81 protein-coding genes, 1 tRNA gene and 1 pseudogene are annotated in these 87,904 nt (G+C 65.1%); 34 read left to right on the top strand and 49 right to left on the bottom strand.

Annotated elements, in window-relative coordinates; translation table 11 throughout:
* The 4 genes from JDO7802_RS18290 to JDO7802_RS12600 all read right to left on the bottom strand — a co-directional run.
* On the bottom strand, positions 1 to 940 hold a 940-nt coding region (locus JDO7802_RS18290; protein ID WP_055086090.1), incomplete at its 3' end, for a patatin-like phospholipase family protein.
* The gene (locus tag JDO7802_RS12590; protein WP_055087236.1) at positions 937 to 2,307 is read right to left on the bottom strand and encodes a GntP family permease; all 1,371 of its coding nucleotides are present in this window, start codon (positions 2,305 to 2,307) and stop codon (positions 937 to 939) included. The genes JDO7802_RS18290 and JDO7802_RS12590, both read right to left, overlap by 4 nt.
* A gap of 150 nt (positions 2,308 to 2,457) precedes the next feature.
* Positions 2,458 to 3,177 (bottom strand): class I SAM-dependent methyltransferase, encoded by a 720-nt coding sequence (locus tag JDO7802_RS12595; RefSeq protein ID WP_055086092.1) that lies wholly within the window; start codon positions 3,175 to 3,177, stop codon positions 2,458 to 2,460.
* Positions 3,178 to 3,256: 79 nt separating this feature from the next.
* Complete coding sequence (locus JDO7802_RS12600) at positions 3,257 to 4,159, bottom strand: AraC family transcriptional regulator (protein ID WP_055086094.1); 903 nt, start codon at positions 4,157 to 4,159, stop codon at positions 3,257 to 3,259.
* A 197-nt stretch (positions 4,160 to 4,356) separates the two neighbouring features.
* Here JDO7802_RS12600 and JDO7802_RS12605 point away from each other — a divergent pair, with 197 nt between their 5' ends.
* Together JDO7802_RS12605 and JDO7802_RS12610 are read left to right on the top strand one after the other, a co-directional pair.
* Positions 4,357 to 5,214 (top strand): oxidoreductase, encoded by an 858-nt coding sequence (locus JDO7802_RS12605; RefSeq protein ID WP_055086096.1) that lies wholly within the window; start codon positions 4,357 to 4,359, stop codon positions 5,212 to 5,214.
* Between the two features lie 113 nt (positions 5,215 to 5,327).
* The gene (locus JDO7802_RS12610) at positions 5,328 to 5,648 is read left to right on the top strand and encodes an Atu4866 domain-containing protein (protein ID WP_083481244.1); all 321 of its coding nucleotides are present in this window, start codon (positions 5,328 to 5,330) and stop codon (positions 5,646 to 5,648) included.
* Between the two features lie 23 nt (positions 5,649 to 5,671).
* Here JDO7802_RS12610 and JDO7802_RS12615 read toward each other — a convergent pair whose 3' ends face one another.
* From JDO7802_RS12615 to JDO7802_RS12630, 4 genes are all read right to left on the bottom strand, one after another.
* A complete protein-coding gene (locus JDO7802_RS12615; protein WP_055086098.1) occupies positions 5,672 to 6,511 on the bottom strand; it encodes a DJ-1/PfpI family protein in 840 nt (279 codons plus the stop codon).
* 296 nt (positions 6,512 to 6,807) lie between these two features.
* Positions 6,808 to 7,152 carry a hypothetical protein gene (locus JDO7802_RS18005; protein ID WP_144430610.1) on the bottom strand — a complete coding sequence of 115 codons (345 nt, stop codon included), beginning with the start codon at positions 7,150 to 7,152 and terminating at the stop codon, positions 6,808 to 6,810.
* 112 nt (positions 7,153 to 7,264) lie between these two features.
* A complete protein-coding gene (locus JDO7802_RS12625) occupies positions 7,265 to 7,561 on the bottom strand; it encodes a helix-turn-helix domain-containing protein (RefSeq protein ID WP_055086102.1) in 297 nt (98 codons plus the stop codon).
* Positions 7,561 to 7,899 (bottom strand): type II toxin-antitoxin system RelE/ParE family toxin, encoded by a 339-nt coding sequence (locus JDO7802_RS12630; RefSeq protein ID WP_055086103.1) that lies wholly within the window; start codon positions 7,897 to 7,899, stop codon positions 7,561 to 7,563. The genes JDO7802_RS12625 and JDO7802_RS12630 overlap by 1 nt, the downstream gene beginning before the upstream one ends.
* A gap of 96 nt (positions 7,900 to 7,995) precedes the next feature.
* Between JDO7802_RS12630 and JDO7802_RS12635 the strand changes: the two genes are divergently transcribed.
* Positions 7,996 to 8,598, top strand: coding sequence for a recombinase family protein (locus JDO7802_RS12635; RefSeq protein ID WP_187298137.1), 603 nt, complete (start codon positions 7,996 to 7,998; stop codon positions 8,596 to 8,598).
* A 145-nt stretch (positions 8,599 to 8,743) separates the two neighbouring features.
* On the opposite strand, the gene JDO7802_RS17685 is transcribed toward JDO7802_RS12635, so the two are convergent.
* The 3 genes from JDO7802_RS17685 to JDO7802_RS12650 form a co-directional block, all read right to left on the bottom strand.
* Entirely contained in the window at positions 8,744 to 9,529 is a 786-nt protein-coding gene (locus JDO7802_RS17685; RefSeq protein ID WP_187298138.1) for a protein-L-isoaspartate O-methyltransferase family protein, read from the bottom strand.
* Positions 9,530 to 9,895: 366 nt separating this feature from the next.
* On the bottom strand, positions 9,896 to 11,893 hold the full coding sequence (locus JDO7802_RS12645; protein ID WP_055086107.1) for a calcineurin-like phosphoesterase C-terminal domain-containing protein: 1,998 nt from the start codon (positions 11,891 to 11,893) through the stop codon (positions 9,896 to 9,898).
* A gap of 289 nt (positions 11,894 to 12,182) precedes the next feature.
* Positions 12,183 to 14,195: a PhoX family protein gene (locus JDO7802_RS12650; RefSeq protein ID WP_055086109.1), complete on the bottom strand. Its 2,013-nt coding sequence runs from the start codon at positions 14,193 to 14,195 to the stop codon at positions 12,183 to 12,185.
* A gap of 429 nt (positions 14,196 to 14,624) precedes the next feature.
* On the opposite strand from JDO7802_RS12650, the gene JDO7802_RS18410 reads away from it, so the two are divergent.
* The 3 genes from JDO7802_RS18410 to JDO7802_RS12665 all read left to right on the top strand — a co-directional run bounded on the left by JDO7802_RS18410 (position 14,625) and on the right by JDO7802_RS12665 (position 15,826).
* On the top strand, positions 14,625 to 14,957 hold the full coding sequence (locus JDO7802_RS18410) for a hypothetical protein (protein ID WP_055086111.1): 333 nt from the start codon (positions 14,625 to 14,627) through the stop codon (positions 14,955 to 14,957).
* Between the two features lie 22 nt (positions 14,958 to 14,979).
* Complete coding sequence (locus JDO7802_RS18415; RefSeq protein WP_055086113.1) at positions 14,980 to 15,177, top strand: hypothetical protein; 198 nt, start codon at positions 14,980 to 14,982, stop codon at positions 15,175 to 15,177.
* 451 nt (positions 15,178 to 15,628) lie between these two features.
* The gene (locus JDO7802_RS12665) at positions 15,629 to 15,826 is read left to right on the top strand and encodes a hypothetical protein (protein WP_055086115.1); all 198 of its coding nucleotides are present in this window, start codon (positions 15,629 to 15,631) and stop codon (positions 15,824 to 15,826) included.
* Between the two features lie 614 nt (positions 15,827 to 16,440).
* On the opposite strand, the gene JDO7802_RS12670 is transcribed toward JDO7802_RS12665, so the two are convergent.
* Positions 16,441 to 17,826 carry an aminotransferase family protein gene (locus JDO7802_RS12670; protein ID WP_055086117.1) on the bottom strand — a complete coding sequence of 462 codons (1,386 nt, stop codon included), beginning with the start codon at positions 17,824 to 17,826 and terminating at the stop codon, positions 16,441 to 16,443.
* A gap of 571 nt (positions 17,827 to 18,397) precedes the next feature.
* Between JDO7802_RS12670 and JDO7802_RS12675 the strand changes: the two genes are divergently transcribed.
* The 4 genes from JDO7802_RS12675 to JDO7802_RS18015 all read left to right on the top strand — a co-directional run bounded on the left by JDO7802_RS12675 (position 18,398) and on the right by JDO7802_RS18015 (position 22,211).
* Positions 18,398 to 19,399: a taurine ABC transporter substrate-binding protein gene (locus JDO7802_RS12675; protein WP_055086119.1), complete on the top strand. Its 1,002-nt coding sequence runs from the start codon at positions 18,398 to 18,400 to the stop codon at positions 19,397 to 19,399.
* An 80-nt stretch (positions 19,400 to 19,479) separates the two neighbouring features.
* The gene (locus JDO7802_RS12680; protein WP_055086121.1) at positions 19,480 to 20,283 is read left to right on the top strand and encodes a taurine ABC transporter ATP-binding protein; all 804 of its coding nucleotides are present in this window, start codon (positions 19,480 to 19,482) and stop codon (positions 20,281 to 20,283) included.
* Position 20,284: 1 nt separating this feature from the next.
* Positions 20,285 to 21,547 carry an ABC transporter permease gene (locus JDO7802_RS12685; protein WP_055086123.1) on the top strand — a complete coding sequence of 421 codons (1,263 nt, stop codon included), beginning with the start codon at positions 20,285 to 20,287 and terminating at the stop codon, positions 21,545 to 21,547.
* Between the two features lie 196 nt (positions 21,548 to 21,743).
* Positions 21,744 to 22,211, top strand: a complete 468-nt coding sequence (locus JDO7802_RS18015; RefSeq protein WP_144430612.1) for an SRPBCC family protein — start codon at positions 21,744 to 21,746, stop codon at positions 22,209 to 22,211.
* Between the two features lie 54 nt (positions 22,212 to 22,265).
* Here JDO7802_RS18015 and JDO7802_RS12690 read toward each other — a convergent pair whose 3' ends face one another.
* The 3 genes from JDO7802_RS12690 to cobA form a co-directional block, all read right to left on the bottom strand.
* A complete protein-coding gene (locus JDO7802_RS12690) occupies positions 22,266 to 23,486 on the bottom strand; it encodes an MFS transporter (protein ID WP_055086124.1) in 1,221 nt (406 codons plus the stop codon).
* A gap of 75 nt (positions 23,487 to 23,561) precedes the next feature.
* Positions 23,562 to 24,803, bottom strand: a complete 1,242-nt coding sequence (locus tag JDO7802_RS12695; RefSeq protein ID WP_055086127.1) for a cobyrinic acid a,c-diamide synthase CobB — start codon at positions 24,801 to 24,803, stop codon at positions 23,562 to 23,564.
* Positions 24,804 to 25,649, bottom strand: a complete 846-nt coding sequence (gene cobA, locus JDO7802_RS12700) for a uroporphyrinogen-III C-methyltransferase (RefSeq protein ID WP_055086129.1) — start codon at positions 25,647 to 25,649, stop codon at positions 24,804 to 24,806. It abuts the gene before it with no gap.
* An 85-nt stretch (positions 25,650 to 25,734) separates the two neighbouring features.
* On the opposite strand from cobA, the gene JDO7802_RS12705 reads away from it, so the two are divergent.
* The 5 genes from JDO7802_RS12705 (at position 25,735) to JDO7802_RS12725 (ending at position 29,484) form a co-directional block, all read left to right on the top strand.
* Positions 25,735 to 26,748 carry a cobalt-precorrin-5B (C(1))-methyltransferase gene (locus JDO7802_RS12705; protein ID WP_055086131.1) on the top strand — a complete coding sequence of 338 codons (1,014 nt, stop codon included), beginning with the start codon at positions 25,735 to 25,737 and terminating at the stop codon, positions 26,746 to 26,748.
* The gene (locus JDO7802_RS12710) at positions 26,738 to 27,463 is read left to right on the top strand and encodes a precorrin-6A/cobalt-precorrin-6A reductase (RefSeq protein WP_055086133.1); all 726 of its coding nucleotides are present in this window, start codon (positions 26,738 to 26,740) and stop codon (positions 27,461 to 27,463) included. Before JDO7802_RS12705 ends, JDO7802_RS12710 begins: the two co-directional genes overlap by 11 nt.
* Positions 27,396 to 28,067, top strand: coding sequence for a DNA-3-methyladenine glycosylase family protein (locus JDO7802_RS12715; RefSeq protein WP_055086135.1), 672 nt, complete (start codon positions 27,396 to 27,398; stop codon positions 28,065 to 28,067). Before JDO7802_RS12710 ends, JDO7802_RS12715 begins: the two co-directional genes overlap by 68 nt.
* Complete coding sequence (locus tag JDO7802_RS12720; RefSeq protein ID WP_055086137.1) at positions 28,064 to 28,720, top strand: alpha/beta hydrolase; 657 nt, start codon at positions 28,064 to 28,066, stop codon at positions 28,718 to 28,720. The genes JDO7802_RS12715 and JDO7802_RS12720 overlap by 4 nt, the downstream gene beginning before the upstream one ends.
* 146 nt (positions 28,721 to 28,866) lie before the next feature.
* A complete protein-coding gene (locus JDO7802_RS12725; RefSeq protein ID WP_055086139.1) occupies positions 28,867 to 29,484 on the top strand; it encodes an HNH endonuclease in 618 nt (205 codons plus the stop codon).
* A gap of 4 nt (positions 29,485 to 29,488) precedes the next feature.
* On the opposite strand, the gene JDO7802_RS12730 is transcribed toward JDO7802_RS12725, so the two are convergent.
* From JDO7802_RS12730 to mazG, 12 genes are all read right to left on the bottom strand, one after another.
* Positions 29,489 to 29,785 carry a hypothetical protein gene (locus tag JDO7802_RS12730; protein WP_055086141.1) on the bottom strand — a complete coding sequence of 99 codons (297 nt, stop codon included), beginning with the start codon at positions 29,783 to 29,785 and terminating at the stop codon, positions 29,489 to 29,491.
* Positions 29,782 to 31,032 (bottom strand): cation:proton antiporter, encoded by a 1,251-nt coding sequence (locus tag JDO7802_RS12735; RefSeq protein WP_055086143.1) that lies wholly within the window; start codon positions 31,030 to 31,032, stop codon positions 29,782 to 29,784. The genes JDO7802_RS12730 and JDO7802_RS12735 overlap by 4 nt, the downstream gene beginning before the upstream one ends.
* A gap of 18 nt (positions 31,033 to 31,050) precedes the next feature.
* The gene (locus JDO7802_RS12740; protein WP_055086145.1) at positions 31,051 to 31,476 is read right to left on the bottom strand and encodes a cupin domain-containing protein; all 426 of its coding nucleotides are present in this window, start codon (positions 31,474 to 31,476) and stop codon (positions 31,051 to 31,053) included.
* Complete coding sequence (locus JDO7802_RS12745) at positions 31,473 to 32,327, bottom strand: DMT family transporter (protein WP_055086147.1); 855 nt, start codon at positions 32,325 to 32,327, stop codon at positions 31,473 to 31,475. The genes JDO7802_RS12740 and JDO7802_RS12745 overlap by 4 nt, the downstream gene beginning before the upstream one ends.
* A 128-nt stretch (positions 32,328 to 32,455) precedes the next feature.
* Positions 32,456 to 33,733 carry a phosphopyruvate hydratase gene (eno, locus tag JDO7802_RS12750; protein ID WP_055086149.1) on the bottom strand — a complete coding sequence of 426 codons (1,278 nt, stop codon included), beginning with the start codon at positions 33,731 to 33,733 and terminating at the stop codon, positions 32,456 to 32,458.
* Positions 33,734 to 33,788: 55 nt separating this feature from the next.
* Positions 33,789 to 34,667 carry a DMT family transporter gene (locus JDO7802_RS12755; protein ID WP_055086151.1) on the bottom strand — a complete coding sequence of 293 codons (879 nt, stop codon included), beginning with the start codon at positions 34,665 to 34,667 and terminating at the stop codon, positions 33,789 to 33,791.
* 28 nt (positions 34,668 to 34,695) lie between these two features.
* Complete coding sequence (locus tag JDO7802_RS12760) at positions 34,696 to 34,977, bottom strand: PilZ domain-containing protein (RefSeq protein ID WP_055086153.1); 282 nt, start codon at positions 34,975 to 34,977, stop codon at positions 34,696 to 34,698.
* A gap of 72 nt (positions 34,978 to 35,049) precedes the next feature.
* Entirely contained in the window at positions 35,050 to 35,457 is a 408-nt protein-coding gene (locus tag JDO7802_RS12765) for a Fur family transcriptional regulator (protein ID WP_055086155.1), read from the bottom strand.
* Positions 35,458 to 35,491: 34 nt separating this feature from the next.
* The gene (locus tag JDO7802_RS12770; RefSeq protein WP_055086157.1) at positions 35,492 to 36,880 is read right to left on the bottom strand and encodes a protein adenylyltransferase SelO; all 1,389 of its coding nucleotides are present in this window, start codon (positions 36,878 to 36,880) and stop codon (positions 35,492 to 35,494) included.
* Positions 36,881 to 36,928: 48 nt separating this feature from the next.
* The gene (locus JDO7802_RS12775; protein WP_055086159.1) at positions 36,929 to 37,867 is read right to left on the bottom strand and encodes a nucleoside hydrolase; all 939 of its coding nucleotides are present in this window, start codon (positions 37,865 to 37,867) and stop codon (positions 36,929 to 36,931) included.
* Between the two features lie 66 nt (positions 37,868 to 37,933).
* A complete protein-coding gene (locus JDO7802_RS12780) occupies positions 37,934 to 38,941 on the bottom strand; it encodes an extracellular solute-binding protein (protein ID WP_055086161.1) in 1,008 nt (335 codons plus the stop codon).
* A 68-nt stretch (positions 38,942 to 39,009) separates the two neighbouring features.
* Positions 39,010 to 39,825, bottom strand: a complete 816-nt coding sequence (gene mazG, locus JDO7802_RS12785; protein WP_055086163.1) for a nucleoside triphosphate pyrophosphohydrolase — start codon at positions 39,823 to 39,825, stop codon at positions 39,010 to 39,012.
* 57 nt (positions 39,826 to 39,882) lie between these two features.
* On the opposite strand from mazG, the gene JDO7802_RS12790 reads away from it, so the two are divergent.
* A complete protein-coding gene (locus JDO7802_RS12790; protein ID WP_055086164.1) occupies positions 39,883 to 41,043 on the top strand; it encodes a M20 aminoacylase family protein in 1,161 nt (386 codons plus the stop codon).
* Here the strand turns inward: JDO7802_RS12790 and gluQRS are convergent.
* The 6 genes from gluQRS to JDO7802_RS12820 form a co-directional block, all read right to left on the bottom strand.
* On the bottom strand, positions 41,040 to 41,864 hold the full coding sequence (gluQRS, locus tag JDO7802_RS12795) for a tRNA glutamyl-Q(34) synthetase GluQRS (protein ID WP_055086166.1): 825 nt from the start codon (positions 41,862 to 41,864) through the stop codon (positions 41,040 to 41,042). The two genes, JDO7802_RS12790 and gluQRS, sit on opposite strands and share 4 nt — an antisense overlap.
* Positions 41,861 to 43,210, bottom strand: a complete 1,350-nt coding sequence (gene trmFO, locus JDO7802_RS12800; RefSeq protein WP_055086168.1) for a methylenetetrahydrofolate--tRNA-(uracil(54)-C(5))-methyltransferase (FADH(2)-oxidizing) TrmFO — start codon at positions 43,208 to 43,210, stop codon at positions 41,861 to 41,863. Before trmFO ends, gluQRS begins: the two co-directional genes overlap by 4 nt.
* Positions 43,211 to 43,433: 223 nt before the next feature.
* Positions 43,434 to 44,288, bottom strand: a complete 855-nt coding sequence (locus JDO7802_RS12805) for a LysR family transcriptional regulator (RefSeq protein WP_055086170.1) — start codon at positions 44,286 to 44,288, stop codon at positions 43,434 to 43,436.
* 153 nt (positions 44,289 to 44,441) lie between these two features.
* A complete protein-coding gene (gyrA, locus tag JDO7802_RS12810; RefSeq protein ID WP_055086172.1) occupies positions 44,442 to 47,213 on the bottom strand; it encodes a DNA gyrase subunit A in 2,772 nt (923 codons plus the stop codon).
* A gap of 160 nt (positions 47,214 to 47,373) precedes the next feature.
* The gene (locus tag JDO7802_RS18020; RefSeq protein WP_055086174.1) at positions 47,374 to 47,829 is read right to left on the bottom strand and encodes a disulfide bond formation protein B; all 456 of its coding nucleotides are present in this window, start codon (positions 47,827 to 47,829) and stop codon (positions 47,374 to 47,376) included.
* Positions 47,826 to 48,404, bottom strand: a complete 579-nt coding sequence (locus tag JDO7802_RS12820) for a YqaA family protein (protein WP_055086176.1) — start codon at positions 48,402 to 48,404, stop codon at positions 47,826 to 47,828. Before JDO7802_RS12820 ends, JDO7802_RS18020 begins: the two co-directional genes overlap by 4 nt.
* A 66-nt stretch (positions 48,405 to 48,470) precedes the next feature.
* On the opposite strand from JDO7802_RS12820, the gene ypfJ reads away from it, so the two are divergent.
* The 5 genes from ypfJ (at position 48,471) to JDO7802_RS12845 (ending at position 56,537) form a co-directional block, all read left to right on the top strand.
* Positions 48,471 to 49,331: a KPN_02809 family neutral zinc metallopeptidase gene (gene ypfJ, locus JDO7802_RS12825; RefSeq protein ID WP_055087238.1), complete on the top strand. Its 861-nt coding sequence runs from the start codon at positions 48,471 to 48,473 to the stop codon at positions 49,329 to 49,331.
* A gap of 59 nt (positions 49,332 to 49,390) precedes the next feature.
* Positions 49,391 to 49,475, top strand: a tRNA-Leu gene (locus JDO7802_RS12830).
* Positions 49,476 to 50,287: 812 nt separating this feature from the next.
* On the top strand, positions 50,288 to 54,835 hold the full coding sequence (locus JDO7802_RS18025; RefSeq protein WP_055086178.1) for a Hint domain-containing protein: 4,548 nt from the start codon (positions 50,288 to 50,290) through the stop codon (positions 54,833 to 54,835).
* Positions 54,836 to 54,968: 133 nt separating this feature from the next.
* Positions 54,969 to 55,400, top strand: a complete 432-nt coding sequence (locus tag JDO7802_RS12840; protein ID WP_055086180.1) for an LPXTG cell wall anchor domain-containing protein — start codon at positions 54,969 to 54,971, stop codon at positions 55,398 to 55,400.
* A gap of 60 nt (positions 55,401 to 55,460) precedes the next feature.
* On the top strand, positions 55,461 to 56,537 hold the full coding sequence (locus JDO7802_RS12845; RefSeq protein ID WP_055086182.1) for an ABC transporter ATP-binding protein: 1,077 nt from the start codon (positions 55,461 to 55,463) through the stop codon (positions 56,535 to 56,537).
* Between the two features lie 73 nt (positions 56,538 to 56,610).
* Here the strand turns inward: JDO7802_RS12845 and mepK are convergent, their stop codons facing one another.
* Positions 56,611 to 57,180: a peptidoglycan L,D-endopeptidase MepK gene (mepK, locus tag JDO7802_RS12850; RefSeq protein WP_055086184.1), complete on the bottom strand. Its 570-nt coding sequence runs from the start codon at positions 57,178 to 57,180 to the stop codon at positions 56,611 to 56,613.
* A gap of 283 nt (positions 57,181 to 57,463) precedes the next feature.
* Here mepK and JDO7802_RS12855 point away from each other — a divergent pair, with 283 nt between their 5' ends.
* Genes JDO7802_RS12855 through JDO7802_RS12870 form a run of 4 tightly spaced genes read left to right on the top strand, consistent with a single transcriptional unit; the run spans position 57,464 to position 61,640 of the window.
* A complete protein-coding gene (locus JDO7802_RS12855; RefSeq protein ID WP_055086185.1) occupies positions 57,464 to 59,038 on the top strand; it encodes a L,D-transpeptidase family protein in 1,575 nt (524 codons plus the stop codon).
* 37 nt (positions 59,039 to 59,075) lie between these two features.
* Positions 59,076 to 60,176, top strand: a complete 1,101-nt coding sequence (gene lpxD / locus JDO7802_RS12860) for a UDP-3-O-(3-hydroxymyristoyl)glucosamine N-acyltransferase (protein WP_055086187.1) — start codon at positions 59,076 to 59,078, stop codon at positions 60,174 to 60,176.
* Positions 60,166 to 60,432, top strand: coding sequence for an acyl carrier protein (locus JDO7802_RS12865; RefSeq protein ID WP_055086190.1), 267 nt, complete (start codon positions 60,166 to 60,168; stop codon positions 60,430 to 60,432). The genes lpxD and JDO7802_RS12865 overlap by 11 nt, the downstream gene beginning before the upstream one ends.
* Complete coding sequence (locus tag JDO7802_RS12870) at positions 60,429 to 61,640, top strand: beta-ketoacyl-[acyl-carrier-protein] synthase family protein (RefSeq protein ID WP_055086192.1); 1,212 nt, start codon at positions 60,429 to 60,431, stop codon at positions 61,638 to 61,640. The genes JDO7802_RS12865 and JDO7802_RS12870 overlap by 4 nt, the downstream gene beginning before the upstream one ends.
* Before the next feature lie 54 nt (positions 61,641 to 61,694).
* On the opposite strand, the gene JDO7802_RS12875 is transcribed toward JDO7802_RS12870, so the two are convergent.
* Positions 61,695 to 62,390, bottom strand: coding sequence for an invasion associated locus B family protein (locus JDO7802_RS12875; protein ID WP_083481160.1), 696 nt, complete (start codon positions 62,388 to 62,390; stop codon positions 61,695 to 61,697).
* A 420-nt stretch (positions 62,391 to 62,810) separates the two neighbouring features.
* Here JDO7802_RS12875 and JDO7802_RS12880 point away from each other — a divergent pair, with 420 nt between their 5' ends.
* Positions 62,811 to 64,361, top strand: coding sequence for a helicase HerA-like domain-containing protein (locus JDO7802_RS12880; RefSeq protein WP_055087240.1), 1,551 nt, complete (start codon positions 62,811 to 62,813; stop codon positions 64,359 to 64,361).
* A gap of 1 nt (position 64,362) precedes the next feature.
* The gene (locus JDO7802_RS12885) at positions 64,363 to 64,860 is read left to right on the top strand and encodes a GNAT family N-acetyltransferase (protein ID WP_245624186.1); all 498 of its coding nucleotides are present in this window, start codon (positions 64,363 to 64,365) and stop codon (positions 64,858 to 64,860) included.
* A 126-nt stretch (positions 64,861 to 64,986) separates the two neighbouring features.
* Here the strand turns inward: JDO7802_RS12885 and guaA are convergent, their stop codons facing one another.
* Positions 64,987 to 66,552 (bottom strand): glutamine-hydrolyzing GMP synthase, encoded by a 1,566-nt coding sequence (gene guaA / locus JDO7802_RS12890; RefSeq protein ID WP_144430695.1) that lies wholly within the window; start codon positions 66,550 to 66,552, stop codon positions 64,987 to 64,989.
* Positions 66,553 to 66,709: 157 nt separating this feature from the next.
* On the opposite strand from guaA, the gene JDO7802_RS12895 reads away from it, so the two are divergent.
* Entirely contained in the window at positions 66,710 to 68,260 is a 1,551-nt protein-coding gene (locus JDO7802_RS12895) for a trimethylamine methyltransferase family protein (RefSeq protein ID WP_055087242.1), read from the top strand.
* Between the two features lie 18 nt (positions 68,261 to 68,278).
* On the opposite strand, the gene JDO7802_RS12900 is transcribed toward JDO7802_RS12895, so the two are convergent.
* Complete coding sequence (locus JDO7802_RS12900; RefSeq protein ID WP_055086196.1) at positions 68,279 to 68,566, bottom strand: DUF6477 family protein; 288 nt, start codon at positions 68,564 to 68,566, stop codon at positions 68,279 to 68,281.
* Between the two features lie 475 nt (positions 68,567 to 69,041).
* On the opposite strand from JDO7802_RS12900, the gene JDO7802_RS12905 reads away from it, so the two are divergent.
* A complete protein-coding gene (locus JDO7802_RS12905) occupies positions 69,042 to 69,869 on the top strand; it encodes a DUF6456 domain-containing protein (RefSeq protein WP_306455362.1) in 828 nt (275 codons plus the stop codon).
* A gap of 66 nt (positions 69,870 to 69,935) precedes the next feature.
* Here JDO7802_RS12905 and JDO7802_RS12910 read toward each other — a convergent pair whose 3' ends face one another.
* On the bottom strand, positions 69,936 to 71,231 hold the full coding sequence (locus tag JDO7802_RS12910; protein ID WP_055086201.1) for a citrate synthase: 1,296 nt from the start codon (positions 71,229 to 71,231) through the stop codon (positions 69,936 to 69,938).
* A 109-nt stretch (positions 71,232 to 71,340) separates the two neighbouring features.
* The gene (gene gltX, locus JDO7802_RS12915; RefSeq protein ID WP_055086202.1) at positions 71,341 to 72,756 is read right to left on the bottom strand and encodes a glutamate--tRNA ligase; all 1,416 of its coding nucleotides are present in this window, start codon (positions 72,754 to 72,756) and stop codon (positions 71,341 to 71,343) included.
* A 110-nt stretch (positions 72,757 to 72,866) separates the two neighbouring features.
* Here gltX and JDO7802_RS12920 point away from each other — a divergent pair, with 110 nt between their 5' ends.
* Positions 72,867 to 74,939, top strand: a complete 2,073-nt coding sequence (locus JDO7802_RS12920; protein ID WP_055086204.1) for a ComEC/Rec2 family competence protein — start codon at positions 72,867 to 72,869, stop codon at positions 74,937 to 74,939.
* Here JDO7802_RS12920 and lexA read toward each other — a convergent pair.
* From lexA to JDO7802_RS12950, 6 genes are all read right to left on the bottom strand, one after another.
* Positions 74,933 to 75,628 carry a transcriptional repressor LexA gene (gene lexA, locus JDO7802_RS12925; RefSeq protein WP_055086206.1) on the bottom strand — a complete coding sequence of 232 codons (696 nt, stop codon included), beginning with the start codon at positions 75,626 to 75,628 and terminating at the stop codon, positions 74,933 to 74,935. The genes JDO7802_RS12920 and lexA overlap by 7 nt on opposite strands.
* Before the next feature lie 92 nt (positions 75,629 to 75,720).
* Entirely contained in the window at positions 75,721 to 76,893 is a 1,173-nt protein-coding gene (locus JDO7802_RS12930; RefSeq protein WP_055087243.1) for a molybdopterin molybdotransferase MoeA, read from the bottom strand.
* Complete coding sequence (moaC, locus tag JDO7802_RS12935; protein WP_055086208.1) at positions 76,890 to 77,372, bottom strand: cyclic pyranopterin monophosphate synthase MoaC; 483 nt, start codon at positions 77,370 to 77,372, stop codon at positions 76,890 to 76,892. The genes JDO7802_RS12930 and moaC overlap by 4 nt, the downstream gene beginning before the upstream one ends.
* Complete coding sequence (trpC, locus tag JDO7802_RS12940) at positions 77,369 to 78,181, bottom strand: indole-3-glycerol phosphate synthase TrpC (protein WP_055086210.1); 813 nt, start codon at positions 78,179 to 78,181, stop codon at positions 77,369 to 77,371. Before trpC ends, moaC begins: the two co-directional genes overlap by 4 nt.
* Entirely contained in the window at positions 78,178 to 79,197 is a 1,020-nt protein-coding gene (gene trpD, locus JDO7802_RS12945; protein ID WP_055086212.1) for an anthranilate phosphoribosyltransferase, read from the bottom strand. Before trpD ends, trpC begins: the two co-directional genes overlap by 4 nt.
* Positions 79,194 to 79,781 (bottom strand): anthranilate synthase component II, encoded by a 588-nt coding sequence (locus JDO7802_RS12950; protein ID WP_055086214.1) that lies wholly within the window; start codon positions 79,779 to 79,781, stop codon positions 79,194 to 79,196. The genes trpD and JDO7802_RS12950 overlap by 4 nt, the downstream gene beginning before the upstream one ends.
* A 126-nt stretch (positions 79,782 to 79,907) precedes the next feature.
* On the opposite strand from JDO7802_RS12950, the gene JDO7802_RS12955 reads away from it, so the two are divergent.
* Positions 79,908 to 81,539: a divergent polysaccharide deacetylase family protein gene (locus JDO7802_RS12955; protein ID WP_055086216.1), complete on the top strand. Its 1,632-nt coding sequence runs from the start codon at positions 79,908 to 79,910 to the stop codon at positions 81,537 to 81,539.
* Here JDO7802_RS12955 and JDO7802_RS12960 read toward each other — a convergent pair.
* From JDO7802_RS12960 to mnmA, 4 genes are all read right to left on the bottom strand, one after another.
* The gene (locus JDO7802_RS12960) at positions 81,536 to 82,369 is read right to left on the bottom strand and encodes an arginyltransferase (protein WP_055086218.1); all 834 of its coding nucleotides are present in this window, start codon (positions 82,367 to 82,369) and stop codon (positions 81,536 to 81,538) included. The two genes, JDO7802_RS12955 and JDO7802_RS12960, sit on opposite strands and share 4 nt — an antisense overlap.
* A 124-nt stretch (positions 82,370 to 82,493) precedes the next feature.
* Positions 82,494 to 82,958 carry an RDD family protein gene (locus tag JDO7802_RS12965; protein ID WP_055086220.1) on the bottom strand — a complete coding sequence of 155 codons (465 nt, stop codon included), beginning with the start codon at positions 82,956 to 82,958 and terminating at the stop codon, positions 82,494 to 82,496.
* A 67-nt stretch (positions 82,959 to 83,025) separates the two neighbouring features.
* The gene (locus JDO7802_RS12970; RefSeq protein ID WP_055086222.1) at positions 83,026 to 83,451 is read right to left on the bottom strand and encodes a DUF2852 domain-containing protein; all 426 of its coding nucleotides are present in this window, start codon (positions 83,449 to 83,451) and stop codon (positions 83,026 to 83,028) included.
* 310 nt (positions 83,452 to 83,761) lie between these two features.
* The gene (gene mnmA / locus JDO7802_RS12975) at positions 83,762 to 84,904 is read right to left on the bottom strand and encodes a tRNA 2-thiouridine(34) synthase MnmA (RefSeq protein WP_055086224.1); all 1,143 of its coding nucleotides are present in this window, start codon (positions 84,902 to 84,904) and stop codon (positions 83,762 to 83,764) included.
* Between the two features lie 123 nt (positions 84,905 to 85,027).
* Here mnmA and sciP point away from each other — a divergent pair, with 123 nt between their 5' ends.
* The 3 genes and pseudogenes from sciP to ligA form a co-directional block, all read left to right on the top strand.
* Positions 85,028 to 85,306, top strand: a complete 279-nt coding sequence (sciP, locus tag JDO7802_RS12980; protein ID WP_055086226.1) for a CtrA inhibitor SciP — start codon at positions 85,028 to 85,030, stop codon at positions 85,304 to 85,306.
* A 92-nt stretch (positions 85,307 to 85,398) separates the two neighbouring features.
* Complete coding sequence (ctrA, locus tag JDO7802_RS12985) at positions 85,399 to 86,106, top strand: response regulator transcription factor CtrA (RefSeq protein WP_055086227.1); 708 nt, start codon at positions 85,399 to 85,401, stop codon at positions 86,104 to 86,106.
* 200 nt (positions 86,107 to 86,306) lie between these two features.
* Positions 86,307 to 87,904 (top strand): annotated as a pseudogene (gene ligA / locus JDO7802_RS12990) (NAD-dependent DNA ligase LigA); the annotation flags it as partial.

Genomic DNA, 87,904 nt, shown 5'->3' on the forward strand with positions numbered 1-87,904 from the left:
GCCAGTGTTCCGCCGCAGCGCTCCCAATTTTGCGCAACTGCAGGAGCGCTTGCGGCGAGGCGTCCATCTTGCTGCCCGGCGGGAGGTGCCGCATCGCCTCCTCGTCAGCGATGCGGTGCAGGCGGATCTTGCGCTTGGGCCTTGCGTCCTGGCGCGCCATCATCTCGCGGATCAGCGCGATGCCCCGCAGCTCGCTCAGGAGGCTTGCGTTGAAGACGATCTCGTTGAGCCGCTGCTCGACATCGACACCGCGAAGGGGCAGGTCGTCGCGCCGGAACGGATTGACCTGCACGAAGACGATATCGTCCGCCCCCGCCTCGCGCACGAGCGGCATCAGCGGCGGGTTTCCCGTATAGCCGCCGTCCCAATAGGCCTCGCCCGCGATCTCGACGGCGCGGTAGAGCGTCGGCAGGCAGGCGGAGGCCAGGGTGGTCCTGGCGTCGATGGCGGGTTGGCGGAAGATCTCGAGCTCGCCGGAGCGCAGGTTCGTTGCGGCTTGGAAGAGGCGCGGCGCGGGGTTCGAATTGATGCGGTCCCAATCGAAAAGATCTTCGACGATCCGGCGGAGCGGATTCACGTCAAACGGGTTGAACTGATAGGGCGAGAGCACCCCCTCCCAGCCCTGCAGCCAGGCGCGCATCGGTGTTTGCCCGAAGGGCGTGGCCGCGATGAACCGTTCGTAGGGGCGAACCCGCGCGGGGCTGAATGCATGGACCCCAGCGACGTGCCGCCAGAACCGGCGCAGCAGGTCGCGCGCCTGTTCCGGTCCGTCCCCGGCAAGGCCATCGGCGACCGCGACCGCGTTCATCGCCCCGGCGCTCGCGCCGCTCAGCGCGACGATCTCGACCTCTTCCTGCAACAGGCGGTCGAGAACACCCCAGGTGAAGGCACCATGGGCACCGCCGCCTTGCAACGCCAACGCGATCCGCGGACGGGTCATTGCACGAACGACAGCGCGAGGACTGCCGCCAGACCCAGAAGCGGCCCGATCACCGCCACCATGAAGATGTCGAAATAGCTCTTCGTGTGTGTGAGCCCCGTGATCGCCAGGAGTGTGATGACCGCGCCGTTATGCGGCAGCACGTCGAAGCCACCAGAGGCGAGGGCCGCGACCCGGTGCAGCATCTCGGGCGAGATGCCCACCTCCATCGCCATGGCGAGGTAGGTCTCGCCCAGGGCCTCCAGCGCGATGCTCATGCCCCCCGACGCCGAGCCGGTCACGCCGGCCAGGATGTTGACGGCGACCGCCTCGGAGATGAGCGGATTGCCCGGCGCGATCTGCACCAGCGCGTCGCGCAGCAACGCGAAGGCCGCGAGCGATGCGATGACGGTGCCGTAGCCCACCTCGCTCGCCGTGTTGAAGATCGGCAGGAAGGAGGCCGCGACGCCAGCTTTGACTGTCTCATTCAGATCCTCAAGGCGGCGCAGGTTCACCCCAATGCACGCGAGGATCGCCAGCGTCAGCGCCACGATCAACGCCCAGGTGCCGCGCACGGCGTCCAGCGTGGTCGCGCCGTAACCGACCTCGGCCAGGTAGGCAGTGTCGAGCGCCGGCAGGATAACGCGCGACGCCACGAGGTTGACCGCGATGACCAGCACGATGGGCGCGGCCGCGATCCAGACGGCCGGCAAGTCCTCGGTCCCCCGGCTGCCTCCGGCGAAATCGTCCGCCTCGCCGTAGTCTTCACCGGCGGCCGCCGCTTGGCGCAGGCGGTGGGTCAGCCACCACATCCCGAAGCCTGCCATGATAACGGCGGCCACGAGGCCCGAGACCGGCGCTGCGAAACTGTCGGTCCCGAAATAGGGGGCGGGAATCGCGTTCTGGATTTGCGGACTGCCCGGCACCGCCGTCATCGTGAAGGTGAACGCCCCGAGCGCGATCGTCGCGGGGATCAGGCGCTTGGGCTGGCCCGCGGCCGCGAAGAGGCTCGCCGCGATGGGATAGACCGCGAAGGCCACCACGAAGAGCGACACGCCCCCGTAGGTTAGCACTGCGCAGGCCACGACCACCGAGAGGGCGGATCGCCCCGCGCCAAGGCGCGCCACGATCCAGCGCGCGATCGCCTCGGCCGAGCCGGTCGCCTGCATGAGCGTCCCGAAGATTGCGCCGAGCAGGAAAAGTGGGAAGAAGCGCACCACATAGCCGCCCATCGCGGGCAGGAAGACCTGCGTGTAGGTACCCAGAACTGGCCCGCCTTCGTTCAGCACGACTGCCAGGACCGCCAGGACCGGGGCCAGGACGATGACACTCACGCCGCGATAGGCGAGCAGGATAAGAAGTCCGAGCGAAAGGAGAATTCCGAGCATGGATCGCCGCGTGCTGTGTATGAGACCGAACGGGCGTTCCCGCGCGTTCAGGTCATAGCTCCATGTTTCTGCGGCGGCGGCCTTGACCTGCGTCAAGCGCGGTAAGGCCGCCCAAATCGAACGAAGCCGCCCGTATCTTCAGCGTGCAGCCTATCGCTCCAACCGCAGCACGGCCGCCCAAAACGGCCCCGCCGCGGGGCCGATGCGCTCGACCACCCATCCCGTCGCCATTGGCAGCCTTTGGAGTTCCACCGGTTCGGGATGAAACCACGGCACCCATTCGCCGACCGCGCCCTGGTACTCGAAGCGCATCTCGATCTCGCCGATAGGGCGCCCGCGGTCGCGGTTGCGCCGGTGGTAGGCGAGGTGATGGGGCACCTCGGTCCGCGCGATGTCGAGGCCGGTGACGAGGAGGCATCCGCCCGGTGCCGTCACGCCCGCCAGCCGCCGCAACAGCGTCGCCGCGCCCTCGAAGGTCCCGCCGATGCCGAGGTTGTTGCCCAGGAGGGTGATCGTCCGGAACCGTCCGTCTTTCAACGCGTCGGACGCCGGGTCCATCGCATCGCCGAGCCGCACGTCCGCGCAGCCCCTCGCGCGGGCCACCGCCACCGCGCCGGGCGAAAGGTCGATGCCTGTCGCGGCGATGCCTCGCCCTTGCAGCCACAGAAGCGTCCGTCCCGCCCCGCAGCCCACGTCGAGGACGGGTCCTTCGGCCTGCCTGAGAAGCTCTGCCTCGTGCGGGAACGGTTCCGAAGAGAAGTAGAGACCGGGATCGTGCGCGTCGACGTGATCGTCGTCGCGCCGGATGGTCAGCAGCCGGCCGTGATGCCCGGCCTGTCGGTCGCGAAGGGCGTTGCCGAAGAGGTCCATCCAGAAAGGGTACCCGCCACACCTCTGGAATGCACGGGGGTCAGGCCACTCGGCCACCGGTCGCGTAGAGCCAGAGTCCTCAAAGCGAAGCGACCGTTCGCCTTTCCGTTTCGAAGGTTTTTATATCTCGAACAGGCGGCTTGCCGAACTGGCGGTGATATTCGCGGGAGAACTGCGACGGGCTTTCGTAGCCGACGGCGAAGGCGGCCTCGGCGGCACTGCGCGCCTCGAAGAGCATCAGGCGACGGGCTTCCAGAAGGCGCAGGCGCTTCTGATATTGGAGAGGCGAGGTCTGGGTGATTGCCTTGAAGTGCTGGTGGAGCGCCGAGGGCTGCATCCGGGCGGCCTCGGAGAGGCGGGCCATCTCGAAGGGTTCGCGGTATCGCTCCCGGATCCAGGCAATGGCGCGCGCGACGTGGCGTTCGGGGCCAGGCGCAAGGACGGCGCGGGCGACGGCGCGGCCCCCCGGGGCGCTCAGGACGCGGTAGAGCAACTCGCGCTCATAGAGCGGTGCGAGGGGGGCCACGTCCGCGGGCGTCTCCACGAGGCCCACGAGGCGATCCGCCGCGTCGAGGATATTCGGCGTCGTCCGGCCGAGCGACAGGCCAGGAGCGCCGGACCCGCCTCCGCCGTCCCATGGCAGTCCCGCCGCCAACTCGGCCAGCAGGCTCGCTTCGATGTCGAGCTTCAGGCAAAGATAGGGCCGATCCGGCGTTGCCTGGGTGACCTGCCCGACGATGGGCAGATCAAAGGAGACCGCAAGGTAGCGCGCGGCATCGTATTCGTAGACCTGCTCGCCGAGAAGGACGCGCTTGGCCCCTTGCACGACGATGCAGATCGCCGGCTCGTGGACGGCGTGGATGTCCTGTGTGGGTGTGCCGCTTCGAATGAGGTGCAGGCGCGGGACGGGTGTTGCATGGATGCCATCGGTCCGAGCGGATCGGGCAACCTTCGTGGTGAGGGTGCGAAGCGGATCATTCATCTTGGCCCTCCCTAGGCTGGCCTGCGGTCAGGTGTATTGTCGCCCTCGGGATGTCGAGGCTCAACGTGTTTCTGGGCCGAGGCGGAGGATCGGGCAATCATTCCGGGCGATCGGTCTACCGCCCCTACGGCTGTGCTCGCCATCTTGGCGTTCGAAGGGCGGCCGATTCTGGCGGCCCCAGATCGACGGAGAGAGACATGGCGGACGATACAAAGGTCTGGTTCATCACGGGCGCATCGCGGGGCATGGGCCTCGAGATCGCCAAGGCAGCGCTCGCTGCGGGCGACAGGGTCGTGGCCACGGGCCGCGACGTAGGGACGGTGGAGGCCGCTCTGCCGAAAGGGGACGACGTGCTCGCCCTCGCCCTCGACGTCACCGACGCAGGCCGCGCCGAGGTCGCGGTGGGCGAAGCGGTTGAGCGGTTCGGCCGCATCGACGTGCTGGTCAATAACGCGGGTTACGGACAGCTCGGCGTCTTCGAAGAGATCGAAGCGAAGACGATTGCGCGTCAGTTCGATACCAATGTGCACGGGCTGATGCACGTCACCCGCGCGGTGCTGCCGGTGATGCGCGCACAGAAGGGCGGGCACGTCTTCAACATCTCCTCCGTGGGCGGGGCACTCGGCTTCGATATCGCGGGGATCTACTGCGCCACCAAATTCGCGGTCGAGGGCTTCTCGGAATGCCTCGCCCTGGAGGTGAAGCCCTTCGGCATCGGCGTGACGATCGTCGAACCGGGCTTCTTCCGGACCGACTTCCTCCACGACAGCTCGATCCGCTTCTCGGACAAGCAGATCCCGGACTATGCCGAATACGGCGCTGCGACCAAGAGCTTCTACGGCTCGCAAAACCAAGTCCAGGCCGGCGACCCGGCCAGGCTCGGAACCGCGCTCGTGCGGATCAGCCGCGAGGCCGAGCCGCCCCTGCGCCTCGCCATGGGTTCCGACGCGGTCCAGTTCCTGGGTCAGGCCTACGAGGCACGGCAGGCCGAACTCGCCAGGTGGACCGATCTGTCGAGGTCCACCGATTTCGAGGCCGAGACCGCCGCAGAATGAGGATCGATCAGCTCGACAAAAGCGACGGCGCGGCACCGCACCAGCGCAGATACCGGATGAGGAGATCGATCCATGCCATACGAAAGACGCTTCTCGGCACGGGCGTCGCGCTTATGAGCGCCATCGGGGCCCAGGGTCAGCTCGTCACCACGGACGTCCCGCCTGCGCCACGACCCGAGGCAGAGACCGAGCCGCAGGATCACCCCTATGTCGGGATGTGGGTCACCGAGGATGGGCACATTCGACATGAGCTTCTGAACAATGGCCGCTACGATGAGGCGCGTGGCACTCGCCAAAGTGCCTGGCAAGGGCGCTACCGCGTTACCGGCGACATAATCCAATACTGGGACGACACAGGCTTCTATGCCGACGGGCAGTTCCGGAACGACGTCCTCTACCACGCAGGATACATCCTCTTTCGAGAGAACCGATAGAGAAACGGCACAACATATATATCCTACCGCCGCTCGCCTGCGACGGCGCGGGCATGGTCCTCGAAGCCGGGGAACATGCCCGCCATCATCTCGCGGATATCGGGCGGGGCGGTCTCGAGAGTTCCGGCCGAAAGTGGCGGCTCGGGCGCGTATTCTGCCAGCAGCTGCACCGCTTGGGCATAGCGGGTGCCGCGCAACTCCTCGAGCATGGCGAGGCCGAAGTCGATCCCGGCGGTCACGCCGCCCCCGGTGATACGGTTGCGGTCGCGCACGATGCGGGCGTTGACGGCCTCGGTTCCAAAGGCGTCCAGCGTATGGCGTGCCAGCCAATGCGTCGCTGCCTTGTAGCCGTCCAGCAACCCCGCTTGGCCCAATAGCAGCGCGCCGGTGCACACGGCGGTGACGTAGTCGGCCCGCGCGCCCCGAGAAGCGAGGAAGTCCACCGTCTCCGCGTCCTCCATGGCGTTAAGGGTACTTGAAATGCCGCCGGGGGCGAAGAGGACCGTGGGCGCTTCCGGGGCGGTGTCGAAGGTGGTGTCCGGCACGATAACCAGCCGGGTGTCGGACACGACCGGATCGAGGGTCTTGGCGACGACCTGCACGGTGGCGCCCCAAAGCGAGCCGAACATGTATTGCGGCCCCACGAGGTCGAGCGCAGTCATGCCGGGATAGGCCAGCATGAGCACGGTTTCGTCGCCCGTCCAGTCGGGCGGCCAAACGGACATGTCGTGGAGCGGCACATCGAGGACCGCGCGGGCCGAGCCCTCGGGCAGAGCCGTCTGCGCGCGCGCGGGACGCGGTGCGGCGGCCGTACCGAGAAGACCTGCGGCGGCGAGGAGGGCGAAATGGCGTCGGTCGATCATGGCGATTTCCTATAGGTTAATGAGGTAAGGTGGTCGCTCCGGCGGTCGTCGCGCCCTGCAAAGGAACGGCGCGCCCGAGATGGGTCCGGAGAGCGGGCGCGCGGCCCGCCGGCAAGGTTGATATGCGCAATCCACGCCCGGTAAGCCGACCACCCGCCTTGGCGAAGAGCCCCCAGAGAAAACAACAGACAAGACATCTGGGATATGTGGCGCTTGGGCGAGCGGCACGGTGCGATTGCGCTGGATCTTACTCCCCGAAGCGGCCCGTCGGTCGGCCCGTTCCACGCGGGAATCGATCAGACTGGAACGGGCGGTGCCCTTTCGGGCGGGGGGCCGTCCCAATGGGCCGGATTGCAGGGGGCGGTGCAGCACGCGGGTGCAGGGATCGGGGTGTGGACGAGCCGGGTCCAGGCCGGTGTCGGCGGCGCGGAGGAATTGGGCGTCGCGGAGGCGAGGCAGGGCCCGTGCTCCTCGATCTCCGTCTTCACCGGGGTGCCATCCGCCGCGAAGGTGATCGTCACGAGTTCGGCACCCCGGCAGATGACCACGCTCTCCAACCCCGCGACCTGCGCCAGTACGGCGCTTGCCCGCGGTAGGAGCATGCCGATGGAGAGGAGTAGGATCAGGAGGAGCCGCATCATAGCCTGCCTAGCAGAGAGGAATGGAACGTGCCTAGGGTAACGCCTCCGCCGGATGGACAGGCGGGGTCGATGACGAGGATGAGGCGCTCCACAGGCAATGCGGCAGCGGCATCTACACGGCCTTATCGACACCCAACTTGATGGCGAGTCCGGCGCGCGCGGACAGCTCGACGAGCGCGTCGAGGCTGAACTTGGCGATCTTCCCGCGCAGAAGGTCGTTCAGCCGTGGCTGGGTAACCCTGAGCCGCTCTGCGGCCTTCGCCTGCGTCAGACCCCAGGACCGGACCTCCTGTTCGACGGCCGTCAGGAGCTTTGACCGCAGCCGCATGTTCGCGGCTTCCTCGGGCGTGTCCTCGATCGCGTTCCAGACGGAGTCGAAGGACTGCACGTCGAAATCGTCGTCGGGCATCACTTCTTCCCCTTCATCTGCATGGTGGTGAACGTTCGTAGCCGACCGTTCGCCAAGTCGAGATCTCGCGTCGGGGTCTTCTGCGCTTTCTTCTCGCAGGCGTGCAGAACGACGACAGCGTCGGCTAGATGTCCCCCGTAGAGGATGCGAAAGGCGCCGCCGTCGCCGTGGATACGGACCTGCCGCGCACCCGGGTCGACCGTGGCCATCGGCTTCCAGTCGCTCGGCTCCAGACCCTGCTGGACCTTGTGCAATTGCACGCCTGTGTCCTGCCGCGCGCCTTCGGGAGAGGGCCGCACCTGGTCGAAGGCATCTCCGAGGAACATGATCCGCTTCACGCCTCACCTATATCGAATTAGATATAAGTGAGCAGGCTGATCGGGGTTCAACCCAAGAGAAGAACCCCACGATGAGTATTTCATGGAATGCTGAGAATGCAGCCGTCCCGCCCGCCCGGGCGGAGCGACGGCTACGCCCGAGTATCGACGACCGACCAGGATCTCGATGTGCGGTACGAGGCGCTGGAGAAAGCAGGCTGCCGCGTGATCCGCGCCGAGAACGTTTCCGGCACGTCGGTCCGGGGCAGGGACGGGCTGCGAACACGGCTCGACGTCATTCGGCCCGGTGACGAACTCGTTGTCACCCGTGTCGATTGCCTGGCGCGGTCGATGGGCGATTTGCAGGATATCATCCGCGAGCTGAAGGCGAAGGGCGCGACGCTCCCGCGCAACCGAACAGCCCATCGATACTTCTACACTGGCAGGCGAGCCATTCCCAACATGCTTGGCGTCTTCGCGGAGTTCGAGACCAATCTCCGGCGGGAGCGGCAGATGGAAGGGATTGCGAAAGCCAAAGTACGGGGCGTTTACAAAGGCCGAAAGGCGTCGATCGACGTGGGGCAGGTCCGCCGCCTCTTGGTCGAGGGCGTTCGGCCGAGCGCCGTGGCAAGACAACTCGGCATCAGCCGGACGAGCGTCTGGCGGGTGAGCCGATGTGTTGCGCTTGACAGCACCGGCACCCATACCCTCTCGAAATGAGCAAGCGCCGGGACCGTCCCGTATAGGTTGGTCCCGGCCGCGTCACGCGATGAGACCCATGCAGAACACACCTATTCGTTCCAAGAGCCTGCGCCCGGTCGGATTGCTTCCACAGGGCCAGGCGAGCAACGCGTTCACACCGGCATCAAGTGACCGCATTCTCTAGGCAGGCTCCGTCATCCGTGTCGATCATTCGCAGGTGCCAATCAACCAGTCTGGATGGGTCCGAGAATAGATCGGTCACGCGTCGTGCAAACGCGTCGTCTCTCGCGCCGATGCAGGGGTAGAATCCGCATTGTCCCAAGGTAACGGCATCAAATCCATCGTTGCATCGACAAGCGAGGATCATCGCACCCCAGCCAGTAGTCCCGGTCAGCGGCAAAAGAAGGCGGGCATCCGGTGCCAGACGCGACGACCACGCCTTAGGGATATGAGTGACGCCCGCAAACGCGACGATGAGGTCGAAGGCATCGTCCCCGCGAAGATCGGTGGCGGCGTTGCCATGGCGGATCTCGACATTGGACCAGGCAGCGAGATTGACAGCGGCGCGCTCAGCCAAGTCTTGCTGTGCCTCATAGGCGAGCACACGGCCGTCCGGTCCGGCAAGATGGCCAAGGATCGCGCTATAATATCCGACCCCTGCGCCAACTTGGAGAATGCGGGCACCCGGCTGGATATCCGCGCGGGTCAAAAGACGTGCCCAGAGGCTGGGTTCCCCGATATTGATGCCCTTCTCCTCGTCCAGCACTATGAGGACGCTGTGGTAGAGCCATCGCGGGTCGTTATCGGGCGTGTGTCGGATGGCAAAACCGTTCTGCGCGAGGGCGGAGCGTACTTTCCACGGACCGGGTCCGGCGAATGTCTCACGCGGGATCATCTTGAAGGCCTGAAGAGTCCGATCCGGTGCCGGACCATTTCCGAGGGCGGCCATGACGCGAAGCTGGTCGGCAAAGTAGTCAGCATGCATGGGTCGGTCTCCACCAAGCGTGTTGCCCCGGAGACTAGCACGAACGCCCGCTCCGAAGAATGGCCCAAGGGGAGCGCGATGTGGGCCCCACATTCGTTCCTGGTGTTTGCGGAAGGAGGCTTTGCTGGGGCCGATGCGTTTTCAAGGAACGCGTCGGAGACCGGGCGAGGCAAGCAAAAGATGCCACTCTTCCAGCCTGGAAGCGGATCGCAGACCATGCTCCGACAGGACGTTTAGCTTCGCGCGTGCGAACGCCGCCGGTCGGGATGGGCCCAAGACCGAGCGGCAAGGCCGCGCTCGCCCGCGCTGCCTTGCCGTCCAGCAGTCCGGTCAGTTCGCGGCGTCCTGCCAGAGCGTGTCATCCCAGTACGGGAAGGGCCGCTCCGGGCGCATCTCGAAGACGATGTAGTCCGTCCATTCGCGCCCGTCGGGCTGCACCGCCGTCACGCGCGCCACGTGCGTTCCCGATGGCAGATCCGCAGGCATCTCCAACCGCCACAGATGCGGCGACTGGTCCGCGACCATCCAGGCTTCGGCAGATTGCGGCTTCGCGGGTCCGAAATCAGAGCCCTGCCAAAGCTCGAAGCCCTGCGCGCGCGGGTCGCCCTGCGTACTCTCCCAGCCGTAGCGACCGACGGTCATCTGCCGCGGCACGGAGAACGGATCGGCATACTCGGCGCCCGTCAGCACGTCCTCGCCTTCGCCAGACTGGCTTCGCCTCATGGGCATCCGTGGCCCGTCGCCGATCTGCGCGAAGACCTCCGTCGTGCGGCCGCCGTTCCAGACATTGGCCGTCAACCAGGTGGTGCCGTCGATGTCCGCGGGCGTAAGAAGGCGGGTGTCGGGCAGATCGTTGACGGTGACCGGCGGCGTCCCGGATATGCCGGCCGCCTCCTCGTCCTCGTCGTCGCGCGTTTCGGTCCAGTCCATCAGTGTCGTGAACCAGTCGCGGAAGCCGGGGGTGTTGAAGGCAAGACCCATCTGGCGGTCCGAAGGCATCCCCGCTGCGCGGAAGTCGACAGTGAACTCCGCGCCGTCGAAGCGAACCATCATGTAGCCCGGCGGCGTGCCGCCCCGCGCGAAGGACAGGGGCGTGCCGTCGAAACCCATGTCGCCGAAGAACCAGTTGCCCGAGGGCGCCCCGCCGACCACGTGGGGGAAGGGCAGGCGGGTGACGCCGACCTGTTCCTCCCACCCCTGATACCACTCGCCAGCGTCGAGATACTCCAACGTGTGGGTGTGGCCCGAGAAACTGACGGCGGGGCGGCCGGCCAGCATCTCGTGGATGTCTGCGAGGTTGTCGGTCTGGTGGCGCCCGGTATTGCTGTCGATGAACGACACGAAAGGGATGTGGTGGAGCATGACGATCAGGCGATCCTCGGGCGTATTCTCGAGGATGCCGGCCAGCCACTCCATCTGCCGGTCGGTGACGCGGCCGTTGTAGACCGTCTGCTCCGGATCGGTACAGGCGTCGCGCCCGCCGGGGCCGTCATCTTGCGGGCCGCAGGGATAGACCACGTTGTCGAGCGCGATGAAGGTCGCCTCGCCGATCTCGAACGCATAGTAGTTTGGACCGTAGATCTGCCGCCAGCTGTCGGCGGAATGCTCGTCGGTGGACGCGTCGAAGTCGAAGTCGTGGTTCCCGTGTACGTAGTACTGCGGCAGGCCGACCGACGAGAACAGGGACATGAACCGTGGCAGCAGGCTCAGGTCGTCGCCCATCACATCGCCCAGCATGACCATGCATTCCGCGTCCGACAGGTCCTCGGCCAGGATCGAGTCGAGCGTGGCATCGCGGACGTAGCCGATCTCGGTGTTGGAATACGGCTGCGTGTCGCCCATCATCACGCAGCTGAACGCGTCCGTGGGGCCCGTCCGGACCAGCGGAAAGTCGATCGTTTCCGGCAGCGGTCCGGTCGGCTCCAGCCCGCCATAGCGCAGGTCCTCGGGCGTGCCCTCGGGGAGGTGATGGCGGAAGAATTGCGGCACACCGTTCCGGTCTGTCGGCACGTCGTAGGCGGCCGGCTCCACGATCATCACCGTCATGTTCTCGTAGGTCGGAAGCTCGTAGGTCCCGTCCGCGTCCGTCACCACGACGTCGCGACCGTTCGAAACCATGACGCCCGCCACCCCGGGCTCGTCTGCCTGGAACCCGCCGTCGCGGCTGAGGTCGTGGAACACTGTTCCCGACACGGTCTCGGCCCCTTCCGCCGTGCCCGTCGCGCTGATGCCCGCGACGTAATCGAAGTCGGCCAAGGCGTTTCCGGGTAAGATCATGGCGGTCGCGGCAAGCAAGGCGGCGCGACCCAAAGCTATCGTCACGGTCATCGGTTCATCTCCCATTCCATCGAGCGCCACGCGGGCGCGGGCAGCCCGAGAGTCGGCGATTTTTGTGAAGACCGGATGTCGGCCGGGTCATGGAACGGTGACGCCTTCGCGCCCAGCAGGTTCTTGCCGATCTATCGTCCACGCCAGCCATCAGGGCGAGGGGCCCGGAACGCGACCGCACGCCCGAGGCGAGATCGGAGCCTCGGACGTACCTGCCTTAAAGGACCACCACGCGCCAAACTTCAAGCGAAGGTGTCGGACCTTTGGCGCAAGAGAAGCGATCGAGCGTTCAGGCGATCCTGCCGCCATCCCGCTTCGTGACCGTCATCACCGCCGGGCGCGGCGGCATGCCGGGCTGGAAGTCAGGCCAGCGGGTCGACGGATCGTCGAACGTCGAGACGCGGCCGAACTCGGGCCAATCCTCGCCACCGTCGCCCGGATGCTGGATCGCCAGGAACAGCGTCTCGCCGTCGGGGGTGAAATACGGCCCGCAAAGTTCCGCGCCGGCCGGACAGCGGAAGAAGTGCTTCGAGGTCGCACGCATGTCGCCCTCGGTCTCCAGCGACCACAGCCCGTCCGAACGGCCGGTGTCCACACCGGAGTTTCCGTCGGTCGAGATCCACAGCCGCCCGTCCGGATCGACCGCGCAGTTGTCGGGCATGCCGAACCACCCATCCTCGGTCGTGGCGGTGGAGAAGGTGGCACCGACCTCGGCGATCTTGGGGTCGCCGCACTTGACGAGGATCTCCCAGGTCATCGTGTCGGCGGCGAAGTCCATATCCGGGGCTGTGATCTCGATGATATGTCCGAAAACGTTCTCCGGCCGGGGATTGGCCGCATTTTCTTCGCCCGGTTTGCGCCGCGTGTTGTTGGTCAGCATCACGTAGACCGTGCCGCGTTCGGGATTGGGTTCAACGTCCTCGGGGCGATCCATCGGCGTCGCCTCCAGGAAGTCGGCGGCGCGGCGCGTCTGCACCATCACGTCGCCCTGGTCGGCGAAATCGTTCTCAGGCGTGAGCGGGCCGGTCCCAAAGGTCAGCGGCATCCAGTGGACCGTCCCGTTCGCCTCGAAGCGCGCGACCGACAACGTGCCTTTGTCGAGGATGTCGCGATCGGGGCTCGACGGATCCCAGGCCGCGTCGGAAACGAAGCGGTAGACGTAGTCGAACCGCTGATCGTCGCCCATGAAAACGACGACCCGACCGTCCGGGTTCAGTACCGAATGGGCTCCTTCGTGCTTGAAGCGTCCGAGCGCGGTCCGCTTGACCGGCGCGGCGTTCGGGTTGGCCGGATCGACCTCGACCATCCAGCCGAAGCGGTTCGGCTCGTTGGGTTCCTTCGCGACGTCGAAGCGATCATAGTGCTGGCCCCAAGCGTACCAGCGGCCGGGAATGCCGTAGCGCTCGAACGCGACCTTGGCCGGATCGTCTTCCAGGCCCTCGCCCTGGGACTGGTCGTCCGCGCTCCAGAAGTAGCCGTTGAAGTTCTCCTCGGCCATTAGCCAGGTGTTCCACGGTGTGATCCCGCCCGCGCAGTTGTTGATGGTGCCGAGAACCTCGCGTCCGGTCGGATCGTCCGATGTCTTGAGCTTGTCGTGACCGGCGGCGGGCCCTGAGATCGCGATGGGCGTCTTGGCCGTAATGCGGCGGTTAAGCGGGCTGTCGATCACCGCCGACCACTTGCCATCCGGGCTGCGCGCGATCTCCACCACGGTGCCGCCATGCGCCGCCATTTCAACGTCGATGAGGTCTTTCGTCATGCCGGCGAAACCCACAGCATCTTCGTCTTGCCGCCCGAGACCGGGAAACATGAGCTCTTCGTTCGTGTACTCGTGGTTGACGACAAGGACGCCGCGGTCCGCGTCCTCCGGCGCATCGGGGTGGGGCACGAAGCCGACGAAATCGTTGTTGTAGCCGAACTGCCGCGCCTGGGCCGCCGCCGATTGGTTCATGGGATCGAACGGGGGCGAGTCGGGGAAGAGCGGGTCGCCCCACCGCAGAAGGATGTCGGCGTCATAGCCCGGCGCGACCTCGTGGCCCTCGGTCACCTTTGCTGTGATCTCTTCGAAGGCGAAGGACCCCGCGCTGCCCTGCGCCCGTGCGCCGCGCGCCGCCAGCGCCATCGGGCCGACCGTGGCCGAGATGGCCGTGAACCCGAGGACGCCCTTGAGCATGTCGCGGCGGCCCATCCGGGCTGCGATCACGTCGCCGATCGTGGGGACGCCCGAGCGGTTGTCGCTTCGGTCCTCGCGGGCCTCGGCATGCTGTGAGCGTGTCGTGGGATTATGGACTGTGAACTTCATCTGCGCCTCCGTACGCCATGGACAGCTCGGCCTGCGACAGAGTCTGACGACGAGCCTGTCGTAAGCGGTAGCCGAGATTGATGACGCCTGTGCGACAGAGGTTTGCCAGGTCGTCTCATATCGCTGAGGCCCGTTCGACGGCCCATCGACACGCGGGCGCTCCGGTCCGGTGCCGGTTTCCGTCGAAAGGCTTGCCCGCATGTGTGATGAGCCGGAAAAGCGTGGCGCAGGTCACAAAGGCTTCAAATACGGAACGGCACCCTCGGCATGAATGTCGCGGACGCAACCGGATCGGGCTCGGTCGAATGAACCTCGCCACCGCGTTTCTGCTCCTCGCCACCGGCATTCTCGGCGGCCGGGTGAGCGCCATCGCGGGAGGCGGACGATCTTCGCGTTCACCGCCCTGATCACCTCCGGACGCGGCCCCTTATGGCGAACGCATCGAACGCCGTCGCGATCTGCGCCGTGCAGGCCAACCGTGCTGAGCCGCGCGCGGCTGGGCGGCCGTTGGTCGCGCAGACGTTGGTCGCTGCCGCCGGCGGCCTCGTCGGCGCGCTTCTGCTGCACTCCACAGGTGCCGATGCCTTCAGCGCGCTCGTGCCGTGGCTCCTACTGGCCGCGACCCCGCTCATCGCCCTCGGGCCGAAGCTGGCCGCCGCCACGGAGGACTTGCGCTTCGACCGGCCTTTCGTGACTGGCGGGGTGGAGTTCCTCGTCGCCGTTAGGGCGGATAATTCGGGGCGGGGCCAGGCGTCCTTTTGATGGCCGCGCTCACATCGTCGGCGTGCGCGACGTGCAGATGGCGAGCGCGCAAAAGAACCGGCTCGCCACCGTCATCACCGAGATCCCGGTCACCGTCTTCGCGCTCGGGGGCGTCGTGGCATGGCCGCAGGTCAAGACGTCCTCGCAGGCGCGCTGGGCGGCGGCTATTGTGGCGCACGTCTCGGGCGGAGGGTGCCGGGCGGCGCTCTGCGCGTCGTGATGATTGTGGTCGGGTTGGTACTCAGCGGGTGCTACTTCGCAGAGTGACGGAGCTGCTCGTTTCGCCGGGTATCGAAGCAGTGGAAAAATATGTCCCTTTGCCGGGAGGCAACCATCCTTCTAAGGTTGGGCAATCTGATGATAATGAAATCAATAACTTGGAGGGGTCGAGCCGAAACGCCGACACGTCCGAATTCGGGGGTCGGGCACCAGACCCCCTTTTTCGATACGCTCTACCATCGTTCGGCGATGCAATCCGGCGGACCCACGACGGATCGGCCCTACGTCGGTGATCACATTCATCGGGAATAAAGCCAAACGCGTCTGTGGTCCGCCTCCAAACAGCACGATGGCTCGGAGCCCTACTTGGCCGACTGGACCATTCTAGGCAGGGTCAGTCTCTCTCTCCAGTCCCGCAGATCCTGAGCACGGTGCTGCGCCAGAAGGTGAAGATGCAGGGGTTCATCATCTTCGACACGTTCGGGGCCAAGGAACATGAGGTTTTTGTCAAGGACATGACCGGGTGGCTGGAAGACGGCAAAGTGCAGTACCGCGAGCAGGTGGTCGAGGGACTGGAGGCTGCGCCGGAGGCGTTTCTCGACCTGCTGGAGGGTCGCAACTTCGGGAAGATGGTGGTGCGGGTAGGGTGAGGGGGCGAATATCCCGATTAAACCCATTTCACCCGATTTTGCGTCGCTGACAATTGGCCGCAACGCCAGAGCCTGCTGCGCTCGAAATTACCTTACGTACTTAGTGTAAAGAGTACTTGGTTACTTCCAAAATGACTTTTTTTTTCTGAAAAAAATCCAGATCAAGTAATCCGGCACTAACCAAATGATGGCAAAAAATAGATAGAAGGCATATTCTAAAATACCAATTTTATATTCTTGCGATGAAGTAACAAATAGTTGGGTTGATCCAAATGAAATTGCCAATGATGTCAACGCGAAATACAACCGATTTCGGGCGAAAAATGGGGGTCTCAAGAAATATCTCCTACTCACCGTTCCACGAAGCGGTGGTTCGCCATCCCCCAAGATACGTCGCGAGCTCCAACCGTTATCAAATTCGGAAGGCACCTTTGCAGTCTATCTCCGTGTTCAGCTAACGGTTGTATTTTACCACTCGTTAATAAGAATACCATTTCAACTTTTTTTACAATGCGATGCTCGGTTCGGACCAAGCGGCTATACAGCAGGGCTCAATGAACATCCGCCCCGTGCCGCAGAACAGACCTCGCCGCGCCCCCGCGCGCGCTACCCCATTAGCCGAACACCCTTCCCAGCGCCTCGTCCACCGAAGCAACGATCTGGTCGAGGTCGTCCTTTGTCGCAATCAGCGCGGGGGAGAAGCACAGCGTGTTGTTGTAGCCGGGGACGGAGCGGTTGGTCGCGCCGATGATCGTGCCCTGCGCCATGCAATCGGCGACGACGGCCTGGACCATCTTTTCGTCCGCCGGCTCCTTGGTCTTGCGGTCCTTGACCAGTTCCGCGCCCAGGAACAGGCCCTTGCCGCGCGCCTCGCCGATGACTTCGTGCTTTTCCGACAGGGCCCAGAGCTGATCGAGCATGTACTCGCCCATCTGGATGGTGTTCTCCAACAGGCCCTCGTCCTCGATGATCTTCATGTTTGCCAGTGCCGCCGCCGGGCCAGCGGTGCAGCCGCCGAAGGTCGAGATGTCGCGGAAATAACCCAGAGGGTCGGCGTGGTCGTCCTTGAACATGTCGAAGACCTTCTCGGACGTCACGCAGCACGAAATGGCCGCGTAGCCCGAGGCGACGCCCTTCGCCATGGTCACGAAATCGGGCTTCACGCCATAGTGCTGATAGCCGAACCAGGTTCCGGTGCGGCCGACGCCGCAGACCACCTCGTCGATGTGCAGCAGGATGTCGTATTTCTCGACGATTTCCTGCACCCGCTCCCAATAGCCCTTTGGCGGGACGATGACGCCGCCACCTGCGGTGATCGGCTCCAGGCACAGGGCGCCGATGGTGTCGGGGCCTTCGCGCAGAATGACCTTTTCGATTTCGTTGGCGATGGCCACGCCGTAATCGTCGCCCGCCAGCCCCTGCTCGTGGGCGCGGTATTCGAGGCAGTGGGGGACGGAGACGAAGCCCGGCGTAAAGGGGCCGTATTGCATGTTGCGATGTTCCTGACCGCCCGCGGACAGGCAGGCGATGGTCGTGCCGTGGTAGTCGCGGTGGCGGAACAGGATCTTGTGTTTCTTGCCGCCGTGCTGGCGCGCGCTGATCTGGCGGACCATCTTGAACGCCTTCTCGTTCGCCTCGGATCCCGAGTTGGCGTAGTAGACGCGGCTGAGGCCGGGCATCTTGGAGATGAGCTTCTCGGCGAAGCGCGAACCGGGGATGGAGCCTGCGGATTGCGCGAAGTAGTTCATCTTGACCAGTTGGTCGCGGACCGCATCGGCGATTTCCACCCGGCCATAGCCGACGTTGACGGTCCAGACGCCGCCCGACACGCCGTCGATGTGTTCCTTGCCCTTCTGGTCCCAGACCCGCATTCCCTTGCCTTCGACAATGATGCGGGGGTCGTTGGTTTCCAGCGGCTTGTGGGGCAACAAGTGATGCCAGACGTGGGCGCGGTCGGCTTCGACGATGGCGGTCATGTCGTTGGGCGTGATGTTGTCCATTTGGGTGTTCCTCCCGGAAAAAGGGGCGCTGGCAGACGGCTTGCGAAACGGGGCGCGGCTGACACGCCTTATTGCAGAATCCATGGATTTCAAGGACACGATAGGGCCAGTGTCCCTGTCGTCCTATAGCCAGATCGACGACTGGCTTGCGACGAAGGCCACGGCATCCCTAGGGTCACACAGTCACATTGCGAGACCTGCGGTCTCGATCATGCTGTGTCTGGGGGAAGAATGGCAACGAAAACCGCCTTCTGGATGATCTCGGCGGTGGAAAACGCGCCGGGTGCGCCCCTGTGGACGCGGCGCACCTGCGACCTTCTGACTGGATCGCGTGTCTCAAGATCGCCCGTTCCGGCAGTCCTTCCGATGAAACCTTGCGCGGTGCCTGACCGCGGGACCGACGGGCCCCCCGGTGGTCTTGCGTTATCGGGGAATTCGCGACCAACTGGAATCAGGGGGCCGACGCGGGACGACGATCTGCGTCCGGCCCATGGCTGAACGACATCCCGCCGTCGCGGCGGGTCAACGACGGGGCGGACGAACCGCCCCTTATCAACACGGAGTATCACGAATGAAGACGTTCACTTTCGCTACCATGACGGCCGCCGCCGCGCTGATGTCCGGGCAAGCCGCGCTGGCCGATGCCCATCTGGAGGAGATCACCGTCGGGTACTTCCTGGAATGGCCCATGCCGATGCTGGCCGCCAAGGCCGACGGCACCTACGACGAGGAACTGGGTCTGACGGTCAATTGGGTCAGCTTCGACACCGGCACCGCGATGTCCGCCGCCATGGCGTCGGGTGACGTTCAGTTGTCGGTCAGCCAGGGCGTGCCGCCCTTCGTCGTCGCCGCGTCCGCCGGTCAGGACATTCAGGTCCTCGACGTGGCCGTCAGCTATTCCGAGAACGACAATTGCGTCGTCCGCTCGGACCTGAGCATCACCGCTGACAATGCCGCCGACCTGGAAGGCAAGAAGGTCGCCGTGCCGCTGGGCACCGCCGCGCATTACGGGTTTCTGCGCCAGATGGACCATTTCGGCGTGGACCTCGCATCGCTCGACGTCGTGGACATGGCACCGCCCGAAGGCGGCGCAGCGCTCAACCAGGGTGCGGTCGATTTCGCCTGCGGCTGGGGTGGCGGTCTGAACACGATGAAGGAAGCGGGCAACACCCTGCTGACCGGCGCCGAGAAGGAAGAGCTGGGCATCCTGGTCTTCGACGTAACCTCGGCCCCGGCTGAATTCGTCGCCGAAAACCCCGGCCTGGTCGCCAAGTTCGTCAAGGTGACGGCGGACGCCAACGCCGAATGGGCCGCCGAGGGGTCCGACGAGATGCTGGAGAAGATCGCGACCGAATCCGGTCAGGATGTGGAGGCCGCGCGCGCCGCCATCTCCACCTTCACCTTCCCGACGATCGAGGAGCAGCTGTCCGAAGCCTGGCTGGGCGGCAACGCGGCCACCTTCATGAAGGGCGTCGCCGACGTCTTCGTGGAAAGCGGTTCGATCCCGTCGGCGCTCGGCTCCTACGGCGACACGGTCAACACCGGCCCGCTGACCGACGCCAGCAGCATGTAATACGACAGTCGGGGGGCGGCGCAGGTCGCCCCCCGAACCGCCAAAGGCCCCCGCCAGAGGGGACCGAAAGGGACAAGACCATGACCGGACTGACGATCGAGAACCTCTCGATGCGCTTCGATCTGCCCAACGGCAGCTTCGTCCAGGCGCTCAAGGATGTATCACTGGACCTGCAAAACGGGGAGTTGATGTCGGTTCTGGGACCGTCGGGCTGCGGCAAGACCACGCTGCTCAACATCGTCGCCGGATTTCTTGCGCCGACCGGCGGCAAGATCGTCCTGAACGGGCATTCCGTCGAAGGACCGGACGCCGAACGCGGCATGGTGTTCCAGCAAGGGGCCCTGTTCGAATGGATGACCGTGCGCGAAAACGTGGAATTCGGCCCCCGCATGAAGGGCACCCCCGCGTCCGAGCGGCGGCAGGGCGCGGATCATCTACTGGAGATCACGGGTCTGGGCGATTTCAAGGACAAGGCCATCTACGAGCTTTCGGGCGGGATGCAGCAGCGCGTCGCCTTGGCCCGCTGCCTGGCGAATGACCCCGACGTCATCTTGATGGATGAGCCGCTGGGCGCGCTGGATGCGCTGACGCGCGAGAAGATGCAGGGCCTGGTGCTCAAGCTGTGGAAAGAGACGGGCAAGACCATCATCCTGATCACCCACTCGGTCGAGGAGGCGCTGCTTCTGGGCGAGCGTCTGCTGGTCATGGCCCCGCGACCGGGCCGCATTCACAAGGAATATCGCCTGCCATTCGCCGAGCTGGGCGTCGCGCAGGACCTGCGCGAGGTCAAGAAGCACCCCAAATTCGCCGAAGTGCGCGAGGAGATCCTGTCCATGATCTGGGAGATGGAAGAGGAAATCATGGGCCGGACGGAGGACGCCTGACATGACCGGACTTCTTATCATCGTGGTCTATGCCGCGCTTTTCGTGGGCTCCATGTTCGTGGTGAACCTGATCACCGCGAAATCGAAGACCAAGGATTACACGGCGCTCAAGACGGTGACGTTCGGCGACGAAAGCGCCGTGCGTCCGAACCGGTGGGCCAGCGTGATCTCGGTCCTGGTGCTATTCCTGATCTGGGGCGCGTTCACCGGCTCGGTCATTTCGCCGATCCATGTGCCCGGCCCGTTCGAGGGCGATACGTCGTTCACCTATACCGCGCAGAACGCCGGCGGCGACACCGACGACGCGACCGTCACGGTGCGCGTCCACGAGGTCGGGGCCGAGGTCGAGGACCCGGTGGTCGAGCCGGGGGACGGGTTTGCCAAGAACGATGTGGACCGGATCGGCATCTACCGCTCCAAGATCATCCGCATGACGCAAAACGACGAGGGCGAAGACCTCGCCGTCGTGGCTATCAACGGCGAGCCGATTGCCGCGAACGAGACGGTCCAGACCGAAGATGGCCGGATCACGATGAACGAACGCGGGCAGCTGAACTTCGTGCCCGACCGGGGCATCCAGATGCAGCCGCTCTATCTGCCGTCGCCCGAACGGGTGGTCGAGGCGTTGATCGACGTCCAGCAGAACGGGTTCCGCAATTATTCCCTGTTCGAGCATCTGTACTACTCGCTGGCGCGCGTTCTGGGCGGCTTTGCCCTGGGTGCGTTGGTGGGGATTCCGCTGGGCTATGCGATGGGGTTGTCCAACTGGTTTCGCGGCTGGTTCGACCCGATCGTCGAATTCATGCGTCCCGTGCCGCCGCTGGCCCTGATCCCGCTGATCATCATCTGGTTCGGTATCGACGAGACGGGGAAGGTGGTGCTGCTGTTCCTGGCCGCGCTGTGGATCATGGCGATCGGGGCCAGGGCCGGCGTGTCGGGCGTCAACATCACCAAGGTTCACGCGGCCTATTCGCTGGGTGCCAGCAAGGCGCAGATCCTGCGCCACGTCATCATCCCGAACAGCTTGCCCGAAATCTTCACCGCCGCCCGCGTCGCGATGGGCGTCTGCTGGGGCACGGTCGTGGCCGCCGAACTGGTGGCGGCGAACGTTGGCGCGGGCATGATGATCACCACGGCATCGAAGTTTCAGCAGACCTATGTCGTGGTCATGGGCATCATCCTGATCGGCATCATCGGCTTCGGCATCGACATCCTGATGCGCAAGGCCGAGGACGTCCTGGTGCCGTGGAAGGGGCGGAGTTGATCCGACCAAGCGTTGGTGCGGGGCTGCCCTCGGGCGTTCTTTTCGTATCGAAAAAAGGGAAGGCCCAAAGTCATGGATCGTAAAGGCGGTTTTTGTCCCTCTTTAAGAAATGCTGTGATGCAGCCAATGTTGGCTTCAACGCTCTGACGTAAGTCGAAATATTTGCTGGAATCTTGTCCAGAGACATACAGAAAGAATGATCGAAGTGTCGAACAAAAGGATGTCACGCCACTTTACAGTGGTGGTCCGCCGCGAGTTTCCAATGTCAGTCGAAAAGATATTCTCGGCGTGGACAAACCCGGAAATCCGAAGAAGTGTTTTGGCTCACGGTCGATATAAAAACGGCGTTAAGGAAGTTGATGTTTCAGAGGGCGGTAAGGAACGATACGAGGATCGCTGGAAAAATCGCCTATACGGGACGACCACCCGACGATACATACTGCTTCGACCTGCTCGAATGATTGTCGCTCATTCAGAGACAAGTGTCGAAGGAGATATGTTTGATCAGCATTTCGTCAGACAAGAACTTCTTCTTTTCAAGCCAAAAGGTGAAATCTGTGAGATCGTTGCTTCCACTCAGTGCGTATCAATCGAGCCCACGTTTGTGCACGCCGCAGAAGACAGCCTGAAGCTAGTTTTCGATATCTTTGCGGATAAACTGTAAGCGGATATCAAGTGCGCAACCGCTTAGTTCCGCTCAGTCCTGCAAAGCCATACCTCAGGCCGAAGACCGCTTCGACACCCGCATCCAAACCAGCGCGCCGCCGGCCAGCAGCAGGAACGGCACCATTGCGATGTTCACCGCGGTCCATCCGGACGTCGCGTCCGATGCAAAGCCCATCAGGCCACCCGACGACAACGACCCCAGCGTCACGAGGCCAAACACCAGCGTGTCGTTAAGGCCCTGAACGGTGCCCCGTTCATGCGCCGCGTGGTGCGCGGTCAGCATCGAGGTCGCCCCGATGAACCCGAAGTTCCAACCCACGCCCAGCAGGATCAGTGCGCCGTAGAAATTGAAAAGCGTGACCCCGGACAGCGCCATGACCCCGGCGGCGGCCAGCAGGATCAGGCCCGCCGCGATGATCCGCGTCGTGCCGAACCGCGTGATAAGGTGACCTGTGAAAAAGCTGGGCCCGTACATGGCGATGACGTGGAACATCACGATGTTGGACGCGTCCGATACCGCGAACCCGCAGCCGACGACCGCCAGCGGGGTCGACGTCATCACCAGGTTCATCAGTGAATAGGCGACCATCGCGCAGATGATCGACACGAGGATCGCGGGATCGCGCAGAAGTTGCGACTTGGTGCGGCCCGTGGGGGCGTCCGCCGCGGGCGGAACGGGTTTCGGAATGTCGAGCAGCAAGAAAAGCCACATCCCCACGGCGTTGAGCGCGAAGATCGCGGCATAGGTGCCAAGGAACGGAATGATCGTCGCCGTTTCGGTCGACGTGACCACCATGCGCGCAACGAAGGCCGATATCAGGCCACCCGCCATGACATAGCTGATCGCCTTGGGACGAAGGGCGTCGGAGGCGGTGTCGGTTGCGGCAAAGCGGTAGAACCCCAGCGTCGACATGAAGATACCGGTCAGATACGCGCCCGCAAGGAACAGCCAGAATTGTCCCGTCGTCAGCGCCAGCATCGACAGCAGCGCGCCGGCGGCCCCCGCCATGCTGCCCAACATGAAGCCGAACCGGCGGCCCCTCCGCTGCATCATCGGCGAAATCCAGGGTGCGGTGGTCATCGACCCGAAGACGATCAGGCTGATGGGTAGGGTGGCAAGCAGGGGCGTGGGAGCCAGCGTCAGGCCGATCAGGCCCGCGACAGTGAAACTGATCGGCAATTGCGACCCCAGAAGCGCCTGCGCCGTCACGAGGACGAGGACGTTGCGCCGGGCTTGCGAGTCGTCGGGAAGGATCGTGGTTGCGGTGCTCATGCCCGCATCCTAGGCGGGGGATCGGCGGGGGGCCAGCGAAGCATTGTATCCACACGGTGCGCGGGGCGGCCCCTGTTAGCGCGGCGCGATCAGATGCGCGAAGGACCCGCTGGCAGGCCCGTCCCGCAGGCCCATCGCGGGCAAGTCCGTGCCTTCGGCGTCGTGCGCGGTGAACAGCGCCGTGCCGTCCGCCCGCAAGGTCGTGGCATAGTGAAACTCATGCGCCGCCCAGCGCCCCGGAAACGGACCGGCGTCGGCGGAGATTTCGCGGTAGCCGAGGTGCAGTTTGCGGGTCGCGAAACTCGTCTCCAACCGCAGCAACGCGGCCATGGCGTGCCGCGTGCCGTCCGCATCCACCAGCCCGTCGCCCATCACCATGTAGCCACCGCATTCGCCGTGGACCGTGCGGTTTTGCAGGGACGCGAGGAAACGGGCGTTTTGCGCAAGGCGACCGGCATGCAACTCGGGGTAGCCGCCCGGCAGGATCACCAGATCGGCGTTCGGTGCCGCCTCATCTGCGAGGGGGGAGAAGATCGCGATCTCCGCACCGGCGCGGTGCCAGCCGTCGATCAGATGCGGATAGGAAAACGCGAAGGCCGCGTCGCGTGCCAGCGCGATGCGTTGGGCGGGCGGTGCGATCGGACCCGGTGACGCATCGGGCAGGGGCGCGGCCAGCGTGGTGATGGCGTTAAGGTCGAGTGTATCGGTCACGATCGTTGCCGCGTGGGCCAGGAAGGCGTCGAGGGCGGGATGCTCCGCCGCCTGCACCAGCCCCAAATGGCGCGACGGCATGGCGAGGGCCGGGTCGCGCGGCACCGCGCCCAGCACCGGCAACGGACAGGCGGCGCGCAACATGGCTTCGTGACGGGCGCTGCCGACCCGGTTGAGGATGACGCCCGCGATGCGCACCGCCGGATCATGTGCGGCGAAACCCGCCACCAAAGGCGCGATCGACTGCGCCATGCGCGCGGCATCGACGATCAGGACGACGGGAAGATTGAGCTGGCGCGCCAGGTCCGCCACCGCGCCGCGCCCGTCTGGTGGTGCGCCGTCGAACAACCCCATCGCGCCTTCGATCAGCAGCAGGTCGTCGGTCGCGGCCAGTCCGGCGATCATTGCGGGCGACATCGCCCAGGCATCCAGATTGACGCAGTCCGCCCCGCTGGCCGCCGCATGGAAGCGCGGATCGATGTAGTCCGGCCCCGACTTCGCACCGCGCACGGCGACGCCTTGGTTCCGCAGGGCGCGCAGCAGGCCAAGCGTGATCGTCGTCTTGCCGGCCCCGGACGACGGCGCGGCGAGGATCAGGCCCGGCATCTAGCCCGCTTCGGCGGGGCGGCGCAGATCGAGGGGGTCGAGGTTGCGCGGCGCCTCTCCGGCGGCCTGTCCGCGCCAGTCCAGCGCCTGTCGCAAGGCGACCGCCATGCCGACGCAGATAATCGCGGGCGGCTCCAACCCGGCGGCGGCGATGTCGGTTTCGACGTGGGCCAGCGTCGTCTCGATCGTGCGCTGGTCGGTCAGGGTGGCTGTCGTCGTGACGGCAACGGGTTCCGATGGGGACCGGCCGGCGGCGATCAATCGGGCGGCAATCTCTCCGATGTGCTTCATGCCCATGTAGATCACGATAACCTGACTGCCCCGCGCGATCCCGGCCCAGTCGACGGCCGTCGGCGTGTTGCCCGCCTTGTCATGGCCCGTCACGAAGGTCACCGATTGGTTCACGTCGCGGTGTGTGACCGGGATGCCAGCATAGGCCAACCCCGCGATCCCGGCGGTGATGCCGGGCACGATGCGGATGGGGATGCCGTGCTGCACAAGGGTCTGCGCCTCTTCCCCCCCGCGCCCGAACACGAATGGATCGCCGCCCTTGAGCCGCAGGACGCGGCGGCCCGCGCGGGCCAGATCGACCAGATGCAGAGAGATGTCGCGCTGCTTGGCCGAAGGTTTGCCGCCACGTTTGCCGGCATAGATCTTCTCGGCTTGCGGGGCCCAATCCAGGATGGATTCGGACACCAGCGCGTCATAGACGATCACATCCGCCTGTCGCATCGCGTTGAGCGCATGCAGCGTCAGCAGACCCGGATCGCCGGGCCCGGCACCGCACAACCAGACCCAGCCCGGTTCCAGGGCGGGCCAGTCGTGATTTGGGAGTCGGTCGTTCATACCTTGGTTATGCCGTGCGTCGCGCCCGTGGGAAAGCCGTTTGGCGACCATTGGCGCGGGCTTGGCGGCATGTCATCACGGACATATGGATCAGACACCCAAACTGCGACGCGGCTGGACCACCGGGGCCTGTGCCACGGCGGCCTGCAAGGCGGCGCTGACGGGGATGTGGGGTGGCACGGTGCCGGGTGCGGTGACGATCACCCTGCCCAAGGGCGAAACGCCGACCTTCGCCATCGTGAATCCCGGTGCCGCCGCCGCCAGCGTCATCAAGGACGCGGGCGACGACCCGGACGTGACCCACGGCGCGGAGGTGCGCGTGGCGGTCGCGCCGTCGCAGGGCGGCGTGGTTTTCCGCGCGGGCGACGGCGTCGGCACCGTGACGAAGCCCGGCCTGCCGATCGCGGTGGGGGAGCCTGCGATCAACCCGGTGCCGCGCGCCATGATGGACGAGGTGGTGGCCGAATTGGCGTCGGAGTTCGGGCGCGCCCCGGATGTGGAAATCACCGTATCGGTCGTGGGCGGCGCGGCCCTTGCGGCCAAGACCTGGAACCCCCGGTTGGGCATCGCAGGGGGGCTGTCCATTCTGGGGACGACGGGCATCGTCCGCCCCTTTTCCTGCGCGGCCTGGATCGCATCGATCCACCGGGGCATCGACGTCGCGCGGGCCGATGGCCTGACCCATGTGGCCGGTTGCACGGGCGCCACGAGCGAGCGTGTGGTGCAGGCGCTGCATCATCTGCCCGATCACGCGATGCTGGACATGGGCGATTTTGCGGGGGGCATGTTGAAATACCTGCGCCGCCATCCCGTCGCGCGCGTCACCGTCGGCGGCGGCATCGGCAAGCTGACCAAGCTGGCGCAGGGGGCGATGGATCTGCATTCGGGGCGAAGCCAGGTTGATTTCGCCACACTGTCCGATTGGACGGGGCAGGATCTAACCGGCTGCAACACCGCGCTGGAAGCGGTGACACGCGTGCCGGAACTGGCGGACATTGTGGCCGTGCGGGCACGCTCCAAGGTGGCCGACATGATTGACGCCGACATCGACGTCGTGGTCATCGACCGCGCGGGCACGGTGCTGGCGCGTGACGGGTAAGGTTCTGATCCTGGCCGGCACGCGGGAGGCGCGCCGGGTCTGTGCCGCGTGCACCGGGTTGGACGTTCTGGCATCCCTGGCCGGCGTGACGGAGCGGCCATTCGATCTGGCGGTGCCGACGCGCCATGGCGGTTTCGGCGGCGACGATGGGTTTCGCGCCGCGCTGGATGGCGTGACCGGCGTGCTGGATGCGACCCATCCATTCGCGGCGCATATGACGGCGCGCACCGTCCGAATCTGTGCCGAGGCAGGGGTGCCGTACCTGCGCCTGACCCGCGCGCCCTGGCCCGTGACCGCCGGTTGGCACCGTCATGTCGATGCGGCGGCCTGCGCGCGGGCGTTGCCACCCAAGGCGCGCGTCCTTCTGACCACCGGCCCCGGCAGTTTGCCGGCGTTCGAGGGACATGGGTTTCGCCTGTTCTGCCGCCGGATCGACCCGGCACCCGCCCGCAAGGATGTCGACTGGATCATCGGCACCCCGCCTTTTACCGAAGATGCCGAGCGCGCCACGCTGACGGCTAATCGCATCACGCATCTGGTGACCAAGAATTCGGGCGGCGACCGGGCCAAGTTGGATGCGGCGACCGCGCTTGGCCTGTCCGTTCACATCATCGACCGGCCCGCACCCGCGGGCGGAGAGGAAACCCATGACATCGACCACGCCATCGCCTTCGTCAGCGCGCACGCCCGGCAATTGGCGGATCATCGAGACTGACGCGGATGTCGCCGAAGGCGCGGCTTGGCTGGCGGGCCGGGACCCGCGTTTTGCCGCGGCGTTGGACGTGTGCGCGCCGCTGCCGCTGCGCCGTCGGGACGACGGGTTTCGTGCCGTCATGAATGCGATCGTCGGGCAACAGGTGTCGGTGGCATCGGCCAATGCCATTGTCGCGCGGTGCGAGGCGGCGATGCTGCACGACCCGGCGGTGACGCGCCAAGCCACCGACGAGGAGATGCGCGCCTGCGGCCTTTCGCGTCAGAAGATCAAGTATTTCCGGTCGCTGGCCGAGGCGGACATCGACTTCGACGCCCTGCGCGACGCCCCGACCGAGGAGGTGATCGCCACCCTGACCGCCGTATCCGGCGTGGGCCGCTGGACGGCGGAAATCTACGCCATGTTCAGCCTTGGCCATGCGGATGTCTTCGCGCCGAACGATTTGGCCTTGCAGGAGGGGGCGCGGATGCTGCTCGGTCTGCCGGACCGCCCGAAAGAGAAGGAGATGCGCGCCATCGCCGAGGCCTGGTCGCCCTGGCGCGCGGTTGCGGCGCGCCTGCTCTGGGCCTACTACGCGGCCATGAAACAGCGCGAGGGCATCCGATGACATTGCGGCATGAACGCCGGGGGCCGGACGCGCCCAAGCGGCTGGTGATCTTCCTGCACGGGTACGGTGCGAATGCCGCCGACCTGATCGGCCTGGCCGACCCGCTGACGCCGCATATGCCCGACACGGCATTCCTCGCCCCCGATGCGCCCGAATCCTGCAACGGCGCGCCCGGTGGATTCCAGTGGTTCCCGATCCCCTGGATCGACGGATCGTCGGAGGAAGATTCGATGGCCGGGATGGACCGCGCCGTCGACGAGTTGAACGTCTGGCTGGCATCGGTCATGGCCGACGAAGGCGTCGGGGCGGCCGATACGATCCTGTTCGGGTTCAGCCAGGGCACAATGATGGCGCTGCACGTCGGGCCGCGCCGACCGGAGGCGCTGGCCGGAATCGTCGGATTCTCGGGTCGGCTGCTCTCGCCCGATACCCTGGAGGAGGAAGCGACGTCCAAGCCGCCCGTCCTGCTGGTACATGGCGACGCGGATGAGGTCGTGCCGATCCAGTCGCTGCCGCATGCCGTCGAAGCCTTGGAGGCGGCGGGGTTCGAGCGCGTGTTCGCCCATGTGATGAAGGGCACCGGCCACGGCATCGCGCCGGATGGGTTGCAGGTCGCGCTGGCCTTCATGCGCGACGTCTTCGACATCGAATAGGGGTCGCGAAAGACCGGAGCGCGAGGCGAACGGCCAGCCCTCATCTAGGCCCTTGCCAGCCTTCGATCCCCAGATATAGTCGGCCTTGACAGGGGCCGCGCGCCCGGATGTTCGGTCGCGCCGCCCCCATATCTGGAGGGCGAGACATGTCCGCCTTGTTGCAGGGGGCCTCGGTGGGGACCGGGCCCGATTTTCGAACCGAATTCACCCGCGACCCGGCGGGGTTGCGGCATTTTCCGGCGCTGGTCTTGAACGCCGATTACCGCCCCTTGTCCTACTATCCCTTGTCGCTTTGGCCCTGGCAGGATGCGGTCAAGGCCGCGTTCCTGGAGCGTGTGACGATCGTGTCGGAGTACGAGGAGGTTGTCCGTTCGCCCACGACGACGATCCGCATTCCGTCGGTCGTGGTGCTCAAGGATTACGTGGCCCCCCAGCGGCGCGTCGCCTTCACCCGGTTCAACCTGTTCCTGCGCGACGAATTCGCCTGCCAGTACTGCGGATCGCGGGGCGATCTGACGTTCGACCATGTCGTGCCGCGCGCACGGGGTGGGGTGACGAGCTGGGAAAACGTCGTCGCCGCCTGCGGGCGGTGCAATCTGCGCAAGGGGTCGAAGTCGCTGCGCCAGGTCGGGTTCCACCTGCGCCGCACGCCCAAACAGCCAGCGGCGGCGCAGTTGATGAACCTTGGCCGGAAATTCCCGCCAAATCATCTGCACGAATCCTGGATGGACTACCTTTATTGGGACGCGGAATTGGAAGCGTGACGCCTCACTGCCAAGTGCGAAGAAGGTGCAGTCCGTAGATCGCGGTCCAGATGGCGATCGACAGGCCGAAGAACCGCAGCGACATGCGCCAGAAGACCTGCCTGTAGGCGACGGCCTGGGGGCCGTCCTCTGCCGGACCCGGCGGGAGGAGTTGCACGATATGGCGCTGACGCGGATCTCGTGGGCCGTAGATCTGCCCGTGGGCCCGGACCAGCCCCGTGGTCCAGCGGTAGTAGAGCCAGAGGAACACCCCCAGCAGGGCCAGCGTCACGATTGTGTCGAGGGTCTCAAACAGTGTCACGAGACCTCGGCCGTCCCACCCAGACGTTTGGCGAGCTTGGCCACCGTCAGACCCTGCACGATGATCGAGAAGAGCACGACGAAATAGGTGCAGGTCAGCATCAGCGGCTTCCATTCGTTGTCGGGCAGCGCCAGCACCAGCGCGACCGAAATGCCGCCCTTCAATCCACCCCACGTCATGATCCGCGTGATACCGGCCTCGAAGTTCGGATCGAAGGGTTTCAGGATCGCGACGGGCACGACCACGGCGGCAAAGCGCGCGGTCAGGTGCAGACCGATGGCGGCAATGCCGGCGAAAACGTAGCTCGCTTCGAACGCGACGGCGAAGACTTCCACCCCGATCAGCAGGAACAGGACGGCGTTCAAGATCTCGTCCACCAGTGTCCAGAACGTATCGACATGCGCGCGGGTGTCGTCGGACATGCCGTATTTGCTGCCAACATCGCCGATCAGAAGGCCCGCGACGACCGCCATGATGGGGGCCGACACATGCAACCAGACGGCCAATTGGTAACCGCCGAAGGCCAGCGCCAGCGTGATCAGAGCCTCCAACGGCGGATCGTCGATCCGGCGCATGACGCGAAACGTGACCCAGCCAAGCGCTGCCCCCAGGGCCGCGCCGCCGAACGCCTCCTGCACGAACAGGCTGGCGGCACCGGAGAAACCCGACCCATGTGCGTCGCCCGTCGGGAATGCGATGCCGACGAGGACGAGGAACACGACATAGCCGACACCGTCGTTGAACAGCGATTCGCCGGCGATCTTCGTCTCCAGCGTCTTTGGCAGGTCGGCGGCGCGCAGAACGCCCAGCACCGCGACCGGATCGGTGGGCGAGATCAGCGCCCCGAACACCAGCGCGATCAGGATCGGCGCGCCGGTGATCCAACTGAACCCGACGCCCGCAATCACCGTGGACAAACCCACGCCGACCGTCGCCATCAGCAACACCAGCGCCCATTCACGTTTCAGGTCGGCCACCTTCACGTGCAACGCCCCGGCGAACAGCAGCAGCCCCAGCATCCCTTCGAGAAGGGCGTCCGAGAATTCGATGTTGAGCACCACGCCCCGGATCGTGTCCGCGACCCCAAGCGACGGCGCGGCCAGATCGAGCGCCATGATCCCGACGCTTGCGGCCAAGGCCACGATCAGGATGCCGATCGCCGAAGGCAGCTTCAGGAACAGGAAGTTGACCGCCCCGAACGCCGCGGCAAGGACGAGGAGGAGGGAAGCGATCTGCAGGAAATCCATTGTGTTACGGGCCGTTCTTCAAGTGCGGGGAATGTCGAAATTGGGGGGTGCCAGTGTGAAGCCGTCGAAGTGGAAACCGGGGCTGACGGTGCAACTGACCAACGTCCAATCGCCGATCGTACGCGCGGCCTGCCAATGGTTCTTCGGGACGAAGCCCTGAAAGACATGCGCGTCCATATCGGGGCCCAATGTGTGGTCGCGCGCCGGACCGGCGTCGGTGGCCGACACGCTTAGGATCAAGGGCGCGCCCGCGTGCCAGAACCACAGCTCGTCCGCGTCCACACGGTGCCAATGACTGCCACCCCCGTCGCGCAACAGAAACAGGATCGCGGTTCCGGCGGGGCGGGTGCCGTCGGGCGCGTCGGATTGGAACGTCTGGCGAAAAAACCCACCCTCGGGGTGCGGGGCCAGGTTCAGGCGGGCGATGATATCATCGGCGGTCATGTCGATATCCGTTCTCGCCACAGGATGTAGAGGCCCGTTGCGATTGTCACGGCAATGCCCCCCATCGCAAGGGCGTTCGGAAGGTCGCCGAACAGCATCAGGCCGATGACGGCGGCGACCGGAATTTCCAGATATTGCATCGGGGCCAATGTCGCGGCAGGCGCATGGCGCAGCGACCAGGTCATCAGCAGATGCCCGAACGTGCCGAGCAGACCCATGGCCAGCAGCAGGGGCAAGGTGTCAAACGTCGGTGCAACGACAGCCATCCCCCCGATATTCGGCAGCAGGACATAGACCGCCCCCAGCCCGACCACCGCCATCGCCCCCGACGCGGCCTGCATGGCGATCGGGTCGGCCTCTGCCGCGATGCGTCGGGTGACCAGCATGAAGGCCGCAAAGATGAAAGCGACGGCCAGCGGATAGAGCACGGCCCAGCCGGCGGCGGCAAAACTGGGCTGCATTACCATCAGCGTGCCGAGGAAACCCACACCGCAGGCGACCAAGCGGCGCGTGCCCACCATCTCCCCAAGGATGAAATGGCCCATCAGCAGCAGGATGAAGGGCATGACGAAGGCAATCGCGATCGCATCGGCCAGCGGCAAAAACGTCAGCGCCTTGGTCATCGACCAGATGCCCGCAATCTGAAGTAACGTGCGCAGACCCGTCAACTTCCAGCCCAGCGGCGACATGCGCCAGCTGCGACGCAGCACGGTGACCAGCGGGATCAGGATCGCCGCCTGAACGATGAAGCGAACGGCGACGAGTTGCAGGACGGGAAAGTCGACCGCCAGGATCTTGGCGGTCGCATCGCTGAGCGGGGCGAAGACGCAAAAGCCCAACATCAGGGCCATCGCCAGAAGCGGACGATCCGCCCGCACGGTCGGCGCGGGTGGGATCGGGGCAGGGACCGGACGGCTCAACCGATCTGCGGCACGGCCCCTTTGGGACATTCGGCCGGGCCGCGCCGTCGGGGCCGATTTCACCCGCGCAGGATGGACCGACCGGCGTAAACGGCCGTCTCGCCCAGCATTTCCTCGATACGGATCAGCTGGTTATACTTGGCCAGCCGGTCGGACCGCGCCAGCGATCCGGTCTTGATTTGGCCGCAGTTCGTGGCGACGGCCAGATCCGCAATGGTCGCGTCTTCGGTCTCGCCCGAACGGTGCGACATGACGCAGGTCATGCGGTTGCGGTGCGCCAAGCTCACCGCTTCCAGCGTTTCGGACAGCGTCCCGATTTGATTGACCTTCACCAGCAGCGAATTCGCGGCCTTCTTCTCGATCCCGTCGGCAAGACGCGCGGGGTTGGTGACGAACAGGTCGTCGCCCACCAGCTGCACCTTGTCGCCAAGGGCCGCGTTCAAGGCGATCCATCCGTCCCAGTCGTCCTCCGACATGCCGTCCTCGATCGACAGAATGGGATAGTCGCGCACCAGGTCGGCCAGATAGGCGACGTTTTCGTCCGATGTCAGGGTCTTGCCCTCACCGGACAGCACGTATTTGCCGTCCTTGTAGTATTCCGTCGCCGCACAATCGAGTGCCAGCATCATGTCCTCGCCCGGTGTATATCCGGCCTTTTCGATGGACTTGAGCACGAAATCCAGCGCCTCGCGGGTTGACGGCAACTCGGGGGCGAACCCGCCTTCGTCGCCCAGACCCGTCGACAGGCCGGCGGCCGACAGCTCGCCCTTCAGGGTGTGAAACACTTCCGATCCCATGCGCACGGCTTCTGCGATGCTGCTGGCGGACACCGGCATGATCATGAATTCCTGGATGTCGATCGGGTTGTCGGCATGTTCGCCGCCGTTGATGATGTTCATCATCGGCACCGGCAGGACACGCGCCGACGTGCCGCCGACATAGCGGAACAGGGGCAGGGCGCTGGCGTCGGCGGCCGCGTGGGCCACCGCCATGCTAACGCCCAGAATGGCGTTCGCGCCCAGCCGGCCCTTGTTGTCGGTGCCGTCCAGTTCGATCATCGCGGCGTCGATGGCTTCCTGTTCGGTCGCGTCGAAGCCCGCGATGGCGTCCGCGATCTCGCCGTTGACGTTCTCGATCGCCTTCAAGACGCCCTTGCCCTTGTATCGTGCCTTGTCGCCGTCGCGCATTTCCACCGCTTCATAGGCACCGGTGCTGGCCCCCGACGGCACGGCGGCGCGGCCCATCGTTCCATCTTCCAGGAAGACATCCACCTCCACGGTCGGATTGCCCCGGCTGTCGAGGATTTCGCGCGCGTGAATGTCGGTAATGGTGAACATGGGGGCCTCCGGCAGGGTTGGCGACTTGACGTCGCAGACCGTCTAACCCGTCCGGTTACGCTTGGGAAGCATTCCGCAGGCGGGCTTCGCGGATCAATGTGTAAAGGCCGGTAGCGATAACAATCGACACGCCAACCAGGGTCCAGATGTCGGGCCGTTCGCCAAAGGCGATGCCGCCGACGATCAGGGCGAACAGCATCCGGGAGTATCGGAACGAGGAGACGACGCTGATGTCGCCCAACCGCGTCGCGCCCACGATGGTAAGGTATCCGACCATCCCGATCGCCACGCACAGCGCAAGGATGCCCAGCTGTGCGGCATCGGGCATTACGAAATCCAGGCCGAGGATCAGTTGCAGGGCCAGCCCCGTCGGCAAAAGCGCGGCAAAGGCGTGAAGCGACAGGCGCGCGCCCGAAATCTCGGCTGGCATCGTCCTTGTCGCAAGGTCCCGCGCCGCAAGGCCCAGCATTCCACCAAGCGCCAACAGCGTCGCGGGGTCGAAGGCCGCGCCGCCGGGCCGGATGATGATCAGCACGCCGAAGAACCCGACGGAAATCGCCAGCCAGCGCCGCCAGCCCACCGTCGCACCCAGAAACACCGCCGCGCCCATTGCAACCACAAGCGGCGTGGCCTGGATCACCGCAGACGCCAGCGCCAGCGGGATGAGGGCGAGGGCGGACACGAAGCAGAGCGTGCCGAAGACCTCGCACCCCGACCGCAGCAGAACCCGGCGGTGCAGATAGAGCGGCGACCAGGCCCCCTTGCCGCTGACCTGAAGCCAGACGGCAAAGGCCGCAGCACCGCCCAGGCCCAGCATCCAGATGATCTGCGCCGGCGAAAAGACATCGGACAGGCCTTTGATCAGCGCATCCTCGACCGCGAAACAGGCCATCGCCCCGACCATCAGCGCGGCACCGCGCATGGTATCGGTCATACGGTTGCCGGGCCGCTGAAACGGTCGGTCAGGCGGCCCAGGCGATCTGCGCCAATTCCCCCAAGTCCGCTTTCCCCAAAGGTTGCAGCAGCCGCACCCCGGTCTCGAACTGCGTGCTCCAGCTGACGACGCCGTGCAGATGCAGCCGCGCCGATTGGATAGTGATCGCAGTGTCGGGCGGAAATTCGTAGGCCAGCGCCAGTTTCATCCCCGTTTCCGACACGTCGATCAGGGGGATGGTCAGTTGCAGGCCGCAGATCACGACGGTGACATCGGCGTTCGACGGAATTCTGCGAGAGCGATATTGCATGACGGGCCTCGGATTTTTGGTCCGGTCGGTCTAGCCCCCCTGGCGTAAAGATTCCGTTGACGCGGCCAGACGTCACTTCCGGCGTGTCCCGAACAACTCCAGCCGGTGGCCCTTGAGATCATAGCCAAGGCGCGCCGCGATCCTTTCTTGCAGGGCTTCGATCTCGGGGTCGACGAATTCGATGACCTCTCCGGTCTGCACGTCGATCAGGTGGTCGTGATGGTCGCGTTCGGCATCTTCGTAGCGCGCGCGCCCGTCGCCGAATTCCCGCCGCTCCAAAAGGCCCGATTCTTCAAACAACTTGACGGTTCGGTACACGGTCGCGACCGAGATGTTCGCGTCCAATGCGCTGGCCCGCAGGTGGATCGTCTCGACATCGGGGTGATCGCCAGATTCCTCGAGCACCTGCGCTATGGTCCGGCGCTGGCCGGTCACGCGAAGCCCGCGGGCTTCGCAACGGTCAAGGATCGTCGTCGTCATGCCTGTCCCTAGCGTTGGCGGGGCGTCGGGGCAATCAGGTCCCACAGAAGGTCTGCGTCACCCGTTGATCGGCCGTCGCCTGGCGGCGGAAGGCCGCGTTGTCGTCGGTCGCCGTCCAAGGATCGGACAGAACGACATTCAGGGTCTCGAACGGGGTGAAATCGCCGGCGTATGCCGCGGCGATCGCCTCCTCCACTTGGTGATTGCGCGGGATGACGACGGGGTTTGCCCGCGTCATCGCACCGTGGTCCGGCCCCGCCGCGCGCCACCGCGCCAGCCAGCCGTCGATGCGGTCGGGGGCCGCGAATGCGTCGCGCACCGTGTCCGGATCGTCCGTTAGCGCACGGAACGTATTGGTGAAATCCGCCCGCCCGTCGGACATGATATCAAGCAGTTCCATGGCGAGGTTCATGTCATCCATCCCGATCTTGGCCGACATCACACGCGTCCATTCGGTCGCGTAGACCTGCCGAAACCCCTCCAGAACTTCGGTCGCTTCGGACACCGCCGCGTCGCGGTCTCCTATAAGCGGCAGCAACGCCGTCGCCAGCTGCGCCAGGTTCCACAGCGCGATGTCGGGCTGGTTCTTCCAGGCGTAACGCCCGCCCGTGTCGATGGAGCTGAAGACGGTATCGGGATGATAGTCCTCCATGAACGCACAGGGGCCATAGTCGATGGTCTGGCCCGAAATCGTCATGTTGTCGGTGTTCATCACGCCGTGCACGAACCCCAGGCCCATCCATTCGGCAATCAGCCGCGCCTGCGCCGCCATGACGTGCCGCAAAAGATCCATCGGGCCCCGCGATTCCGGCGCATGGCGTGCAATCGCGTGGTCCAGCAGCGCGCGCAGGCCGTCGATGTCGTCCCGGCTGGCGAACACCTGGAAGGTGCCGACGCGGATATGACTGTCCGCCACGCGGGTCAGGATGCCGCCGGGCATTGGCCCTTCCTGGCGCAACACAGTCTCGCCCGTCGTGACCGCCGCCAGCGCACGAGTGGTGGGCACGCCCAGCGCGTGCATGGCTTCGGACACGATATATTCGCGGATCACCGGGCCCAGCGCGGACCGGCCGTCGCCCATGCGCGAATAGGGCGTGGGTCCCGATCCCTTCAGCTGGATATCGACCCGCCGGTCGCCCGTCGCATGCTCCCCCAACAACAGCGCGCGACCATCGCCCAATTGGGGCGACCAGCCGCCGAACTGATGCCCGGCGTAAAGCTGCGCCAAGGGGTCGGCCCCCTCCGGCACGGCGTTTCCGGAGAACACGTCCAGACGCGTCCGCAGCACCGACGGGTCCAGGCCCAGATCGCGCGCCAGCCCTTCATTCAGGGCCACCCAGCCGGGCGCGGCCACCGGTGTCGGGGCCATCTTGGTATAGAACCGGTCGGGCAGACGCCCGTAGGAATTGTCGAACTGAAACATGCCGCTTCCTCTGACCTCAGATCCTTCGCAGCGCGAGGGTTAGCCCCACTATGATAACCGCGCCAGCCGCTCGGTCAGCAGGGCGAAGAACCCGTCGGCATCGATCCCGCCGATGAACAGAGCGTTGGCCGGCCGGTCCGTCACCCGCCACCAGTCGGCGACGGTCATGCCGCGGGTCAGCGGGCTGTCGACCTCGATCTCCACGTTGATCTCGCGCCCGGTGAACAGGTCGGGGGCCAGCAGCCAGGCTATGACGCAGGGGTCGTGCAGCGGCGCACCCGCAGAGCCGTATTTCTCCTTGTCGAACCGCTCGAAGAAATCGGTCCAGGCGGCGACCATGCGGCCCACCTCCGTCCCCAGATCGCGGAACGCCTGCACACGGTCGGCGGTGGTCAGCGCCTTGTGCGTCGCATCCAATGGCAGGACAGTCAGCGGAACGCCCGCGTCGAAGACGATTTTCGCCGCTTCGGGGTCGACGTAGATGTTGAACTCCGCGGCGGGCGTGATGTTGCCCACCTCGAAATACGCGCCGCCCATCAGGACGATCCGGGCGACGCGCGCCACGATATCGGGCGCGCGGCGGAAGGCCGTGGCGATATTGGTTAGCGGGCCAAGGGGGCAGAGCGTGACGCTGCCTGCGGGCTGCGACCGCAATGTCTCGATGATGAAATCGACGGCGTGCATGTCCTGCAACGGCATCGTCGGGTCGGCCATCTGCGGCCCGTCCAGACCGGTCTTGCCGTGCACATGTTCGGCCGTCACCAGATCGCGGGCAAGGGGCCGGTCACAGCCCGCGAAAACCGGCATATCCGGTCGCCCGGCCAATTCGCAGACGATCCGCGCGTTCCGGGCCGTCAAATCCAGCGGGACGTTTCCGGCCACGACCGTGAGGCCCAGCACCTCCAATTCGGGGGAGGCGAGGGCCAGCAGGATCGCGACCGCGTCGTCTTGGCCGGGGTCGGTGTCTATGATGATCTTTTGCGTCATGGCCTACAAAGATGCGCCCCGCCCCGGAATGTCCAGAGCGGGGCGCACGGCTGAAAGCTCGGTCCGTCAGCCGTCGAAATCGACGGTTTCCACCAGCTTGAGCGCCTCGGCCCGGTTGCCGGCAATCGCCGTCAGGTCGGTCTCGTCGGGGGTGAACTCACCCCAGCCCGCCACCAGGTCCGACGGCGGCGTGCCCGGCTTGACGGGGTATTCGTTCACCACGTTCGCATAGATCTGCTGCGCCTCGGCCGAAGACAGGTATTCCATGAACGCCAGCGCTTCGGCTTCGTTCGCGGCCCCTTTCACCATGCCGACGCCGGACACGTTGACGTGGGTGCCGGCACCATCGGCGAAGGTGGGGAATTCGATGCGCACGGAATTGGCCCATGCCTCCTGTTCGGGGTCGTCCAGCATGGCCCCCATGTAATAGGTGTTGCCCAACGAGATGTCGCATTCGCCCGCCCAGATCGACTTGACCTGCGCGCGGTCATTTCCGTCGGGGGCCTTGGCCAGGTTGGCTTTCACGCCTTCCAGCCAGGTTTGCGTCGCCTCGGGGCCATTATGCTCCAACACGGCGGACACCAGGCCGATGGTATAGACATGCGTGCCCGACCGGGTGCAGATGCGGCCCGCCCATTTCGGATCGGCCAGATCTTCGTAGGTCGTGACCTCGCCTTCGCCGACACGATCCTTGCTGGCATAGATGATGCGCGCGCGCGTCGTCAGGCCGAACCACATGTTGTCGTCGTCGCGCATCGCGTCGGGGATATTCGCGGTCAGCACGTCCGACTCGACCGGTTGCAGAACGCCAGCCTCCTTGGCCTCGGACAGGCGGGATACGTCGACGGTGAAGATCAGGTCGGCGGGGCTACGCTCGCCTTCGGCCACCAGACGCTCGGTGATGCCCTTGTCGATATAGACGACGTTGGCCGTGTGGCCCGTCGCCTCCTCGAAGCCATCGATCAGCGGCTGCATCAGCTCGGGCTGACGGTACGAATAGACATTGACCTCACCGGCGAACGCGGGGCCCGCGGCGGCAAGGGCAGTGGTGGCGAGAATGGCGGTGCGAAGCATCGGGGCCTCCGTTATTTGCGATGCCCGGTTTAAACCTGACTAAAACACTCGGGTCAATCCCGAGTGTTTTACTTTGTTTCTTTTTCGCGGGACTTCGCCGCGTCCCAAAGTCCATCCATTTCCGCCAGATCGGACTGCGCCGGGGTCCGGCCATCCGCGGCCAGCGCATCCTCGATCTGTTCGAACCGCCGGACGAACTTGGCGTTGGCCGCCCGCAACGCTGCTTCGGGATCCACCTTCAGGTGCCGTGCCAGATTGGCGATGACGAACAGCAGATCGCCCATCTCTTCCTCGACCTCCCGCCGGGTCAGGCGCTCCTTCGCCTCCACCAGCTCCGTGGCTTCCTCCTGCACCTTGTCCAGAACCTGCATGGTTTCCGGCCAGTCGAAGCCGACCCGCGCCGCGCGGTTCTGCAACTTCACCGCCCGCATCAGCGCGGGCAGGCCCAGTGCCACACCGTCCAACGTGCGTCGCGCGCCATCACCGGCGCGTTCCTTCGCCTTGACCGCTTCCCAGTCGACGACCTGCTGCGCGGCCGACTTGTCCCGGTTGCCGTCGCCCCAGATGTGCGGATGCCGGTCGACCATCTTCTGCGCCACGCGGTCGGCGATGGTGTGGAAATCGAAGCGCCCGTCTTCCGCCCCCATCCGCGCATGATAGACGACCTGCAGCAGCAGATCGCCCAACTCTCCCTCCAACTCGTCCCAAGCCCCGCGCGCGATCGCGTCGGCGACCTCATAGGCCTCCTCGATGGTATAGGGCGCGATGGACGCGAAATCCTGTTCGATGTCCCACGGACAGCCCCGGTCCGGGTCGCGCAGCCGGTCCATGATCGCCAGCAACCGGGGCAGCCCGCCGCCGGGGGTGGTGCAGATGTCGTGCATTGCGTCTCTCCTGTCTTAGGTGTTTCCTGCCCGGCAATGCGCACAGGAGACAAGCCCATGCCCGTCATCAATTCGATCGCCGCGATGGAGCCCGAGATGCGCGAATGGCGTCGCTGGCTCCACCGCAATCCCGAATTGCAGTTCGACCTTCCCAAGACCGCCGGCTTCGTCGCGGACAAGTTGCGCGACTTCGGCATCACCGAAATCCACGAGGGCATCGCCACGTCGGGCATCGTCGCCATCATCGAAGGGCAGGGGGATGGCCCGACCATCGGCCTGCGCGCCGACATGGATGCGCTGCCGATCCTGGAGGCGTCGGGCGTCGAACACGCTTCCGAGACGCGGGGCAAGATGCACGCCTGCGGGCACGACGGGCATACGACGATGCTGCTGGGCGCGGCGAAATACCTTGCCGAGACGCGCAACTTCCGCGGCCGCGTCGCGCTTATCTTCCAACCGGCGGAGGAGGGCGGCGGCGGCGGGGCCGTCATGGTCGACGAAGGCGTGATGGACCGCTTCGACATCGAACAGGTCTATGGCATCCACAACGCACCCAACTTCGCGGAAGGCGAATTCTTCACGACGCCCGGCCCGATCATGGCCGCCGTGGACACGTTCCACATCGACATCACCGGCAAAGGCGGGCACGGCGCGATGCCCCACGACACCAAGGACCCCATCGTCGCGGCCCTCGGCATCGGCCAAGCCATTCAGACGATCGTGTCGCGCAACCATTACGCGCTGGACGAACTGGTCGTGTCCATCACGCAGATCCACACCGGGACCGCGGACAACATCATCCCCGGCACGGCCTATCTGGAAGGCACGGTGCGCACCTTCGATCCGCAAGTGCAGGACATGGTGGAACGCCGCCTGAGACAGATCGTCGAAGGGCAGGCGGCCAGCTATGACGTGGCGGCGACCTGCCGGTACGAACGGGGTTATCCCGCCACGGTCAACGACGCAGACAAAGCCGCCTTCGCTGCCAAGGTCGCCGCCGACGTGGTGGGTGCGGACAAGGTCACGCCCGACAGCCCCAAGGAAATGGGGGCAGAGGATTTCTCTTACATGCTGAACGTCCGCCCCGGCGCGTACCTCTTTCTCGGGGCCGGCCCCGGCCCGGTCCTCCACCACCCCGAGTTCGACTTCAACGATACGATCGCCCCGCTGGGGGCCAGCTTCTTCGCGCGGATGGTCGAAACGGCACAGCCGGTCTAGGCCTCGGGTGCCACCCGACTCTCCCGCAGTCGCGCCACCAACGCCTGTGCCGTCCAGCCCGCGTCGCGGTAGCTGGCAATCGACCGCGCGTCGTCGCGCTTGGCCAGCCGCTTGCCATCGGCGTCGCGCACCAGATCGTGGTGGCGATATGCAGGCGTCGGTAGGCCGAGCAGCCCTTGCAATGCGACATGGATCGGCGTCGCCTCGGCCAGGTCCTCTCCGCGCGTGACCAACCCGATGTCTTGCGCGGCGTCGTCCACGACGACCGCCAGGTGATACGATGTGCCCATGTCGCGGCGGGCGACCACGACGTCCCCGATGGTCCGGCGGAAGGTCTCGGCATCCAACGCCCACGCCGCCCCGGCCTCCGTCCATGTGAGGTTCCCCACCGCCGATGCGTCCAGGCGAAGCGCCACGCCCTGGGGCCGCGCGCCCGTCCGCGACACGCCGCGACATGTCCCCGGATAGATCACGCCGTCCGGCCCCGTCAGCGGCGCGCCCTCCTGCGGGGCGCTTGCCGCCTCTAGGATATCGCGTCGGTTGCAGCTGCACGGATAGAGGACGCCCATGGCCCACATCCGGTCGAGTGCGGCGGCGTAGGTTTCCATCCGCTCCGACTGCCGCATCACCGGCTCGGGCCACGTCAGCCCCAGCCAAGACAGATGTTCGTAAATTGCCGCCTCGTGGTCCGCGCGCGCGCGACTTTGGTCGATGTCTTCGATCCGCAACACCATGTCGCCCGCGTCGTCCGCGCAGATCGCCGCCCAGGCATGCCCCAGATGGAGCGGCCCGGTGGGCGACGGGGCGAACCGCGTGATCATTCGGCGGCGGCGCGCATCCCGAGCCAGTCGTGCCAGTCGGCCTTGGCCCGGTCGGTATACATCTTGTAGCGCAGCGCGCGCCGCTTGCGCCCGCCCTTGGCATCCACCGGCGGGAACAGCCCGAAGTTCACGTTCATCGGCTGGAACGTCTTCGCATCCGCTCCGCCGGTGATATGCGTGACCAGTGCGCCCATCGCTGTGGTCTGCGGCACCGAGGCCAGGCCGTGACCCTGCAGTTCTGCGGCGGCCAGACGCCCGGCAAGCATGCCCATGGCCGCTGATTCCACATAACCCTCGACGCCGGTGATCTGCCCGGCAAAGCGGATGTGCGGCTTCGACTTCAGCCGCATCTGATCGTCCAGCAACGTGGGGGAGTTGATGAAGGTGTTGCGATGAATGCCGCCCAGACGCGCGAACGACGCGTCCTGCAAACCGGGAATCATAGCGAAAACAGACTTCTGCGCGCCGTACTTCATCTTGGTCTGGAAGCCGACGATATTATAGAGCGTGCCCAGCGCATTGTCGCGGCGCAGCTGCACCACGGCATAGGCCTTCTCGGTCGGATTGTGCGGATTGGTCAGGCCCACGGGCTTCATCGGCCCGAAGCGCAGGGTCTCGCGGCCCCGCTCGGCCATCACCTCGATCGGCAGGCAGCCGTCGAAATAGCCGGCCGTCTCGCCCGGTTTGAACTCGGTCTTTTCGGCGGCCAGCATCGCGTCGATGAAGGCCTCGTATTGGTCCTTCGTCATCGGACAGTTGATGTACGCCGTCCGCTCCTCCTCGGTCTCGCCCTTGTCATAGCGCGACTGCATCCAGGCGGTGTCCATGTCGATGCTGTCGTAATGCACGATGGGTGCGATGGCGTCGAAGAATGCCAGGCTATCCTGCCCCGCCTCGGCCGCGATGGACTGGGCCAGGCCCGATCCGGTCAGCGGGCCGGTAGCGACGATCCAATGCCCACTCTCGGGCAGGGCGGTCACCTCCTCGTCCACCACGCTGATCAGCGGATGCGCCCGCAGGCGCGCGGTGACGGCTTCGGCGAAAGGATCGCGGTCGACGGCCAAGGCACCACCGGCGGGCAGGCGATGCGCGTCCGCCATTTCCATGATCAGACCGCCGGCCGCCCGCATCTCCCAATGGAGGAGCCCGACGGCGTTCTGTTCGGAATCGTCGGACCGGAAGGAATTGGAGCAGACCATTTCCGCCAGTGACCCGGTGCGATGCGCAAAGGTCGCCACTTTGGGCCGCATTTCGTGAATGACGACGGGGACGCCCAGCTGCGCCGCCTGCCACGCCGCCTCCGATCCGGCCATGCCGCCGCCGATGATGTGAAGTTTTTCTGCCATGACCCATCCATACCGACCGGGCCGCGAACACGAAAGCGGATATGACGGTGCGACCGTTTCGGACGGCGGCGACGTTTCGGCGCAGGGTCGTCGTGCCCCCGTCCGTTCGCATTGCGGAAATGTCCCGTATGAACCTTCGCCAGACCGCGTCACCGTCCGAAAAATATCCGCTGTGGAAGAGTGGATCGCTGACGGGACCCAGATACCAAGCGGCGGCTTTGCCCTATTCGCTCGCCAACCGCATACCGCTCAGGACAGTGCCGTTGCAGAACCAATCCACCACCGAACGCAGTGTTTTGTCGCTGTGCCGCGTCTCGTGGTACGTAATCCAGAGCTCGCCCTTGAGTGCGTTGTCGGGCAGGTCGGCAAGCACCAGATTGTGGTGCGGCTGAACCATGAAATCCGGCAAAAGACCCGGCAGACCGGTTTCGCATACCATGTCGAGCGCCATCGGCATTTCCTCAACGCGGTACCGGGGCTTGGGCTTCGCATCGGTATAAATCTCGCGCAGTTTGTCGGCGTCGGGGTACCGATGGGTCAGGCCGATCCAGTCCCCCTCGGGCTTGTGGTGCCTGCCGTGATAGACGCGCAGCGAATAGTCGCAGAATTTCCGGGCCTTAAGCCGCCCCCCCTCGGGCCGCCCGATGCGAACCTGGATGTCCGCCTCGCCCAAGCCTTGCGAAAACACCTTATCGGTCAGCGTGAGCAGGACGTGGGGCAGATAATCCGACAACTCCCCCGTGCGCGGCAGGACGAACTGCTTGTGTACGGCGGGCGGGGCCGCGATCTCGATCGGGATCAGGGCGCCGGCGTCCCCGATCTTCATCGCCGCCATTTCGGAGCGGAGCCGGTGATCCAGGTCTTCCGCGATCAACGCCAGATCTTCGGCCGCCTTCGTGGCGACGAACCCGGTCCCCCGCTTTTCAAACAGCGATACGCCCAGATCGTGGCTCAACCGGTCCAACCGCCGCGATACCGTCGCCACGTTCGTATCGAGATATCGTGCCGCCGCCGACATCGTGCCGTGCCGCGTCATGGCAAGCACGAATTTCAGGTCATCCCAATTGTCGAGGGTCATCCGCAACTCCCAAGGGCACCCCGTATCCGGATGCCCCCCCTTCCTGAACACGACCATAACGCGAACGTAACGCATTTCGCCAGTATCGAGTCGCACCGGGGCAAGGACGCCCATGCGAAGATCGCACAGACGGTGCCTCGCCCCGTGCTCAGGTCACTCGGGCGCGGGGCTTTCCCCGACTTCGTCGATCAGATCCTCGTCATCCTGACGGTCGGCCACGCGCGCGACGGTCACCACACGCTCATCGGCCCTTGTGTCGAACACTTTGACACCCCCGGCACTGCGCGACCGGAAGGAAATGCCGTCCACCGGACAGCGGATCGACTGACCCGTCGATGTGGCCAGCATGATCTGGTCGTCCATCTCCACCGGGAAAGATGCGGCAATCGGACCGCCGCGTGCGGCCTTGTCCTGCGCGCCGACCCCCATGCCGCCACGCCCGCGCACCGGGTAATCGTGGCTCGACGACAACTTGCCGGCCCCGCTTTCGGTGATCGTCAGGATCAGATCCTCGGCCGCCGACATCTCGGCGTAGCGTTCGGGGGAAATCGTGGCGTTGGCCGACCCTTCCTCGTCGTCCGGCAATTCCGCATCGTCCGCCAGGCCCGCAACCGCGCGTCGCTTCTTCAGATAGGCGGTCCGTTCGTCCGACGTGGCGTCGAAGTGGCGGATGACGGCCATGGACACGACGGCATCGTCCTCGCCCAACCGGATGCCGCGCACGCCCGTCGATGCGCGCGAATTGAACACCCGCACCGCCGTCGCAGGGAAGCGGATCGCGCGACCCGACCGGCTGATCAGCATCACATCGTCGTCGTTCGACGCGATCCGCGCATTGATCAGCTTCCAGCCCTCGGTCTCGCCCTCGAACTTCATGGCGATCTTGCCGTTGCGCATGACATTGGCGAAATCCGACAGCTTGTTGCGCCGCACCGTGCCGTGATCGGTGCAGAACACGACCTGCAACTCGTCCCAATCGGCCTCGTCCCGGTCCACGGGCATGATCGCCGCGATGCCCGTGCCCGTGGGGATCGGCAGCAGGTTGACCAGCGCCTTGCCCTTGGCCGTGCGCCCGCCCTGCGGCAGACGCCAGGTCTTGAGCTTGTAGACCATCCCGTCTGTCGTAAAGAACAGCAACGGCGTATGCGTGTTGGCCACGAACAGGGTCGTGACGACATCTTCTTCCTTCGTCGCCATGCCGGCGGTGCCCTTGCCGCCCCGCTTCTGCGCGCGGAAGTCGACCAGCGGCGTGCGCTTTGCATAGCCCGAGGAGGTGATGGTCACGACCATGTCTTCGCGCTCGATCAGATCCTCGTCATCCATGTCGCCGGACCAATCGGTGATCTCGGTACGACGGGGGACGGAGAATTGCTCGCGCACTTCGATCAACTCGTTGGAGATGATCTCAAGGATACGGGCGCGGCTTCCCAGGATCTCCAGGTATTCCTTGATCTTGCCCGCCAGCTCTTCCAACTCATCGGTGACTTCTTTCACCCCGATCTGGGTCAGGCGTTGCAGCCGCAACTCCAGAATGGCGCGCGCCTGCGTCTCCGACAGGTTGTAGGTGCCGTCGTCGTTCATCGTATGCGTCGGATCGTCGATCAGGCGAATGAACGGCGCGATCTCCTCGGCGGGCCAGCGGCGGGTCATCAGTTTGGCGCGCGCTTCGGCGGCATCGGCCGACGCACGGATGGTCTTGACGACTTCGTCCACGTTGCTGACGGCCACGGCCAGACCGCACAGGATATGGCTGCGTTCGCGCGCTCGGCGCAGCTCGTATGCCGTGCGCCGCGCGATGACGTCCTCGCGGAAAGCCAGGAACGACGTCAGGAACCGGCGCAGCGTCAGTTGTTCCGGGCGCCCGCCGTTCAGGGCAAGCATGTTGCAGGCAAACGACGTCTGCATCGGCGTAAATCGGAACAGCTGGTTCAGAACCACCTCGGCGGTCGCATCGCGCTTGAGTTCCACCACGACCCGCACGCCGATCCGGTCGGATTCGTCCTGCACGTGGGCGATGCCCTCGATCCGCTTTTCCTTGGCCGCTTCGGCGATCTTCTCGATCATCGTGGCCTTGTTTACCTGATACGGAATCTCGTCCAGCACGATGGCAAAGCGATCCTTGCGGATCTCCTCGACCCGCGTCTTGGCGCGCATCACGACGCTGCCGCGCCCCTCCAGATACGCTTTGCGGATGCCCGTGCGGCCCAGAATGATGCCGCCCGTCGGAAAATCGGGGCCGGGCACGTATTCGATCAGTTCTTCGGACGTCAGGTCCGGGTTCTCGATCAGGGCCAGGCAGGCGTCGATGATCTCGCCCAGGTTATGGGGCGGAATGTTCGTCGCCATGCCGACCGCGATGCCGCCCGCGCCGTTGACCAGCATGTTGGGGAACCGCGCCGGCAGGACCGATGGCTCGGTGTCCTTGCCGTCATAGTTCGGCACCATGTCGACGGTGTCCTTCTCGATATCCGCCAGCAGGAAGGCCGCCGGCTTGTCCATCCGCACTTCGGTGTAGCGCATGGCGGCGGCATTATCGCCGTCCATCGATCCGAAATTGCCCTGACCATCCAGCAATGGAAGCGACATCGAAAAATGCTGCGCCATCCGCACCAGCGCTTCGTAGATCGCGGAATCGCCGTGCGGGTGATATTTGCCCATCACATCGCCGACGGCGCGAGCCGATTTGCGGTACGATTTGTCGTGCGTGTTGTTCGCTTCATGCATCGCATAGAGGATGCGCCGGTGGACGGGCTTCAACCCGTCGCGCAGGTCCGGAATGGCGCGCGAAATGATGACCGACATCGCATAGTCGAGGAACGAGGTGCGCATCTCGTCGATGATGCTGACCTGAGGGCCCGCGTGGGCCATCACCTCGCGCTTGGGCTTTTCGTCTTCGTTCTCAGGGTTTTGCGGGTCGTCGTTCATGCGATTCTGCGCCTCTTGCGGGGACTACATCTGGTTGTCGGGAACGCTATCATCCCCTGCATATGGGCTCAACGCCGGATATCCCTTCGGACGGGACGCAGGGTCGATCCGTTCATATTATTTTAACACTAAGCCATTGGTTTCGCTGCGAAACCGGTCGTCAATCGCGCGCCGCGGCCCAGAACCAGAGTGCGGCCAGCCCCAGCGACAGCACCCCGTTCCAACCGGCCATGGTCAGCCCAAGCTGCCAGACGATGTCGTCGCACATGACGATCGTGTCCGTCACCTCGGTCGACAAAAGGTCCGTTCCCGAAAGCGACGACAGCCCGTCGCCCCCACCGGTGCAACTGCCGGGACCGGGCCACCAACCCTGTTCGACGCCCGCGTGGAAAAAGCCGATGCCGCTTGTCACCACGGCGGCCACGCCGGCCAGTGCGGCCATCGCGCGGGGCATCACGCCAGACAGGGCCAGAATCCCGAACAGGATCGCGGCCGCATGGGGCCAGCGTTGCCAAAGGCACATCGCACAGGGTGCGTAGCCGGCGAGTTGGAACAGGAACGCGCCACCCAGAAGGCCGACGTGTCCAGCGGTGGCAAGGGCGATCAGGCGTGTCACAGATACCTCAGAAGAACGAAGGCCCCGATCAGGACCACGAAGAACAACGTGAACATCAGGCCCAGACGCTTTTCGATGAAATCGCGGATCGGCAGGCCGAATTTCCACAAAAGACCGGCCACGATGAAGAACCGCAATCCCCGGGCCACGATGCTGGACAAGATGAAGACCGGCAGCGACAGCTGCGTCGCGCCCGACAGGATGGTGATGACCTTGTACGGGAAAGGCGTGACCCCCGCGATCAGTACGGCCCATGCCCCCCAGTCGTTATAGCGGGTGCGGAAATCTTCGAAGCTGTCGGCCTTGCCCAGCGCGGTCAGGATCGGTTCGCCGATCGTCTCGAACGCGAAGAACCCGATGGCGTAGCCGGCCATGCCGCCCGCGACGCTGGCGATCGTGCAAACCCCGGCGATCAGCCAGGCGCGCGACGGGGCCGCCAGGATCATCGGGATAAGCAGGATGTCGGGGGGGATCGGAAAGACCGAACTCTCGACGAAACTGACGAAGGCCAGGACCCAGAGGGCGCGGGGGTGGGCGGCCCAGGACAGGGTCCAGTCGTAGAGGCTTCGGATCATCCTTGCCGGTCCCACGGAACCGTCGCAGGGTCAAGCGCGATTGGTTGCAACGGCAGGGAGATGCACATGCGCTGGCAGGGACGACGCGGAAGTCGCAACATCGAGGATCGTCGCGGCAGGCGCGGCAGCGGTGTGGGTGGCGGGGTCGGCGGCCTGGGCATCGGCGGTCTGCTTGTGGTGCTGGTCGTGGGCTGGGTCTTCGGGATCGACGTCTCGCCCCTGTTGTCGGGCGGCGGCGGTGGCGCGCCGGTCCAGCAGTCCCGCACGATCACGGCGCAGGAACAGCGGGAGGCGGAATTCGTCTCGGTCGTTCTGGCCGACACGGAGGAGGTCTGGTCAGGCGTGTTCCGCGATCAGGTCGGCAAAGCATATCGCGCGCCCACGCTGGTCCTGTTTTCCGGCGTCACCAGCAGTCCCTGCGGCGGCGCATCGGGTGCGACCGGACCGTTCTACTGCCCCTCTGATCGCAAGGCGTATCTGGACACCGCATTTTTCACCACGTTGGAGGAGCGGCTGGGCGCGGGCGGTGATTTCGCCGCCGCCTATGTGGTCGCGCATGAAGTCGCCCACCACGTCCAGAACGAATTGGGCATCCTGGGACAGGCCAATCAGATCCGCGCGCAGGCGTCGCAGGCGCAGTCGAACGCGATTTCAGTGCGCATCGAGCTTCAGGCCGATTGCTTTTCGGGCATCTGGGCGCGCGAGGCGCAGGAAAGGTTCGGCATTCTGGAGCGTGGCGATCTGGAGGAGGCGGTGAACGCCGCGCGGTCCATCGGGGATGACCGCCTGCAACGCAGCCAGGGTCGCGTGCCGATGCCACACACTTTTACCCACGGCACGTCGGAGCAGCGGGCGCGGTGGTTCGCGCGTGGATACGACACCGGTGCGGTCCAGAGCTGCGACACGTTTTCGGCGGAGCGCCTGTGACCGGCGATTGACGGCGGCGGGGCAGGGCGCTAGGCCCCCCGCACTACCACCCGAAGCGTGCCCGCGTGGCGGAATCGGTAGACGCAGCGGATTCAAAATCCGCCGCCGCAAGGCTTGCCGGTTCGAGTCCGGCCGCGGGTACCATCGTCGGACAGCACATCGTGCTTAACAGCACCCTCCCGACCCGGCACGATTCGGCGATATGGGGCGCGACAGGTTCCGTTTGATCAACGATCGACCGAAAATGCGGCGTCGACTTTGGAAACAGAGCATTTTCGGTGTGCCGTAACGTCGCCTCATTTCGGCTCCGGATCGGCAACGAAACTTTGTTTCGTGGTCAAACGATGAGCGCGAAACGACGTCGAATGTCGAATGATCCTTGATGTTTACGCAGGGTCATCGGAGGGCCACGCATCGCGGCCTATCACACACCCCGGATTGATTGGCGCGAGTTGGGAAACGATCTTACGCTTAAATTGTGTCAAAATTGGTAAACGTTCGCTTCAATCTGGCCTTAAACAAGGCGGCGCTGCCGTTTTCTGCCCCATTTCCCTTTCCCGCTTGGCTCAACTCGGCTAAATGTTGCTCAAGCCCGACTGGGGGGCGATGTCTGCAGGCCGTGGGGCGGCCGCACTTGTGAGCATCCGGATGGATGTCGCCTGCGATGTGCGGGCACCGCCGAATACCGGGCGGTGCACCGGTTTCTGCCGAAACCGCGCCATTGATCGGGTCTTCTATCCGAACCGCTTTGGTGCGTCCGTCATGGTCGACCCGCTATCGTCGTTGCCCCTCGTGCCTTTGTAAGTGGACCGAGTGGAGATGCCGTCATGTTGACGTTGCCGATAGACCAGCGCCCGAACGGTGCCGTCACCGAGATTGCCTCGGTCCAAACGTATTTGAATCTCTACCGGATCGCCGCGCCGTGCGCGCGCCGCGCGGCTTAAGGAGTCACTGCCATGACGACGACCAATCAGACGCATATCGATTTCCAGGATCAATCTGCGGGAACGATCATCGACGGCCAGTATTCGGCGCAGGGTGTGACCATTTCCAGCGTGAACGCGGATTGGAGCGTGGATGCCCACAATCCACCGATGATCTTCGATACCGCGCATCCGACCGGTGGAGACGACGATCTGGCGACCGACAACCTGGGCAATGTCCTGATCCTATCGGAAGACCGCGACAGCAGCGACCCGGATGATAATGCCCGCGGCGGCAAGTTCGTGTTCGAATTCGATGAAGAGGTCACAGTCGACTCGATCACGCTGCTCGACGTCGAGGAGGGGGCCACGATCAAGCTTTATGACGACGAGGGCTGCTTCATAAAGCAGATCCACGTCAAAACGGCGAACAACGGTCAGAAGGACGTCCACATCGGCGTCGAGGGCGCGAAGTACATGACCATCGATCTGAAGGGGTCGGGCGCGGTCGACAACCTGAAGTTCACGCCGCCGACCGCCCCCGATGGTGTGGTCAACGGCACCGACGACGGTGACCTGATCGACCTGAGCTATGTCGATGCGCAGGGCGACCGGATCGACGCCAACGATGCCCTGGGCGTCGAAGGCACGACCGGTGACGAAGATCTGGTGCTGGCCGGCGACGGCGACGACACCGTTTATGCGGGCGTGGGCGACGACATCGTTCGCGGCGAAGGCGGAGACGACCGTTTGAGCGGCGGAACCGGCGACGACACCATCGAAGGCGGGACCGGCGACGATTCCATCTATGGCGGTGACGGCGACGATTCCATCAGCGGCGGCGACGGCAATGACAACATCGAAGGCGCCGACGGGGCCGATAATATCGACGGCGGCGCGGGCGATGACCTGATCGTCGGCTATGATGCAACGTCGATCAACACCGGCGACACGTCGGTCCACGAAGACGACGGGTCGGACGATACGCTGACGGGCGGGTTCGGCAACGACACCATCCTGGGCGGTGACGGCAACGATCTTATCCGCGGCGACGACGCTTTCGGCGGCTGCCCCCCGGCGGCCAGCGAATATTTCCAGACGTGGTCGCAGGACATCTCGAACGTGGTGTTTTATTTCGACACCGATGGCGATGGCGCGTTCGACCTGCAGGTCAAGATCGACGATTTCCCCGACGACGGATCCGGGACGTTCATTTCCAACGATCTGGATGATTACTACGGGCAATTGTCGGCCTTTGCCGCCAGCGGCGGATCGGTGCCCGAAGGGGCCACGGTTCTGGGCGTTTCGATCAAGGGCGGCACGCAGCCGACGCAGTATTTTTCGGTCGACGGCAATTCCAACGGCGAGCTGCCCGACGCCGGCCCGACCAACAACACCGGCCCCGGCAACGATGCGGAACTGAGCTACGGCGATTTCTTCGCCAGCTATGATCCGACCGCCGGACATGGGTCCGGAACGATGACCTTCGATGACCTGCTTTTGGGCGGAGATGGCGACGACACCATTTTCGGCGACAAGGGTAATGACACGATCGACGGCGGCGACGGTGCCGACCTGCTGTCGGGTGGGGACGGCGACGACATCATCACCGGTGGCAATGGTCAGGACACGATCGACGGGGGCGACGGCGACGATGTTCTGAGCGGCGGTCGCGACGACGATTCCATCCTGGGTGGCGACGGCGACGACACCCTGCGCGGGAACGGCGGCAACGATACGTTGGATGGTGGCGCGGGCGACGACTCGGTCTCCGGCTCCGCGAACGACGATTTGCTGTTGGGCGGTGACGGCGACGACGATGTCACCGGATCGGGCGGCAACGATACGTTGGATGGCGGCGCGGGCGACGACACCCTGCGCGGCGGCAAGGGTGATGATGTGGTCGAAGGCGGGTCGGGCAACGACGCGATTTCTGGCGGCGACGGGGCCGATACGCTGTCGGGGGGCGACGACCGCGACACGTTCACCAACGTCACCGCAGGCGATGTGATCGACGGCGGCGAAGGCGGCGACGACTTCGACACGCTGGACCTGACGGGCGCCAATGCGGCCGTCGAGTTCGACTCCGACAACGCCGAGAACGGCACGATCTTCTTCCTCGACGATGCAGGGGACCGGACGGGCGAGACCGCCACGTTCATCAACATTGAGAACGTCGTGGGTGCGGTGGATGAGATTCTGCCCGATGGCGTCGTCGATGGCGAGCAGACGGGCGAGGAGATGAGCCTCGGCTATGACGATGCCAATGCGCCGACCGACGGCGGTGGCGATCTGATCACCGACGATGGCGATGTCATTCGCGGCAATGGCGGCGACGACACGATCGACGGGGCCGGCGGTGACGACACGATCTTCGGTGGCACCGGCAACGACAGCGTCGATGGCAGCGACGGCGACGACATGGTGTTCGGTGACGACGGCGACGATACGCTTAGCGGTGGAGACGGCGACGACACCGTTGACGGCGGTGCTGACGACGACAGCATCGATGGCGGTCTTGGTCGGGACTCCATCCTGGGTGGCGACGGCGATGACACCATCACGTCGGGACCGCGCGGTGCGTCCGATCTGGGCTATCCCGGCATCTTTGCGCCCGACGCCGACCCGGAAGATGATCGCGACTTCGTCGACGGCGGGGCAGGTGACGACGTCATTTCCACCGGCGACGACCGCGATACGGTCATCGGCGGCACGGGCAACGACAGGATCGACGCCGGCAAGGATGCCGATCTGGTGACGGGCGATGACGGCAACGATTTCATCGTCGGCGGCGAAGGTTCCGACACGATCGATGGCGGGACCGGAAACGACACCATCTATGGCGGCCTGGACCCGTCTTTCCCGGACGCGATCAACATCCCCGATGACACCGACCTGGTGCCCGACAACGGCCGCGACGTGATCGACGGTGGCGACGGCGACGACCTGATCTTCGGTCAGGACGATGACGACATCATCGACGGCGGAGCGGGCAACGACACGATCGACGGCGGCATCGACGAGGATACGATCTTCGGCGGGGCCGGCAACGACTCGATCGATGGCGGGGCCGGCGACGATGTGATCGACGGCGGCCCGGGCCAGGACACGCTGAATGGCGGGGCCGGGAACGATAGCATCTCGGGCAATGCTGACGACGACCTGATCACCGGCGGGACCGGCAACGACACCATTTCGGGCGGTGGCGGCAACGACACCGTCGATGGCGGGGACGGCGACGACAGCATCACCGGGTCCGGCAACGACGACCTGATCGAGGGGGGTGCCGGCAATGACATCATCCGCGGTGATGGCGGGTCCGATACCATCGACGGTGGCGACGGCGACGACCGCATCCTGGGCGGCAAGGGCGACGATTCCCTGTCCGGCGGCGCGGACAACGACACCATTCGCGGTGGCGACGGGACCGACACGATCGACGGCGGCGATGGCGACGACCTGTTGGAAGGCGGGCGCGACAATGACCTGATTTCGGGCGGTGAGGGCGACGACACCCTGCGCGGGAACGGGGGCGACGATACGCTGGATGGCGGGGCGGGCGACGATTCAGTTTCCGGATCGGCAAATGACGACCTTCTGTTCGGCGGTGACGACAACGACACCGTGACCGGATCGGGCGGCAACGACACGCTGGACGGCGGGGCCGGCGATGACGAAGTGCGCGGCGGCAAGGGCGAGGATGTCGTGTCCGGCGGCGACGGGGCCGACACGGTCACCGGCGGTGACGGTAACGACACGCTGACCGGCGGTGACGGCCCCGACATGATCGACGGGGGCGACGACCGCGACCTGATCATCGGTGCCACCACCGGCGATATGATCGACGGCGGATCGGGCGGAGACGATTTCGACACGCTGGACCTAACCGGGTCGGACGTGGCGTTCATCACCTATACGTCCGACGACGGCGAAGACGGGATCATCACGTTCCGCGACGATACCACCGCCAAGTTCGAGGATATCGAGGCTGTCGTGCCCTGTTTCACGCCGGGCACGCTGATCGCGACGCCGAAGGGCGAGGTCGCGGTGGAAACGCTGCAGGCCGGCGACCGGGTCATCACCCGCGACAACGGTATCCAGGTCGTGCGCTGGACCGGCAAGCGCGACATGACCGCAGCGGACCTTTCGGAGAACGGGGCCTTGCGGGCTGTGATGATCCGCCAGGGGGCCCTGGGCCACGGCCTGCCGGAGCGCGACATGGTCGTGTCGCCGCAGCACCGCGTCCTGATCGCGAACGACGAAACCATGCTCTATTTCGACGAGCGGGAGGTTCTGGTTGCGGCCAAGCACCTGGTCGGTCGACCCGGCGTGGAGCGGATGGAGGCGGTCGACGTCACCTATGTCCACATCATGTTCGACAACCATGAGGTCATCCTGTCGGACGGCGCGTGGACCGAAAGCTTCCAGCCGGGCGATCACTCGCTCAAGGGTCTGGGCCGCGCGCAGCGCGAGGAGATCTTTGCGATCTTCCCCGAGTTGCGGGTTCAGGAAGGGCGCGAGGATTACACCGCCGCCCGCCGGATGCTGAAACGTCAGGAAGCCGAACTGCTTCTGAGGTGACGGATTGACGGAGGCATCGCCCCGCGGGGCGACAGTCGATGCGACGGGGTGGGGAATTCTCTGCCCCGTTAGCGTTTGTGGCGGTTGGATTTTATGCTAACTGCCCAACAGGAAAATACGTACGGGGAACACAATGCGGCGTCTGCACTTCTACATCATGGGTCTGATCTCTCTGGCGTTCGGCGTCATCGGGATGGCCGAATACGTGATGGTCTCCTACGGGTTGCAGCTTGGCTGGCTCGACGGATACCCGGCCGATCAGTTGGAGTGGCTGGGCAGCCTTCCCAACTGGGTTCACGGGGTGTGGGGGGCACAGGCGACGCTGGCCCTGGTGGGAGCGCTTTGCCTGCTGGCGCATCTGCGGCCTGCGGTCTGGATGCTGTTCTTCTCGTTCCTGACGCTGGTCGTGCTGATCGTCTGGGCGGCCGCTGTTGCCACGCCGTCGATCCTGGCGCTGACCGGGGATGAGACGACGACCTGGATCATCATGGGTCTGACGGCCTTGCTCAGCCTGCTGATCTATCTTTATGCGCGGCAGGAAAAGCGGACCGGCGAAGTCCTCTGATCCGCTTTACCGTGCCGCGTCGCGCTGTTACCGAAGCCTGACCAAAAGACTAGGGGTTCGATGGCACCGCTTCTGCACGCCGAGGGACTCGTCCGCCATTTGGGCGGGCGCGACGTCGTCGACGACATTTCGCTTTCGGTTCCTGCGGGGCAGGTGACCTGCCTTCTGGGCCCTTCGGGTTGTGGCAAGTCGACGACGTTGCGCATCATCGCCGGCGTGGATCGGCAGGATGCGGGAATCGTGTCGCTGAATGGTGCGGTGGTGTCCGACGATCGGCGTCACGTGCCGGCCGAACGGCGCGGCATCGGCCTCATGTTCCAGGATTTCGCGCTGTTTCCGCATCTGACGGTCGCGCAGAACATCGGCTTTGGCCTTCCCAAAGGGGACGCTGCTGCGGCCCGGGTGCTGGATCTGCTGTCGCGGGTGGATCTTGCGGGGTACGGCGCGAAACATCCGCATGAGCTTTCGGGTGGGGAGCAGCAACGTGTGGCGCTGGCCCGCGCGCTGGCCCCCCGGCCCAAGATCATGCTGATGGATGAGCCGTTTTCCGGCCTCGACAACAGATTGCGCGACGAGATCCGCGACGCGACGCTGAGCGTTCTCAAGCAAGAGGGGACGGCCGTTCTGCTGGTCACGCATGAGCCGGACGAGGCGATGCGGATGGCCGATGAGATCGCGCTGATGCGTGACGGGCGGATCGTGCAACAGGCCGCGCCCTATAACATCTATAACGCGCCCGTTGACCGCGAAGCGGCGGCGTTCTTCAGTGATATCAATACGCTGCGTGGCGACGTTCATGGTGCGTTGACCGAAACGCCGTTCGGTCAGTTCCTTGCCCCCGGCCAGACGGAGGGCGCGCAAGTGGATATCGTGTTCCGTCCGCAGCATGTCCGCATCGATTTCGACCGCGCGGGGCATGGGCCGCGACCAACCGCCGCCGAAGGCACGCCGGCGCGGGGTACGGTTCTGCGCGCACGGTTCATGGGCAAGGAAAGTCTGGTCGAGTTCCTGATGGATGATGGGACGAGTCGCGTGACGGCGACGGTGCCCGCGGTTTTCCTGCCCAAGCCGGGAACGGTGCTGTGGTTGTCGATCCGGCGGGACAGGTGTTTCGTGTTTCCCTGCACGCCAACCTGACCGGCGAACAACGGACGTGCGAAAACCGCCCCGGGGCGCAGGGCGGTCTTCGCATTAGCCGAAAATCAGCGGATCAGCGACCCCAGACGCGGGTATTGCCGCAGTCGACATGGACGAAGTTCGACCCCGAATAGCGACCGACACCACCCGCGCCGCAGCTGGCCGCCGCGCGCGACACCTGGCTGACCGACCGGGACGACAAGCGCACATCGGCAGCCTGACCTTCGAGATGCAGCGAATATTTCGCCACGCCGGACGACCGGCGGCGCAGCATCGCGTTCGTTGCGGGCGAGCGGTAGCCCGACAGCAACAGGAACGGTTCGCGCGCATCGACCAGACGGTGCGTCGCGGCAATGATGTCGATGGTGCGATTGTCGATGGCCTTCGTTTCGTTGCGACGCCAGTCGCGGAAGAAGAAGTTCACCTCCGCCAGGGCTTCGCGGACGTAGTTGCCCTCGATCCAATAGACGGTTTCCATGCTCTCGCCGGTGCGAGCGTTGTGCATCTTGATGCGGCGAATATCACCACCGCCACGCAAGAAACCCGCTGCATTGGAATATGTAGGTGCTGCTGCGACTGCGGTGGCCGCGAAGGCCCCCAGAAGGCCGCGTCGCGTCATCGACGCCGAAGCGCCCTTGGTCATGTCTGTATTCACGTTATGCCCCAATTTGTTTGGACCGTCTTCGCGGCCTCAGTTGCCTCATCCCCATGTGACTTCAAATCTTTGTCACAAATGGGGCGATTCCCTAAGGATTGAATTCCTGATTTGCACCAATCAGCAAAATCTCGCGCATCGAACGAAAGTGATGGAACCGTGTCGGTTGTGTTGCACTCCGGTCTAAAGCCAGGACCTTTGCAAAACGTGAATGGACAGCGTGTTTTAACGCGGTAGCCTTGATGTGACTACCAATTTTCCGGATCTTCCCATGTTCTTGCGTCAGACGTCCTTCGCGCTTGCCGCGCTTTTTGTCTTGTCGGGGCCTGCGTTTACCGCGCCGTTGGTTACGCCCTTGCAACAGGCGGTCGCTCAGGCGGCGTCCGAGGATGAGGCGATCGCGGCTTTCTACCGGGCGCGCGATTTCGCGCCGGTCTGGATGGGCGAGGGAGCGGAGCATCGCCGTGCCGCGTTCCTTTGGGCGCTGGATCAGGCCGACGATCATGGGCTGCCGACCGCCCGCTACGATGCTGCGACGATCCGTGCCGATTTCGGGGCGGCGCGAACGGCGGCCACGCGCGGCGCTCTGGAAGTGGCGATGACCAAACGGTTCCTGCGATACGCGCAGGACGTCAGCTCGGGCATCCTCGATCCGCGCAAGGTCGACCGGACAATTGTCTTGGATGTCCCCAAGCGCGACTGGCTGGAGCAGATGACCGCCTTCACGGACGGCGACCCCTATGCCTTTGTGCAAGGTCTGTGGCCGACGTCGCCGAATTACACGCGCCTGCTGCGCGAAAAGCTGCGGCTGGAGGAGATGCAGCGGGCGGGCGGCTGGGGCGCGACCGTATCCGGTGGAACGCTGGTGCGCGGATCCGACGGAGAAGGCGTCGTCGATCTGCGCAATCGCTTGATTCGCATGGGCTATCTGCGCCGGTCTGCCGTATCCGCCTTTGACGCGGAGATGGAGGCGGCCGTGCGCGCCTTCCAGATCGACCATGGCCTGACCCCCGACGGCCAAGCGGGCGGCGCGACGATGACCGCGATCAACGTGTCGCTGGACGACCGGATGGGTCAGATCCTGGTGGGGCTGGAACGCCAGCGCTGGATGAACAAGCCGTTGGAGCCGCGCCACGTTCTGGTGAACCTGGCCGAGCAGCACGCCTATGTCTACGACGATGGCAAGGTAACGTTCGATACCGTGGTCGTGGTCGGGGCCGACACGCCCGACCGTCGCACACCGGAGTTCAGCGACACGATGACCCACATGGTCATCAACCCGTATTGGCACGTCCCCCGGTCGATCACGGTCAACGAATACCTGCCCGCCCTGCGCCGGGGCGGCGCGCGGCATCTGGAAGTCTATTCGCGCAACGGCCGGGTGAACCGCAACCGCATCAACTTCGCCAATTACACTGCGCGTAACTTCCCGTTCTCGCTCAAGCAGCCGCCGGGCCCGCGCAACGCGCTTGGGCGGGTGAAGTTCATGTTCCCGAACCAATACAACATCTATCTGCACGACACGCCCAGCCGGAACCTGTTTGCCCGCGACCTGCGCACGTTCAGCCACGGCTGCGTCCGCGTGGGCAAACCTTTGGAACTGGCCTATCATCTGCTGGCACCGCAATCCGACGACCCCAAAGGTCTGTTTACCGGGTATCTGCGCACGGGTCGCGAAAGTCGCGTGAACCTGGAGCAGCCGATCGGCGTGCATATCGTCTATTGGTCCGCCTGGGTCACGCCGACCGGGCGTGTCAATTATCGCGGTGATCCATACGGGCGGGACGTGAAAGTCTTGCGCGCGTTGCAGGATGCCGGGGTGGAATTGGACGCGTCGCGCAGTTAGATCGCCTGCGGAGGCGTCACGCCTTCGGAGGACCGGTATGTTCACGCTCGATCAGATCGCCGCAACGCTGGGCCGTCCCGTGCAAGGGGACGGGTCACTGACGTTCGATCGCGCGTCGGAGCCGGGGAGCGCGGGGCCAAATGACCTGGCCCTTGCTATGTCGCCGGCCTACGGCGATGCGCTGAGAACCGGGAAGGCGCGTGCCGCGATCCTTTGGGATGGGGCCGATTGGGAGTCCTTCGGTTTGTCGGGGGCCATCACCGTGCCGCGTGCGCGCCTGGCGATGGCCGCGATCACGGCGGCGTTGGACGACGGCCCGGACATGAATGTCGGCATCCATCCCACCGTCATCATCGGCGACGGTGCGGACATCGCCGAAGGGGTCAGCATCGGGCCCTATGCCGTGATCGGTGCCAATGTCGTCGTCGGGCGCGGGGCGCGCATTGCGGCGCATGTGACCATCGGGCGGCAGACCCGGCTGGGTGAAGACGCGCTGGTCCTGCAGGGCGTGCGCATCGGAAGCCACGTGCACATCGGCGACCGGTTCGTCGCCCAACCCGGTGCGATCATCGGGGCCGACGGCTTCAGCTTTACCACCGAATTCGAGAACGGCGTGGAGCGGTCGCGCAAGACGCTGGGCGATCAGGGCGACCCCGTGCGCCAGCCCTGGGGTCGTATCCACTCGCTCGGCTCCGTCCGCATCGGCGATGATGTGGAGGTTGGGGCGAACACCACCATCGACAAGGGCACCATCGCGGACACGGTGATCGGGCGCGGCACGAAGATCGATAACCTCGTGCATATCGGCCATAACAACCGCATTGGCGAAGACTGTCTGATCTGCGGGCAGGTCGGGCTGGCCGGCGGGTCGACCGTCGGTCACCAGGTCGTGCTGGGCGGCCAAGTCGGCGTCAGCGACAACATCACCATCGGCGATCACGTCGTCGCGGGCGGGGCCACCAAGATCTTCACGCGGGTCCGCGCGGGCGAGGTCATTCTGGGCAACCCGGCGGTGAAGATGGAGACCGCACTGGCGATGCAGCGCGCGACCCGTCGTCTACCCCGCGCGCTGGAGGCATTGTCGGAGCTTCGCAAGACCGTCACGGGAAAGGGCCAGGGCACGCGCGATGACGGCTGACATCAGAACACGGATCCACGAAATCGTGGCGGAACAGGCGATGATCGACGTCGCGGACGTGACCGACGCGTCGGTGCCCGCCGATCTGGGTGTGGATTCCATGGGTCTGGTCGAAGCGATTTTCGCAATCGAGGAAGCCTTTGATATCCACGTCCCATTCAACGCCAATGCCCCCGACGCGCGCAACTTCGACTATTCGACCGTCGGCAGCATCGTCGCGGCGGTGGAACGCCTGGTGGCCGAGCAACGCGGGTGAGCCGCCGCGTCGTCATCACCGGGGCGGGCACGATCAACGCCCTCGGCTCTGATGTGCCCGCCACCTTGGCCGCGATGCGCGAAGGCCGATCGGCGATCGGCGATCTGGATATCCGCGACGTCGACCGGCTGACCATCAGGATCGGCGCGCAGGTCAAGGACTACGACGAAGGCGCGCATTTCAACCGCCAGCAGATCGCGCTTTATGACCGTTACACCCAGTTCGCCCTGCTGGCCGCGGGGCAGGCGCTGGCGCAGGCGGGTCTGACGTTTCAGGGGGAACTGGCGGCCCGGTCCGGTGTGATCCTGGGCACGTCCGGTGGCGGGCTGAACACGCAGGACGAGAATTACCGCGCCGTCTATGAAGGTGGAAAGAACCGGGTCCACCCCTTTGTCGTTCCCAAGCTGATGAACAACGCGGCCGCCGCGCATTTGAGCATGGAGTACAACCTCAAGGGTCCGTCTTTCACTGTCGCCACCGCCTGTGCGTCTTCCAATCACGCCATCGGGCAGGCGTTCCATTTCGTCAAATCCGGGATGGCCGACGTCATGGTGACAGGCGGGGCCGAGGCGATGCTGTGTTTTGGCGGGGTGAAGGCGTGGGAGGGGCTGCGCGTGATGTCGCGCGACACCTGCCGCCCGTTCTGCGCCACCCGGTCGGGCATGGTGCAGGGCGAGGGGGCCGGCATTTTCGTGTTGGAGGAATACGAGCATGCCCGCGCGCGCGGGGCCGACATCCTGGCCGAAGTGGCCGGGGCGGCGATGACGTCCGACGCGTCGGACATCGTGATGCCGTCACGGCAGGGTGCCGAACGCGCCATGGCGGGGGCCCTGGAGCAGGCGGGTCTGAACACCGGCGACATCGGATACATCAATGCGCACGGAACCGGCACGGCGGCCAACGACAAGATCGAAAGCGCGGCCGTCGCCCATGTGTTCGGTGCGGATGCGGACCGATTGGCGATCAGTTCCACCAAGTCGATGCACGGACATTGCATCGGCGCGACAGGGGCCATTGAGCTTCTGGCCTGCATCATGGCGCTGCGGGACGGGGTGATCGCGCCGACCGCCAACTGGCAAGAGCCGGACCCGGAATGTGCGTTGGACATCGTGCCGAACGTGGCGCGGGACGCGACGGTCACGGCCTGCCTGTCGAACGCCTTTGCCTTCGGTGGCATGAATGCCGTTCTGGCGTTGAAGGCTGTCTGAAACGACGAAGGGCGGCCCGGTGGACCGCCCCCCATTTTGTCCGCTTGGCGCGGATCACTCGGCGTTGTCGACCTCGACGGCGGCAAGACCGGCGGTAAAGCCCGACAGCGACATCGTCAGTTCCGCCCGCTGATCGGGGGCAAGTGCGGGCACGACGACCAGCGTGGCCGTGTTGCCCGCCCGGAACGCGGCGACGTCCGCGGCGCTGAAGCCCATGCGGGAATAGCAGCCCGTCGCGTCGCAGAAGCTGTAGGGATAGCGGCGGGGCTGACCGCCGTCGATCGTCATCGTGACCTGTGCGGTCAAGAGGGTTTGCAGCGGAGTGAGGATGGTCGCGCCCGCGACGATGTCGCCACCATCGGGCAGATCGAAGAAGTTGACGTCAGCCGTCGGATTGCCCTGCTGATCGGCCAGCCGCTGATACAGCTGACATGGGTCTTCCTGACCCTCCGGGGCCTCCAGGCAGCGGACTTCCCAGTCGCCATGTTCCTCGCGCACATAGATCTGCGGCCCGCCGCCCAGGGCTTCGCCGATGTTGGTGCCGGTCGCCAGATCGCCACCTGGCGCGGCGGGAACCGGTGTGGGGGCAGGTGTCGTCGTGGCGTCAGGGGTTTGGGCGGGTGCCGTTTCGGTCGTGTCGGCGGGCGCGGCCTCGGGGGTGGCGGCGTCCTGCGCGGCGGCGGACAAAGCCGCGCCGAGCGACAGGACGATGGCCAGGGCCGTGCCGGAACGAAGGGGGGAAAGTGTCACGATAAACGCTCCTCAGAAAGTCATCTTTCCGGGGGTCTAGCACGGGCGAATGGCAAGGTGCAGGGGGGCTGGAGCGAGATTTCGCCGGGCGCGTTCGGCGGCGTTCAGACGGCGATAGATCGGCACCCCGGAACAAGAAAAAGGGCCCGTGAGAAGGCCCCTTTTCAGGTCTTTTTTTCTCTCCCCGTCGGACTGGCCGACTTGATGTCGAAACACTAGGCAGCGATGCCCAATCCGTCAATACGTTATGTCAGGGAAGAGGCGGGGCGCTGGTCGTGTCGACCCGGCCTGTCGAGCGACGAAAAAAGCCGCGCGGAGGGAGAGACCGCGCGGCCAGTCGACAGGGAGAGAGGGATCGCAGACTGTGCGACGGCCCTCCCTGCTGTTATGGCCATGCAAGGTTAATAACGGGTGAAGATGATGACGGATCAGGTGGTGACGATTTTCGCGGGCGGCGGCGGCGATGCGTATGCGGACGCGCAGGGGCTGCGCCTCGATTATGCCAACCGCCACGGTCTGATCGCGGGGGCGACGGGCACCGGTAAGACCGTGACCCTGCAGATCCTGGCGCAGGGCTTTTCAGACGCGGGCGTGCCGGTCTTCCTGTCTGACGTCAAAGGCGACCTGTCCGGTCTGGCCAAGCCGGGGTCGACCGATCACAAACTGCACGGGCCGTTCACCGAACGGGCGGCGACGATCGGATTGGACCTGACCTATGCCGCCGCCCCCGTCACCTTCTGGGACCTGTGGGGGCAAGCGGGGCATCCGGTGCGGACCACCGTGTCCGAGATGGGACCGCTGCTGCTGTCGCGGTTGCTGGAGCTGACCGACGCGCAGGAAGGCGTCCTCAATATCGCATTCCGCGTCGCGGACGAAGACGGGCTGGCGCTTCTGGATCTCAAGGATCTGCAAGCACTGCTGGTCTGGGTGGCCGAGAACCGCAAGTCGCTGTCCAGCCGCTATGGCAATGTGTCCAGTGCGTCGGTGGGCGCGATCCAGCGCAGCCTGCTGACGCTGGAGACGCAGGGCGGCGCGAACCTGTTCGGAGAGCCGGCGCTGGACCTGGCCGACCTGATGCGGCTGGCCGGGGATGGGCGTGGCATGGTCAACGTGCTGGCCGCCGACAAACTGATGGCGTCGCCCCGCCTTTATGCGACGTTCCTGATGTGGCTGCTGTCGGAATTGTTCGAGCAATTGCCCGAGGTGGGCGACCCGGACAAGCCGCAGCTCGTCTTCTTTTTCGACGAGGCGCATCTGCTGTTCGACGATGCGCCCAAGGCCCTGATCGACAAGGTGGAGCAGGTGGCCCGCCTGATCCGGTCCAAGGGCGTCGGCGTGTATTTCGTGACGCAGAACCCCGAGGACATCCCCGAGGATATTCTGGGCCAATTGGGCAACCGGGTGCAGCACGCCCTGCGCGCGTTCACCGCCAAGGACCGCAAGGCCCTGCAACAGGCGGCGCAGAACTACCGCGAAAATCCGGCCTTCGACATCGAGGACGCCATCCGGGAGGTCGGCGTGGGCGAGGCGGTGACGTCCTTTCTGGAGCGCAAGGGCATCCCCGGCATGGCGCAGCGCACGTTGATCCGACCGCCCAGTTCGCAACTGGGGCCGATCACCGGCGCGGAGCGTGCCGACGTGATCCGCGCATCGGATCTGGCCGGGAAATACGAGGCGCAGGTGGACCGGCAAAGCGCCTTCGAAATCCTGACCAAGCGGGCGGCAGACGCGGCGCAGGCGGCAGAGAAGGCGGAGGCCGAAGAGCAAGAGGCCGAGGCCGCGACGCGGGAGTACAAGGCGGGACGCCGGTATTCAGGCAAGACGGTCAGCCGCTCGACCTCCAAACCCAGAAGCCGGCGCGGCGACAGCGTGGGCGAGGCCTTTGCCAAATCCTTCGCGCGGTCGCTGGGAACGCGGGCGGGTCGCAGCATCGTGCGCGGCGTGCTTGGCGGTTTGTTCCGGGGACGGTGACGTGATTCTGCGCCCTCCGCGCCCTATGGATGCGATGGAGATCACGGCGATCCATGCCGAAGGACTGGCGACGGGCCACGCGTCGTTTCGGGCCGAGCCAATCGGGTGGAAGGATTTCCATGACGGGCATCCATTGGCGTTGGTGGCGGAAGATCGGGGGATCGTGGTTGGATGGGCCGCATTGGCCCCGACGTCTCCGCGCGACACCTATGCAGGGGTCGGCGAGGTCAGCACCTATGTCGGCGCACAGGCCGTGGGGCGGGGTCTGGGCCGGAGCCTTCTGTCCCGGTTGATCACGGACAGCGAAGCGCAGGGGTGGTGGACCTTGGTGGCACAGATATTTCCGGAAAACCGGGCCAGTATCGCACTGCACCGGGCATGCGGGTTCGACATCGTGGGCACGCGGGCGCGTCTGGGCCGGATGACGCACGGGCCGATGACCGGCCAGTGGCGAGATGTGACGATGATGGAGCGGCGCAGCGCGGTGGCGGGACGGTGAGCGGGGCGATCTGGTCGACGTCGCGTGTTCGTCTGATCTGTCCGGCCGGGATGATTCCTGCGGTCGCATCTTCTAGGGTCGCATCGCCGCTGCATCCGGCCAGTCAATTATCCGCAGAACAGACCGTCATTCCCACTCGATCGTGCCCGGCGGCTTCGACGTGATGTCGTAGGTCACGCGGTTGATGCCCGGGACCTCGTTTATGATGCGGGTCGCGGTTTCGCCCAGGAAGTCATGGGTGAAGGGGAAATAGTCGGCCGTCATACCATCGACGGAGGTCACGGCGCGCAGGGCACAGGCGAAATCATAGGTGCGCCCGTCGCCCATGACGCCGACCGTTCGGACGGGAAGGATCGCGACGAAGGCCTGCCAGATGTCGTCGTAAAGGCCATGGCGCCGGATCTGATCGATATAGACGGCATCAGCCTTGCGCAGAATTGCCAGCTTTTCGCGCGTGATCTCGCCCGGGCAGCGGATGGCGAGGCCGGGGCCGGGGAAGGGGTGGCGGCCGATGAAGCTGGGCGGCAGACCGAGTTCGCGCCCCAATGCCCGAACCTCGTCCTTGAACAGCTCGCGCAGCGGTTCGACCAGTTTCAGACCCATCTTCTCGGGCAGGCCGCCGACATTGTGGTGCGACTTGATCGTGACCGACGGCCCGCCGGAGAAGGAAACGGATTCGATGACGTCGGGATAGAGCGTCCCCTGCGCCAAGAATTTGGCGTCGCCGACGGCCGTGGCGTGTTTCTGGAACACGTCGATGAAGAGCCGTCCGATGATCTTGCGCTTGGTTTCGGGGTCGGAGACGCCGTCGAGTTCGCCCAAGAACAGCTCCTGCTCATCGGCGTGGATCAGGGGCATGTTGTAGTTGTCGCGGAACATGGTGACGACCTCTTCGGCCTCCCCCTGTCGCAAGAGGCCGTGGTCGACGAAGACGCAGGTGAGCTGATCGCCGATCGCCTCGTGGATCAGGACGGCGGCAACGGAGCTGTCGACGCCGCCGGAGAGGCCACAGATGACTTTGGCGTCGCCGACCTGATCGCGGATCGCGGCGATCGCCTGTTCGCGGTAGCCGGCCATGGTCCAGTCGCCGGTGAAGCCGGCCAGACGGACGAAGTTTTCGTAGAGTTTGGCGCCCTTGGGCGTGTGGTGCACCTCGGGGTGGAACTGCATGCCATAGAAGTGGCGTTCGGCGTCTGCGACGACGGCAAAGGGTGCGCCGGGCGACGTGGCATAGACCTCGAACCCGTCGGCCAGGCGCGAGACGTGATCGCCGTGGGACATCCAGACCTGTTCGCGGCCCGTCGCCTCCAACCCGTCGAACCAGCCCTGAAGAAGGTCCAGCGGCTGGGACGGGGTGACGTAGGCGCGACCGAATTCGGCGGTACCCTCGCCGCGCGTCACCTGTCCGCCCAGCATCTGCATCATCACCTGCTGGCCATAGCAGATGCCAAGGACCGGCACGCCCAGATCGAAGATCTCGGCCGGTGGACGGGGTGAATTCGCGTCGGGAACGGAGGCGGGACCGCCCGACAGGATCACGGCCTTCGGCGCGTAATCTGACAGGAATTGGGGCGTCACGTTCTGGAACGGGTGGATTTCGCAGTAGACGTTCAATTCCCGCAGGCGGCGCGCGATAAGCTGCGTCACCTGGGATCCGAAGTCGACGATGAGAAGGCGCTGATGATCGGGCATATCCATGCCCCGCCGCTTACGCCGCAGCGGTGCGCGGGGCAAGTCGTGCGCCGCACCGCCGATGTCGCTTTCGTCCATGGGGGGTGCGCAAACGGTCGGCGGGCGGGGCTGGGTGCAGGGTATTGCCAAAGACAGCGCGACATTCGGGGGAACGCACATGGCGGACGGGACAGCGACACGGGGACGACGCGGCGGCGGCGGCGCGGCCCGGCGGGCCGAACGGACCAGCACCAAAGTCGATCAGGCCGGGACCATCACGCGCAACATCCCGAATTACGAAGTGCTCGACGAAGCGGCGCTGACGATCATCGAGACCAACGCGGACATCGTGCTGGAAGAGATTGGCGTCGCCTTTCCCGAAAACGAGGCCGCGCTGGAGTTGTGGCGCGCCGCGGGTGCAGAGATTCGCGGAGACCGGGTCCATATCCCCAAGGGTCTGGCGCGCGAGTTGTGCAAGACCGCCCCCGAATCCTTTACCCAGGTGGCCCGCAACCCCGCGCGCAACGTGACGATCGGCGGTCGCGATCTGGTGCTGGCCCCGGTCTATGGCCCGCCCTTCGTGCGCGACGCCGAAGGGCGCCGCTATGCCACGATGGCCGACTTCGAGAAATTCGTGAAGCTGGGCCATATGTCGAAATGGTTGCACCATTCGGGCGGCACCGTGTGCGAGCCGACGGATGTGGCGGTCAACAAGCGGCACTATGACATGCTGTTGGCGCATATGACGTTGACCGACAAACCGTTCATGGGATCGGTGACGGAGCCGAGCCGCGCGCAGGATTCGGTCGAGATGTGCGACATCCTGTTCGACGACGGCGACGGCACGGGCCTGAACGGGCGCACCGCGATGATCAGCCTGATCAACATCAACTCTCCGCTGACGTTCGATTCGATCATGATGGGCGCGCTGGAGGTCTATGCGCGGGCGAATCAGGCCTGCATCATCTCGCCATTCATCGTGGGCGGGGCGATGGCGCCGGTTTCGGTGATGGGCACTTTGACGCAGGTGATGGCCGAGGTGATGGCGGGCGTCGCGTATTCGCAGCTGGTCAAGCCCGGCGCGCCGGCCGTGTTCGGGGCCTTCGTGACGTCGATCGACATGAATTCCGGGGCCCCCACCTTCGGCACGCCCGAGGCGGCGCAGATCACCTATGGTGCAGGGCAATTGGCCCGGCGGCTGAACCTGCCGTTCCGCAGCGCGGGGTCGTTCAACGGCTCGAAATTGCCCGATGCGCAGGCCGCCTACGAGACGGCAAATTCGCTGAACGCGGGGCTGCTGGCGGGTGTAAATTTCATGCTGCATTCCTGCGGCTGGCTGGAAGGGGGCTTGGTTGCGGATTTCGAGAAATTCGTGATGGACGCCGATCAGCTGGGCATTCTGCACAAGATGGCCAAGGGCATCGCCGTCGATCCGGAGTCGCAGGCGATGGACGCGCTGCGCGAAGTGGGTCCGGGCGGGCATTTCCTTGGATGTGCGCATACGCAGGCGAACTTCAAGACGGCGTTCTGGAAGTCCGATCTGCTGGATTATAAACCCTTCGAGACCTGGGCGGACGAAGGGTCGCGTGATACGCGGGCGCTTGCGGCGGCGCGGGTCGACAAGCTGCTGGGCGATTATGTCGAGCCGGTGTTGGACCCCGCAAAACGCGCGGCCCTGCTGGAATATGTGGCGCAAAAGAAGGCGTCGATGCCCGACGCCTTCATGTAAGGAAACGCGTCCGGGCGATTACGTCGCGGCCCGTCGAAATGCATGCGCCTCGGCCATCAGCGCGACAAGGATGTCGACGTGCCGGGGATAGCTGTAGTTCTTGTCAACGCTGAGGCGTCGGTCTTCGAGCGCCGCCTCGATCGGCAGCAGCTTCTCCAGAGCCGCCTTGGGCGAGGCGGGAATCGCGACGCGCAGCATGCGGCGCAGATCCCGACGCCTGCGGTAAAGCGAGGTCCCGTTCGCCGCCGCTTCCACAAGCAAGCGGGGGCGGCGCATCTGGTCGAGTTCGGCGGAAATCTTGCACATCTTCGGACGTTCCTTGGCTGATGGATCTGTGCCGATCATGGCCTCGTCGCGACCTGTGTTGCGCAATTGGGGGGTGGGCCGTTCGCTGTCTTGCGGTCGTTTACACTTTGGAAACATTTGGCGCGGAAACCGGCCCAATTAACGACTTGGTAACCAATCCAAGCGAGGTCTGACTGCGTTTTCCACAGGACCCGCTTCGGAGTTTTCGATGCACTCGACGACCAATCAGAACGCCACCGCACCGTTGCCCGAATGGGTCCCGGCCTCGACGCGGGCATACCTTGCCCACGCCGTTCAAGGGCGCGCCCTGCGCGATGTCGCCCAGGCGAGCGGGTGTGCCGCGTCGACGGTTCTTCGGCAGATCCGAAAGGTCGAACAACGGCGCGACGATCCGCTTGTGGATGACATGATCGAGCGGCTTTCCGAAGTCGCGACAACAGGCATTGATCAAACTGACCCGAAGGATGGCCCCTCCATGTCCGCTCTCCCAGCACGTGACTCACTGATTAACGACGAGCAGCTCAACCACGAGGCTAAGCGCGTTCTGCGCCGGCTCTGCGAAACGGATGCCTTTCTGGCCGTTGGGCAGGGCATGCCGCAGGCCGTGGTGTTGCGCGACACTGGCGACACGCCGACGCGAACGGCGACGGTGCCCAAAGCGGTCGCGCAGGCCTTCGTCCTGAAGGATTGGGTGTCGTGCTTCAAGTCCGGCAAGATCACCCGGTACCGCATCACCGACGCCGGGCGCGCGGCGCTCAAGCGGTTGCTGAACGAAACGCTGGCCGCGCGGCAGGAGGCGCGGGGCATGGCCGAGGCGGCAAGCCCGTTCCTGACCCAGCACATGGAAATGGGCGAGCGGGTCGGGTCTTCGGGCGAGACGTTGCGCGTGAATTTGACCGAGTCGCCGTTGGGCGGTCTGGCCCGCAAGAAGGACCGCGACGGCAAACCGTTCCTTGCGATGGATCTGGTCATTGCCGGCGAACGTCTGCGCGCCGATTTCGAGGCGGCACAGATGGGTCCGCGCGTCGGTCAGAATTGGGAGCGGTTCCTGACGCCCGGCGATCGCGGCCAGATGCGGCCCGGTGACCCCATGGGCGGGCCGGAGGATGCCCGCGCGCGGGTCAGCGGGGCGTTGCGTGCGCTTGGGCCCGGCCTTGCGGACGTGGTTTTGCGCGTTTGCTGTTTTCTGGAGGGGTTGGAGACGACCGAAAAACGGCTTGGCTGGGCCGCGCGGTCCGGCAAGATCGTCCTGCGGATCGCGTTGCAGCGGCTATCGGCCCATTACGACGGGCTGCACCGCTAGGACGCTGTATCTGTCGAACCGAAAAACGCCGCCCCATGGGGCGGCGTTCTACGTCTGGTATTGCCGTCAGCGTTTTTCGACGGGAACGTAGTCGCGCTGCGTCTCGCCGGTATAAAGCTGCCGGGGTCGCCCGATCTTGAGCGCCGGATCGGACAGCTGTTCCTTCCATTGCGAAATCCACCCCACGGTGCGCGAAAGCGCAAAGATGGGCGTAAACATCGACGTCGGGAACCCCATCGCCTCCAGAATGATGCCGGAATAGAAATCGACGTTCGGAAACAGCTTCTTCTCGGCGAAATACGGATCTTCCAGCGCCTGACGCTCAAGTTCCTTGGCGACCTGAAGGATCGGATTGTTTTCCACGCCCATCAGTTCCAGCACCTCGTCGGCGCTTTCCTTCATCACCGTCGCGCGCGGATCGAAGTTCTTGTAGACGCGATGGCCGAAGCCCATCAGGCGATAGCTGTCGTTCTTGTCCTTGGCGCGGGCGATGAACTCGGGAATGCGATCGACGGTGCCGATCTCTTTGAGCATTTCCAGGCAGGCCTGATTGGCGCCGCCGTGTGCGGGGCCCCAAAGACACGCGATGCCGGCCGCGATACAGGCGAACGGGTTCGCGCCCGACGAAGACGCCAGCCGCACGGTAGAGGTCGAGGCGTTCTGCTCGTGGTCCGCGTGCAGCGTGAAGATGCGGTCCATCGCCCGCGCAAGGATCGGATCGACGACATATTCCTGCGCCGGCACCGAGAAGCACATGTGCAGAAAGTTGGACGCATAATCGAGATCGTTGCGCGGATACACGAAGGGCTGTCCGATGGAATACTTGTAGGCCATCGCCGCGATCGTGGGCACCTTGGCGATCAGGCGGAAGGTCGCGACCTCCCGCTGCCATTCGTCGTGGATGTCCGTGCTGTCGTGGTAGAAGGCTGACATTGCGCCGACGACGCCGACCATCGTCGCCATCGGATGCGCGTCGCGGCGGAACCCACGGAAGAAATTGTGCATTTGTTCGTGGATCATGGTGTGGTTGGTCACCGTGGTCTCGAACTCTTCCAGCTGCGCGGCGGAGGGCAGGTTGCCGTAGAGCAGCAGGTAGCAAACCTCCAGATAATGCGATTCCTCAGCCAGCTGACCGATGGGATAGCCGCGGTGCAGCAAGACACCTTCGTCGCCGTCGATGAAGGTGATCGCGCTTTCGCAGGCGGCGGTGGAGGTGAAGCCTGGATCGTAGGTGAAAACCCCCGACTTGCCATAGAGCTTGCCGATGTCGACAACGTCGGGACCGACGGTCGGCGTATAGATAGGAAGGTCGAAATCCTGGCCGCCGATCGTCAGTTTCGCGGTTTTCGAAGTGTCAGCCATGTGCGTCCTTTCAAAGTGTCGCGACATGAAGAACATGCCGCAACCGGTTGTTTCGCCCGACTATTCATCGTGCAAGGCGCATTGTTAACCGCGCCCGGATCAGGTCTGTTCAGCTTTCGGAGTTTGCGGCGTCTTGCAGCCGCGCAAGGGTTTCATCCCGCCCGAGAACCAACATCATGTCGAAAACGCTGGGTGTGGCGGTGCGACCTGCCAGCGCCGCGCGCAGCGGCGCGGCCAGCTTGCCCAGACCCAGCCCCTTGGACTGCGCCAGATCACCCACGACACCTTCCAGCGCATCGCGGCTCCAGCTAGCATTCTGCAGGTGCGGCGTCAATTCGCGCAGTATGCCACGGGATACCGTATCGAGAGCTTTTGCGGACTTGTCGTCCTGCGTAATCGGGCGAGAGGTCAGTGCGAAATGCGCCCGATCCAGCAGTTGCGGCAGCGTCCGGCTGGCATCCTTGACGATCGCGATTGCGGGCCGCAGCCGGGTGGCGTCGATCGGGGCGCGGCCGGCCCGGTCGCTCCAATCGTGTAGGGCGGACAGGATGTCGTCGTCGGACATCGTGCTTAGATGCTGCCCGGAAAGGTTCTCCAATTTCTTGAGGTCCAGACGTGCGGGGGCCCGGCCGATCCCCCCAAGGTCGAACCACTCAATCGCTTGCGCATCGGTGAAGAATTCGTCGTCGCCGTGGGACCAGCCAAGGCGAGCCAGGTAGTTGCGCAAAGCCCGTGCCGGGAACCCCATTTCGGCGTATTCCTCCACGCCGGTGGCGCCGTGGCGCTTGGAAAGTTTCTTGCCATCCGCCCCGTGGATCAGCGGGATATGCGCCCAGACCGGCTGCGCCCAGTCCATCGCATCAAAGATCTGCGCCTGACGCGCGGCATTGTTCAGATGGTCGTCCCCGCGGATGACATGGGTGATGCCCATATCGTGATCGTCCACCACCACGGCCAGCATGTAAGTCGGCGTTCCATCGGACCGCAGCAGCACCATGTCGTCCAGCTGATCGTTGCGAAACGTAACGTCGCCCTGCACTGCATCGCGGATCACGGTCGTGCCGTCGCGCGGCGCGCGCAGGCGGATGACGGCTGGCGCGTCGGGATGGTCGATGGCGGGGACATCGCGCCAGGGCGACTGGAACAGGGTCGACCGGCCGGCGGCGCGCGCCTCTTCGCGGAACGCTTCGATCTCCTCTTGGGTCGAGAAGCATTTGTACGCACTGCCCTCCGCCAACATCTGATGGGCGACCTGCGCATGTCGGTCGGCGCGGTCGGCCTGGCTGACGATGTCGCCATCATGGTCCAACCCCAGCCAGGTCAGGCCGTTCAGAATGGTCTGCGTCGCTTGCTCGGTCGATCGCGCCCTGTCCGTGTCTTCGATCCGCAACAGGAATTGCCCACCGTGGCGACGGGCGAACAGCCAGTTGAACAGCGCCGTACGGGCCGTGCCGATGTGCATCGTTCCGGTGGGGGACGGCGCGATCCGGGTCACGACGGGGGGCGCGGGGGCGGCGGCTGACATTGGTATTCCTTGGCTTGACGGCAATCGGACGGCGCTTGGTTAACGAATTGTAAACCACACGGCGCGCATCATCGCAGGGTTGATATTCAGCCCAGAGGGGGAGGGCAAGGATGCACCGGACCGACGCTGCTTTGCACGCGCCGCCCGCCCTCTGGGTGCGGGCGGTCGAGGCGTGTCAGGCGTTGCGCGGTCATCGCCTGCCTTGGCTGGCCGTCGCTTTGGGAACCGGAGTCGGCGGATACTTCGCCCTGCCGGTGGAGCCGGGGCCGATGGTGCAGCTTGCCTGGGCTTGGTTCGGGTTGATGTTCGGGTGGCTGGCGTGGCGACTGCGCGCTTCGGTGGGGTTCGTGTTCCTGATGATCTGTGTCGCGATCTTGGGCGGCGCGGTCGCGCAGATAAGGACGCAGATCGTGGCCGGACCGGTTCTCGACTTTCGCTACTACGGCGCGGTCGAAGGGCGGATCGTCGCGCTGGACCGGTCGTCGTCCGGGGCGATGCGGGTGACGCTGGACAGGGTGCGGTTGGACCGCATGGCACCCGACCGAACGCCGCGGCGCGTCCGCCTGTCGTTGCAGGGCGAGGTCGCGACGGACGCGGCGGTGCCGGGCGCGCGGATCATGACGACCGCGCATCTGCTGGCCCCGTCCGGCCCGACGGAGCCTGGCGGCTTCGATTTCCAGCGTCATGCGTGGTACCTGAGCTTGGGCGCGGTCGGGTACACCCGCGTGCCGGTCTTGCGCGCAGGGCCGGACCCGGGCGGTCTTGGCCCGGCCATCGCACAGGCACGGGGCGCGGTCGCGTCCGCCTTCCGCACGCGGATGCCGGGGCAAGTTGGCGAAGTCGCCGCCGCAATCACGACCGGGGATCGGTCCGGATTGTCGACGGATGTGACGACGGCCCTGCGCGCATCGAACCTGGCGCATCTGCTGGCAATTTCTGGCCTTCACATGGGGCTGTTGGTCGGCTTCGTCTTCTGGTTGGTGCGCGGCGGGCTTGCTTTGATCCCTTCAATCGCGCTGCACCATCCGACCCGCATCTGGGCGGCGCTTGCCGCCTTTCCGTTCGCGACGGCTTATCTGTTGCTGTCGGGCGGCAGCATCGCGACGCAACGGGCTTTCATCATGGCGGCCGTGATGTTGGGCGCGATTGTGTTGGGCCGGCGCGCCCTGTCGATGCGGTCGATCGCCATTGCCGCGATCATCGTGCTGCTCTGGCATCCCGAAAGCCTTATGGGGCCGGGGTTTCAGATGTCGTTCGCCGCGACCGGCGCGCTGATCCTCGTGTTCGTCGGCTTGTCACGGTTGGAGCGGCCGAACATCCTGCGTGGTTGGCGCGGGGGTGTCGTGTCGTTGCTGCTGTCGTCCGTTGTGGCCGGGGCAGCCACGGGCCCGATTGCGGCGCTACACTTTAACCGGATCGGCCACTACGGCGTGCTGGCCAACATGCTGGCTGTACCGATGATGGGGATGGCGGTCATGCCGCTTCTGTTCGTGGGCCTGATGCTCATTCCGCTGGGTCTGGATGCGATGCCGTTGTGGGTCGCCGGATGGGGCATACGCTGGATCCTGGAGGTGGCGGACCGGGTGGCGGACCTGCCCGGCGCGGTCAGTATGGTTCCGGCCCCGATCTGGCAGGTGCTTCCGATTTTGGGGGCCGGCATGGCGGTCGTGGCGGCAGCGCGAAGTCATATGGCGCGCGGTGTCGGTGTCGTCCTGATGGCCGTCGCGGCAAGCCTTTGGGCACAAAGCCCGCGTCCCGATGTTCTTATCTCCGACGATGCCCGGCTGATCGGGCTTCGCACGGACGACGGCCGCTGGCTCAGCCGCGAAAGCGGGGTGAGCTTCGTCGCCGGTATCTGGCTGGAAAACGACGGCGACGCCGCGACGCAGGAACAGGCGGCGGCGCGCCCCTATCCCCCCGACCTGCCGATCCGCATCCACCACGCGCCGACGAAGACTGCATTGCCGGCGGCGGTGCAGGACTGCGCGGGCGCGCCCGGATGGCTTGTGGTGGCGGTGCAGCCGGAGGTCGTGCCAAAGGGATGCCGCGTCATCGGGCCCGCCACGTTAGAGCGCACCGGCTCCATCGCGCTCTACTTCGAGGGCGAGGATATCACGATGCAGACGGCGACGCGGGTCCAGGGCGTGCGGCCCTGGTCCCGCGCCAGCCGTCAGGATCAGTAGCTGCGGATCAGACCGACCAGACGGCCCTGAACCTGAACCTGATCGTCGCGCAGCAGACGCGTCTCATAGGCTTGGTTCGCCGCTTCCAGCGCGATCATTCCGTTCGTCTTGCGATACCGCTTCAGCGTCGCTTCGTGCCCTTCGACCAACGCGACGACGATCTCGCCGTTGTCGGCAGTGGTTTGTTCGCGGATCACGACGATGTCACCGTCGTTGATGCCCGCATCGATCATCGAGTCGCCGTGAACCTCCAGCGCGTAATGCTCTCCGCCCCGGTCCAGCATCTGGCCGGGGACGGCGACATGATGGGACACTTCGCTGATCGCCTCGATCGGTACACCGGCGGCGATGCGGCCCATCACGGGCAGGTCCTGGGAATACGTCTCGACCCGCATCGCGCGGGCGGGGGCCGGCGCGGGTGCTGCAGCCGATCCTTCGATCACTTGCGGCACGAAGGTCGATCCCGCCGCCAGATCTTCGGGCAGGCGCGTGATCTCGATTGCACGGGCGCGGTGCGCAAGGCGGCGGATGAAACCGCGCTCCTCCAACGCCGTGATCAGGCGGTGGATGCCGGATTTCGACCGCAGGTCCAGCGCATCCTTCATCTCGTCGAAGGACGGCGGCACGCCATCACGTTGCACGCGTTTGTGGATGAAGGCGAGAAGATCGCGCTGCTTTCGGGTGAGCATTTCAGGTCCCTCATGTTGCGGCGGCCGACGGGCCGGTCACATAATGTTCTATTAAGGTTCCTGTTTTGTGTCAACGCCTGACCGCAGCGGGATCAGGCGGGCAATCGAAGCGCTGAGACCCCCTCGCCGGCGACGCGTGCCGGATCGCCGGGCGGGCGGACGACCAGGTGTGTCGCGTCGCGCAAAACGCTCAGAAGGCTGCTGTCCTGACGATCCAACACGGTGATCCGACCGTCACGCACCTGCGCACGCATGTAATGCTGTCGGGGGCCATTCGCCGCGATGGCGTCCGCAAGCGGGTATGACAGTATTTCGGAAAAATTCGGCAGGCCCTGCATCCTGCGCAGCATCGGCAGGATGAAGATCACCCCGCAAACCATTGCCGATACGGGATTTCCAGGCAGGCCGACCAGCGCCATATCTCCCATGCGACCGGCCAGAAGCGGTTTGCCCGGTCGCATGGCGACCTTGTGAAACGACAGATCCAGACCGGCGTCACCCGCCACGTCGGCAATCAGATCGTGATCGCCGACGGATGCTCCGCCGATGGTAATCAAAAGATCGGCCCCGGCGGCCAGGCGAAAGGCTTGCGACAGACTTGCGGCGGTGTCGCTGGCGATGGGCAGGATGCGAACCTCAGCGCCTGCGGCTTCGCACATCGCGGCCAGGCCATATCCGTTTGACGCGGTGATCTGACCTTCGGCCAACACCTGTCCGGGGGGACGCAATTCATCACCGGTCATCAGCAGGGCCACGACCGGCTTTCGCGCGACGGGCACCAAGCCATGCCCCATGGCGGCCAGCAGGGCGCTGTCACGACTGCCCAACGGGGTGCGGGGCTGATGAACCTTTCCTTTGGCGAAATCGCCGCCGCCCGGTCGGATGTTGGGTCCATCGCCCGGTGCACCGGTCACTGTGATGCGGTCGCCGTCGCGCCGAACATCCTCCTGAATGATGACGCGCGTCGCGCCCGGTGGGATGGGCGCACCGGTGAAGATGCGAACGGCGTCTGAATAGTCGAGAACGCCGACGAAGGGATGACCCGCCGCCGCCTCGCCGATGATCGTGAAAGTGTCATCCGGTTCGGCGTCCTTGACTACGGCGTAGCCATCCATGGCCGAGGCATCGAAAGGCGGCTGATCGTGCAGGGCGGCAAGCGGTTCTGACATCACACGACCGGCCGCAGCGCGAAGTGTGACCGTTTCGGTCGGCAAGGGCGCGACCAGGCCCAGCAGGTGATCGAGCGCCGCCGCGACCGAAATCACCGGGCCGGAGCCTTCCACGTGCCCGATTTTCCGCCTGTCTTGGACAGCAGGCGAATGCCGCCGATCTCCATGTCCTTCTGCACCGCCTTGGCCATGTCGTAGACGGTCAGGCAGGCGGTCGTGACGGCCGTCAGCGCCTCCATCTCCACCCCGGTGCGTCCGGCGGTGCCGACGGTTGCCGTGACGCGCAGGCCCGGCAGAGCGTCGTCGAGTGCGATGTCCACCGTGACCTTGGTGATGGGCAGCGGGTGGCACAGCGGAATCAGGTCGGCGGTCCGCTTGGCCCCCATGATGCCGGCCAAGCGCGCGATGCCGACAACATCGCCCTTCTTTGCTGTGCCGGATCGAATGATTTCAAGAGTTTCAGGGTCGACCTTGATAAATCCTTCCGCCACGGCGATCCGGGTCGTTTCCGCCTTGGCCGAGACGTCGACCATATGTGCGGCCCCGCTGGCGTCAAAGTGGGTCAGGCCGCTCATCGGCCTGATACCAGCGGATCGGCCAGCAGGCGACGGGTCGCGGCGGCCACATCGTCCTGCCGCATGAGGCTTTCGCCGATCAGGAAGCAGCGCGCCCCGTACTGCGCCATATCCGCCAGGTCTTCGGGCGTGGTCAGACCAGACTCGGACACGAGAATGCGGTCGACGGGCGCACGGCGCGACAGGTCGCGCGTGGTGGCCAGATCGGTGACGAAAGTGTTCAGATCGCGATTGTTGATGCCCAGCAACCGGGATTTGAGGTCGGCAGCCCGCTCCAACTCGGTGCGGTCGTGGACTTCGATCAGGGCATCCATGCCCCAGTCGGTCGCCGCTTCCTCCAGCTCCTGCGCCTGTGCGTCGGACACGCTGGCCATGATGATCAGGATGCAATCGGCCCCCAGCGCGCGGGCCTCGGCCACCTGCCAGGGATCATACATGAAATCCTTGCGCAGCACCGGCAGGTCGCAGGCGGCGCGGGCGGCGACCAGATAATCCTCGTGCCCCTGAAAGCTGGGCGCATCGGTCAGCACCGACAGGCAGGTCGCGCCCCCGGCGGCATAGGCCTCGGCGATGGCGGCGGGATCGAAATCGGCCCGGATCAGACCCTTGGACGGGCTGGCCTTCTTCACTTCGGCGATCAGGCCATAGCCTTCGATCGTGGCCTGTTGCAGTGCGTCTGCAAAGGGGCGAACGGCATCGGCCTCCCGTGCGGCGGCTTCGATCGCCGTCTGGTCGCGCTCCGCCTTGCGGGCGGCGATCTCATCCAGCTTGTAGGCCTTGATCTTTTCCAGGATGGTGGGTGTGGTCATGCGGCGGACTCCGTCGTCAGTTTGGCGAGGGCCTGGACTTTTCCGAGCGCGGCCCCGCCGTCGATGGATTTTCTCGCGATTTCAACGCCGTCCGGCAAGGAGTTCACGCGTCCCGCCACGACCAACGCGGCGGCGGCATTGAGCAGCACCGCATCGCGGTAGGCGCTCGCCTCGCCATTCAGCAGGGCGCGGAAGGCGTGGCCATTCTCTTCGGGGGTGCCGCCGATGATCGCCTCGAATGGATGTGTCGGCAGATCGGCGTCGTCGGGTGTGATGGTGCGTTCCGTCACCTCTCCTCCGTCCAACACGGCCACGGCGGTCGGCCCGGCGATGGAAATCTCATCGGTCCCGTCGGCACCGTGCACCAGCCAGGCGGCTTCGGACCCCAGCGCGCCCAGCACTTCGGCCATGGGGCGGATCAGGGCGGGGGAATAGGCCCCGGTCAGTTGTCGCTTCACACCCGCCGGGTTGGTCAGCGGGCCCAGAACGTTGAACACCGTCCGCGTCGCCAACTCGCCGCGCACCGGCATAACGTGGCGTGTGGCCGGGTGGTGCATGGGGGCCATCATGAAGCAAATGCCGACCTCGGCCAACGCGCGTTCGGCCACGTCCGGGCCGACCATCACCTCGATCCCCATCTGGGTCAGGACATCTGCGGCCCCGGACTTCGACGAGAGGTTGCGGTTGCCGTGCTTGGCGACCGGAACGCCGCATCCCGCGACGACGAAGGCCGTGGCCGTCGAGATGTTCAGCGTGCCTTTGCCATCGCCGCCCGTGCCCACGATGTCCATCGCACCGGGGGGGGCGGCCACGCGGTTCATGCGGGCACGCATCGCGGCGGCGGCGGCTGCAATCTCTCCCACCGTTTCGCCGCGCGTGCGCAGCGCCATCAAAAGGCCGGCGATTTCCACCGGGGTCGCCTGGCCATCGAAGAAAGCGGCGAAGGCCATCTCGGCCTCCGCATCCGTCAGGGGGCGGTCGGGGGCTGCGTTCAGGAGGGGCTTCAGGTCGATCATGTCGCGACCGCCGCGGGCATCATATCAAGGAAGTTGCGGATCAGCGCGTGACCGTGTTCGGAGGCAATGCTTTCGGGATGGAACTGCACCCCGTGGATCGGCAGATCGCGGTGGCGCAGACCCATAATCAGGCCCGATTCCAGTTCGGCATTCACGATCAGATCGTCGGGCAGGGTGTCGCGATCGACGATCAGCGAATGATAGCGGGTCGCGTCATATTCCATCGGCAGACCTGCGAAGACGCCGGTGCCGTCGTTGCGCATCCGACCTAGCTTGCCGTGGACGATTTCACCGGCGCGCACGACCTTGCCACCGAAGGCCTGCCCGATGGCCTGATGGCCGAGACAGACGCCGAGCAGGGGGGTCCGCGTCTGGGCGCAGGCCTGTACGAGGCCCAGGCAGATGCCCGCCTGATCGGGGTCGCAGGGGCCGGGCGACAGCAGGACGCCCGCGGGGTTCAGCGCCATCGCGGCCTGGACGTCCATCGCATCGTTGCGCACCACGCGCACCTCCGCCCCCTGTTCGCCGACGTAGTGGACCAGGTTCCAGGTGAAGCTGTCGTAATTGTCGATCAGCAGAAGCAAGCCAAACCCTCCGGAACATGCGTGCGGGGCTGTTCACGCCCGTCGGTCGGGTTATACAGGACCAAAGGCCCGGCGAAAGGGTCATCGGCGCGCGGGAACGGTGCGCCAGGGCAAGGAGTTCGGGGCATGATCAAGGGTATTCTGTTGGGATCGGCCAGTGCGCTGGCGCTGTCTGCCCTGTTCTTCGTCTCGGTCATCCTGATCGCTCCGCCGCCGCAATCGCCCACGCGGCCTGCGGCCTCGCTCCCCGATGCGCCGACGCTGCGTGACCAGGCCGAGAGCACGCCGCGCGTGCCCGAGCGGCCCGTGCGCGACGATGCCGTCGTCGCCGAGGCCCCGGCGGTTCCCACGGGTGATGCAACCCCCGGCGTGGAGGTTCCCGCAGGCAGCCAATTCAACCGCCCCCCCGAAGATCGCGCCGCCCGAACGCCCGGCGTCGAGGCGGCACCGCGCCCCCTGGCGGTGACCGAAGGGCTGCGCGCGGGGACGACCCCGACGGATGCGCCCGCGCCGCAGACCACAAGTGCCACGCAACCGACGCCCGGCATCATCGCGGGCTTCGGGGCCGCCCCGCAGGTCGGGGATGCCCCGGCCGTGCCACGCCCGACCGATGAGCTTGCGCCCCGAACCTTTGGGGAGGTCAATATGGCGGCGGAATCGGCCGCTGCGCCGGCGGATGTCGAAGCGCCCGAAGCGCAACCGGTGCCGGTGCCGGTGATTGAGACGGCCGAGGCGGAAGGAGAGCCAGAGCCGGCTGCCGTGGTCGGGCCCTATGTCTCCGAGACAGAGGCCGCGCCATCAGCCCCGTCGACACCCGACGGAGAGATCGAACTGGCTCAGGCTGAAACCTCGCAGGACGTCGCGCCGGCCGAACCTGCGCAAGATGACCGGGACGCGGAGCCGCAGATCACCGTGGTGGAAACCCCGCTGGTGGTGCCGCGCGCCGAGACCCCCCAAGACGACGCCGAACCGGACAATACGGTGATGCCCCGTCGTCTGATCCTGGACAGCGAGCGGCAGGAGGATGATGCGGATGCCGACGTCGTCACAGTCGCACCGCCGCCCCCGAAGGGCGCGCTGGATCTGCAAGCGGCGAATTTCGAGAACCCGAACGATCTGCCGCTGATGTCGATCGTCCTGATCGACGATCCCGCCTTCGACGTCGACCGAGAAAGCCTGACGGCCTTCGATTTTCCGGTGACCTTCGCTATCGACCCGACCCGGCCCGACGCGGCTGAGGTCGCCGCCGTTTACCGCGCTGCGGGGCACGAAGTCGTGGCCCTGGCGGATATCTTCCCCCAAGGGGCGACACCGCAGGATATCGAGGTTGCCGCCTCTGCCATGCGCCGCGCGTTGCCGCAGGCCGTCGGCCTGCTGGACCGGGCGTCGGGTGGTGTGGCCGGCGACCGCGCCGCGCTGGACGCGCTGCTGCCGGCGTTGGAAGAAGCGGGCATGGGGTTGCTGGCCCATCCCGCGGGCCTGAACACCGGTGTGACCACGGCGCGGCGCGAAGGGGTTCCGGCGACGACGCTCTACCGTGTGCTCGACGACGATGCGGAACGGGCCCCGGTCATCGTGCGCTATCTGGACCGGGCCACGTTCGAGGCGGCGCAGGACGGCACGACAGTCGTGCTGGGTCGGGCCACGTCGCAGACGGTGACGGCGATCTATTCCTGGCGATTGGGAAACCGGGCGGAGCAGGTGGCGGCGGCCCCGCTGTCGGCGGTGCTCAAAGCGGCGGGCGAAGCCGAGCCCTAAGTCGTTGCCACATCCGGCAGTTCGATCTGCGCGACCTGTTCGGCGATCGGCTCCACCGACAGGGGATGGGTGGCATGGGCATGATCGGTGGGATGGCCGATCGGTTGCCAAGCGCGATCCTTGAAGATTTCGAGCGCGGAAAAATGCGCCTTGTATCCCATTTTGGGCGATCCGGGCACCCAATACCCCAGATAGACATAGGGCAGGGGCGCTTCGCGCGCGATGTCGATGTGGTCGAGAATGATATGAGTGCCGAGCGATTCCGCCGGCAAGTCCGGATCATAGAACGAATAGACCATCGATAGCCCGTCATCGAGAACGTCCGTCAGACAGACGGCCCGCAATTCGGGCAGGCCACCGGTTTCCACGGCGCGGTCGTCCCAGTATTCGATGACGCGGGTGCGAACCGGCGTCTCCTCGATCATGGCTGCGAACTCGAAGATGTCCATGTCGGCCATTCCGCCATCGGCATGGCGCGCGGTCAGGTATTTGCGGAACAGGGCATATTGGTCTTCGGTGGCCCACGGCGATGTGATCTCGCGCCGCAGGTGGGCGTTGCGGCGTGTCGTCTTGCGCTGCGACCGGTTGGGCGTGAAGTCTTCCAGCCGGATGCGCGCGGACAGGCAGGCGGTGCAATCGGCGCAGCTGGGCCGGTAGAGGACGTTCTGCGACCGACGGAACCCCTGCTTGGACAGCTTGTCGTTGAGCGCGCCAGCACCGGAACCCTGCAGCGCGGTGAAGAGCTTCCGCTCCCGCCGACCGTCGATATAGGGGCAAGCCTGAGGCGCAGTTACATAGAACTGCGGCGTCAGAGGAAGGCTGTGGCGCATGAAGTCAGGATCCTGTCTCTCTGATGACCTGACCGTAGTGACCCGGCCCGGCAGGTCAATGGGAAAGACCTGTCGGGCCGCTGTGGTGCGCATTTCGCTACAATGCGTCGCCAATTCAGTCGGATCAGGCGGGGCGATTGATGGCTGCGCTGCCCAGCACCATGTCCGTAAGCGTTTGCCGCCGATCGGTCACCAGCATCGCGGCGATCGACGCCAGGATCGGCAGGATAAACATCATCGACCCGTAGTAGCCGAGGACATGGAGCGTGGCCTGGCCGGTGTCGAACCGATGGCCATCATGCCCGCGCAATTCGATTCCCATCAGTCGCATGCCCCACGTCGCGGAGCGATTGGAGAGCGTGGAGATACGGTAGAGCGCGCCAATCACGATGAAGAAGACCGGCCAGAGAAAGAAGCCGATGGTCAGCGTGGTGATCCCCGCCGCGACGGTCAGCGCGGTGATGACCGCGATGTCGACGACCCAGGCAAAGGTGCGCTTGACGAGGATGCCATCGTAGAATTGCGGCTCGGTCATCGCATCGGGCAGCGCGCTCGTGTCGGTTTGGGGCGTGTCGGTCCAATAGGTCATCGGCGAAGGGCTCCGGCAGAATGGAACGGAAGGGGAAGCCCCGCGCGGGATGCGCGGGGCAGGGGGGTCAGGCGGCGTCCTTGTCGTCGCCGTTGGTCTCGGACCGCTTTTCACGATCTTCCATGAACTGGTCGAACTCGGCCTTGTCCTTGGCTTCGCGCAGGCGCTGCAGGAATGTCTCGAAGGCTTCCTGCTCGTCCTCAAGTCGACGCAGCATGTCGGTCTTGTAGGTGTCGAACGCCTGGTTTCCGGAACTGCGGAACCGGGTCGGCGTCATGTGGCGGGCTGAGATGCGATGGGATTTTCCGCTGAACATGCGTTTGCTCCAAATCATATAGGCAAGGATGGCGAGGCCGACCGGCCACACGAAGACGAAGCCGAGGACCATGATCGCAATCCAGGCCCCCTTGCCGCGGGCGTCGAGCCAGTCGGTCGTGCGGGTGAACCAGGACGCGTTGGTCATCTGTCCGGCATAGGCTTGGGCGGGTGTCATCAGGGTCTCTCCTTTGCTGCCCGACGGTCCGGGCGGTGGATGGCCCTGTCTCCGGGCCGGGGCTATGTGAATGCGTTTCACATTACAGCAGATGGGAAGGGCATGGCGGTACGACAAGAGGGGCGCGGCAAAAAAGTTAAGCGGCTTTACATTGCGGCGGATAAGTCAAGATCGGGATGGTCGAAGGCGTCCCTGACCCATTCCGATACCTGCGAGAGATCATCGATTCGACATATACTGCACCGGTCTTCACTCGATGTTTCCCATGCCGATACAACCATGGGGCGATTTCGCCAGGACTGACCCGACGTCAATATCCGCGCCAGATCCATCCGCCGCCAAGGACCCGCGTGTCGTCCGACCCGTAGAAGACGCAGGCCTGACCTGGGCTGACCCCCTCTTCGGGCGTCAGCAGTTCGACTTCGGCCAGACCGCCGGGTTTGGGCCGCAGGATCGCGTCCCGCGGCGGGCGGGTGGAGCGGACTTTGACCCCGATGTGCCATTCCGCGCGGCTGTCGATCGGCGCGTCGCCCAGCCAGTTGATTTCCCGAATGGGGACAAGCCGCGTGGCCAGTTCGGACTTGGGGCCGACGATCACCTGCCGCGCGTCGGGGTCCAACCGCACCACATAAAGCGGGTCCGTCAGCCCGCCGATGCCCAGGCCGCGACGCTGGCCAATGGTATAGTGGATCACGCCCTCGTGCCGGGCAAGTTCGCGCCCGTCCATATCGACGATCGCACCGGGTTCGCCCGCGCCGGGGCGCAATTTTTCGATGACGGCCGCATAATCGCCATTGGGCACGAAACAGATGTCTTGGCTGTCCGGCTTGTCGGCGACGGGCAGGCCGTATTTCGCGGCCAAGGCGCGGGTCGCGTCCTTGTCGGGCAGGTGGCCAAGGGGGAACCGCAGGTAATCCAGCTGCTCGGCGGTGGTCGAGAACAGGAAATAGGACTGGTCGCGGACCGGGTCGGCTGCCTTGTGCAGCTCCGCTCCGCGCGTCCCCGTCTTGCGCTGGATGTAATGACCCGTCGCCATGCAGTCGGCGTCGAGATCCTTGGCCGTTTCCAGCAGGTCGCGGAACTTCACACGCTCGTTGCACCGGATGCACGGAACGGGGGTTGCGCCGGCAAGATAGGCGTCGGCGAATTCATCGATGACGGCGTCGCGGAACTTGTTTTCGTAATCCAGAACATAATGCGGAAAGCCCATGGTCTCGGCCACGCGGCGGGCGTCGTGGATGTCGCGCCCGGCACAGCACGCGCCCTTTTTGGCCAATGCGGCCCCATGGTCGTACAGTTGCAGCGTGACGCCGACCACGTCGTAGCCTTCGTCCGCCAATTGCGCGGCCACGACCGAGCTGTCGACGCCCCCCGACATCGCCACCACGACGCGCGTGTCGGCGGGGGCCTTGGGCAGGCCAAGCGAGTTGAGACGGGGCTGATCGAGAGGCATGGCGATATCCTGACGGGGAAGCGCCGCCACATATAGGAAAATGCGAGATATTCACAAGGCGCGGCTTCACATTGGATTAACGAGGTTCGGGCAGGAAGGCGGGGCAGTAAAAAGGAGCCTGCCATGTATCTCAGGAAGGGGCCCGGCCCGCGTGTCGTGACCTTGCCGGATGGCACCCAGATGTCGCGCGCAGATCTGCCGCCAGCCGGGACGACCCGTTGGGTCGCACGGCGCAAGCAGGCGGTGGTGCGCGGCGTGCAGGCTGGCCTCATCACACGCGAGGATGCGATCGCGCGCTATGACCTGTCGGACGAGGAACTGGCCGGATGGGAGGAGGCGATGGTGGCCCATGGAACCAATGGCTTGAAAACGACGCTGCTCCAGAAAATTCGACAATCTTAGGTTGATTGTAATTTTGCTCACGCCGATGGTAACGATAAGTTAACCATTTGGGCGACAGGGTGGCCCGACACCATAGCCTCCCGGAGAGAGAGATGCGTATCCTGCTCGTCGAAGACGACCCGACAACTTCCAAAAGCATCGAGATGATGCTCGGAAGCGCCAATCTGAACGTCTATTCCACCGATATGGGGGAAGAGGGAATCGATCTGGCGAAACTTTACGACTACGATTTGATCCTATTGGACCTCAATCTTCCCGATATCAACGGCCATGATGTCCTCAAGCAGCTCAGGATGAGCCGGATCGAGACGCCGATCCTGATCCTGTCGGGGTCCGATGACACCGAAAGCAAGATCAAGGGTTTCGGCGTCGGTGCCGACGACTACATGACCAAGCCGTTCCATCGGGACGAGCTGATCGCCCGTATCCACGCCATCGTGCGCCGGTCCAAGGGGCACGCGCAATCCATCATCAAGACGGGGCAGGTAGCGGTGAACCTCGACGCCAAGTCGGTGGAAGTCGATGGTCAGACCGTTCATCTGACCGGTAAGGAATACCAGATGCTGGAGCTTCTGTCCCTGCGCAAAGGGACGACGCTGACCAAGGAAATGTTTCTGAACCATCTCTACGGCGGCATGGACGAGCCCGAGCTGAAGATCATCGACGTCTTCATCTGCAAGCTGCGCAAAAAACTGTCCGAGGCGACGGGCGGAGAGACTCATATCGAGACAGTCTGGGGCCGCGGCTATGTCCTGCGCGATCCCGAAGGCAGCTCCACCGAACGGCTGATGCACGCCTGATCGGCTGACAGTCATGAGGGGTTGGCGATCTGCGGATTGCCTGCCCCTTTTTTCGTTTCCGCTCCAGTTCCGTCCCGGATATCGCGTCCAGCGTCCACCGTTCGAGAATCGGTTGGAAGCGGGCGGCGACGGCCCTATCACTTCGGAAGGAACGCGGGGGCCTTGCGGTGGTGGACAGGACTGAAATCGAAGTCGACGAAATGTCCGAAGCCGACGCGCGTGCGGAGCTTGCCCGCCTGGCCGAAGCCCTTTCGGCCGCCGATACCGCCTACCATGGTGAGGACGCCCCGCGGATCGACGACGCCACCTACGATGCGCTCAAGCGCCGGAATGCCGCGATTGAAAATCGTTTCCCCGATCTCAAAAGATCCGACAGCCCAAGTGACCGGGTGGGGGCGGCGCCATCGGAGGGGTTCGGCAAGATCCGCCATTCCAACCGGATGTTATCGCTTGGAAACGCCTTCGACACTGGCGACGTGGCGGACTTCGACGCACGCATCCGCCGCTACCTCGACCTTACCGCGGACGCCCCGCTCATCTACACCGCCGAACCGAAGATCGACGGCCTGAGCCTGTCGCTTCGCTACGAGAACGGCGCGCTGGTCCATGCCGCCACGCGCGGCAACGGGGAGGTCGGGGAGGACGTGACCGCGAATGCCCGCACCATCTCCGATCTGCCAATCGACCTGGTCGGTGCGCCAGAGATGCTGGAGGTGCGCGGCGAAGTCTATATGTCCCACGCCGATTTCGCGGCCCTGAACGCCCGGCAGGAGGAGGGTGGCGGCAAGACATTCGCCAACCCCCGCAACGCCGCCGCCGGAAGCCTGCGGCAGCTGGACGCGGAGATCACCCGCGCTCGTCCGCTGAGATTTTTTGCCTACGCCTGGGGCGAACTGTCTGAACCGTTGGCCGACACGCAATTCGAGGCACTGGCGCGGCTTGGCGCGCTGGGCTTTACGACGAACCCCGAGACCCGTCGTTGCACCTGCGTCGACGATCTGATCGCGCGGTACGATGCGATCGGCCATGCCCGGGCTGATCTGGGCTACGATATCGACGGCGTCGTCTATAAGGTCGACGATCTGACATTGCAGGCCCGGCTCGGTTTGCGTTCGACGACACCACGGTGGGCCATCGCCCACAAGTTTCCGGCCGAAACCGCTTGGACCCGCCTGTCGGATATCGACATTCAGGTGGGCCGTACCGGCGCATTGTCCCCCGTCGCGCGGCTGGAGCCCGTGACTGTCGGCGGCGTCGTCGTATCGAATGCGACCTTGCACAACGAAGACTACATCGCCGGTGTGGGGTCAAATGGCGAAACCATCCGCCGAGCCGATCTGCGCGTGGGCGACCGTGTTGAAATCTACCGCGCCGGCGACGTCATTCCCAAGGTGCGCGACATTGACCTGCCGGCCCGCCCCGCGGGCACGGTCCCCTTCGAATTTCCGCAGGTTTGTCCGGAATGCAGCAGCCCGGCCCTGCGCGAGCCGGGCGAAAGCATCCGTCGCTGCACCGGCGGCCTGATCTGTCCAGCGCAGCGGGTGGCCCGGCTCAAGCATTTCGTGGCGCGCGGTGCGATGGATATCGACGGTCTTGGCGACAAGGAGGTGGAGCGGTTTCACGATCTGGGTTGGGTCTGCGAACCGGCCGACATCTACACCCTGCGGGATCGGCACGGGTCCGGTCTGCAAACGGTCGCTAACCTGGAAGGATGGGGGGACACGTCCGCCACCAACCTTTTCGCCGGCATCGAAGCATCGCGAACCCAGGCGCTGGCCCGTGTTCTCTTCGGTCTGGG

The sequence above is a fragment of the Jannaschia donghaensis genome (assembly GCF_001403795.1).
GTDB lineage: Bacteria > Pseudomonadota > Alphaproteobacteria > Rhodobacterales > Rhodobacteraceae > Jannaschia > Jannaschia donghaensis.

Coding starts and splice junctions, on each gene's coding strand:
- JDO7802_RS12695 (WP_055086127.1), bottom strand. CDS start 24,803: ATGCCGGGCCTGATCCTCGCCGCGCCGTCGTCCGGGGCCGGCAAGACG.
- JDO7802_RS18015 (WP_144430612.1), top strand. CDS start 21,744: ATGATCGAAGTGTCGAACAAAAGGATGTCACGCCACTTTACAGTGGTG.
- sciP (WP_055086226.1), top strand. CDS start 85,028: ATGTATCTCAGGAAGGGGCCCGGCCCGCGTGTCGTGACCTTGCCGGAT.
- JDO7802_RS12615 (WP_055086098.1), bottom strand. CDS start 6,511: ATGATCGACCGACGCCATTTCGCCCTCCTCGCCGCCGCAGGTCTTCTC.
- JDO7802_RS12725 (WP_055086139.1), top strand. CDS start 28,867: ATGTCCGCCTTGTTGCAGGGGGCCTCGGTGGGGACCGGGCCCGATTTT.
- JDO7802_RS12675 (WP_055086119.1), top strand. CDS start 18,398: ATGAAGACGTTCACTTTCGCTACCATGACGGCCGCCGCCGCGCTGATG.
- lpxD (WP_055086187.1), top strand. CDS start 59,076: ATGTTCACGCTCGATCAGATCGCCGCAACGCTGGGCCGTCCCGTGCAA.
- gyrA (WP_055086172.1), bottom strand. CDS start 47,213: ATGAACGACGACCCGCAAAACCCTGAGAACGAAGACGAAAAGCCCAAG.
- JDO7802_RS12960 (WP_055086218.1), bottom strand. CDS start 82,369: ATGCGCCACAGCCTTCCTCTGACGCCGCAGTTCTATGTAACTGCGCCT.
- JDO7802_RS12790 (WP_055086164.1), top strand. CDS start 39,883: ATGCCCGTCATCAATTCGATCGCCGCGATGGAGCCCGAGATGCGCGAA.
- JDO7802_RS12600 (WP_055086094.1), bottom strand. CDS start 4,159: ATGAATGATCCGCTTCGCACCCTCACCACGAAGGTTGCCCGATCCGCT.
- trmFO (WP_055086168.1), bottom strand. CDS start 43,210: ATGGCAGAAAAACTTCACATCATCGGCGGCGGCATGGCCGGATCGGAG.
- JDO7802_RS12590 (WP_055087236.1), bottom strand. CDS start 2,307: ATGCTCGGAATTCTCCTTTCGCTCGGACTTCTTATCCTGCTCGCCTAT.
- cobA (WP_055086129.1), bottom strand. CDS start 25,649: ATGAACGACCGACTCCCAAATCACGACTGGCCCGCCCTGGAACCGGGC.
- JDO7802_RS18410 (WP_055086111.1), top strand. CDS start 14,625: ATGGCGAACGCATCGAACGCCGTCGCGATCTGCGCCGTGCAGGCCAAC.
- JDO7802_RS12690 (WP_055086124.1), bottom strand. CDS start 23,486: ATGAGCACCGCAACCACGATCCTTCCCGACGACTCGCAAGCCCGGCGC.
- JDO7802_RS12685 (WP_055086123.1), top strand. CDS start 20,285: ATGACCGGACTTCTTATCATCGTGGTCTATGCCGCGCTTTTCGTGGGC.
- JDO7802_RS12845 (WP_055086182.1), top strand. CDS start 55,461: ATGGCACCGCTTCTGCACGCCGAGGGACTCGTCCGCCATTTGGGCGGG.
- JDO7802_RS12610 (WP_083481244.1), top strand. CDS start 5,328: ATGAGCGCCATCGGGGCCCAGGGTCAGCTCGTCACCACGGACGTCCCG.
- JDO7802_RS18025 (WP_055086178.1), top strand. CDS start 50,288: ATGACGACGACCAATCAGACGCATATCGATTTCCAGGATCAATCTGCG.
- JDO7802_RS12760 (WP_055086153.1), bottom strand. CDS start 34,977: ATGCAATATCGCTCTCGCAGAATTCCGTCGAACGCCGATGTCACCGTC.
- JDO7802_RS12840 (WP_055086180.1), top strand. CDS start 54,969: ATGCGGCGTCTGCACTTCTACATCATGGGTCTGATCTCTCTGGCGTTC.
- JDO7802_RS12755 (WP_055086151.1), bottom strand. CDS start 34,667: ATGACCGATACCATGCGCGGTGCCGCGCTGATGGTCGGGGCGATGGCC.
- JDO7802_RS17685 (WP_187298138.1), bottom strand. CDS start 9,529: ATGGCCGCCCTCGGAAATGGTCCGGCACCGGATCGGACTCTTCAGGCC.
- JDO7802_RS12820 (WP_055086176.1), bottom strand. CDS start 48,404: ATGATCCGAAGCCTCTACGACTGGACCCTGTCCTGGGCCGCCCACCCC.
- JDO7802_RS12865 (WP_055086190.1), top strand. CDS start 60,166: ATGACGGCTGACATCAGAACACGGATCCACGAAATCGTGGCGGAACAG.
- JDO7802_RS12895 (WP_055087242.1), top strand. CDS start 66,710: ATGGCGGACGGGACAGCGACACGGGGACGACGCGGCGGCGGCGGCGCG.
- JDO7802_RS12740 (WP_055086145.1), bottom strand. CDS start 31,476: ATGACCGCCGATGATATCATCGCCCGCCTGAACCTGGCCCCGCACCCC.
- mepK (WP_055086184.1), bottom strand. CDS start 57,180: ATGACCAAGGGCGCTTCGGCGTCGATGACGCGACGCGGCCTTCTGGGG.
- JDO7802_RS12965 (WP_055086220.1), bottom strand. CDS start 82,958: ATGACCTATTGGACCGACACGCCCCAAACCGACACGAGCGCGCTGCCC.
- JDO7802_RS12780 (WP_055086161.1), bottom strand. CDS start 38,941: ATGCTTCGCACCGCCATTCTCGCCACCACTGCCCTTGCCGCCGCGGGC.
- JDO7802_RS12625 (WP_055086102.1), bottom strand. CDS start 7,561: ATGCCCGACGACGATTTCGACGTGCAGTCCTTCGACTCCGTCTGGAAC.
- JDO7802_RS12670 (WP_055086117.1), bottom strand. CDS start 17,826: ATGGACAACATCACGCCCAACGACATGACCGCCATCGTCGAAGCCGAC.
- JDO7802_RS12680 (WP_055086121.1), top strand. CDS start 19,480: ATGACCGGACTGACGATCGAGAACCTCTCGATGCGCTTCGATCTGCCC.
- JDO7802_RS12775 (WP_055086159.1), bottom strand. CDS start 37,867: ATGACGCAAAAGATCATCATAGACACCGACCCCGGCCAAGACGACGCG.
- JDO7802_RS12645 (WP_055086107.1), bottom strand. CDS start 11,893: ATGACCGTGACGATAGCTTTGGGTCGCGCCGCCTTGCTTGCCGCGACC.
- JDO7802_RS12715 (WP_055086135.1), top strand. CDS start 27,396: ATGACATCGACCACGCCATCGCCTTCGTCAGCGCGCACGCCCGGCAAT.
- JDO7802_RS12735 (WP_055086143.1), bottom strand. CDS start 31,032: ATGGATTTCCTGCAGATCGCTTCCCTCCTCCTCGTCCTTGCCGCGGCG.
- JDO7802_RS12705 (WP_055086131.1), top strand. CDS start 25,735: ATGGATCAGACACCCAAACTGCGACGCGGCTGGACCACCGGGGCCTGT.
- JDO7802_RS12595 (WP_055086092.1), bottom strand. CDS start 3,177: ATGGACCTCTTCGGCAACGCCCTTCGCGACCGACAGGCCGGGCATCAC.
- JDO7802_RS12770 (WP_055086157.1), bottom strand. CDS start 36,880: ATGTTTCAGTTCGACAATTCCTACGGGCGTCTGCCCGACCGGTTCTAT.
- trpD (WP_055086212.1), bottom strand. CDS start 79,197: ATGATCGACCTGAAGCCCCTCCTGAACGCAGCCCCCGACCGCCCCCTG.
- JDO7802_RS12855 (WP_055086185.1), top strand. CDS start 57,464: ATGTTCTTGCGTCAGACGTCCTTCGCGCTTGCCGCGCTTTTTGTCTTG.
- JDO7802_RS12900 (WP_055086196.1), bottom strand. CDS start 68,566: ATGTGCAAGATTTCCGCCGAACTCGACCAGATGCGCCGCCCCCGCTTG.
- guaA (WP_144430695.1), bottom strand. CDS start 66,552: ATGCCCGATCATCAGCGCCTTCTCATCGTCGACTTCGGATCCCAGGTG.
- JDO7802_RS18005 (WP_144430610.1), bottom strand. CDS start 7,152: ATGATGCGGCTCCTCCTGATCCTACTCCTCTCCATCGGCATGCTCCTA.
- JDO7802_RS12805 (WP_055086170.1), bottom strand. CDS start 44,288: ATGACCCTCGACAATTGGGATGACCTGAAATTCGTGCTTGCCATGACG.
- ypfJ (WP_055087238.1), top strand. CDS start 48,471: ATGCGCTGGCAGGGACGACGCGGAAGTCGCAACATCGAGGATCGTCGC.
- JDO7802_RS12635 (WP_187298137.1), top strand. CDS start 7,996: ATGCAGCCGTCCCGCCCGCCCGGGCGGAGCGACGGCTACGCCCGAGTA.
- moaC (WP_055086208.1), bottom strand. CDS start 77,372: ATGAGCGGCCTGACCCACTTTGACGCCAGCGGGGCCGCACATATGGTC.
- gltX (WP_055086202.1), bottom strand. CDS start 72,756: ATGTCAGCCGCCGCCCCCGCGCCCCCCGTCGTGACCCGGATCGCGCCG.
- JDO7802_RS12970 (WP_055086222.1), bottom strand. CDS start 83,451: ATGACACCCGCCCAAGCCTATGCCGGACAGATGACCAACGCGTCCTGG.
- mazG (WP_055086163.1), bottom strand. CDS start 39,825: ATGCACGACATCTGCACCACCCCCGGCGGCGGGCTGCCCCGGTTGCTG.
- ctrA (WP_055086227.1), top strand. CDS start 85,399: ATGCGTATCCTGCTCGTCGAAGACGACCCGACAACTTCCAAAAGCATC.
- mnmA (WP_055086224.1), bottom strand. CDS start 84,904: ATGCCTCTCGATCAGCCCCGTCTCAACTCGCTTGGCCTGCCCAAGGCC.
- JDO7802_RS12765 (WP_055086155.1), bottom strand. CDS start 35,457: ATGACGACGACGATCCTTGACCGTTGCGAAGCCCGCGGGCTTCGCGTG.
- gluQRS (WP_055086166.1), bottom strand. CDS start 41,864: ATGATCACGCGGTTCGCCCCGTCGCCCACCGGGCCGCTCCATCTGGGG.
- JDO7802_RS12880 (WP_055087240.1), top strand. CDS start 62,811: ATGACGGATCAGGTGGTGACGATTTTCGCGGGCGGCGGCGGCGATGCG.
- JDO7802_RS12905 (WP_306455362.1), top strand. CDS start 69,042: ATGTCCGCTCTCCCAGCACGTGACTCACTGATTAACGACGAGCAGCTC.
- JDO7802_RS12650 (WP_055086109.1), bottom strand. CDS start 14,195: ATGAAGTTCACAGTCCATAATCCCACGACACGCTCACAGCATGCCGAG.
- JDO7802_RS12955 (WP_055086216.1), top strand. CDS start 79,908: ATGATCAAGGGTATTCTGTTGGGATCGGCCAGTGCGCTGGCGCTGTCT.
- JDO7802_RS12720 (WP_055086137.1), top strand. CDS start 28,064: ATGACATTGCGGCATGAACGCCGGGGGCCGGACGCGCCCAAGCGGCTG.
- eno (WP_055086149.1), bottom strand. CDS start 33,733: ATGTTCACCATTACCGACATTCACGCGCGCGAAATCCTCGACAGCCGG.
- lexA (WP_055086206.1), bottom strand. CDS start 75,628: ATGCTCACCCGAAAGCAGCGCGATCTTCTCGCCTTCATCCACAAACGC.
- JDO7802_RS12745 (WP_055086147.1), bottom strand. CDS start 32,327: ATGGCCCTGATGTTGGGCTTTTGCGTCTTCGCCCCGCTCAGCGATGCG.
- JDO7802_RS12605 (WP_055086096.1), top strand. CDS start 4,357: ATGGCGGACGATACAAAGGTCTGGTTCATCACGGGCGCATCGCGGGGC.
- trpC (WP_055086210.1), bottom strand. CDS start 78,181: ATGACCACACCCACCATCCTGGAAAAGATCAAGGCCTACAAGCTGGAT.
- JDO7802_RS12665 (WP_055086115.1), top strand. CDS start 15,629: ATGCAGGGGTTCATCATCTTCGACACGTTCGGGGCCAAGGAACATGAG.
- JDO7802_RS12920 (WP_055086204.1), top strand. CDS start 72,867: ATGCACCGGACCGACGCTGCTTTGCACGCGCCGCCCGCCCTCTGGGTG.
- JDO7802_RS12910 (WP_055086201.1), bottom strand. CDS start 71,231: ATGGCTGACACTTCGAAAACCGCGAAACTGACGATCGGCGGCCAGGAT.